97 protein-coding genes, 3 tRNA genes and 4 pseudogenes (1 of these 104 cut by a window edge) are annotated in these 115343 nt (G+C 69.1%); 62 read left to right on the top strand and 42 right to left on the bottom strand.

Annotated features, from left to right (window positions below; genetic code table 11):
• Window positions 1-892, bottom strand: the 5' portion of a protein-coding gene (locus tag IPJ61_RS09900) for a zinc-dependent metalloprotease (RefSeq protein ID WP_297106407.1). 437 nt of this gene lie to the left of the window's left edge; 892 of the gene's 1329 nt are visible here — the first part of the coding sequence; it begins with the start codon at window positions 890-892; the stop codon falls past the left edge of the window.
• Window positions 893-1002: 110 nt separating this feature from the next.
• Here IPJ61_RS09900 and IPJ61_RS09895 point away from each other — a divergent pair, with 110 nt between their 5' ends.
• Genes IPJ61_RS09895 through IPJ61_RS09885 form a run of 3 tightly spaced genes read left to right on the top strand, consistent with a single transcriptional unit; the run spans window position 1003 to window position 5436 of the window.
• Window positions 1003-2046, top strand: coding sequence for a YlbL family protein (locus IPJ61_RS09895; RefSeq protein WP_297106404.1), 1044 nt, complete (start codon window positions 1003-1005; stop codon window positions 2044-2046).
• Window positions 2039-2557, top strand: coding sequence for a PPA1309 family protein (locus IPJ61_RS09890; RefSeq protein WP_297106401.1), 519 nt, complete (start codon window positions 2039-2041; stop codon window positions 2555-2557). Before IPJ61_RS09895 ends, IPJ61_RS09890 begins: the two co-directional genes overlap by 8 nt.
• On the top strand, window positions 2554-5436 hold the full coding sequence (locus tag IPJ61_RS09885) for a UPF0182 family membrane protein (protein WP_297106398.1): 2883 nt from the start codon (window positions 2554-2556) through the stop codon (window positions 5434-5436). Before IPJ61_RS09890 ends, IPJ61_RS09885 begins: the two co-directional genes overlap by 4 nt.
• A gap of 3 nt (window positions 5437-5439) precedes the next feature.
• On the opposite strand, the gene IPJ61_RS09880 is transcribed toward IPJ61_RS09885, so the two are convergent.
• The 3 genes from IPJ61_RS09880 to IPJ61_RS09870 are packed head-to-tail and all read right to left on the bottom strand — an operon-like array spanning window position 5440 to window position 8652.
• Entirely contained in the window at window positions 5440-6762 is a 1323-nt protein-coding gene (locus IPJ61_RS09880) for a M16 family metallopeptidase (RefSeq protein ID WP_297106395.1), read from the bottom strand.
• Window positions 6759-8033, bottom strand: coding sequence for a M16 family metallopeptidase (locus IPJ61_RS09875; RefSeq protein ID WP_297106393.1), 1275 nt, complete (start codon window positions 8031-8033; stop codon window positions 6759-6761). The genes IPJ61_RS09880 and IPJ61_RS09875 overlap by 4 nt, the downstream gene beginning before the upstream one ends.
• Window positions 8034-8067: 34 nt before the next feature.
• Complete coding sequence (locus tag IPJ61_RS09870) at window positions 8068-8652, bottom strand: DUF1349 domain-containing protein (RefSeq protein WP_297106390.1); 585 nt, start codon at window positions 8650-8652, stop codon at window positions 8068-8070.
• A 36-nt stretch (window positions 8653-8688) separates the two neighbouring features.
• Between IPJ61_RS09870 and IPJ61_RS09865 the strand changes: the two genes are divergently transcribed.
• Window positions 8689-9690 (top strand): aldo/keto reductase family protein, encoded by a 1002-nt coding sequence (locus tag IPJ61_RS09865; protein WP_297106387.1) that lies wholly within the window; start codon window positions 8689-8691, stop codon window positions 9688-9690.
• A 103-nt stretch (window positions 9691-9793) separates the two neighbouring features.
• Here the strand turns inward: IPJ61_RS09865 and IPJ61_RS09860 are convergent, their stop codons facing one another.
• The 3 genes from IPJ61_RS09860 to IPJ61_RS09850 form a co-directional block, all read right to left on the bottom strand.
• Window positions 9794-10267, bottom strand: coding sequence for a hypothetical protein (locus IPJ61_RS09860; protein ID WP_297106384.1), 474 nt, complete (start codon window positions 10265-10267; stop codon window positions 9794-9796).
• Window positions 10268-10413: 146 nt separating this feature from the next.
• Window positions 10414-10487: transfer RNA gene (locus IPJ61_RS09855), tRNA-Met, on the bottom strand.
• Between the two features lie 100 nt (window positions 10488-10587).
• The gene (locus IPJ61_RS09850) at window positions 10588-11199 is read right to left on the bottom strand and encodes a maleylpyruvate isomerase family mycothiol-dependent enzyme (RefSeq protein ID WP_297106382.1); all 612 of its coding nucleotides are present in this window, start codon (window positions 11197-11199) and stop codon (window positions 10588-10590) included.
• Window positions 11200-11347: 148 nt separating this feature from the next.
• On the opposite strand from IPJ61_RS09850, the gene IPJ61_RS09845 reads away from it, so the two are divergent.
• On the top strand, window positions 11348-14362 hold the full coding sequence (locus IPJ61_RS09845; RefSeq protein WP_297106379.1) for an alpha-mannosidase: 3015 nt from the start codon (window positions 11348-11350) through the stop codon (window positions 14360-14362).
• Window positions 14363-14580: 218 nt separating this feature from the next.
• Here the strand turns inward: IPJ61_RS09845 and IPJ61_RS09840 are convergent, their stop codons facing one another.
• Both IPJ61_RS09840 and IPJ61_RS09835 read right to left on the bottom strand, forming a co-directional pair.
• Window positions 14581-14865, bottom strand: coding sequence for a hypothetical protein (locus tag IPJ61_RS09840; RefSeq protein WP_297106376.1), 285 nt, complete (start codon window positions 14863-14865; stop codon window positions 14581-14583).
• 3 nt (window positions 14866-14868) lie between these two features.
• Window positions 14869-15237: a hypothetical protein gene (locus IPJ61_RS09835; protein ID WP_297106373.1), complete on the bottom strand. Its 369-nt coding sequence runs from the start codon at window positions 15235-15237 to the stop codon at window positions 14869-14871.
• A gap of 212 nt (window positions 15238-15449) precedes the next feature.
• Between IPJ61_RS09835 and IPJ61_RS09830 the strand changes: the two genes are divergently transcribed.
• The 15 genes and pseudogenes from IPJ61_RS09830 to IPJ61_RS09760 all read left to right on the top strand — a co-directional run.
• A complete protein-coding gene (locus IPJ61_RS09830) occupies window positions 15450-16700 on the top strand; it encodes a sensor histidine kinase (protein WP_297106370.1) in 1251 nt (416 codons plus the stop codon).
• The gene (locus IPJ61_RS09825) at window positions 16693-17331 is read left to right on the top strand and encodes a response regulator (protein WP_297106367.1); all 639 of its coding nucleotides are present in this window, start codon (window positions 16693-16695) and stop codon (window positions 17329-17331) included. The genes IPJ61_RS09830 and IPJ61_RS09825 overlap by 8 nt, the downstream gene beginning before the upstream one ends.
• Window positions 17332-17701: 370 nt before the next feature.
• Entirely contained in the window at window positions 17702-19096 is a 1395-nt protein-coding gene (locus tag IPJ61_RS09820; protein WP_297106364.1) for a DUF2252 domain-containing protein, read from the top strand.
• 154 nt (window positions 19097-19250) lie between these two features.
• On the top strand, window positions 19251-20441 hold the full coding sequence (locus tag IPJ61_RS09815) for an ABC transporter substrate-binding protein (RefSeq protein ID WP_297106361.1): 1191 nt from the start codon (window positions 19251-19253) through the stop codon (window positions 20439-20441).
• 73 nt (window positions 20442-20514) lie between these two features.
• The gene (locus tag IPJ61_RS09810; protein WP_297106358.1) at window positions 20515-21399 is read left to right on the top strand and encodes a branched-chain amino acid ABC transporter permease; all 885 of its coding nucleotides are present in this window, start codon (window positions 20515-20517) and stop codon (window positions 21397-21399) included.
• 5 nt (window positions 21400-21404) lie between these two features.
• Window positions 21405-22352, top strand: a complete 948-nt coding sequence (locus IPJ61_RS09805; RefSeq protein WP_297106355.1) for a branched-chain amino acid ABC transporter permease — start codon at window positions 21405-21407, stop codon at window positions 22350-22352.
• Window positions 22349-23134 carry an ABC transporter ATP-binding protein gene (locus IPJ61_RS09800; protein WP_297106352.1) on the top strand — a complete coding sequence of 262 codons (786 nt, stop codon included), beginning with the start codon at window positions 22349-22351 and terminating at the stop codon, window positions 23132-23134. The genes IPJ61_RS09805 and IPJ61_RS09800 overlap by 4 nt, the downstream gene beginning before the upstream one ends.
• Window positions 23127-23825 carry an ABC transporter ATP-binding protein gene (locus IPJ61_RS09795; RefSeq protein ID WP_297106349.1) on the top strand — a complete coding sequence of 233 codons (699 nt, stop codon included), beginning with the start codon at window positions 23127-23129 and terminating at the stop codon, window positions 23823-23825. Before IPJ61_RS09800 ends, IPJ61_RS09795 begins: the two co-directional genes overlap by 8 nt.
• Window positions 23826-23829: 4 nt before the next feature.
• A complete protein-coding gene (locus IPJ61_RS09790; protein WP_297106345.1) occupies window positions 23830-24471 on the top strand; it encodes a CBS and ACT domain-containing protein in 642 nt (213 codons plus the stop codon).
• A gap of 84 nt (window positions 24472-24555) precedes the next feature.
• The gene (locus IPJ61_RS09785) at window positions 24556-32256 is read left to right on the top strand and encodes a SpvB/TcaC N-terminal domain-containing protein (RefSeq protein ID WP_297106342.1); all 7701 of its coding nucleotides are present in this window, start codon (window positions 24556-24558) and stop codon (window positions 32254-32256) included.
• Between the two features lie 23 nt (window positions 32257-32279).
• Window positions 32280-40805, top strand: a complete 8526-nt coding sequence (locus IPJ61_RS09780) for a Tc toxin subunit A-related protein (RefSeq protein WP_297106335.1) — start codon at window positions 32280-32282, stop codon at window positions 40803-40805.
• Between the two features lie 115 nt (window positions 40806-40920).
• Complete coding sequence (locus IPJ61_RS09775; RefSeq protein ID WP_297106333.1) at window positions 40921-41262, top strand: YciI family protein; 342 nt, start codon at window positions 40921-40923, stop codon at window positions 41260-41262.
• 2 nt (window positions 41263-41264) lie between these two features.
• Window positions 41265-42566 carry an RNA polymerase sigma factor gene (locus IPJ61_RS09770; RefSeq protein WP_297106331.1) on the top strand — a complete coding sequence of 434 codons (1302 nt, stop codon included), beginning with the start codon at window positions 41265-41267 and terminating at the stop codon, window positions 42564-42566.
• Between the two features lie 625 nt (window positions 42567-43191).
• Window positions 43192-43268 (top strand) — tRNA-Tyr (locus IPJ61_RS09765).
• Window positions 43269-43286: 18 nt separating this feature from the next.
• A pseudogene (locus IPJ61_RS09760) lies at window positions 43287-44096 on the top strand (RtcB family protein); the annotation flags it as partial.
• 33 nt (window positions 44097-44129) lie between these two features.
• Here IPJ61_RS09760 and IPJ61_RS09755 read toward each other — a convergent pair.
• A pseudogene (locus IPJ61_RS09755) lies at window positions 44130-45305 on the bottom strand (IS3 family transposase).
• Between the two features lie 87 nt (window positions 45306-45392).
• On the opposite strand from IPJ61_RS09755, the gene IPJ61_RS09750 reads away from it, so the two are divergent.
• Complete coding sequence (locus tag IPJ61_RS09750; RefSeq protein ID WP_297106328.1) at window positions 45393-45806, top strand: RtcB family protein; 414 nt, start codon at window positions 45393-45395, stop codon at window positions 45804-45806.
• Between the two features lie 19 nt (window positions 45807-45825).
• Entirely contained in the window at window positions 45826-46296 is a 471-nt protein-coding gene (locus IPJ61_RS09745) for an NUDIX hydrolase (protein ID WP_297106325.1), read from the top strand.
• Here IPJ61_RS09745 and IPJ61_RS09740 read toward each other — a convergent pair.
• The gene (locus IPJ61_RS09740) at window positions 46274-46855 is read right to left on the bottom strand and encodes a DapH/DapD/GlmU-related protein (protein ID WP_297106322.1); all 582 of its coding nucleotides are present in this window, start codon (window positions 46853-46855) and stop codon (window positions 46274-46276) included. The genes IPJ61_RS09745 and IPJ61_RS09740 overlap by 23 nt on opposite strands.
• Window positions 46856-46947: 92 nt before the next feature.
• Entirely contained in the window at window positions 46948-48117 is a 1170-nt protein-coding gene (locus IPJ61_RS09735) for an FUSC family protein (RefSeq protein ID WP_297106319.1), read from the bottom strand.
• 9 nt (window positions 48118-48126) lie between these two features.
• Here IPJ61_RS09735 and IPJ61_RS09730 point away from each other — a divergent pair.
• From IPJ61_RS09730 to serA, 6 genes and pseudogenes are all read left to right on the top strand, one after another.
• Window positions 48127-49446, top strand: a pseudogene (locus IPJ61_RS09730) (ABC transporter substrate-binding protein); the annotation flags it as partial.
• A gap of 219 nt (window positions 49447-49665) precedes the next feature.
• Window positions 49666-50622, top strand: a complete 957-nt coding sequence (locus IPJ61_RS09725) for an ABC transporter permease (protein WP_297108113.1) — start codon at window positions 49666-49668, stop codon at window positions 50620-50622.
• Window positions 50619-51428: an ABC transporter permease gene (locus IPJ61_RS09720; protein WP_297106316.1), complete on the top strand. Its 810-nt coding sequence runs from the start codon at window positions 50619-50621 to the stop codon at window positions 51426-51428. Before IPJ61_RS09725 ends, IPJ61_RS09720 begins: the two co-directional genes overlap by 4 nt.
• Window positions 51425-52255, top strand: coding sequence for an ABC transporter ATP-binding protein (locus IPJ61_RS09715; RefSeq protein ID WP_297106312.1), 831 nt, complete (start codon window positions 51425-51427; stop codon window positions 52253-52255). Before IPJ61_RS09720 ends, IPJ61_RS09715 begins: the two co-directional genes overlap by 4 nt.
• Window positions 52252-53025, top strand: a complete 774-nt coding sequence (locus IPJ61_RS09710; RefSeq protein WP_297106309.1) for an ABC transporter ATP-binding protein — start codon at window positions 52252-52254, stop codon at window positions 53023-53025. The genes IPJ61_RS09715 and IPJ61_RS09710 overlap by 4 nt, the downstream gene beginning before the upstream one ends.
• Before the next feature lie 67 nt (window positions 53026-53092).
• Window positions 53093-54283 (top strand): phosphoglycerate dehydrogenase, encoded by a 1191-nt coding sequence (serA, locus tag IPJ61_RS09705; protein ID WP_297106306.1) that lies wholly within the window; start codon window positions 53093-53095, stop codon window positions 54281-54283.
• Here the strand turns inward: serA and IPJ61_RS09700 are convergent, their stop codons facing one another.
• Genes IPJ61_RS09700 through IPJ61_RS09685 form a run of 4 tightly spaced genes read right to left on the bottom strand, consistent with a single transcriptional unit; the run spans window position 54284 to window position 57840 of the window.
• Entirely contained in the window at window positions 54284-55081 is a 798-nt protein-coding gene (locus tag IPJ61_RS09700; RefSeq protein ID WP_297106302.1) for an inositol monophosphatase family protein, read from the bottom strand.
• A 16-nt stretch (window positions 55082-55097) separates the two neighbouring features.
• Complete coding sequence (gene rsgA / locus IPJ61_RS09695; protein ID WP_297106299.1) at window positions 55098-56066, bottom strand: ribosome small subunit-dependent GTPase A; 969 nt, start codon at window positions 56064-56066, stop codon at window positions 55098-55100.
• Window positions 56063-57316 (bottom strand): 3-phosphoshikimate 1-carboxyvinyltransferase, encoded by a 1254-nt coding sequence (gene aroA, locus IPJ61_RS09690; RefSeq protein ID WP_297106295.1) that lies wholly within the window; start codon window positions 57314-57316, stop codon window positions 56063-56065. Before aroA ends, rsgA begins: the two co-directional genes overlap by 4 nt.
• Window positions 57313-57840, bottom strand: a complete 528-nt coding sequence (locus IPJ61_RS09685) for a DoxX family protein (protein ID WP_297106292.1) — start codon at window positions 57838-57840, stop codon at window positions 57313-57315. Before IPJ61_RS09685 ends, aroA begins: the two co-directional genes overlap by 4 nt.
• A gap of 162 nt (window positions 57841-58002) precedes the next feature.
• Between IPJ61_RS09685 and IPJ61_RS09680 the strand changes: the two genes are divergently transcribed.
• Together IPJ61_RS09680 and IPJ61_RS09675 are read left to right on the top strand one after the other, a co-directional pair.
• A complete protein-coding gene (locus IPJ61_RS09680) occupies window positions 58003-58611 on the top strand; it encodes a sigma-70 family RNA polymerase sigma factor (RefSeq protein WP_297108110.1) in 609 nt (202 codons plus the stop codon).
• On the top strand, window positions 58611-58877 hold the full coding sequence (locus IPJ61_RS09675) for a zf-HC2 domain-containing protein (protein WP_297106288.1): 267 nt from the start codon (window positions 58611-58613) through the stop codon (window positions 58875-58877). Before IPJ61_RS09680 ends, IPJ61_RS09675 begins: the two co-directional genes overlap by 1 nt.
• 56 nt (window positions 58878-58933) lie before the next feature.
• Here the strand turns inward: IPJ61_RS09675 and IPJ61_RS22530 are convergent, their stop codons facing one another.
• Complete coding sequence (locus tag IPJ61_RS22530) at window positions 58934-59008, bottom strand: 50S ribosomal protein bL37 (protein WP_385901511.1); 75 nt, start codon at window positions 59006-59008, stop codon at window positions 58934-58936.
• A gap of 275 nt (window positions 59009-59283) precedes the next feature.
• Between IPJ61_RS22530 and IPJ61_RS09670 the strand changes: the two genes are divergently transcribed.
• The gene (locus IPJ61_RS09670) at window positions 59284-60693 is read left to right on the top strand and encodes a sensor histidine kinase (protein WP_297108105.1); all 1410 of its coding nucleotides are present in this window, start codon (window positions 59284-59286) and stop codon (window positions 60691-60693) included.
• Window positions 60694-60711: 18 nt separating this feature from the next.
• Here IPJ61_RS09670 and IPJ61_RS09665 read toward each other — a convergent pair whose 3' ends face one another.
• On the bottom strand, window positions 60712-60963 hold the full coding sequence (locus tag IPJ61_RS09665; RefSeq protein WP_297106285.1) for a WhiB family transcriptional regulator: 252 nt from the start codon (window positions 60961-60963) through the stop codon (window positions 60712-60714).
• Window positions 60964-61122: 159 nt separating this feature from the next.
• Between IPJ61_RS09665 and IPJ61_RS09660 the strand changes: the two genes are divergently transcribed.
• Complete coding sequence (locus IPJ61_RS09660; RefSeq protein ID WP_297106282.1) at window positions 61123-61506, top strand: hypothetical protein; 384 nt, start codon at window positions 61123-61125, stop codon at window positions 61504-61506.
• Between the two features lie 6 nt (window positions 61507-61512).
• Here the strand turns inward: IPJ61_RS09660 and galK are convergent, their stop codons facing one another.
• The 5 genes and pseudogenes from galK to IPJ61_RS09635 all read right to left on the bottom strand — a co-directional run bounded on the left by galK (window position 61513) and on the right by IPJ61_RS09635 (window position 68074).
• On the bottom strand, window positions 61513-62655 hold the full coding sequence (galK, locus tag IPJ61_RS09655; RefSeq protein WP_297106280.1) for a galactokinase: 1143 nt from the start codon (window positions 62653-62655) through the stop codon (window positions 61513-61515).
• Window position 62656: 1 nt separating this feature from the next.
• On the bottom strand, window positions 62657-62833 hold the full coding sequence (locus tag IPJ61_RS09650) for a DUF6104 family protein (RefSeq protein WP_297106278.1): 177 nt from the start codon (window positions 62831-62833) through the stop codon (window positions 62657-62659).
• Window positions 62834-62837: 4 nt separating this feature from the next.
• A pseudogene (locus tag IPJ61_RS09645) lies at window positions 62838-66550 on the bottom strand (multifunctional oxoglutarate decarboxylase/oxoglutarate dehydrogenase thiamine pyrophosphate-binding subunit/dihydrolipoyllysine-residue succinyltransferase subunit).
• Between the two features lie 134 nt (window positions 66551-66684).
• Window positions 66685-67971, bottom strand: a complete 1287-nt coding sequence (locus IPJ61_RS09640) for a glycosyltransferase family 87 protein (RefSeq protein WP_297106275.1) — start codon at window positions 67969-67971, stop codon at window positions 66685-66687.
• A 28-nt stretch (window positions 67972-67999) separates the two neighbouring features.
• Window positions 68000-68074 (bottom strand) — tRNA-Arg (locus IPJ61_RS09635).
• Window positions 68075-68214: 140 nt separating this feature from the next.
• Between IPJ61_RS09635 and IPJ61_RS09630 the strand changes: the two genes are divergently transcribed.
• From IPJ61_RS09630 to IPJ61_RS09530, 21 genes are all read left to right on the top strand, one after another.
• A complete protein-coding gene (locus IPJ61_RS09630) occupies window positions 68215-68712 on the top strand; it encodes a hypothetical protein (RefSeq protein ID WP_297106273.1) in 498 nt (165 codons plus the stop codon).
• A gap of 92 nt (window positions 68713-68804) precedes the next feature.
• Window positions 68805-70208, top strand: a complete 1404-nt coding sequence (gene lysA, locus IPJ61_RS09625) for a diaminopimelate decarboxylase (RefSeq protein WP_297106271.1) — start codon at window positions 68805-68807, stop codon at window positions 70206-70208.
• Window positions 70205-71512: a homoserine dehydrogenase gene (locus tag IPJ61_RS09620; protein ID WP_297106269.1), complete on the top strand. Its 1308-nt coding sequence runs from the start codon at window positions 70205-70207 to the stop codon at window positions 71510-71512. The genes lysA and IPJ61_RS09620 overlap by 4 nt, the downstream gene beginning before the upstream one ends.
• Window position 71513: 1 nt before the next feature.
• Window positions 71514-72407, top strand: coding sequence for a homoserine kinase (gene thrB, locus IPJ61_RS09615; protein WP_297106268.1), 894 nt, complete (start codon window positions 71514-71516; stop codon window positions 72405-72407).
• 200 nt (window positions 72408-72607) lie between these two features.
• Window positions 72608-74347, top strand: a complete 1740-nt coding sequence (gene rho / locus IPJ61_RS09610; RefSeq protein WP_297108101.1) for a transcription termination factor Rho — start codon at window positions 72608-72610, stop codon at window positions 74345-74347.
• Window positions 74348-74451: 104 nt separating this feature from the next.
• The gene (gene rpmE / locus IPJ61_RS09605) at window positions 74452-74661 is read left to right on the top strand and encodes a 50S ribosomal protein L31 (RefSeq protein WP_297106266.1); all 210 of its coding nucleotides are present in this window, start codon (window positions 74452-74454) and stop codon (window positions 74659-74661) included.
• 109 nt (window positions 74662-74770) lie between these two features.
• Window positions 74771-75838 carry a peptide chain release factor 1 gene (gene prfA / locus IPJ61_RS09600; protein ID WP_297106264.1) on the top strand — a complete coding sequence of 356 codons (1068 nt, stop codon included), beginning with the start codon at window positions 74771-74773 and terminating at the stop codon, window positions 75836-75838.
• Window positions 75835-76677, top strand: coding sequence for a peptide chain release factor N(5)-glutamine methyltransferase (gene prmC / locus IPJ61_RS09595; RefSeq protein ID WP_297106262.1), 843 nt, complete (start codon window positions 75835-75837; stop codon window positions 76675-76677). Before prfA ends, prmC begins: the two co-directional genes overlap by 4 nt.
• 9 nt (window positions 76678-76686) lie before the next feature.
• Window positions 76687-77448, top strand: coding sequence for an L-threonylcarbamoyladenylate synthase (locus tag IPJ61_RS09590; RefSeq protein ID WP_459251275.1), 762 nt, complete (start codon window positions 76687-76689; stop codon window positions 77446-77448).
• The gene (locus IPJ61_RS09585; RefSeq protein WP_297106260.1) at window positions 77448-78554 is read left to right on the top strand and encodes an MraY family glycosyltransferase; all 1107 of its coding nucleotides are present in this window, start codon (window positions 77448-77450) and stop codon (window positions 78552-78554) included. Before IPJ61_RS09590 ends, IPJ61_RS09585 begins: the two co-directional genes overlap by 1 nt.
• Window positions 78547-79008, top strand: coding sequence for a hypothetical protein (locus IPJ61_RS09580; protein ID WP_297106258.1), 462 nt, complete (start codon window positions 78547-78549; stop codon window positions 79006-79008). Before IPJ61_RS09585 ends, IPJ61_RS09580 begins: the two co-directional genes overlap by 8 nt.
• A 41-nt stretch (window positions 79009-79049) precedes the next feature.
• The gene (locus IPJ61_RS09575) at window positions 79050-79280 is read left to right on the top strand and encodes a hypothetical protein (RefSeq protein ID WP_297106256.1); all 231 of its coding nucleotides are present in this window, start codon (window positions 79050-79052) and stop codon (window positions 79278-79280) included.
• Window positions 79281-79297: 17 nt separating this feature from the next.
• The gene (gene atpB / locus IPJ61_RS09570) at window positions 79298-80068 is read left to right on the top strand and encodes a F0F1 ATP synthase subunit A (RefSeq protein WP_459251294.1); all 771 of its coding nucleotides are present in this window, start codon (window positions 79298-79300) and stop codon (window positions 80066-80068) included.
• 52 nt (window positions 80069-80120) lie between these two features.
• Window positions 80121-80342 (top strand): ATP synthase F0 subunit C, encoded by a 222-nt coding sequence (gene atpE, locus IPJ61_RS09565; RefSeq protein ID WP_297106252.1) that lies wholly within the window; start codon window positions 80121-80123, stop codon window positions 80340-80342.
• An 8-nt stretch (window positions 80343-80350) separates the two neighbouring features.
• A complete protein-coding gene (locus IPJ61_RS09560) occupies window positions 80351-80896 on the top strand; it encodes a F0F1 ATP synthase subunit B (RefSeq protein WP_297106250.1) in 546 nt (181 codons plus the stop codon).
• Window positions 80893-81690 carry a F0F1 ATP synthase subunit delta gene (locus IPJ61_RS09555; protein ID WP_297106247.1) on the top strand — a complete coding sequence of 266 codons (798 nt, stop codon included), beginning with the start codon at window positions 80893-80895 and terminating at the stop codon, window positions 81688-81690. Before IPJ61_RS09560 ends, IPJ61_RS09555 begins: the two co-directional genes overlap by 4 nt.
• 21 nt (window positions 81691-81711) lie before the next feature.
• A complete protein-coding gene (gene atpA / locus IPJ61_RS09550) occupies window positions 81712-83349 on the top strand; it encodes a F0F1 ATP synthase subunit alpha (protein ID WP_297106245.1) in 1638 nt (545 codons plus the stop codon).
• Window positions 83350-83352: 3 nt separating this feature from the next.
• Window positions 83353-84282, top strand: coding sequence for a F0F1 ATP synthase subunit gamma (locus tag IPJ61_RS09545; protein ID WP_297106243.1), 930 nt, complete (start codon window positions 83353-83355; stop codon window positions 84280-84282).
• Window positions 84283-84290: 8 nt separating this feature from the next.
• On the top strand, window positions 84291-85742 hold the full coding sequence (atpD, locus tag IPJ61_RS09540; protein ID WP_297106241.1) for a F0F1 ATP synthase subunit beta: 1452 nt from the start codon (window positions 84291-84293) through the stop codon (window positions 85740-85742).
• Window positions 85743-85745: 3 nt separating this feature from the next.
• Window positions 85746-86165 (top strand): F0F1 ATP synthase subunit epsilon, encoded by a 420-nt coding sequence (locus tag IPJ61_RS09535; protein WP_297106239.1) that lies wholly within the window; start codon window positions 85746-85748, stop codon window positions 86163-86165.
• Window positions 86166-86233: 68 nt separating this feature from the next.
• Window positions 86234-86695 carry a DUF2550 domain-containing protein gene (locus IPJ61_RS09530; protein WP_297106237.1) on the top strand — a complete coding sequence of 154 codons (462 nt, stop codon included), beginning with the start codon at window positions 86234-86236 and terminating at the stop codon, window positions 86693-86695.
• Window positions 86696-86969: 274 nt separating this feature from the next.
• Here the strand turns inward: IPJ61_RS09530 and IPJ61_RS09525 are convergent, their stop codons facing one another.
• A complete protein-coding gene (locus IPJ61_RS09525) occupies window positions 86970-87572 on the bottom strand; it encodes a cob(I)yrinic acid a,c-diamide adenosyltransferase (RefSeq protein WP_297106228.1) in 603 nt (200 codons plus the stop codon).
• Here IPJ61_RS09525 and IPJ61_RS09520 point away from each other — a divergent pair.
• Entirely contained in the window at window positions 87571-88263 is a 693-nt protein-coding gene (locus IPJ61_RS09520) for a peptidylprolyl isomerase (protein WP_297108098.1), read from the top strand. The two genes, IPJ61_RS09525 and IPJ61_RS09520, sit on opposite strands and share 2 nt — an antisense overlap.
• A gap of 27 nt (window positions 88264-88290) precedes the next feature.
• Here IPJ61_RS09520 and IPJ61_RS09515 read toward each other — a convergent pair whose 3' ends face one another.
• The 6 genes from IPJ61_RS09515 to mce all read right to left on the bottom strand — a co-directional run bounded on the left by IPJ61_RS09515 (window position 88291) and on the right by mce (window position 92895).
• Complete coding sequence (locus IPJ61_RS09515) at window positions 88291-89064, bottom strand: alpha/beta fold hydrolase (RefSeq protein ID WP_297106226.1); 774 nt, start codon at window positions 89062-89064, stop codon at window positions 88291-88293.
• Entirely contained in the window at window positions 89061-89333 is a 273-nt protein-coding gene (locus tag IPJ61_RS09510) for a hypothetical protein (protein WP_297106223.1), read from the bottom strand. The genes IPJ61_RS09515 and IPJ61_RS09510 overlap by 4 nt, the downstream gene beginning before the upstream one ends.
• A complete protein-coding gene (gene nucS, locus IPJ61_RS09505; protein ID WP_297106220.1) occupies window positions 89333-90028 on the bottom strand; it encodes an endonuclease NucS in 696 nt (231 codons plus the stop codon). Before nucS ends, IPJ61_RS09510 begins: the two co-directional genes overlap by 1 nt.
• Before the next feature lie 21 nt (window positions 90029-90049).
• Window positions 90050-91144 carry an AI-2E family transporter gene (locus tag IPJ61_RS09500; RefSeq protein WP_297106217.1) on the bottom strand — a complete coding sequence of 365 codons (1095 nt, stop codon included), beginning with the start codon at window positions 91142-91144 and terminating at the stop codon, window positions 90050-90052.
• 104 nt (window positions 91145-91248) lie between these two features.
• Entirely contained in the window at window positions 91249-92325 is a 1077-nt protein-coding gene (locus tag IPJ61_RS09495; protein ID WP_297106214.1) for a DivIVA domain-containing protein, read from the bottom strand.
• 120 nt (window positions 92326-92445) lie between these two features.
• A complete protein-coding gene (gene mce, locus IPJ61_RS09490; RefSeq protein ID WP_297106211.1) occupies window positions 92446-92895 on the bottom strand; it encodes a methylmalonyl-CoA epimerase in 450 nt (149 codons plus the stop codon).
• Window positions 92896-92986: 91 nt separating this feature from the next.
• Here mce and IPJ61_RS09485 point away from each other — a divergent pair, with 91 nt between their 5' ends.
• Together IPJ61_RS09485 and IPJ61_RS09480 are read left to right on the top strand one after the other, a co-directional pair.
• Window positions 92987-93142, top strand: coding sequence for a hypothetical protein (locus tag IPJ61_RS09485; RefSeq protein WP_297106209.1), 156 nt, complete (start codon window positions 92987-92989; stop codon window positions 93140-93142).
• Between the two features lie 2 nt (window positions 93143-93144).
• Window positions 93145-93705 (top strand): PH domain-containing protein, encoded by a 561-nt coding sequence (locus IPJ61_RS09480; RefSeq protein ID WP_297106206.1) that lies wholly within the window; start codon window positions 93145-93147, stop codon window positions 93703-93705.
• A gap of 8 nt (window positions 93706-93713) precedes the next feature.
• On the opposite strand, the gene IPJ61_RS09475 is transcribed toward IPJ61_RS09480, so the two are convergent.
• The 3 genes from IPJ61_RS09475 to pgm form a co-directional block, all read right to left on the bottom strand.
• Window positions 93714-93938, bottom strand: coding sequence for a helix-turn-helix domain-containing protein (locus IPJ61_RS09475; protein ID WP_297106203.1), 225 nt, complete (start codon window positions 93936-93938; stop codon window positions 93714-93716).
• Window positions 93938-94735, bottom strand: coding sequence for a hypothetical protein (locus IPJ61_RS09470; protein WP_297106200.1), 798 nt, complete (start codon window positions 94733-94735; stop codon window positions 93938-93940). The genes IPJ61_RS09475 and IPJ61_RS09470 overlap by 1 nt, the downstream gene beginning before the upstream one ends.
• A 165-nt stretch (window positions 94736-94900) precedes the next feature.
• Complete coding sequence (gene pgm / locus IPJ61_RS09465; RefSeq protein WP_297106197.1) at window positions 94901-96523, bottom strand: phosphoglucomutase (alpha-D-glucose-1,6-bisphosphate-dependent); 1623 nt, start codon at window positions 96521-96523, stop codon at window positions 94901-94903.
• Between the two features lie 81 nt (window positions 96524-96604).
• Here pgm and IPJ61_RS09460 point away from each other — a divergent pair, with 81 nt between their 5' ends.
• The gene (locus IPJ61_RS09460) at window positions 96605-97492 is read left to right on the top strand and encodes a tetratricopeptide repeat protein (RefSeq protein WP_297106194.1); all 888 of its coding nucleotides are present in this window, start codon (window positions 96605-96607) and stop codon (window positions 97490-97492) included.
• Between the two features lie 248 nt (window positions 97493-97740).
• On the opposite strand, the gene IPJ61_RS09455 is transcribed toward IPJ61_RS09460, so the two are convergent.
• Entirely contained in the window at window positions 97741-98181 is a 441-nt protein-coding gene (locus IPJ61_RS09455; RefSeq protein WP_297106192.1) for a hypothetical protein, read from the bottom strand.
• A 48-nt stretch (window positions 98182-98229) separates the two neighbouring features.
• The gene (locus tag IPJ61_RS09450; protein WP_297106189.1) at window positions 98230-100128 is read right to left on the bottom strand and encodes an amylosucrase; all 1899 of its coding nucleotides are present in this window, start codon (window positions 100126-100128) and stop codon (window positions 98230-98232) included.
• Between the two features lie 76 nt (window positions 100129-100204).
• On the opposite strand from IPJ61_RS09450, the gene IPJ61_RS09445 reads away from it, so the two are divergent.
• Window positions 100205-100984, top strand: coding sequence for a hypothetical protein (locus IPJ61_RS09445; RefSeq protein WP_297106186.1), 780 nt, complete (start codon window positions 100205-100207; stop codon window positions 100982-100984).
• 19 nt (window positions 100985-101003) lie between these two features.
• Here IPJ61_RS09445 and IPJ61_RS09440 read toward each other — a convergent pair whose 3' ends face one another.
• The 7 genes from IPJ61_RS09440 to glgX form a co-directional block, all read right to left on the bottom strand.
• A complete protein-coding gene (locus IPJ61_RS09440; RefSeq protein ID WP_297106183.1) occupies window positions 101004-102380 on the bottom strand; it encodes a hypothetical protein in 1377 nt (458 codons plus the stop codon).
• A gap of 5 nt (window positions 102381-102385) precedes the next feature.
• Window positions 102386-103408, bottom strand: a complete 1023-nt coding sequence (locus IPJ61_RS09435) for a lactonase family protein (protein WP_297106180.1) — start codon at window positions 103406-103408, stop codon at window positions 102386-102388.
• A 177-nt stretch (window positions 103409-103585) separates the two neighbouring features.
• Entirely contained in the window at window positions 103586-104371 is a 786-nt protein-coding gene (locus tag IPJ61_RS09430; protein ID WP_297106177.1) for an NUDIX hydrolase, read from the bottom strand.
• The gene (gene glgB, locus IPJ61_RS09425) at window positions 104368-106266 is read right to left on the bottom strand and encodes a 1,4-alpha-glucan branching protein GlgB (protein WP_297106174.1); all 1899 of its coding nucleotides are present in this window, start codon (window positions 106264-106266) and stop codon (window positions 104368-104370) included. The genes IPJ61_RS09430 and glgB overlap by 4 nt, the downstream gene beginning before the upstream one ends.
• On the bottom strand, window positions 106266-107141 hold the full coding sequence (locus tag IPJ61_RS09420) for a phosphotransferase (RefSeq protein ID WP_297108095.1): 876 nt from the start codon (window positions 107139-107141) through the stop codon (window positions 106266-106268). Before IPJ61_RS09420 ends, glgB begins: the two co-directional genes overlap by 1 nt.
• Before the next feature lie 358 nt (window positions 107142-107499).
• Window positions 107500-109506 carry an alpha-1,4-glucan--maltose-1-phosphate maltosyltransferase gene (locus IPJ61_RS09415; protein ID WP_297106171.1) on the bottom strand — a complete coding sequence of 669 codons (2007 nt, stop codon included), beginning with the start codon at window positions 109504-109506 and terminating at the stop codon, window positions 107500-107502.
• Window positions 109507-109574: 68 nt separating this feature from the next.
• Window positions 109575-111776, bottom strand: a complete 2202-nt coding sequence (gene glgX / locus IPJ61_RS09410) for a glycogen debranching protein GlgX (RefSeq protein WP_297106168.1) — start codon at window positions 111774-111776, stop codon at window positions 109575-109577.
• An 89-nt stretch (window positions 111777-111865) separates the two neighbouring features.
• Between glgX and IPJ61_RS09405 the strand changes: the two genes are divergently transcribed.
• From IPJ61_RS09405 to IPJ61_RS09390, 4 genes are read left to right on the top strand one after another with little or no spacing between them, the layout of a single operon-like run.
• Complete coding sequence (locus IPJ61_RS09405; protein WP_297106165.1) at window positions 111866-113017, top strand: cysteine desulfurase family protein; 1152 nt, start codon at window positions 111866-111868, stop codon at window positions 113015-113017.
• A gap of 26 nt (window positions 113018-113043) precedes the next feature.
• Complete coding sequence (mnmA, locus tag IPJ61_RS09400; protein WP_297106162.1) at window positions 113044-114117, top strand: tRNA 2-thiouridine(34) synthase MnmA; 1074 nt, start codon at window positions 113044-113046, stop codon at window positions 114115-114117.
• Complete coding sequence (locus IPJ61_RS09395) at window positions 114117-115082, top strand: uroporphyrinogen decarboxylase/cobalamine-independent methonine synthase family protein (RefSeq protein WP_297106159.1); 966 nt, start codon at window positions 114117-114119, stop codon at window positions 115080-115082. The genes mnmA and IPJ61_RS09395 overlap by 1 nt, the downstream gene beginning before the upstream one ends.
• 16 nt (window positions 115083-115098) lie before the next feature.
• Window positions 115099-115296, top strand: coding sequence for a hypothetical protein (locus IPJ61_RS09390; RefSeq protein ID WP_297106157.1), 198 nt, complete (start codon window positions 115099-115101; stop codon window positions 115294-115296).
• Window positions 115297-115343: the final 47 nt, after the last annotated feature.

Raw genomic sequence — 115343 nt, 5'->3', positions numbered from 1 at the left:
CGCGAACCGACTCCCCGACGGCAACGACATCCTCGATCGACAGCCCGCTGAGGGACTCGGGGCTGAACTGCTCGGCGATGGCGTCGAAGTCGATAGTGATCTCACGGGCGAAGTGCGCCAGCATCGCGCCCAGCTGCGGCGTCAGCCAGGCGACCGCGTGGAACAGCCGCTGACGCGCCGCCTCCCTGAGAAGGAGAAAGAGCACGACGTCGGAGTCGGAGGTGTCGAGGTCGCGCGTGAACTGCGCCACGTTCGCGGGCAGAAGGACGACGTCGGAGGAATTCAGCAGGTTGACGCCGAGCTCGGTGCCGGTGAGGATGTCGCCGGCCACCTGCGCCAGTTCTCGCTTCAGGCGATCGCGGTAGATCATCGACGCCGACTGCCGCAGCATCGGCGCGAACATCTGCGTCATGGACTGCAACTCGGGACGGTCGTCCTGCTCCGCGGCGGTGCCGCGCTCCAGCGCGTCCGCAAGTCCTTCGATGATGGGTTCGATGGTGCGACGCCACCCGTCGCCGGTTTCGTCGAGCCAGGCGCCGCGGGTGACGGCGCGCGCCGGGCGGCCGGACTCGGGGAACGCCGTGGCGGCGCTGAGCCAGGACTGCGCGAGGCGTTCCGCATCGATGACGGCGGCGCGTTCCTCGGGTGTGAGCGCGGGGTCGGCGCCCGATTCCGCCGCCAACTGCTTTGCCGCGGTCAAGGTGGTGCGCCAGGCCGCATCGGGGTCGCGATCGGCGTTCGTCATGCCGAACATGGCGCCGCCCTGCATCTTGCTGACCTGTGTCACCAGGTCCTCGAGGTTCAGGTTCTCGGCGTCGCCGAACCCGAGCTGCTCGAGCATCTTGCGCAGCTGCTCGAAGTCGAAGCCCCCGAAGGGGTTGTTGCTGGACATCGGTCCCTCCTTCGGTGCCCATTCTTGCCTACCGGGCAAGCCCGGGCGAACCCCATCCTTTGTGCGCTTGCTAGGGTTTCCTTCACATCACCGCAGGAGAGGGAGGGGTAGTGTCACGCAACGCGCTGGCCATCGTGTCTTCGCTGCTTTTCGCGGCGCTGGCCGCGCTCCTGGTCCTGCTTCCAGTTCCGTACGTCGCGTGGCGGCCCGGTCAGACGATCGACGTCCTGGGCGCGACCGATAAAGGACCCGTCATCGACGTGACCGGCCTGCCGACCTACGAGACCAACGGGCGCCTTTTGATGACGACGGTGTCCACGACGAGCGTCGACGCCACGCTGAGTCTTCCCGAGGCGATCTTCGTCTACCTGGACCCGACCTCCGACGCGATGCCGCGCGAGGTCATCTACCCGCCGGGCAAGTCGTCGGGTCAGGTCGAGAGCGAGGCTGTCGCGATGATGGACTCCTCGCGCAACAACGCGACGGTCGCGGCGCTGCGTGCCGGGGGCGTGAAGGTCACCGAACTTCCCCTCGTGCAGTCCGTCGTGCTGTCCGGACCCAGCGCCGACAAGCTGCAGCCCGGTGACCTGATCACAGCCGTCGACGGCCAGCCCGTCACCAAGATCGAGGAGATCGGCGCCCAGATCTCCACGCACGCCGTCGGCGACCCGGTCGTGTTCAGCGTGTTGCGTGACGGAAAGCAGCTGCGGGTCAGCGTCAGCACCGTCTCCAGCAACACCCGTTCGAGCCAGCCGGTCGTCGGCATCAACCTTGAGGTCGGCTTCCGCTTCGACCCCATCGTCGCCTTCAACATCGACGCCGGCGTGACCGGGCCCAGCGCCGGTCTGATCTTCGCGCTGGGTCTCTACGACCGGATCACCGAGGGTGCGCTCACTCAGGACCGCGTGGTCGCAGGCACGGGAACGATCAATCCCACCGGCGTGGTCGGCCGGATCGGCGCCATCAGGGAGAAGATCCGCGGTGCTGAGCGCGACGGGGCCCAGGTCTTCCTCGCTCCAGAGGGCAACTGCGCCGACATCGGCGAGATCGACGCGGACCTCACGATCGTTAAGGTCTCGACGCTCAAGGACGCGATCTCGGCGCTCCAACTCATCAACGAAGGAAATCTCGCGGAGGTGCCCACCTGTGGCTGACAAGACTCCCCTCATCGCCTGCTTGATGGACATCGAGCGGCACGTCTCGTCGGCGGGTTGGGACCAACCGGCGCGACTGTTCGCGCTCGTGACGACCGGCACGCTGCTTGAGGTCGAGCCGCAGTTGCGCGGCCGCGTGCCGGAGTCGGCCGTCGATGCCTTGACGGCGATCGAGCAGGACGAGTTCCACGCCACCGGCGACCTCTTCGAACGCTTGGGCGGCATCTTCTGGCCCGACACCGTCGACGGCTGCGCGATCGCGTTGGAGCGCGCATTCCTGCCGACGGCGTACGAGACCGATCTGCCCGCCGACCCCGACGACGCGGCGGAGTTCGTCGCGAAACACCCTCAGCGTAGCGACGTGCGCGTCGTCGTCGGAGTGCTCCGCGACGGCGCCCGCCACGGCCTGGCTCGCGTCGTCACCGCCCCCGATGACCTGCTCGGCGCCGAGGACCTTGTTCCCGGACTTGCCGAGGCGCTGCTAGCCACGTTCCGCGAGGAGGAATCATGACCCAGCAAGAGGTAGAGCCCCGAAGAGGGGCCCTGCTGTGGACCGTACTCGTCCTTGGCGTGCTGGCGCTCGTGGTGGTGATCGGCTCGCGGGTCGCCACGGACTACCTGTGGTTCCGCAGCATCGACTTCCAGACCGTGTTCACGACGAGGCTCGCCGCGCAGATCGGCCTGCTGCTTGTCTTCGGCGCCTTCATGTTCGTGGTGCTGTTCTTCAGCATGGTTGTGGCCTACCGGCTACGCCCGCCGGTACGCCGCGCCAACCTCGACTCCGAGTTCCTCGTCCAGCTGCGTGACGTGCTCGACGACAGGTCGCGGCTGCTGATGGCGCTTCCCTCCGGGCTGCTCGGACTCCTCGGCGGCCTCTCCGCGCTCAGCATGGCCGACATGTTCCTCGCCTGGTGGCACCGGACACCGTTCGGGCAGACCGATCCGTACTTCGGCCTCGACGCGAGCTTCTACGTGTTCACTCTGCCGTGGGCGCAGTTCGTGCTCGGGTATGTGATGTTCGCCGTGATCGCGGCGACGCTCGCGGCGCTCGCTGTGCACTTCATGACCGGCGCGCTCAACGCGGCTGCGCTGCGGGGGGTCGGGAATGCACCCGCGGGGGTGGGGGCACAGCGTCACCTCTCGATCATGCTCGGCATCGTCATGCTGCTTTTCGCGGCCAGCGCCCTCCTGAACCGGTTGGCCCTTGCCGTCACCGACAACAAGCTCTTCACCGGCGTCGGCGCCACCGATTTCGAGTCACGCATGCCCGTCGCCTTGATCGTCGCATCCATCTGCGTCATCGCGGCCATCGCCTGCTTCGCCAACGCGTGGCGGCTCCGTTGGAGCGTTCCCGGTGCGGCGATCGCGCTCGTCGTCGTCTCCGGCCTGCTGCTCACGATGGTCTACCCGTGGGCGATCCAGAACCTCATCATCGACCCCAACGAGGCAGACAAGGAGGACCCGTTCATCGCGAACAACATCACCGCGACGAGGTTCGCCTTCGGGATCGACGAAGTGGAGGTCAAGGACTACGACGTGACGACGACGGCGGCGGCGGGGCAGCTGCGCGCCGACGCCGAGGCCCTGCCCGCCATCCGCCTGATCGATCCGGCGATCGTGCCCCGGACGTTCGAGCAACTGCAGCAGGTGCGTGGCTACTACATCTTCCCGAAGACGCTGGACGTCGACCGGTACGTCATCGACGGCCGCCCCACCGACTCGGTGGTCGCGGTGCGCGAGCTCGACCTGAACTCCGTGGAGTCTGGCGACACCTGGAACAACCGCCGCACGGTCTACACGCATGGCTACGGCATGGTCGCCGCCTTCGGAAACCAGCGCCAGTCGACGGGCGAGCCGGTCTTCTTTTCCGGAGGTATCCCGACGGTCGGCAAGCTGCCGGAGCACCAGCCGCGGATCTACTTCGGCGAACGCACCGACTACTACGTCGTCGTCGGCGCACCGAAGGAGAGCGCGCCGGTTGAGCTCGACACGCCGTCGGGCGGTGAGGGCCGCACCGAGTCGCTCTACACCTACGAGGGCAAGGGCGGCGTCCCGATCGGAAACCTGTTCACGAGGGCGGCGTTCGCCGTGCGGTTCGGCGACATCAACCTGATGCTGTCCGACCGCGTGAACGCAGAGTCGCGGCTGATGCACGACCGCGTTCCCATGGAGCGTGTCCGTCAGGCCGCGCCGTGGCTGACGCTCGACTCCGACCCGTATCCCAGCGTGGTCGACGGACGGATCGTGTGGATCATCGACGCCTACACCACCAGCGCGGACTACCCGAACTCGAACCGGCTCGACTGGACGCAGGCCATCTCGGACTCCCGCACCTCCGCGGACCAGCTGCTCGCGGGCCAGCGCGTCAACTACGTGCGCAACTCGGTGAAGGCCGTCGTCGACGCCTACGACGGCACCGTCGAGCTGTACGAATGGGACGAGAAGGACCCGATCCTGAAGACCTGGGAGAAGACCTACCCCGGGGTGGTCACCCCCAAGTCGCAGATCCCCAAGGCGTTGCTCGAGCACCTGCGCTACCCGCAAGACCTGTTCAAGGGGCAGCGCGAGGTCCTCGGCCGTTACCACACCACCAATGCGCGCACCTGGTACTCGCAGAGTGATATCTGGCAGGTCCCCAACGACCCCGTCGTGCGGGAGGGACAGGAGAAGCGCAAGGAGCCCCCGTACTTCCTGACGATCCGCTGGCCAGGAGACGAGTCGCCGCACTTCGCCAACACGACGGTTTTCGTGCCGAAGGGGCGCGAGAACCTCAGCGTCTACATGGCGGTGAACGCCGACGCCACCGGCAAGGACTACGGCCAGATGCGCGTCTTGAAGCTGTCTGACAGGGAGCAGATTGCCGGCCCGGGCCAGACGGCCAACTTCATCTCGACCAACCCCGTCGTCGCGGAGAAGCTACTGCCGTTCAACCGGCAGGGCGCGAGCGCGTCGGCGATCTTCGGCAACCTGTTGACGCTGCCGCTCGGCGGCGGCCTCATGTACGTGCAGCCGATCTACACGCAGACGACGGCGACGACGGGCTCCTACCCGGCGCTGCGTTTCGTGGTGGTGCGGTTCGGCGAGCACCTCGGCATCGGTGAGACGCTCCAGGAGGCGCTGGACAAGGTGTTCGAGGGCGACGCGGGAGCCGAGACCGGCGAGGGTACCTCCCCAGGTGGCGGCGTCGAGCCTACCCCCGTCGATCCCGAGGAGCCGGAGACACCGGTAGATGCCAAGGAGAGAGTCAGCGCCCTGATCGGCGAGATGGAGAAGCTGTTCACCGAGGCTGATGAGGCGTTGAAGGCCGGCGACCTCGGCGCCTACCAGGCCAAGATGAAGGCCGCCGAGCAGAAGGTGCTCGAGGCCGCGAAGGTGCTCGACGAGGGGTGAGCCTCAGCTCCCGAGGTCGACGACCTCGGGAGCCAGCCCGATCCCGGTGAGCGCGGGGACGAGGTCCTCGGCGCGCCCGGTGACCGCGATCGTCAGCGCGTCGGCCGTCACGTGGCGGCGGAAGGCGGAGGTGGCCTCCGCGGGCGTCGTCTCCGCGAGCTGGGCGAAGTGGTGCCGGAGATACGAGGGGTCGAGCCCGGCCGCGGCGAGTGCCGTCGCCTGGCCGACGATGTCCGCGGAGGTCTCATTCGCGAGCGGGGCCACCGAGACGAGGTAGCGGCGCGCGTCGTCTGCCTCCTCCTCGGTGAAGGGCTCGGCGAGCGAGAGGCCGTCGAGCAGGCGGGCGATGGCGTCGCCGGCCACCTCCGTTCGGACGCTTCCCGCGATGCTGAACAGACCCTCGTCGACTCCCGGCGCGAACCCGCCGCCGATGCCGTAGGTGTAGCCGAGCCGTTCGCGCAGTTCGAGGTTGAGTCGGCTGGCGAAGGCACCGACGATGGCGTGTCCCGCGACCCGCAGGGCCGGCCAGTCCGGGTGGCGGCGGCTGGGTGCGCGCGTGCCGATCGTCACCGTCGCCTGCACGGCCCCCGGATGGTCGACCACGACGACGCACGGCGGCTGCGTCGCGGGCGTGTCCGACGGCGTGAGCTCCCGCGGCGCTCCTTGCCACGCCAGGAGGGCGTCGAGGTCGAGGTCCGCGGGGAGGTCGCCGGCAAGGAGGAAAGTGGCACCGTCGGGTAGCCACGTGGCATCGTGCCAGGCGCGGGCGTCGTCGGGGGTGATGGCGTTCAGCGTCACGGGGACGCCTGCGCCGGGCCGGCCGTCGCGGTGGTCCGCGCCGTACAGCGCCTGACGGAAAGCCAGCTTGTTCGCGGCGCCGGGGGAGGCAAGCCGGGACGCGTGGCCGGCGAGCTGCGCCTCGACATGGTGCGCGACGTCACGCGGCGCGTAGGCGGGCTCGCTGAGCGTCTCGACGAACAGCGGGAGCACCCTGCCCAGCCTGCCGACGGGGGCCTGGCCGCCGAACGTGGTGTACGGGTACCGGGCGGAGCCGTGGAGCGTGGCGCCCTGCGCCTCGAGCAACTCGCCGATGGCCCCGTCGGGATGGGAGCGGGTGCCCTCGTCGACGGCGTGCAGCGCGACCGTTGCGATGCCCTCCACCGCGCGCGGCTCGATCTCGAGCGGGGTCGGCAGCAGCACCTCGAAGGTGGCGATGTGCTGCCCTGGCAGGTGGAAAATCCATGCGGTGGCGCCGTTGTCGAGGGCGCGGATCTGCGGCGTGGGGAACGTCCAGGGCGAGGCTGCGGTCACGGCGGGGCGGGTCATCGGGCATCCTCGGCGAGGTAGTGGAGCTGATGGGTGGCGTCAGGGGCAAGCCAGCGTGCGGCGACCGAGCGGATGTCGTCGGGCGTGAGGGCCAGGATCTCTGAGAGGTGGGTGTTCACGTGATCGGGCGAGCCGAATGTGAGCCACGCCTCGTTGATGGCGTCGGCGCGGCCGCCGACCGTGGCGAGTTCCCAGAGCCAGTCGCGCTCGTACTGCGCGGCGGCGCGCGCCAACTCGTCGTCGGAGGGGCCGGCGGCGAGGAAGTTATCGATCTCAGAGAGGATCGCCTCGGCGAGCCGGTCGGCGCCTGCCGTCTCCGCGGGGCGGCCGAGGATCGTCACGATGGATGACGACGAGCGATTGGTGAGCGTGGCGCCGTGTACCTCATGCGCGAGGTCGCCGCGGCGCACAAGGGCGCGATGGAGACGCGAGGAGGTGCCATCGGCGAGCACCGAGAGCGCGAGGGCCAGTGCCGGGTGATCCGGATGCGCGGCGGGCGGCAGCACCCAGGAGAGGTAGGCGAGGCTGTGTGGGACGGAGCGCCGCACGACGGTGGTCTGGGGCGTCAGGAGGCCGCCGTCGGGCATGGAGATGCGGTTGAGCTTCTCCAGGCGAGGCAGCGAGCCGAGGTGCCGTTCCGCCAAGGCGAGGCCCTCGTCGGGAGTGATCGGGCCGCAGAGCACCACCCGCACGTTGCTCGCCCGGTACCAGGCGTCGAAGAAGCCGGCGACGTCGTCCAGCGAGGCGTCGTCGAGGTCGGTCATGGAGCCGATCGTCAGGTGTCCGTACGGGTGGTCGGGGGTGAAGTGTTGGGCGGTGAGGAGCTGGAGAAGGTCGCCGTAGGGCTGGTTGTCGTAGCGCTGGCGCTTCTCCTCCTTGACCACCTGACGTTGGGCCTCGAAGTTCTCGGGTGTGATGGCGAGGCTGGCGAAGCGGTCAGCCTCGAGCCACAGCGCGAGGTCGAGGGCGCCTCGGGGCACCGTCTCGAAGTAGTTGGTGCGGTCGTTGGAGGTAGTGGCGTTGACCGTTCCTCCGACGGACTCGATGGTGGCCATGTGCTCGCCAGAGGCCACCTGGGAGGAGCCCTGGAACATCAGGTGCTCGAAGAGGTGGGCGAACCCGGTCCTGCCCGTGACTTCGTCGGCGGAGCCGACCTCGACCCACAGGTTCACCGCGACGCCGGGCGCGCCGGGATCGGGGGAGACGACGACGCTCAGTCCGTTGTCAAGGGTGGCGCTTGCCAGTTCGTAGCGCAGATGGTCCGACGTCATGGGTAGTGACCCTACTGGGTACCCGCAACGAGCCTTAGTGCAGAGAGGCGTCGGCCTGCGACGTCGACCACTCGTGGAAGGTCACCGTCAGCCCGGCCCGTGTCGGCGCGCAGGCGAGCGGTCCCGCGAGGGCGTCGGCGTCCTCCGGAAAGGGGGCGACCCGGACGAGGGCGAGCGGCTCCCCGTCGAGGCCCGCCCTGACGGTGAGGGCGTCGCCGGAGCGGGAGACCCTCACCCGGACCTTCTTGCCTCGCCACGTGTCGACGGGGGAGACGGACCAGTCGGAGTATGGGCCTGTCACGACGGCGCCCAGCTGCGGGTGGCCGTCGGCGAACTCGACGCCCGCCTTCATCCAGCGGTCGGGCGCGGCGACGACGAACACCCCGGCCTGATCGAACTGCTGGTCGTAGTCGGCCGTGAACACGACCTCCATCGCGGTGTCCCGCGCCAGCGGTGCCACGAGCGCGTGCTCCGTGTCGTGGACGAAGCCGTAACTGGTCACGCGCCAGGCGTCGGAGCCTTCGATGCAGGTGACGAGAAGGTCGCCGTGGGACTCCTCGGCGGCAAGGGGCGGGTTGGTCCAGACACCGGCCGACCAGGGCAGAAGCATGCTCTCCATGCCGCCAGCCTATGGCGTGGGAGTAGGGTCCGAGACATGAAGTATCGCTACCTCGGCAACTCCGGTTTGAAGATCACCGAAATCACCTACGGCAACTGGTTGACCCACGGCTCCCAGGTCGAGAACGACGCCGCGAAAGCCTGCGTGCGGGCGGCGCTCGACGCGGGTATCACCTCGTTCGACACCGCGGACGTGTACGCCAACACCGTCGCCGAGGAGGTGTTGGGCGACGCGCTGAAGGGTGAGCGCCGCGAGTCGCTGGAGATCTTCACGAAGGTGTACTGGCCGGTCGGGCCGCGGGGCGCCAACGACGCCGGCCTCTCCCGCAAGCACATCATGGAGGGCATCAACGGCTCGCTGCGGCGGCTGGGCACCGACTACGTCGACCTTTACCAGGCGCACCGCTACGACGTCGAGACGCCGCTCGAGGAGACGATGTCCGCGTTCGCCGACATCGTGCACCAGGGCAAGGCGCTCTACATCGGCGTGTCCGAGTGGACGGCGGACCAGATCCGCGCGGCGGCGGCGCTCGCCAAGGAGCTGCGGATCCCGTTCGTGTCGAACCAGCCGCAGTACTCGATGCTGTGGCGAGTCATCGAGGACGAGGTGGTGCCGGCCTCCGAGGATGCGGGCGTGTCCCAGATCGTGTGGTCGCCCATCGCGCAGGGTGTGCTCACGGGCAAGTACGTGCCGGGCCAGCCGGTGCCGGAGGGCTCGCGCGCGACGGACACCAAGGGCGGCCAGGGCACCATCAGCCGGTTCATGACCGACGAGGTCCTCACCCGCGTTCAGAACCTCCGTCCCATCGCCGACGAACTGGGCCTCACGATGGCGCAGCTGGCCGTCGCCTGGGTGCTGCAGAACGCGAACGTGGCCGCGGCGATCATCGGCGCCTCCCGCCCCGAGCAGATCGCTGAGAATGTGAAGGCGAGCGGCGTGGCGATCCCCGCAGAGCTGATGGCCCGGATCGACGACGCCCTCGGCGACATCGTCGAGCGCGACCCGGCGAAGACTCAGCCGCCCGCGACGCGTCCCTGACGGCGTTCGAGGCATGAAGCCTTAGGTGGGAGCTTTTCGTTCAGATCTGCACGAAAGCTCCCACCTAGCGCCAGAAGCCGCAAGCTACGTGCGACACGCGGCACTAGTACCCGGTTCGCGACTCGTAGACGTAGAAAACACTGGCCGACTCGTCCAGAAGACACAGCACGACCCCCGCGGTGGTGACTCGCTCGACCTTGCGTATCCCCGGGCCGGGGACCCGCAGGTAGTGCTTCGGCTGGAACTGCTTCGTGATCCCGGCCACCAAAAGGACCTGATCGCTGGTGAGGTCGGCGGCGCTCATCTGTTGCGGGTCGAAGAAGGTCCCGGTGAGTTTGGCCTCCTCTTCGACAGCGAAGACGGTGAATCGCGTGCTGAGCTCCGCGTCGGCGAAGCTGTTTTCGTGGTGGTGCTCGACGACGCGCAGCCCGTCCGGCACGGCGATACCCCAGTCGTCCTTGAGCGCCTGATCCGCGGAGTAGCGGGGGATCGCGGCGACGACGAGCGCGACGAGGACGACGGGCATGAGAACGATGGCAGCCATCCAGCCGGCAGGGTGGAGGCTTGTCCTGGTCATGGCGGCAGGCTAGTCGCAGGGTCCGATGTCGGCGTCGGCCCCGAGTCTCGTACGGATCGAACCGCCAGCCTGCTCTGAGCTGGAGTCGCGACCGCCGCGCAGAAGCGGAAACCCCGGCCAGCTGATGCTGGCCGGGGTTCCGGTAGTAGCGGGAACAGGATTTGAACCTGTGACCTCTGGGTTATGAGCCCAGCGAGCTACCGAGCTGCTCCATCCCGCGTCGGCTCCACCAACGTTACCGAAGACTTCCGGAAAGCCAAAATCGAGGACGCTCCGGTCGCAGGGCCGCGGTCGCTTGACCGGAGCGGTCCGCGTCTCGTTCACAGGAGGTCGACCGCTCCCGTGAGCCGGGACCGGGCGATCTTGCGCCCGGTGAGGGTGAGGAGGATGGCGCTGATCGGGCCACGGACCACGTCGGGGGAGGAGCCTCTCCGCCAGTCGACGTCGGTCGCCTCGAAGGCGACGTGGTCGTAGCGGCGGGTGAAGCGCAGTGGCGCAGGCAGGGTCAGGGTCCTGTCGGCAGCGATGACGGCGGCGTCAAGGGGCATCTCGACATCGATCTCGAGGGGGATCGCCGCGTCCTGGGTGTGGACGAGGATGTCGATCAGCGGCTCGGTCGGCGTGACGAACGGCACGGTGCGTCGCGAGCCGACGAACGACCGCACCGTTGCCGCGATCTGCTCCTGGGTTAGTGGCGACTCGACGGCCATCCGATGGACCACCTTGTTGAACGAGAACCCCGACGCCGCAAGGGGAACAAGGATCTCCCGGAATCTCGCCTGTGACATGGCAAGGTGCGCTCCGACGTCGCGGACCGTCCAACCGCGGCAGAGCGACGGCGTCGCCAACTGCTCGGGCGAAAGCGACTCGAACAAGTCGGCGAACGCGACGCGGCCCGCATCGATGCGCGCCCAGATCAGGTCGAGGTCCATGGTTGTTCCCCCATTCGGCTCGCTGCTCATTCTGCCTCGCACCCCAGGGGTGAGGGAAGCATCGCGCTGACCTGCCGCTCCGCCACTAGGATCGTGTCCTCAGACGACGACGCTGCGGGGCGCGACGCTGCGCCGGGAGGAGAACGAGATGCGTGACAGAGTCGAGGCCATCGCAGGGAGGCTGCGTCGTCTGCAGCGTGACATCCTGACGCCGTGGCTGACCGCCGACCGGGTGCCGCTGGACGTCGCCATGTGGGAGGCGCCGGGCGAGCCCGTGCCCGTCGACGAGGCGCTCGGCCAGCGCTACCGCCCCGTCGGACCAGGCGAGCCGTGGGGACGTCCTTGGTCGACGACGTGGCTCAAGATCGAGGGCCGCGTGCCCGAGGCGTGGAGAGACTCCTCCCTCGTCGACGTCGTCGTCGATCTCGGGTTCACGCCCAGCACCCCCGGGTTCCAGGCCGAAGGCCTCGCCGTCTCCGCGTCGGGGCGCGTGCTGAAGGGCGTGTCGCCGCGCAACCACGCGGTGCCGCTCGCGCTCACCGATGCCGAGCCCGGCGGCAGGGTAGAGATCTTCGTCGAGGCCGCAGGCAACCCCGACCTCGACCCGGAGTTCACCTTCGCCCCGACGCCGCTCGGCGACCCGACGACGCTGCCGACCACTCCGCTGTACCGGCTGGGGGAGATCGCGCTCGTCCGCCGCCACGCGGACGTCTGGGGGCTGCACCACGACCTGCTCGCGCTCGGCGGGCTTGCCGAGTCGCTAGACCCCGGATCGCCGCGCCACGGCGAGCTGTGGACAGCGCTGGAACTCGCACTTGACGCCGTCGACCCCGACGACGTCGACGGCACGGTAGGCCTAGCCCGCGAGGCCGTCGCCGCCGTCCTGACCCGGCCCGCGGCCGCCAGCGCGCACCGGATCGCCGCCGTCGGGCACGCACACATCGACTCCGCCTGGCTGTGGCCGTTCCGCGAGACGCGCAGGAAGCTGACAAGGACCTACGCCAACGCGCTCGCGCTGATGGAAGAGGACCCGGAGTTCGTCTTCGTGTCGTCGTCGGCGCAGCACTTCGCCTGGGTCAAGGAGGATGCCCCTGAGCTGTTCGAGCGAATAAAGCGCCGGGTCGCGGAGGGCAGGTTCGTGCCCGTTGGCGGGATGTGGGTGGAGTCCGACACCATCCTCCCGGGCGCCGAGTCCATGGTGCGGCAGTTCGTCGAGGGCCAGGAGTTCTTCCAGCGCGAGTTCGGCATCACGTGCGAGGAGGTGTGGCTGCCCGACTCCTTCGGCTACAGCGGCGCGCTGCCCCAGATCGCGGCCGGCGCGGGAGCCCGGTGGATGCTGTCGCAGAAGCTCTCCTGGAACGACACCAACCGGATGCCCCACCACACCTTCGCGTGGGAGGGCATCGACGGCACCCGGCTGTTCACCCACTTTCCCCCGGTGGACAACTACAACTGCGACCTCTCGGCCCGGCAGTTGCGCCACGCCGAGCTGACCTTCGCCGACCACGGCGCCAGCGACCTTTCCCTCGCGCCGTGCGGGTGGGGCGATGGCGGAGGCGGACCCACAAGGGACCACATCGAGGCCGCGCGGCGCACCTGCGACCTCGACGGGCTGCCGCGGGTCTCCTGGGGCTCCCCGGCAGGCTTCTTCGCCGAAGCCGAGACCCAGGTCACCGACCCCGCCGTCTGGGTGGGGGAGATGTACCTGGAGTTCCATCGAGGCTGCTACACCTCGCAGGCGCGGACCAAGCGGGGCAACCGCCGCAGCGAGGCGCTGCTGCGGGAAGCGGAGCTGTGGGCGGCAACGGCCGCCGTGCGGGAGGGCATCGACTACCCGGCCGACGAACTGCGGGAGCTGTGGCGCGCCACGCTGCTGAACCAGTTCCACGACGTCCTCCCCGGATCGTCGATCGCGTGGGTCTACGCCGACGTGGCGCGGGTGCAGGAGGACGTCCGGCGGCGCGCAGACGCCGTGATCTCGCGGTCCGTGGCCGCGCTCGTCGGCCCACCGGGCGACGGCGCCCGCGTGACGCTGAACGCTTCGCCCTTGGCCTGCGAGGGCGCTCTCGCCCTGGGCGCGGTCGTAGGCTCCGAGCCCGACCCGCGCGCCCCCATCCAGCGGATGGGACGCGACTTCGTGCTGAAGGCGGGCGGCTATCGCGTGGTGATCGACGAGCACGGCCGGGTCGCCTCGCTCGTCGACCACGACTCGGGACGCGACGCCGTCGCGCCCGGGGCGCCCTTGCACCTCGCGCTGCACCGCGACCGCCCGAACCGCTGGGACGCGTGGGACGTCGAGCGGCCTCAGCGGTGGCTCGGCGAGGCGTGCGCAGCCCCCGCGGAGATCGCCGTCGAGGGCGACGCGGTGGTGGTGACCCGTCGGATCGGGGCCCGTTCGGCGGCCACCCAGCGTTTCACGCTGACGGCCGCTGGCCTGAGGGTCGATACGACGGTGGACTGGCGCGAGCACAACCAGCTACTGAAGTACGTCCTTCCCCTTGACCTGCGCGCTGCCTTCTCGACCGCAGAGACGCAGTTCGGGCATGTCCAGCGCGCGACTCATGAGAACACGAGTTGGGAGGCGGCCAGGTTCGAGCTGCCGATGCAGCGCTGGCTGCACCTGGCCGAGGGAGGCTGGGGCGTCGGGATCGCCAACGACGGCATCCACGGCTACGACGTGCGCCGCTCCGTGCGGCCGGACCACGGCACGACGACCACGGTCGGCCTCTCCCTGCTCCGAGGTCCCCGCTACCCGGACCCCGAGGCCGACCAGGGCACGCACGAGTTCACGCTCCTGCTGCGGCCGGGCGCCAACGTCCTGGACGCCATCGATGCCGGATACCGTCTCCACCATCCACCGCAGACTGTGCCCGGAACGCGCGCCGTCGCGCCGCTCGTCCAGGTCCGGGAAGAGGGAGTCCTTGCCGAGGCCGTCAAGCTCGCCCAGGACGGCAGCGGCGACGTCATCGTCCGGCTCTACGAGTGCCTCGGCGAACAGAGGGCGGCCCGGATCCGCGTTCCGGGCGCGACGGCCGCCTGGACCACCGACCTGTTGGAGCGGCCCGCCGGCCGAGCCCCCGAGGGCGTGGACATCGACGAGGGCGGCCTTGTCCTCACGTTCCGGCCGTTCGAGGTGCAGACCCTTCGGCTGCGCTTCGGCTAGGGCCTGTTACGAAAGCGGAAGTGGCTCCTAGCGGGAAGGCCGTGGTTTGCGACTTTCGTCCATAGCCAACCGCGACGGGGGTTGCGTACTGTTCCGGCCATGAACGCGCAGTCTGCCCCGGCCGGTCCGCCCCAAGGCCTCTTGCGGCGCGGGCAGTCGAGGGAGGTGGCCTGGAGTCCCGTCATCGGAACGCTCATCGTGCTGGGCATGGGCATCGCCTACTTCCTCTGGCGCGTCAGGATGCCAACGGTGTGCGCCTGGATTGCGCCAGACGCGGGATCCTGGACAGCCGACGGCGTGCTGCCGCGACGCACCGACGGCTGCGCGGTACCAGCCGGCGTCCCGATCACCGACGTCACCCGGGGGCTGCACGACGTCCTCCTCACGCTTGCGGACGGCCGGGAGGTGGTGTTGCCGCTGACCGAGACGCTGCCCTTCGTCGGCGAGCGCCTCGTCGACGGCGCATGGACACTGCTCTTCGTCGCATCGATGTTCCTGCTCACCGCCTACGCGTTCCTGCGCCAGCCCGCCGACCGGGCGCTGGGCGCGGCGCTCGTCTTCTCCGCGGGGCTCGCGGTCAGCATTCCCGCGACGCTGCTCGGGCTGCCGTTGGTGGAGCTGCACAGCACATGGGCGCGGGCCTTCTTCGTGGCCAACACCCAGGGTCTCTTCTCGCTGCTGTGGGGCGAACTCCTGCTGTTCGTGATGCTGTTTCCTGCGCCGCTGTCGGCTTGGGTCGAGAGACCCGGGCGACGGCTCCTGCTGGCGATGCTGCCGCTGCTGCTGTGGTTGGCGGTGGCGTTCTTCCTCCTCCTGACCGTCCGGATGACCACCCAAAGGGTGCAGTACGTCATCCAGGTGCAGTCGATGGTCACGGTGCTGACGCTCCTCGCGATCGTCGCCGTGATCCTCCTGCGGATGGTGAAGATGCGGATGGACGGCTCCGACTACATCGGCCGCCAGCAGCTGCTGTGGCTGGGGGGGGACGAGCCTTTCGTCGCTCGCCGGCGTCCTGACACTGTGGATCATCCCGCACGCGCTGACCGGGAGCCCGCTGCTGCCCGACGACCTCATCGGCCTTCCGGGGATGGTGACCGTTTTCGGGTTCGGCGTCGCGCTCCTGCGCATCCGGCTCTTCGCCATGGAGTCGGTGCTCGTTCGGTTGCTCGTCGACACCGTCGTCGTCCTGCTCGCGATCGGCGTGATGGTGCTCGTCGCGAAGACCGCCGGCGCGTGGCTCGCCTGGGACACGGCCACGTTCATGGTGGTCGGGGGCATCGTGATCGCCGTTGGCGCCCCCTGGCTGCGGAGCAGGGTCGAGCGCGGCGTCAACTGGATCGTCTACCGCGACCCACAATCGCCGTACCACCTGCTGAGCAGGGTGGCCGAGTCCCTCGCCGGCCGCGACATCGACTTCCCGCAGGTCATCGCCGACGTTGCCCGAGCGCTGCGCCTTCCGCTCGTCACGCTCACCGCCGAAGGCGTATCGGCCTCGTCGGGCTGCGTCGCCAACGTACCGGAGGCCGAGGCCATCGAGTTCCCGGTGAACGACTCCGGCGACGTGCTGACGGCCTACACACGGGGAAGGGGGGACACGCTGACCGACAGCGAGAAGCGCCTCCTCTCGGACCTCGCCCGCCAGATCGGCACCGCGCTGCACCAACTGGAGCTGACCGCGGAACTGCGGCGTTCGCGCGAGCAGCTGGTGTTGGCGCGCGAGGAAGAGCGCCGGGCCATGCGGCGGGTCATGCACGATGACGTCGCGCCGACCCTCGCCGGCATCGCGCTGCAGTCCGAGACCGCGCGCCGCCTCGTCCTGCAGAGCACGGATGTGCCCCAGCGCGCACTGCAGGTCCTCGAGGGAATCGCCCGCGACGCACAGACCACATCACAGGCGCTGCGCGACCTCTCCTACGAACTGCGCCCGCCCGCGCTCGACGACCGGGGTCTCGTCGCCGCGATCGAGGATGTCGGCCTCGGCCTCGCCCCGCTGCAGCTCCACGTGCGCGCCGACGGTCTCGGCGACCTGGAGAGCGAGCCCCTGCCCGCCGCCGTCGAGGTCGCCGTCTTCCGCATCGCGGTCGAGGCCCTGCGCAACGCCGCGCGGCACGCCAGTGCGACCTCGTGCTCCGTGACGCTGTGGCGGGAACCGGGCCGCTGCCTCGTGGAGGTCGCCGACGATGGGGACGGCATCGCGGACGGCGCGCACGCCGGCGTCGGGGTCATGTCGATGCGGGAGCGGGCCGCGGAACTCGGCGGCACTCTGGCTATCGAAAGCCTAGTGAGAGGCGGTACGGTGGTCTCTCTCGAACTGCCCGTGGGAGGTGGAGATGCCTGATCCGACAAGGGTTCTCCTCGCCGATGATCATCCCGTCTACCGGGAGGGTCTCGCGGGGCTGATCGACGTCTGTGACGACCTGGTCGTCGTGGGGCAGGCATCCGACGGGGCGGCGGCGCTGACGCTCGCCGAGGAGACTCGCCCCGACGTCGCGGTGCTCGACCTGAACATGCCGGGGCTCCACGGCATCGAGGCGGCGCGCGCCATCGCGGCCGCGTCGCCGGGCACCGCCGTGCTGGTCCTGACCATGTACGACGACGACGCCACGATCTTTCAGGCCGTGCGCGAGGGCGCGCGCGGCTACGTCTTGAAGACGGAGCCGCCGGAGGCGGTTCTCGCGGCGATCCGTTCCGCGGCCCACGGCGAGGTCGTGTTCTCCGCCGCGCTCGCGCGGCGCATGGTGGACTGGTTCGGTGGACTCGGCGCGGCGCAGGAGCCGCTGCCGCAGCTGACGCCGCGGGAGCGGGAGGTACTCGCGCTGATCACGCGCGGCAGGGACAACCGGGCCATCGCCTCGTTGCTCGGCGTCAGCGACAAAACAGTGCGTAACGTGGTGTCCAACATCTTCGCGAAGTTGCATGTCGTCGACCGCGCCGCCGCCGCTGCCAAGGCGCGCGAGGCGGGTCTTTAGGAACAAAAAAAAGTTCCCGGTCCTAGTCGGGACCTTGTCCCGTGCCTCCCGGGACATCCATGGGAGAATCTATTACCACACCGATCCCGGGGGGCCACGCGAGCCAGCCACTTTGGGGGGGAAATCGGCCATGGTCGATGCTCAAGGCAGGAGCGCAAGAACGATCGGTGTGGTGCGAAGTGGATCGTACTTCGGATGGGAGACCAGACCATTCGAAGTGCGATCCACTCCCATGTTCGGCCTCAGCCTCGATCCGCCGGTCAGCGCCTACTGCGCGGCGTCCACCGGCGGATCGAGGCTCAGAGCTCTCGCGTATAGGTGGTAGGGCACCACCTATACGCGGGACCTCCTAAAGCGGAAAGATGGGTCCATGGCTGGTGACTCACACTTCGCGGACGCGTTCACGTCGTTCCGCATCCCCGCGACGGACCGCGCGGAGCGGATCGCGCACGGCAAGAAGCTGCGGGCGAAGACGCCGCCCGCATCCCTCGGCGACTGGACGCCCACCCTCAACCGACCCGGCGTCGTCGACATCATCGAGCGCTCGCACGAGGGCCGGCTGCCGTGGCTGTTGGGCGTGCGCACCGCGCGCATGGCCGCGTCGCCCTTCGGCCTGCTACGCGGCACAGCCAACCTGATGGCCTGGGACGTCGCGCATCTCCCGTCGACGGGCGTGCACACCACCGCCTGCGGCGATGCGCACATCGGCAACATCGGCTTCTACCGTTCGCCGGAGGGCAACCAGGTCATCGACCTCAACGACTTCGACGAGGCCCACACCGGCGCGTGGGAATGGGACCTCCGCAGGCTCACGGCATCGATCTGGGTGCTCGGCCGCGACAACGGCGCCACCGAGGAGCAATGCGCCGACGCGATCCGGCACTGCGTGCGCGCTTACCGCGACGAGGTGAGCTTCCTCTCGAAGCAGCCCTTGCTGTGGCGCGCGTTCAACCACCTCGACGTCGATCTGCTGCACGAGACGGTGACGGAGGCCTCGCTCCGCGACGAGATCAAGCGCGCGGCGGCGTCGGCCCGGAAGCGGACATCTGACCGCATGCTGCCGAAGCTTGCCGGCGGTGCGCGCGAGGCGGACCGCATCGTCGACGACCCTCCGCTGATCACGCATCCCGACGACTACGAGTTCGAGTCCCTGGCCACGGGCCTCGACGAGTACCTCGCGACGCTCACGCCGCAATGGCGCCGCATCGTCGGCGGCTACACGCTGGTGGACATCGCTCACAAGGTAGTGGGCGTGGGGTCGGTCGGTATGCGCGCCTGGATCGCGCTGCTGGTGGGATCCCGGTCCGACGACGTGCTCTTCCTACAGATGAAACAGGCGCAGCGCTCCGTGTTCGCCCCCTACGTCCACGGCCAGACGGCATGGCATCAGCACCAGGGGCAACGTGTCGTCGAGTACCAGCAGCAGCTGCAGACCGTCTCGGACCCGCTGCTCGGCTGGACGACGGTGGGTGGCCACCAGTACTACGTGCGCCAGTTCCGCAACATGAAGGGCGGCGTGCCGCTCGAGGACATGACCCCGGGCGCGCTGGTCGACTATTCCGGGATCGTCGGGCACCTACTGGCTAAGGGCCACGCGCGGACCTCCGGCGCCTCGATCATCTCCGGCTATCTCGGCAAGAGGGACGAGGGTGTCGAGGCGTTCGCCCGTTGGGCACGCGCCTACGCGGACCAGACCGAGGCGGACCACGCGCTCCTCGTCGAGGCCGTGCGGGCCGGCAGACTGCCCAGCGAGCCCGGCGTGTAGGACAGCTCCTAACCACGCGCAGGGTAAAGAACGCATCACGATTTCGGGTACTAAACGCGGGGAGACCCCTGAATAGGGCGGGAGAGGTGCTTAGATATGGCCCATTGCGGCCTGCCGGTCAGGCCCTGACGTGACCCAGAAAGAAGCACTGAACATGAACCTCACCCGTCGTTCCCTCCTCGGCGCCACCGCCGCTGCCGCGATCGTCGGCACCGTCGGCTGCTCCGCCAAGCCCGGCGGTACCGCCCAGCCCGGCGGCGGCGATGGTGGCGACACCATAAAGCTCGGTCTCAACTACGAACTCTCCGGCGCCGTCGCCACCTACGGTCAGGCCTCCGTGCTCGGCATCAACATGGCCATCAAGCAGGTCAACGATGCCGGCGGTATCGACGGCAAGCAGGTCAAGTTGATCGAGTACGACAACAAGTCCGACGCCGCCGAGGCCACCACTCTTGCGACCAAGCTGATGACGCAGGACGGCGTCATCGCGTGCATGGGCCCGGCGACCTCCGGCAACTTCAAGGCCACCATTCCTGTGGCCAACAAGAACAAGGTCCCGGTCGTCTCTGGCTCCGCCACCGCCGACGACGTCACCTGGGACGGCAAGACGGTGCAGGAGTTCGCCTTCCGCATCTGCTTCAACGACTCGTTCCAGGGCACCGTCATGGCGAAGTTTGCCGCGGAGAACCTGCAGGCGAAGACCGCCGTCATCCTCAAGGACAACGCCAGTGACTACTCCAAGGGCCTTGCCGCGGCCTTCACCGCGGAGTTCACCGGCAACCAGGGCGGCACCATCGTCGCGGAGGAGGCCTTCGTCGCGGGCGAGACCGACTTCAACTCCATCCTGACCCGGATCAAGGGGCAGACGTTCGACGTCGTCTACCTGCCCGGCTACTACAACGAGGCCGGCCTGATCATCAAGCAAGCCCGCGAGCTGAGCATCACCGCACCCGTCCTCGGCCCTGACGGCTTCGACTCGCCGACCCTGCTCGAGCTGGGCGGCGCCGCCGCGCTGAACGACGTCTTCTTCACCAACCACTACTCGTCGATCGACGAGGACCCGAAGGTGCTCGAGTTCGTCGAGGCGTTCAAGGCCGCCAACAACGGCGCGGAGCCGAACGGCTTCCATGCGTTGGGCTTCGACCTCGGTCACTTCGTCGCCGACGCCGTCAAGCGCGCGTCGGAGAAGACCGGCGTGGGCGTCCAGCAGGCCATGGCGGCGACCAAGGGCTTCGTCGGCGTCACGGGCACGTTCGACATCGATGAGCACCACAACCCGGTCAAGAGCATCGTCGTTATCGGGCTGAAGGACGGCGTCCAGGCCACCAGCGAGAAGATCGGCTGAGGAACAACCTGATCGTGTTCGGGTGGGCCGGGTAGTTTCCGGCCCACCCGGTTCGAGGGAAGGAGGCGGTCGGATGACGGAGTTCCTGCAACAGCTGATCAACAGCTTGTCGCTGGGCAGCATCTATGCGCTCATCGCACTGGGCTACACGATGGTGTACGGCATCATCAAGCTCATCAACTTCGCCCATGGCGAGGTCTTCATGGTGGGCGCGTACGTCGGCTACTTCAGCATGTCCGTGCTGCGGCTCGGGTTCTTCGAGTCGCTGCTGCTGGCCATGCTGCTCTGCATGACGCTCGGCGTCGTGATCGAGCGCGTCGCCTACCGGCCGCTCCGTAACTCGACCCGCCTCGCGGCGCTGATCACCGCCATCGGCGTCTCGCTGCTGATCCAGTACACGATGATGTACTTCGTCGGCGCCGACCCGCGGGCCTACCCGGCGCTTCCCGCGTTCATGACCGGGTCGGTCAACCTAGGCGGCGTCGTCATCCGCAACCTCCAGATGGTCATCGTCGGCGTGTCCTTGCTGCTGATGATCGTGCTGCAGTTCGTCGTCAAGAGGACGAGGATGGGCAAGGCCATGAGGGCCGTCTCGCAGGATCCCGACGCCGCGCGGCTGATGGGCATCAGCGTCGACCGCACGATCTCCTTCACCTTCGCGATCGGCTCGGCGCTCGCGGGCGCGGCCGGCGTCCTGGTGGGTGCCTACTACAACTCGATCAACCCGCTGATGGGCGTGCTCTACGGCCTGAAGGCCTTCGTCGCCGCCGTGTTCGGCGGCATCGGGATCATACCCGGCGCCCTGATCGGCGCGTTCGCCATCGGCGGCACCGAGACGCTGGTCTCCAGCATCGGCTACTCGCTGTTCCGCGACGGCGTCGTGTTCGCCATCCTGATCATCGTCCTGGTCGTCAAGCCCACGGGCCTTCTGGGCAAGAACACGAGGGAGAAGGTGTGATGACCATGTGGAAGAACATCGGGCTGCGCGCGCTGCCCCTGGCCGTCTCCTATCTCCTCGTCCTGATCCTCATCAACACGGGTGTGATCAACGACTACTACTTCTCGATCATCGTGTTGATCTGCATCAACATCATCCTTGCCTCCAGCCTCAACCTGGTCGTCGGGTTCACCGGGCAGCTGTCGCTCGGTCACGCGGGGTTCATGGCGCTGGGCGCCTACACCTGCGCGATCATCACCATGAACATGGAATCGCAGCTGGGCCTCCTCCTCGGTGTGGCCGCCGGTGCCGTCGTCGCCGCGCTCGTGGGCGCGCTCGTCGGCCTTCCGACGCTGCGTCTGCGCGGCGACTACCTGGCGATCGCGACGCTCGGCATGGCTGAGATCATCCGCATCGTCATCCTGAACCTCGAGATCACCAACGGAGCGGCGGGGCTCTCGCCGGTTCCGGCGCTGGCCGACTGGAACTGGGTGTTCGGTCTCACCGCGCTGACGCTCGTCGTGCTGTGGAACTACATCAAGAGCTCGCATGGCCGGCGCGCCGTCGCCGTCCGGGAGGACGAGATCGCCGCCGAGGCGATCGGGATCAACACGACCCGCGCCAAGGTCCAGGTGTTCACCATCGGTGCGTTCTTCGCGGGCATCGCCGGCGCGCTCCACGCGAGCTTCTTCTACGTCATCAAGCCGGAGCAGTTCGGCTTCCTGAGGTCGATCGACATCCTGGTCATCGTCGTCCTCGGCGGGCTCGGCTCGATGTCCGGCACGATCATCGCCGCGATCCTGCTCGCCCTCCTCTCGACGGTGCTGCAGGAGGTCTCCGACATCCGGATGATCCTGTACTCGCTGATGCTCGTTCTGATCATGATCTTCCGCCCCGGCGGCCTCATGGGCTCCAAGGAACTCAGCCAGACGGTGCTCGGGAGAGTCTTCACGAGGAAGGGGGCACAGCCATGAGCCTGCTCGACGTCTCGAAGCTGACCCGTAACTTCGGCGGCCTTACCGCGGTGTTCGAGGCCGACCTCCATCTCGACGAGGGTGAGCTGATCGGCCTGATCGGCCCTAACGGCGCAGGCAAGACCACCCTGTTCAACCTGTTGACGGGCGTGTATCCGCCGTCGTCCGGGGACATCCGGCTGACGATCGACGGCGCATCGAAGCCCATCGGCGGCATGGCGCCGAACAAGATCTGCGCCGCAGGCGTCGGCCGCACGTTCCAGAACATCCGGCTCTTCAAGGACCTGACGGTGTTGGAGAACGTGGCCACCGCGTTGCAGCAGAACATGCCCTACTCGTTGGTCGCCGCCCTGCTTCACGTGCCGCCGTTCGGCAACACCGAGCGCCGGATCCGGGAGGAGAGCCTCGAGCTGCTTGAGGTGATGGGGTTGGCGGGCAAGGCGGACGAGCTGGCCAGGAACCTCTCGTACGGCGAGCAGCGCCACCTGGAGATCGCGCGGGCGCTGGCCACAAAGCCGCGCCTGCTGCTGCTCGACGAGCCCGCCGCCGGCATGAACCCCGCCGAGACCGCGGGCCTGACCGGTCTGATCGCGCAGCTGCGCCGTGACTTCGGGTTGACGATCCTGCTGATCGAGCACGACATGAGCCTCGTCATGCGGATCTGTGAGCGGATCTACGTGCTGGATCACGGCATCGTCATCGCGTCCGGCAGGCCGGACGAGGTGCGCAACAACCCGAAGGTGATCGAGGCCTATCTCGGCGAGGAGGCGCCCCATGCTTGAGGTCAAGGACCTGCAGGTCCACTTCGGCGTCATCAACGCCATCAAGGGCATCTCGTTCGAGGTGCCGAAGGGCAAGATCGTCACGTTGATCGGCGCCAACGGTGCGGGCAAGACGACGACGCTGCGCACATTGTCGGGCCTGAAGCGCCCGACCAAGGGCACCGTGACGCTTGACGGCGCCGACATCACGAAGCTGTCGCCCCAGGACCGGGTGCGCCGCGGCATGTCGCAGGTCCCCGAGGGGCGCCGGATCTTCCCTGAGATGACCGTGCTCGAGAACCTCGAGCTCGGCGCCTTCCTGCGCAAGGACGCCGTCGCCGCGGACTTCGACGAGGTCTACGGGCGCTTCCCCCGGCTCGCGGAGCGCCGCAAGCAGTTGGCAGGAACGCTGTCCGGCGGCGAGCAGCAGATGCTCGCGATGGGAAGGGCCCTGATGGCCAAGCCCAGCGTTCTTCTGCTCGACGAGCCGTCGATGGGCCTCGCGCCCCTGCTGGTGCAGGAGATCTTCGACATCATCGTCGCCATCAACAAGACAGGCACCACCGTCCTGCTCGTCGAGCAGAACGCGAACATCGCGCTGCAGATAGCCGACCTGGCGTACGTGATGGAGACCGGGTCGATAGTCTTGTCCGGAGAGGCGAAGGCCTTGGCGCAGACCGACGAAGTGAAGCGCGCATACCTCGGAGGGTAGGGAAATGTTCGTGGCTCAGCGGATGACCGCAAACCCGTTCACCGTCACGTCGGGGAACTCGATCCCCGAGGCCCAGGCGGTGATGGCGTCGCACGGCGTGCGGCACCTGCCCGTCGTCGACGACGGCGTCGTCGTGGGCGTGATCTCCAAGAACGACATCAGGGCGGCGCTCCCGTCGCAGGCGACAACGCTGAGCGCGCAGGAGGCCACGTATCTCGTCTCCAAGCTGCGGGTCGGCAAGGTCATGAGCGCGCCCGCCATCACCGTCTCGCCGGAAGCGCTCCTCGAGGAGGCCGCGGTGCTGATGCGCGACGAGAAGATCGAGATCCTGCCCGTCGTCCAGGATGGCATGCTCGTGGGCGTCATCACCGAGTCGGACCTGCTGGACTCGTTCATCGACATCCTCGGCTTCCGCGACCCCGGGACCCGGCTGACGATTGAGGCAAAAGACCAGCCCGGCGTACTCGCCACGCTCACCGGGATCACCGCGAACCATCACGCCAACATCCAGCACCTTGCCGTGCACCGCGGCCTGCTGGACGCGAGCGTGGTCATCGTCGGGTTGAACACGCCGAACACGGAGGCCATCGAGGCCGACCTGGAGGCCGCGGGGATGCGTGTCCTCGGCCGACTCGTCAACTTATAGCGACTATTCGAGGCCCCCGCCGCGCGGAATAATGTGTGCAACAGTCCAACCCTGAACTGCGGTACGTGAATTCCGGGGTCTCCCATGGACAAGCTGGACAACGCAGGCGTTCGGGCGGCGCCGTCGATCTCGCTCCCGAAGGGTGGCGGCGCGATCCGGGGGATCGGGGAGAAGTTCGTCGCGGGCGCCGTCACGGGTACCGGCGGGTTCACGGTGCCGCTGCCGGTCAGCCCCGGGCGCGCCGGCCTTCAGCCCCCGCTCGCGTTGTCCTATGACTCCGGCTCGGGCAACGGCGCCTTCGGACTGGGTTGGAGCCTCGGGCTTCCGGCCATCGCGCGCAAGACCGACAAGGGCTTGCCGCGCTATGACGACGCCGCCTCCTCCGATGTTTTCGTGCTCTCCGGCGCCGAGGACCTTGTGCCCGCCGTCCTGCTCGATGACGAAGGGGCGGTCGTGGTCGACGGCGAAGGCAGGCCGGTGCCCGACGAGGACGACCGAGGCGCGTACCGCGTCGTCCGCTATCGTCCGCGCACCGAGGGGCTCTTCGCCCGCATCGAGCGGTGGGTCAACCGCGAGGACCCCGCCGACACGCACTGGCGCACCATCACCCGCGAGAACGTGACCTCGCTCTACGGCCGCGACGCGGGCTCCCGCATCGTCGATCCCGCCGACCCGGTGCGCATCTTCACCTGGTTGCTGTGCGAGTCGTACGACGACCTGGGCAACGGCATGCAGTACGCGTACACGGCAGACGACGACGCCGGCGTCGATCTCGGCCAGGCCCACGAGCGCCACCGGGCGCCCGCCGCGCGCACCACCCAGCGGTACCTGACCTCGGTCCGATACGGCAACGTCGTGTCCCGCCTCCACCAGACCCGGGGCGACGAGTGGCGCGACGACTGGCTGTTCGAGCTGGTCTTCGACTACGGCGACCGGCGCTACGAGGACCTGCCGCTCGACCCCGCCCGCGCCGCGGACGCACAGTTGCGCTGCGTCGAGGCTGCGCTCGACGGTGGCGACGAGTGGGCGGTCCGGCCGGACCCGTTCTCGACCTACCGCGCGGGGTTCGAGATCCGCACCTACCGACGATGCCAGCGCGTGCTCATGTTCCATCGCCTCCCGGAGCTCGGCAGCGAGCCCTGCCTGGTCAAGGCGCTCGAACTCGGCTACGCCGACACCCGCGGGGAGGACGCCCCCTCCTGCTCCCTGCTCACCTCGGCGACCGTCCACGGCTTCGTCCGGGACGGCCAGGACACGAGGTACGTGCGGCAGTCGATGCCGCCGGTCACGTTCCGTTACAGCGCCCCTATGCGCGACGTCCAGGTGCGGACCCTCGACGCGGACAGCGTCGCCAACCTCCCCGTCGGGTTGGGGATCGGGTACGAGTGGGTCGACCTCGACGGGGAGGGGCTGTCCGGCGTGCTCACCGAGCTGGCGGGCGAGTGGTGGTACAAGCGCAACCGCGGCGGCGGTGCTTTCGGCCCGCTCGAACTCGTGGCAGCCCGGCCCAACGGGGGCCTGCGCGAGGGGCGTCGCCTGCTCGACCTCGCGGGCGACGGCCTCCTCGACCTGGTCGCCCTCGACGGCCCGGACCCCGGCTTCTTTGAGCGCACCGACGACGCCGCCTGGGCGCCGCATCGGGAGTTCCGCTCGTTGCCGAACGTGTCCTGGGCCGACCCTGCGCTGCGCTTCGCGGACCTCACAGGCGACGGCCACGCCGATGTCCTCGTCGCCGAGGCCGACGCGTTCTCTTGGTATCCGTCCCTCGGCGAGGACGGCTTCGGACCGTCCAGGCTGACGACCCCGCCGTTCGACGAGAACGAGGGACCCCGCCTGGTGTTCGCCGACGGAACCGAGTCGGTCCACCTGGCCGACATGTCCGGCGACGGTCTCGCCGACCTGGTGCGGATCAGGGTGGGCGAGGTGTCGTACTGGCCCAACCTGGGGTACGGCCGGTTCGGGACAAGGGTGGTGATGGACGACGCCCCGCTCTTCGATCGCGACGGCCAGTTCGACCCGGCCCGCATCCGCCTCGCCGACATCGACGGTAGCGGCACCACCGACATCGTCTACCTCGCAGCCACGGGCGCGCGCGTCCACCTCAACCGCTCAGGCAACGGGTTCGCGGAGGGGTACCTCATCGCCGGGTTCCCTCCCATCGACGATCTGACCTCGGTGTCGACGGTGGACCTGCTCGGCGTCGGCACCTCCTGCCTCGTGTGGTCGTCGCCGCTCTCCGGTGACGAGAGAGGCCAGCTCCGCTACATCGACCTCATGCCCGGCGGCAAGCCGAACCTGCTCGTCGAGATCCACAACAACCTCGGCGCCGAGACCCTGATCCGTTATGCGCCGTCGACGCGCTTCTTCCTCGACGACGAGGCGGCGGGAAAGCCGTGGATCACGCGGCTGCCGTTCCCGGTGCACGTCGTCGACCGCGTGGAGACGGTCGACCGGGTCAGCGGCAACCGGTTCGTGAGCCGCTACGAGTACCACCACGGATACTTCGACGGTGTGGAACGCGAGTTCCGCGGCTTCGCCCGTGTTGACCAGTACGACACCGCCGAGTACGACCTGCTGCCGGCGGCTACCAACCTCGACGCCACCTCCTACCTGCCGCCAGTGCTGACGCGTTCGTGGTACCACACAGGCGCTCATCTCGGCCGCGACCGGATCGCGCGGCTCTGCGCCGACGAGTACTACCGAGAGCCCGGCCTTTCGCCGGAGGAGGTCGCGGTGCGCCTCCTCGACGACACCGTGCTCCCTGCCGAGTTGACGACAGACGAGGAGAGGGAGGCCTGTCGCGCCCTCCGCGGGACGCTGCTTCGCCAGGAGACCTACGCCCTCGACGGCGGGTCGTCCGCCGCCCACCCATACGTCGTCGCCGAAAGCAACGCCGCCGTGCGGCTCGTGCAGGCGCGCGGAGACAACCCGCACGCCGTCTTTCTCACCCATGCCACGGAGTCGGTGACCTACCAGTACGAGCGTGCTCCCGCAGACCCGCGCGTGACCCATGCCCTGACCCTCGCTGTGAACGGGTTCGGCCAGCCCACGCGGGTGGCGACCGTCTCGTACGGTCGTCGAAACCCCGACCCAGCCCTCGTTCCCGGGCTCCAGGGCGAGCAAACCAGGCTCACCGTCGCTGTGACAGAGACGGCTTACACGAACCCGCTGGTCGATGCCGCAGCGACACCCGACGACCACCGCCTGCCCGTCCCCTGGGCCGTCCGCGGCTACGAGCTGACCGGGTCTGCGCCGTCAGGTGGGCGATTCACCTGCACGGAACTCGATGACGCCGTCGCCGCGGCGGATGAGCTCGCATACGAGGCGGCGCCGACATCGGGGCGGATCGAGAAGCGGCTCATCGAGGCCGATCACACGCGTTTCCGTGCCGACGACCTGTCCGGCCCGTGCCCCTGGGGGAGGCTCGAGCCGCGGGCGCTGCAGAGCGAGTCCTATCGGCTGGCGTTCACGCCCGGGCTGCTCGCGGGCGTTTACCGGCGCTCGGCGGCGGGTGCCGTCGAGGACCTCCTGCCGGACCCCGCGGCGGTGCTCGGCGTCGATCCGGGCGCACCTTCGGCCGCGGACACGGCCGGCTACGTGGAGATCGACGGCGCGTGGTGGATCCCGTCCGGCCGTGCGTTCTACGCCGTCGACCCGGACGCGTCCGCCGCGGAGGAGCTCGCGGAGGCGCGGGCGCACTTCTTCCTGCCCCGGCGCTACCGGAACCCCTTCCACACCATCGGCACGCCGACGGAGTCCACCGTCGACTTCGATCCCCACGACCTCCAACCCGTCGCGAGCGCCGACGCCCTCGGCAACACGACCCGCGCGGAGCTCGACTACCGGACGCTGTCGCCGTCGGCCGTGACCGGCCCGAACGGCGAGCGCACCGCGGTGGCGTTCGATGCGCTCGGGATGGTGGTCGCCACGGCCACGATGGGGCGGGTGGCCGGCGCGCCGCAGGGCGATACCCTGGGCGGCGTCGAGCCACTGCTCACCGAGGCGGAGACTCGGGCGGCGTTCGCCGACCCGCTTGCCGCGCCGTCGGATCTCCTGGGCGACGCCACCACCCGGCTGGTCTACGACCTGTCCGCCTATGCCCGCACCCGCGACGCCGACCAACCGGCCCCCACCGGTGTGCACACGCTCGCCCGCGAGACGCACGCCTCGAATCTCCCTGCGGGAGCGACCAGCCGGGTGCAGCACGCCTTCTCCTACTCGGACGGGTTCGGGCGCGAGATCCAGAAGAAGATCCAGGCGGAGGGCGGGCGCTGGGTCGGCAGCGAGTGGACCGAGTTCGACAACAAGGGCAACCCCGTACGCCAGTGGGAGCCGTTCTTCTCCGGCACGCACCGCTGCGACTTCGACGCCGCGATCGGGGTGACCAAGCGCCTGTTCTACGACCCGCTCAGCCGGGCCGTCGCCGTGCTGCACCCGAACGGCACCTATAGCAAGACCGTGTTCGACGCCTGGCGCCAGACGAGCTTCGACCCGAACGACACCGTCGCCGCCGTGGGCGCAGAGACGGGCGACCCGCGCACGGATCCCGACATCGCCGGGCTCGTCGCCGGATATGTCGGGGGTCTCGGCGTCGGCTGGAGCACGTGGTGGCAGCGCCGCCAGGAGCCCGGTACGTCCGCGCCCGAGCGCGACGCCGCGGCCAAGGCTGCGGCCCACGCGGGCACGCCGACGACGACCTACCTCGACGCGCTCGGCCGGAGTTTCCTGACCCGCGCCCACAACGGCTCCGACGCCGCGGGCGATCCCGTCCTCTTCGACACGCGCGTCGTCCTCGACATCGAGGGCAACCAGCGCGCCGTCATCGACGCCGCGGGCCGCGTCGTCGCCACCTTCGATCACGACGTGGCGGGCAACCAGATCCATCAGGCAAGCATGGAGGCGGGGGAGCGCTGGACCCTCGCCGACGCCGCAGGCAACCCGATCCGCGCCTGGGACAGCCGCGGCCACACCCTCACCACCGAGTACGACGCGCTGCGGCGACCGGTGCGCCACCTCGTCGCCGGGGCCGGCGACCATTCGGACCCCGACACGCGGGCGGGCGCCGTCGCGTACCAGGTGACCGAGTACGGCGAGGGTCTACCGAACGCCGAGGCCCGGTTCCTGCGTGGACGCGTCCACCGCCAGTACGACGCCGCGGGCGTTGTCAGCAACACCTACGACTTTAAGGGCAACGTCGTGCGGCAGACCCGCGCGATCGCGCCCGACCACCGCGCCGCGATCGACTGGGCGCAGCCGCAATCGGACGGCGCCCGCTATGTGAGCGTCACCGTCTACGACGCCCTCAACCGCCCCACCCAGCAGGTCGCCCCGCGCCGCGACGACGCGGCCGCGCCGTGGGACGTGACGCAACCCACCTACAACGAGGCAGGCCTGCTCGAGGCGCTCCACGTATGGACCGGGCTGGCCGGTGAACCCACGGGTCTGATCGATCCGCTCGTCACCGCGCCGTCGGGGGTAGGTGTCGACGACATCGACTACGACGCCAAGGGCCTGCGGACGTCCGTGTCGTACCGCGGTGGCGTCGTCACCGACTACGAGTACGACCCCGACACCTTCCGGCTGACCCGCCTCACGACCCGGCGCGGCGGGGGAGGCGGCCCGCTCCAGGACCTCCGCTACACCTACGACCCCGTCGGCAACGTCACCCAGATCCGCGACGGCGCCCAGCGCGAGGTGTTCTTCGCCAACCAGGTCGCGAGCCCGAACAACAGCTACACCTACGACCCGACCTACCGGCTGATCCACGCGGAGGGCCGCGAGCACGTCGGCCAGGCCAACGCCGCCGCGGGCTACACGCACGACGACTGGCGCCGCACGCGCCTCGCTCATCCCGGCGACGGGGGTGCGATGGCCCGCTACGGCGAGTCTTACGAGTACGACCCGGTCGGCAACCTGCAGGCGATGGCGCATACCTCAGGCATCGCGGGCGTGGCCTGGCGGCGCACGTTCGCGTACGAGGAGCCGACTCAGCTCGACGACACCGTCGGTGGCGCGCCGAGGCGCAGCAACCGGCTGACCTCGTCGACGATCGCTGGGATCACCGCGACGTTCAGCGTCGGCGGCGATGGCTACGATCCGCACGGCAACTTGCTGCGGATGCCCCATCTGGCCGAGATGGCCTGGGACTTCCGCGACCGCCTGCGCTTGACGGCCCGCCAGGTCGTCGACGCCGACGACGTCGACGGGGCCGCCCGCGACGGCGACCGGACCTACTACGTCTACGACGCCGGCGGGACCCGCGTGCGAAAGGTCACCGAGGTCGGCGGCGTGGTGAAGGAGGAGCGGCTCTACCTCGGCGGCGTGGAGATCTACCGCAGGCACACCGGGCAGCACGCGGGTCTCGAGCGCCGCACGCTGCACGTCATGGACGACGAGCGCCGGATCGCGCTGGTCGATCTCCGCAACAACGTCGACGACGGCGCGCCGAGCATGCTGGCCCGCTACCAGCTCGGCAATCACCTCGGCTCCACGACGCTGGAGGTTGACGACCAGGCCAACCTTGTCTCCTACGAGGAGTACTCGCCGTACGGGAGCACCACTTATCAGGCCGTCCGGGCCGACATCCAGGTGCCCGCCAAGCGCTACCGCTACACCGGCAAGGAACGCGACGAGGAGAGCGGTCTCTCGTACCACGGCGCCAGGTACTACGCCCCCTGGCTGGCACGCTGGACGAGCTGCGACCCCGCGGGCATCGCCGACGGCCCCAACCGCTACATCTACTGCCGGGGCCACCCGACAACCGCGCGCGATCCCGGAGGCGCAGCCACGACACCGACGCCCCTGCTCAACAGCGTCGACGACGTGCTCAGCTTCGAGGCACGCGAGGCGGCGTTCGCAGCGGGGAAGAAGCTCGAACTCGGGTTCGACCCAACGACCAAGGAAGCGGTGGCGGCGGTCAATGGAGGCAAGGCGCTTCCGCCGCCAACGGGCAAGCAACTGGAAGCGCTGGTCGAGTCCGGCAAGGAGGCTGCCGAGTTGCGTCGTGCCTATGCCGCCGCGCAGGGCGGCCTCGCGGGTGACGAACTCAGGGAGAATCTCCGGACAAGGTCGCAGGCGGCGTTCGACACCTCGAAAGATGTCGCGCACTTCGGGGACACCAGCGGCCGCCTCGTCCCAGAGCTCACCCTGGACGACGGCACGATCACCAAGGTCGACTCGGCGCCAGGTGGCCAACTGAAGGATGTGCGGACCGCCGACGTCGGCGTAGCGAAGCAGCCGGTGGCGCCGGCCAACTGGGAGTCTGAACTCGTCGGCAAGGAGGCAAGGGAGGTGCTGGACGAGACGCGCGATCTCAAGGTCAGCAACTCCTATGTCGGCGACAAGGCCGGGTTCCTGAAGGAATCCGGAGGGGTTGCCGTCACGGAGGTCCGGCCGTGGACGAAGCTCAAGCAGAAGGTCTCGGCGGCCGCGGACGCCGTCAAGAGCAGCAAGGCACTCGCGGCGACCGGTGAGCTGGTCGAGAAGGTGGCCAAGAGCAAGGGATTCAAGGCGAGCGTCGTCGTGGTCGGGGTCCTAGGCCACGGCGTTGCGAAGGCCGCGCCATTCGTCGGCCTCGCGGTCGGCGCGTCAGACGTCGCGAGCGAGGTGGAGCAAGGCAACGGCCGCCGCGCCGCCCTCTCCGCGATCGGTATGTCGGAGATCCCGTTCGTCAGCCAGACGGCGGACATCGGGCTCGCCGTCGAAGACGCCTCATGGGCGGCGAAGGACATCCTCGACCCCGATCAGAAGCTCGAGGACTGGTATTACCGGACATTTCTCAAGTAGTGGCACAGGACTGGGAGCTGGATATGACACTGACGAACACAGAGCTGTTGCGGCTCGACGCGAGCTCCGGGCTGAGCTTCCGGGAACTGTCAGACACGGAGCCGAAGCTGGCGGCGAAGCTCACGCCGGTGCTCGACGACCGGCTGACGGCGTCGGTGGCCCGCCTGATCGCGGGATCGGAGAAGCTACGGGAGGCCGTCGGCGACATCGGCACCGTCGCCCTGCCGAAGGACCTCACGCGGCCGGTGGGGGAGGTCGCCCGCGACGTGCTCCGCGCCGCGATCGGCACGGACGCCCTCGCGAAGGACCCCGCGCTGCGGGAGGAGCTCGCTGCGCTCGAGGCCGGCGCGGTTACCAGCGTCGCGGAGGCGGTCGGCGTCGACCAGCCGATCCGCGCGGTGCCCGACTTCGGCACCGAGCTGTCCCGTGCGCGGGTTCACCGGTTCGCCGACGCCGTCGGCTTACCCGCCAAGACTGCCACGGCGCTGGGCGACCTGGGCTCCCTGACGGCCGTGACGGAGACCAACCTGGAGGCGCTGGTCGAGGCGGGGACGCTGACAGCGGCGGCAGCGCGCAAGGCGGGCACCGCGGTGGCGCTCTACGACCTGTTCGACGAACGCGAGGGCCTGATGAAGGCGTTCGCGGCCGAGGCGGAGGACCCGGTCGCGCTCACGTCGTTGCCGGCGTCGGAGTGGAAGAAGCGGATCGTCGCCAGCGGGACCGTGCCGGTCGGTGGCATGACCGACGACGACTACGCAGGCGCCCTGCGCGCGAAGGTCGACGAGCGCTTCCGCACCAGTGCCCTCGCGCGCGACCTCACGGCGGCGTTCGACGCGAAGGCGACGCCGAAGCAGGCTGCCATCCTCGACCGGCGCTACCGCGGGCTCGGCATCGGCAAGGTCCTGGACGACCCGGACCTGAAGGCCGCCGACCGGGTCGTGGAGGCGAACCGCAGGATCGAGCAGGCCAACGAGTTCCTTACCGCGAACCCGGGCGCGCTGGAGCTCAACCTCCTGCCGGGCAGCGCCGATGTCTCCACGCTGACCTACCCGAAGGGCGCGGACGAGACCGACCGCAAGCGGCTGCTGGCCGTCGGCCGCGGCTACCAGCGGGCGTTCGCCGTCGCCGAGGACCTTCCGATGGCGAAGGTGATCGTCGAGATCGGGCTGGGGTCGGCAACCGCGATTGCCGAGACCACGCCGGAGAAGCTCGCGAAGCTGACGAACTACGATCCCGAGCGGATCGCCCGGCTGATCGACAAGGCGACCGGCATCGCGGTCGCGACCGGCGTCGGCCTTGGCACCATCATCGACGCTAGTCCCGGCGGGTTCACCGACTTGCCGGTGAGCAATGTCGCGCCCGACGTCGCGGACTTCCTCAAGGAGCTTCCCGGGTACGAGGACTTCTTCGGCACGCAGGGCCTGTGCGACTGCACGCACTGCCGCTCCGTACTCGGCCCCGCTGCCTACTTCGTCGACCTGATGGCCTTTATCGACACGCACGTGACGGTTCCCGTCTTCGGGTCCCGGCAGGATCACGACCTGATGCTCAGGACCCGCCGCCCCGACCTGTGGGACCGGCTCGAGTTGACCTGCGAGAACGCATCCGAGGAGATCCCCTACCTTGTGATCGTCAACGAGATCCTCGAGGACGCGGTGGCCCGCGACGTCGCCCACGGTGGCCCCGGGGCGTCGTTCAACCTGCCGTTCACCGAGCTGGCCACCTACATCCGTCACTTCGACCGCTCGCTCGCCGACCTCGCCGAGGCCGGCGGGGCGACCGGTGGCACCTTGACGGGGCTCCGCCTGCACCTTCCCCCGGAGGACCTCGAGGTGATAACGACGAGCGCCGCGAACGGCGTCTCCTTGAGCCGCGTCTACGGGCTCGACGTCGGGACAGGGCTCGCCGCCGCCGACATCCCCGCGCTGCTCGGCCCGCTCGGCGTCGACCGGCACGCGTTCGACGACTTGGTCGGCACCCAGTTCGTGGGCGGCGGCAACAGCCTCGCCCTGCCGGTGCTTGATCGGCTGCATCGGTTCGCGCGCCTGTGGCGGGCGACGGGATGGCGCACCGGCGAGCTCGACATCGTGCGCACCCGGCTGCAGCAGGCCGGGCACGGCACCGGGCTGGATGAGGGGCTGGTGTCAGCCGTCGCCCACCTGCGTCGGCTCGGCGAGTCCTGGGACCTGCCGGTCGAGGAGCTGGTGAGCCTGTGCGCGGACCTACCCGACGTCGTCGTCGCGGGCGCCCGCCCGCGACCCGCGGGCGCGCGTCGCGACCAGGAGCCGGCCGGGCCGCGGGTCTCGCTGCTCGACCGCCTCTTCAACCAGCCCTCCGACGTCGCCGCCCACGGCGCCTATCCGAATGCCGGCGCGCGTTTCACCCATCCGGCGTTGGCGATCGGCGCGCCCGCCGCTTCGCCTCACCTCCACCGCCTGCTCGCCGGCCTCGGCGTCGACGAAGGCCAGTTGTACCACCTGATCCTCGGCCTGGCGGCGCCGCTGGGTGTTGACCCTGCCTCGGCGGGCGCCGCGGGTAGGGCGTTCCCGGTCACGCTGCGCACCCTCTCGCTGCTGTACCGGCACGCCCGGCTCGCCCGCGCCCTCGGTGTCGGCGTCCCAGAGCTGTTCGCGCTCTGCGCCCTGTCGCCCACGGTTCCGCACGGCTACGTCGACAACCTTGCGGACCTCGACGCGGTGGTCCGTACGGCTCGCTGGGTCGCGTCGTCCCGGTGGACGGTCGCGGCGCTGGTCGAGGTGTGCGACGTCGCGGTGCGGGTGCCGCTCCCGGTGTCCGGGCCGCCGGTCACCCCGGCCCTTGAGCTCGCCAGGCAGCTCGTCGCCGAGGCCGCGGGAGCGTTTGTCGTCGCCGACACGGATCCTCCCGCCCCGGCACCTACCGCGGACGACGGCGCGGCCGTCCTGCGGAGCGCGCTGCCGGGCAAGCTGGGACTCAGCCCCTCCGTGGCGGCTGGCGCACTCGACCTGCTCGGGATCAACCTCGCCGCCGCTCGACTGTTCGCCGAGTTGCGCGACGCCACCATCGGCCCGGTGGCCATCGCCGCCGTGATCACCCGCGTCCGACGGCTCGGCCGCGTCCTCGCCGGTGCACGCGCGGGCGATGCCGCGACCCTCGACCTCCTCACCCAGCATCGCGACCTGTTCGGGATCGCGGACTTCGATCACATCGGGTTGGCGTCGCTGCGTCGACTCGACCTGTACCGCAGCCTGATCGAGCCGTGGCACGAGCGTGGCGAGGTCCCGCCCGACCTCGCCGCGGCGATCGTCGGCTACGTCCCAGGGACGGGTTTCGCGCCCGCTGACCTCGCAACGGTCGCCGCCGCCGTCGGTGCCGATGAGGCGTTCGTCGCCTCCCTGCGGCAGGAGCTCCCGCAGCCCGCAGATCCCTTCGCCGCTCTCGAGCAGGCCGTCGTGGCCGGGCTCGTTTGCCGCCAGGTAGGCGCCCCCGCGGTGCTGCTGCGGCTCGTCCAATCCACCCAATCCCAGGAACTCACGGCGGCGAGCGCCCTGCTGCTCGGTGCGATGCGGGCCCGGCATCCCGATCCCGCGGACTTCGAGCGCAACCACGAGCCCTACCGCGACATCGTGCTCTCGCGGCAGCGCGACGCACTCGTGGCCTACCTGCTCCACTCGCGCACGAGCTACCCGTTCGACGAGGTCAGCGACCTGTACCACTACTACCTGCTCGACCCGCTCGTCGAGGGCGTCGTGCGGATCTCCCGTGTCGCCGCGGGGATCGCCAGCGCCCAACTCTACGTGCAGCGGTGTGTCATGAACCTGGAGGAGACGGCGCGGGGCCACGCCGACCCGATCCGCGTATCGCCGTCGCGCGTCCCCCGCGACGAGTGGCGGTGGCGTCAGAACTACCGCGTGTGGGAGGCCAACAGGAAGGCGTTCCTCTTCCCCGAGTCCTACCTCGAGCCGGAGCTGCGCGACGACAAGACCCCGCTGTTCCGCCAGCTCGAGGAGGAGCTGCTGTCCAAGCCGGTCACCGAGGAGGCCGTTCGCGCTGCCTACGGCCGCTACCTGCGGGGCTTCGACGAGCTGGCCGGCTTGCGCCTCGCCGGCTCCTTCCACGAACGCAACGCCGCTGCCCGGCGCGACGTGCTCCACCTCTTCGGGACGACGGCCGACGAGCCGCCCGTCTACTACTACCGTCGCATCGACGACGTGCACTACGGCGTCGGCGAACCGGACAGGGCGACGCGCTGGGGCCCGTGGGAGCGACTCGATCTCCAGATCCCGACGCGGACAGTCTCGCCGCTGGTCCACAGCGGCCAGCTGTACCTGTTCTGGGTGCGGTACGTCACGCGCTCCATCAACCAGTTCGCGGGCGGCAACAGTAGGTTCGCCGGGTACAGCCACCGTGCTCATGTCGAGTTCACCACGCGGCGGCTCGATGGCAGCTGGGCGCCCGCCCAGCAGGTCGGGCTCACTGAGGAGCCGTTCGTGACCAGCGGCAACGGGATCGTCCTCGACCCGCTGGTGGCGCGCGATGTCACCAAGCTGGACTTCCCCTTCATCGGCCAACTGCTGCTCTACTCGAACTATCAGCCGCTCCACGACCGCGTCGCCCACGACCAGCCGAAGGACGACTACACGCTGAGCGGCTTCGGCTGGGACCGCATCTATCCGAGCTCCGGGGATCAGATCGAACTGCGGGGCATCAACTTCCAGATGTGGTCGAAGCTCGACCTGTACACGCGCCAGATCGGGCCGCGCATGAACTACGACGACGTCGATCCACCGGGGCTCCTCAAGGACCGCGGCGTGCCCTGGTTCCCTCCCGAGTCGATCGAGGGTCTCGCCGTCATCCTGGCGCTGTTGAGTCTGTTCGGGGGCAGCCTGAGCGAGGCCAACAAGGTGCTGAAGGGCGTCTTGGAGAGCGCGAAGCGGGACCTGCTCTGGTCCGAGGCGAACACTTCCACGCGCTACCTGCACGCGATGAAGATGGGTCAGGGGGAGTACTCGGTCTTCGAGCCGTACGTGCTCGCCTCCCTGCTGCTGGAGCGCGAGAAGCTGGCCCGATACGAGAAGCCGCTGGCGGTCACGGGACCGATCGAGTGGACGAGCCCGCAGTGGCACCCCGACGTCACGACCTACCTGAAGCGCTTCTTCCGCCCGAATCAGGTCCTGTCGATGCCGTCGGCGGCGACCGTCGACGTCGTCAACGGTGCCTTCTCCGACGTGATCGTCCAGAACGGCCGTGAGCTGTTCCACGTCGGGCTGCGCACCGTCGACGGCAAGCCGTACCTGCTGCGGAGACTCTCCACCGGCGTCAGTGAGCCGATCGCGAGAACCCTGTTCAACGAGGGGCTCGACGCCTTGCTCGCCACGCCGCGCCAACTGCAGCTGGGCGAGCCGTCTCACCAGCTCAGCACCGTCGGGTCCGCCATCGTGGACCGCACGAAGTCCGGCACCGTGGACTTCGACGGCCCGATGGGCACCTACCTCCGCGAGATCTATTTCCACATCCCCTTCCTGCTCGCCGACCACCTGAACAGCCTCGGCGAGTTCGAGGCCGCGCAGCGCTGGTACCACTACGTGTTCGATCCGACGTCGTCGGAGGTGATCACAGGGATTCCCGCCGGCGCTTCCGACGAGGAGCGGCGACGGCGTGAGCTCGACCGCGTCTGGCGCTACCGCGAGCTACGGAAGCTCAATGCCGAGACACTGCGTGAACGGCTCACCAACGGCCCTGCCGTCGAGGCGTACAAGCGCGATCCGTTTAACCCGCACGCCATCGCCCGCCTGCGCCTGACCGCGTATCAGAAGGCGCTCGTGATGCGCTACGTCGACAATCTCCTCGACTGGGGCGACCACCTGTTCGCGCTGGCGTACTCGCAGTCCAATCCCGAGTACATCAGGGAGGCGACGCTGAAGTATGTGCTCGCGCAGGACCTGCTCGGTCCTCGCCCGGCCAGTACCGGCGCGTGTGCCGACCCGGGGCAGCGCATGCGGCTCGCCGACATCCTCGGCGCGTCGGTCGAGGACGCTGATGAGTTCCTGGTCGAGATCGAGTCGCTCGTCGTCACGGCCTTGAGCTCGACGCCGTCGGCAGGCACAGGCGGGAGCGCGCCGAAGTACGTGCCGCTCTGGCACGCCGCACCATCGACGACGACCTACGCTGCGCAGGGCTCCGTGCGGGAGTTCGCCGAACGCACCCTCGGGCGGCCGGTCACGGCGGCGGATCGCACCGATCCGCCCGCGGTCCTGGTCGAGGCCATCAAGAACCTTTCCCCCGCCGACCTGGCGACCATGATCCCGGCCGACAACGGCTCGGCGGCTTCGGGTCCGACGCCGGTCACCGTCAGCCCTGGCTTCCTGACGCCCGTCATCCTCGAACCCGCGTTCATGCTCGACCTTGTACGCATGCCGATGTTCTGCGTGCCGCGCGACGAGAAGCTCGGCGGATACTGGGACCGCGTGGAGGACCGCCTGTTCAAGGTGCGCAACTCGCTCGACCCGGACGGTACGTTCCGGCGCCTGCCACTGTTCGCCCCACCGATCGACCCCGGTCTGCTTGTCAGGGCCAAGGCGGAGGGCCTCGGCGCGGAGGACGCCCTTGGCGCTTCGGCGGGCGGCGTCCCGCCGTTCCGGTTCAGCCACCTCATCGAGCGCGCCCGCGGGCAGGCCGCCGCGCTGCAGCAGTTCGGCTCGGCGCTGCTGAGCGCCCATGAGCGCCGAGACGGCGAGGAGTTGGCCACGCTTCGCAACACGCATGAGCGCAACCTGCACAAGCTGACTCTTGAGACGCGGCGCACGGAGTTGGAGGTGGCCTCTGTCGGGCTGGAGCAGGCGCGGCGCCAACGCGAGAGCGCACTGTACCGGTACGAGCATGCGGCCGAGCTTCTTGCGACGGGTCTCATCGGGGCCGAGATCGCGCAGACCGCTTCCCGGGCGACGGCCATCGTGCTGCGGGGCGCTGACGCGATCCTCAACCTGGCGGCGGGAATCGCTTACCTTGTGCCGCAGATCGGCTCGCCGTTCGCGATGAAGTACGGCGGAAAGGACGCAGGCGACTCATTCCGGGCCATGTCGGACTCGCTCACCAGCGCGGCCGCTCTCGCCGAGATCGCGGCCGACGTCTCGGGCACGGTCGCGGGCTTCGAACGTCGCGCGGAGGGCTGGCGGCACGACCTGCGGCTCGCCGAGAACGAGCTGAAGGTGCTCGACCGCGATGTGCGCGCCGCCGAACTGCGTCGCGATCTCGCTGTGCGGGCGCTCGACCAGCAGGTGCTCGCCGCGCAGCAGCACGACGAGGTGCTCGAGCTGTATCGGGACAAGTTCTCCGGCCTCGGGCTCTACACCTACATGGGGCGGTCGCTGCAGCTGCTGCATCGGCAGGCGTACGGCAACGCGCTCGCCGTCGCTCATCTCGCCGAGCAGGCGTATCGCTTCGAGCTGCCCGGCGACGACGCGTCCTACGTCGGCGGCGAGTGGGACGGCGCCCGGTCCGGGTTGCTGGCGGGGGAGCGGCTGACGCTCGCGCTGGCGACCCTCGAGCGGCGCTACCTGGAGCGCTACGACAACTCGGCGGCGCAGATCCCACAGTCGTTCTCGCTGCGGATGATCGACCCGGCGGCGCTGATCGAACTCCGGGAGACCGGCTCGTGCGAGCTGCGCATCCCCGAGTTCGCGTTCGACCTGCTGTACCCGGGCCAGTACCGGCGCCAGATCCGCGCCGTCCAGCTCTCGATCCCCAGCGTCCGCGGGCCCTACACGAACGTGAGCGCCACGCTGACGCTGCTCGGCAGCCGGATCCGTTCTGAGCCGGTGACGGGCGCGGCGGCGCTCGTCGACGTCCCCGTGTCCCGGACCGAGCGCATCGCCACGAGCAGCGCTCAGAGCGACTCGGGGCGGTTCGAGTTGAGTTTCGGCGGGCAGAACCTCAACCCGTTCGAGGGGGCAGGTGCGATCAGCGACTGGCGGATCGAGCTGCCCACGCTGCTGCGCGCGTTCGACTACGCCACGATCTCCGACGCCGTGCTGACCATCAGCTACACGGCCCGGTACGACGGCGCGCTGCGGGCTACTCTCGAGGACCCAGCGAGCGCGAACGGCCAGCTCGCAGCGCTCACGAGTTCGCCGCTCCCGCGGGCGTTCAGCCTGCGGAGGGACTTCCCTGGCGCCTTCGAGCGTCTGTTGGGCGCGCCGACGGGAACGGCGGTCGACCTGGCGATCGCCGAGGAGCATCTGCCGTACCACGTGTCGGGGATGCAGCTCGCGGTCTCCCGCGCCGAGCTGGTGCTCGACCTGGCCGACGGCCCTGTCGGGGCGTTCGCCGTCGAGCTGGATGGCTTCCCGGTGGATGGCTTCCCGGAGCTGCCCGATCCGCGCCCCGCCAACGCCCGTCTGGGCGGCCTACCTGCGAAGCGGGTTGAGGCGGCGCTGAGACCCGCCCTCCTCGGAACCCACTCGCTGTCGGTCTCCGACGCGGGCGGGTTGGCCGCGGTCGGAGCCCCGGGCCTCGACCGCACCCGGGTCCGCGACATCATCCTGCTCGTCTCCTGCACGATCCATCCCTGACAAGGAAGCTGTCGATCTCGCGGCGGCCCGTACGTCATGATGATGTCGGGCCGACCGGTCCGGCGTTCGTCTCCGTCGCGGCTATCGACGGCGGAGCAAGCCTGAGGAGGAAACCATGCGTTACGCGCTACTGCTGATGGGGCACGTCAACGACCCGGCCTGCGGCGAGGAGGGCGGGGCGAGCCCGGAGGCGTTTTTCGCCTTCGACAAGGAGATCACGGACGCGGGCGTCGTCGTCAGCTCTTTCGCGCTCGAAGACTCGGCGGTGTACGTGGGAACCGGTGAAGGCGGCGAGCGCGTCGTGAGCTCGGGTCCGTTCGCGGAGGTCCAGGAGTTCGTGGGCGGCACCTACATCATCGAGGTCGAGAACCTGGACGAGGCCATCGCGTGGGCAAAGAAGAGCCCGGCGTCCGAGCCCGGGGGTCACGTGGAGATTCGTCCGGTCGCGCCGTACTGATCGTGGTCGAGCGGTCTGGCCGAGGCTCGGCGGATCAGCGGGAGCGGGTTCGTCGGGCCGTCGCGGATGTGGGTCGGGACGAACGCGCGCGGATCCTCGCGATCCTCGTCCGCCGGTTCGGTGATCTCGACCTGGCCGAGGATGCCCTCCAGGACGCGCTCGCGGAGGCGCTCACCGCGTGGACCGTATCCGGTGTTCCGCGCGTGCCCGAGGCCTGGCTGGTCACCACGGCCAAACGGAAGGCGCTGGATGTCGTGCGGAGAGACGGCGTGCTGGCGCGCAAGCTGGCGGCGCTACACATCCAGGAGCAGCGCGCCCCGGTTGCGGAGGCGCTGCGCGACCCGGCCGACGCCATGGCCGTCGGCGACGCGCTCCCCGATGCAAGGCTGGGGCTGTACTTCGCCTGCGCGCACCCCGCGGTGAAGCCGGAGGATCGCGTGGCCATGACCTTGCGTTTTGTCGCGGGGCTCAACGTCGCCGAGGTGGCGCATGCCCTCCTGGTTCCCCTGGCTACGATGCAGCAACGCATCGTGCGGGCCAAGCGGCGCATCCGCGCGCTCGGCATTCCCTTCGAGGTTCCGCGACGTGACGAGCTTCCCGAACGACTGGCGGGTGTCCTCCGCGTGGTCTATCTGCTCTACGCGGAGGGCTTTGCGCGGTCGGGCGGTGAGGAGCACATCCGCGACGACCTGACCGCGGAGGCCGTCGAACTGGCCCGTCTGCTGCGCCGTCTCCTGCCGTCGGCGGAGACCACGGGTCTGCTCTCCTTGCTGCTTTTGAGCGAGGCCCGCCGCCCCGCCCGGACGGACGCAGAGGGTCGCCCCGTCCCTTTGGCGCAGCAGGATCGTTCGGCGTGGGACGCGGGGTTGGTGCGCGAGGGGATCGGCCTTGCCGAGGCCGCCGCAGGCGGGGAGGGTGCGGGGGTATACGCGATCCAGGCGGCGATCGCGGCACTGCACGCCGAGGCCCCGAGCTTCGAGGAGACCGACTGGCCCCAGATCGCCGTTCTGTACGGCATGTTGGAGCGCCGCGAACCTGGCCCCGTCGTCCAGGTCGCGCGCGCCGTGGCTGTCGGCCGCGCCGTCGGCCTGGACGAGGGGCTGCGACTCCTCGACGACCTCGCGAACGCGCCGGCCGTCGATCGGTTGCGCTCCTTCCACGTGGCACGGGCCATCACCTTGACGGAACTGGGGCGCGGTCCGGAAGCCGTCGAGGCGTACGGACGGGCGTTGTCGCTGCCCGGCAACGCGGCGGAGGACGAGTTCCTGGCGGACGCCGTCGGGCAGCTGGCGTCTGAGCCGTGAGTTGTTGGCCGAGGGTACGGCCGGTCGGGCGAGGCGGTGAGTCCCGCCATCCGGTCCCTTGGTCAGGTAACGGTTTGATAACAAGTCTGGTCAGGGGTTTGAGCGTTGTGGCCGGGGCCATGAGCCAGGCGCGGGGTTCATTGGTTTCGACGCGGGCACGCGCTTCGCTTGCGGTCCGGCGCAACCAGCGGGACTCGCCATGCTCGGCTCAAGCAGCGGAACTCGCTCGTCCTCGTCATGTCCCTTACTGGGCGGGGCCTCTATTCATCTCGATGCGTCGATGTGAAGTTCCCGGGTGGCGATGTTGTGTATTCCTGTTCGGGGTGTTAGTCTCTCAAACGAAATAACGTACTGAAGGGGTATGATCGTGAGCTGGAAAGTCGCCATGACAGGTCGCCTAGGCCTGTATCCGGCGTTTTCGTGCGTGGAATCTCCACGAGATGAGCTCCGCGTCCCACGACGGGTTCCTCCAAGCTATCGGCAGTATTGAGCGCTGTCGCAGCGTAAATCAAGGCCCCGTGGGACGTTCCCGGGGCCTTTTGTTTCGCCTTCTTCGGCGACCACTTGTCCGTGAGTTTAGGTCTATTCGGCGCGCCCGAAATATCTCCTGAAATAGCGGTTTCCCGGCAGGTAGCCAGTGGATGGCAAGCCGCCTGTAAAGCGGCTCCTTCGGGGTTGGGGGTTCGATTCCCTCACCTGCCACTCGGTAAGAGAAAGGATATGACGATCATGGTCAACACGCAGGGGTTGCCGTTCGAGTTGAGGGGTGCGGTCGCGCCGACGATGGTGTGGGCGCCGGAGCATGAGGTGGAGTCGGCGGCGCTGGACCAGCTGCGCAACATCTCGCGGCTGCCGTGGGTGCACGGTGTCCGGGCGATGCCCGACGTGCACTTGGGAAAGGGCGCAACCGTCGGCGCCGTGATCGCGATGCGCAACGCCGTGTCGCCCTCAGCGGTCGGCGTCGACATCGGCTGCGGTATGGCCGGCGTGCGCACCAGCCTCACGATCGAGGATCTGCCCAATGACCTGCGCGCGCTCCGCCTCGCGCTCGAGGGCGTGGTGCCGGTGGGCTTCCGTGGCCACGACGGCGAGGCGAGCGTGCTCCGCGGGCGCAGCGGGCTCGGCACCCGCTTCGACCAGCTGTTCGGCCGCTTCGGCGAGCTGCGAGCCGACCGGATCGGCGAGCGCGAGTTCCGGGCGCGGTCCCAGTTCGGCACCCTCGGTGGAGGCAACCACTTCATCGAGCTGTGCGCGGACCAGGAGGGCCGGATCTGGCTGACGTTGCACTCGGGATCGCGCAACATCGGCAAGGAGATCGCCGAGCGTCACATCGCGCAGGCAAAGACCCTCGAGTGGAACTCGGACCTCCCGGACCGCGACCTCGCGGTATTCCTGCACCGCGACGAGGCCGGCCACGTGTTCCCGGAGTGGGACGCGTATCTGCACGACCTGTACTGGGCCCAGGACTACGCGTTGCTGAACAGGCACGCGATGCTCGAGCTCCTGCTCGGCGTGCTGCGGGCGACGTTCGGGTCCGCTGAAGGTTTGGTTGACCTCCGGGGTTTATGCCGCCAGTCTAGCGGTTGGTTTCATGATGAGTTCGAACTCGACCGGGGTGAGTTTCCCGAGCCTGCGTTGACGGCGTTTCCGGTGGTACTTCCCCTCGATCCAGGACACGATCGCTAGCCGCAGTTCCTCTCGTGTACTCCAGGACCGTCGGTCGAGGACGTTCTTCTGCAGGAGCGCGAAGAACGACTCCATCGCGGCGTTGTCACCGCATGCCCCCACGCGGCCCATGGAGCCGGTCAGGCCGTGGCGTTTGAGGGCCTTCAGGAAGCGTCTGGAGCGGAATTGGGGACCGGCGGTCGGAATGCACGATCACCCCGGCGGGCCGGCCTCGGTGGGCCACTGCCATCTGGAGCGCGTTGACGGCGATACGGGCCTTCATCCGCGAATCGATCGAGTAGCCCACGATCCGGTTGGAGAACACGTCCTTGATCGCACAAAGGTAGACCTTGCCCTCGCGGGTGCGGTGCTCGGTGATGTCGCTCAGCCATAGCTCGTTGGGGCCGTCGGCGCTGAACTGCCTGTTGACCAGGTCATCGTGGACGGGAGCGCCGGCCTTCTTGTACCGGGTCTTGCGCCTGGTGAACACCGACTGGATGCCAGCGACCCGGCACAGCCGCCACACTCTGCGCTCCGACAACTCGTAGCCCAACTCGGCAATGTCATCGGCCAGGACGCGGTAGCCGCCCTCCGGGTCATCATCGTGGAGCTGGTGGAGCACGTCGATCAGCTCACGCTCTTCGGCCTCGCGGGCCGACACCGGCTGCTTGAGCCACTTGTAGTAGCCCTGCTTGGAGAATCCCAACACCCGACACGCGACCGCCACCGGCACCCTCACGGTGGCACCGACCGCAGCCATCTCCTTCACGAGCGGGTAGATCATTTTGGGGGCGTGATGTGAGCCTGCGACAGATACGCCGCCGCTCGCCGTAGGACCTCGTTCTCCATCTCCAGCTCGCGGATCCTGCGTAACGCCTGGGCCATGTCCTTGCGCTGCTCAGGATCGGTGGTCGGGGTCATCCCGTGGGACTGGAAGCGAGCGTCGCGGACCCAGGCTTGAAGGGTGGTCTTGGCCATCCCCATGTCCTTGGCGACCTGCTTCTGCGGGATGCCTGAGGCGACCAGCGCGACCGCGTCGCGCTTGAACTCGTCGGTGTAAGCGATCTTCGGCATGGATGCCATCCTTCCAGCACGACCCTCTCGTGAGAGTCATGCGATCTTGGAGTCAACCAAACCTTCAGCAGTCCCTTCGACGGGATCGTGTTCGACGACCCGATCCAGTGCCACCACAACTACGTCTCGGAGGAGATGCACGACGGCCTGGACCTGGTGGTGACCCGAAAGGGCGCGATCTCGGCGAGGCTGGGACAGTTGGGCATCATTCCGGGATCGATGGGTACCGGCTCGTTCGTCGTCGCGGGGCTCGGCTCGCAGGAGTCGTTCCAGTCGGCGTCGCACGGTGCCGGTCGCCGGATGTCGCGCGCCGCCGCGAGGCGCCGCTTCACAGAGGCGGACCTCGCGGAGCAGACGGCGGGCGTGGAGTGCCGCAAGGACCTCGGCGTCGTCGACGAGATCCCCGGCGCGTACAAGGACCTGAACCAGGTGATGGCGAACCAGGAGGATCTGGTCTCGGTTGTCGCTCGCTTGGAGACGCTCCTCTGCGTCAAGGGCTGACCGGATAGGCTCGCCGTCGATGACTCGTTACAGCCTGATCCCCGCGTCGTACGTCTACCTGGTGAGGGACGGGGCCGTGCTGCTGCAGCTACGGCAGAACACCGGCTACATGGACGGGTACTGGGCGGCGGGGGCTGCGGGGCACGTCGAGGTGGGCGAGACCTCCGCTGACGCGGCGGCGCGTGAGCTTCGGGAGGAGCTGGGGCTGAGCGTTGACCTCGACGACCTCCTGCCGTCGTCGGTGATGCACCGCACGGATGGGTCGGACACTCCGCGCGAGCAACGGGTGGAGTGGTTCTTCTCCTGCTCGACCTGGGGCGGCGAGCCCGCGATCCTTGAGCCTCGCAAGTGCGCCGAGCTGCGGTGGTTCCCGCTTGACGACCTCCCCGAGAAGGTGCCCGACTACGAGCGCGTCGCGCTGGACTGGCTCCGTGACGGCGTGGGCATCGGGCTGCTCAACGTCGGATTCACGCCTCGATCGTGGGAATGACGCGGGCGGGGGAGCCGACGACGACCGTCCGGGGCGGGACGTCTTTCGTCACGACCGAGGCCGCGGCGACGACGGCACCGTCGCCGATGGTGACGCCGGGCAGGATGGTGGCGTTGGAGCCGATCCAGGCGCCCGCCCCGATCACGACGGGCGCGGGGACGATGTCGGCGCGCTTGGCCGGGTCGAGGTCGTGGTTGAGCGTCGCGATGACGACGTTGTGACCGATCAGAGCGCCGTCGCCGATCGTGACGCCGCCCTGATCCTGGAATGCGCAGCCCGAGTTGACGAAGACTCCCTCGCCGAACGTGATGTTTCTGCCGAAGTCGGCGCGGAAGGGCGGGAACACGACGAGCGACTCCGGCACTGCTGCGCCGGTGAGCTCGGAGAGAAGCGCGCGGACGCCGGCCTCATCGTGGTAGCTCCCGTTGAGTTCAGCGGTGATCCGCAGCGCATCCTGCGGGGCACGGTGCATCGCGGCGTGGAGTGGCGAGCCGCCCGCGATGACGCGGCCCGCGCGCAGCTCTACCAGGAGGTCGTCGATGGTGGCTTCAGTGCTCATAAAGGAAACGGTAACCGGGGCACGGGCTCCGAGGGGGTCCCTTTTAGGGACCGTCTGCTCTCGGAGCGGTCCGTGGACGCGGGTGGCTCATGTCAGTCCATGTCGGGGACGGCGTCGCGGGCGTCGGTGTAGTCCTCGCCGCAGAGCTCCATCAGGTCCACGATCATGGAGCGCAGCTGCGCCAGCATCACGGTGGTGGAGAGCTGGCGGTGGATCGTGACGTGGGAGGTCTCCTCGCCCAGGGCGCGGAGCCGGGGAACGACCGCCGCCGGGACGCGACGCGCGAACAGCTCGGCGGCGCACTCGTCGGCGACCTGCGCGAAGTCCGTGAGGAGGCCCAGGTACTCCGTCGGGATGCGCTCGCCCCGATAGGTGGCTGCGACGACGCGGCGGGCGAGCACGCGCAGGTTGCGGATGCAGCGGTCCAGCGGCACGACGAGGTCGGACACCTCCTGGGCCAGCTCGCGGTGCCTGCGCAGGAACGGCGAGGTGCGCACCACCGCCATACCCTCGTTCGATGCGGTCAGGAGAGCAGCGAGCTCCGACTCGGTGGCGCGTGCCCGTTCCAGGATGCGCTCGGCCTGTTCGTGGTCGCCGTCGCGGAGCGTCTCGACCATGGCGCGGACGGTGAGGGCTGCCTCGTGCAGCACCTTCGCCGCGAGGATGCGGGGGCGGTTGATCGGCGACGTGGGCGCCACCGTCGCGAATATCAGCGCGACCGTGCACCCGATCAGCGCGTCGAGCCAGCGGTCGACGCTTGCCTCGATGCCGGGCGCCGCGACGGTCAGCACCGTCGCGGCCTGCACCGCGGCCTGGGTCACCATCAGCGTCCGCGCGCCCAGCCAGGTGGCCACCGACAGCGCGACGCCGATCACCAGCATGATCTGCCAGACGCCCGTGCCGAAGAAGTGGACGAACAGGTCGCCGATGGCCACGCCGAGAGCGACGCCGACGGCGACCTCGACGACGCGGCCCAGCCGTTGGCCGAACGAGAACCCGAGGCAGATGATGGCGGCGACGGTGGCGAGGAACGGCGACTCGTGGCCGAGCCAGTACCGTGCGATGCCCCAGGAGATGCCGGCCGCGACGGAGATCTGGATGATCATGAACAGCCGGGAACGCCACCGCTTCACGCGGAGCTGCTGCGAGCGCCAGCCGGCCTTCGCGGTTCGCTCGGAGACGTCGAACGCGCGCAGCGACGCCTGCTTCAGCGTCCTTCCCGTTGCCTGCCAGGAGAGGGCGCGCCTGGGCTCGTCGGTCATGGGGCAATCATGCCTGATTGCGCCGACGGCGAAAGCGCGCGGTCGGTCCGCCGGGGCGCCCTCCGGTTAGACTGGCCCCGGCCTGGTAACGCCCGGAAGGAAACGACGAAGACGATGCGCACTGCACGCAGGTGGGTAGGCCTGTTACTTACCCTCGCCTTGGCCCTGACGGTCGCGGCCTGCACCCGTCCCGCCGACCCGGATCCCGGTGCCACGCGGGTGCTGAACATCGGCGACAATCTCGAGCCCGAAGGCCTCGACATGATCACGGTGTCCGGCGCGGGCACCCCGTACGTCTTCCTCTACAACGTGTACGAGACGCTGATCAAGCTCGACTCGGAAGGTGAGCTGCAACCGTTCCTTGCCTCGGCGTGGACGCGTTCCGACGACCTGCTCAGCTACACCTTCACCCTCGAGCCGGGTGCCAAGTTCTCCTCCGGCGCGCCGGTCTCCGCCGACGCCGTCGTCGCCAGCTTCGAGCGCGCTCGCAGCGACGCCGCCACCGGCCAGATCCGCGGCGCGTGGAGCGTCGTCGACACCATCACTGCCGACGACGCCAAGACCGTGACCGTGAAGCTCACGCGCCCTTCGCACCAGTGGTTCTACGAGCTCGCCGGACCCGCCGGCATCATCACGGACCCCGCCTTCACCGGCGACTTCAACGCCGAGTCGGCGGGCTCCGGGCCGTACAAGTTCTCGAAGTGGGACCAGGGCAGCCTGGTCCAACTGGTCGCGAACCCCGAGTACTGGGGCACCCCTGCGCGCTTCGACGAGGTCAACTTCCGCTACTTCGCCGACCCCAACGCCATGAGCACTGCCATGCTTTCCGGTCAGCTCGACATCATCACGAACCTCGCGGTGCCGCAGGCGATCGGCGAGTTCTCCGACACGGAGCGCTTCGGGGTCTATGAGGGCACCACCAACGGGGAGGTCGTGCTGGGCTTCAACCACGACACGGAGGCCCTCAGCAAGCTGGAGGTGCGGCAGGCGATCAACCACGCCATCGACCGCAGGGCGCTGGTGAAAGCCGTCTGGGGCGGCAAGGGCGAGCTGATCGGCTCCATGGTGCCGCCGACCGACCCGTGGTACGAGGACCTGTCGAACACCTACTCGTTCGACCAGGCGAAGGCCAAGCAACTGCTCGCCGATGCCGGCTACGCCGACGGCCTCACGCTGCGGTTCCGGCCGCCGAACCTGCCCTACGGGCCCTCCATCGGCCGCTTCGTCACGGCCGCGTTGAAGGAGGTCGGCATCACCGTCGATCTCGAGGTCCTGGAGTGGGGCGCCTGGCTCGACACCGTCTACACCAAGCGGGACTACGACCTCACCGTCGTCGCCCACGTGGAGCCGCGCGACCTCGGCAACTTCGGCATCGACTACTACTGGAACTACCACAACGAGGAATTCCAAAAGCTGATGGTCGAGGGCGACGAGGGCACCGACGAGGAGCAGATCGCGAAGCTCAAGGAGGCCGCCCGGCTGATCGCCGACGACGCGGCCGCCGACTGGCTGTTCCTGCTGCCCAACGTGACCGTGGCCTCGGCCAAGATCTTCGGGCGCATCGGCGTGCGCGCGGCCTGGTTGGTCGCGAGCCTGCTGGTGGCGTCGCTGCTGATCTTCGCCGCGACGAATGCGCTTCCGGGCGACATCGCGCAGATCATCCTCGGCACCAACGCCGAACCCGGGGAGGCGGCTGCACTGCGCGAACGCCTCGGCCTAAACCGCCCGTTCACGGTGCGCTACCTGGAGTGGGTCGCCGGTGCGCTGCGGTTCGACTTCGGCGAGTCCTTCCTCACGGGGCGCGCCGTCGCACCGCTCGTCGCTGCGCGGCTCGAGGTCACGGCTTGGCTGATCGGGTTCGGCATGATCGTCGCCGTGCTGGTCGCCCTTCCCGTCGGCGCTTACACCGCGGTCCGGCGGCGGCACGCGGACGGCGCGGCCCTCTCCGCCCTGTCGCAGCTCGGCCTCGCGATCCCCGCGTTCTGGGCGGGCATCTGGCTGGTGATCATCTTCGCGGTGAACCTGCGCTGGCTGCCCGCGGGCGGCTATGTGCCGTTCTGGGAGTCGCCCGCGCAGTGGGCGGCGCATCTGGTGCTGCCCGTGACCTCGCTCGCGCTCGTGCAGGCCGCCGTGATCTCCCGCTACGTGCGCAGCGCCGTCATCGACGTCACGCACGAGGACTACTTCCGCACCGCGCGGGCCGTCGGGTGGTCGCGCACCGGCGCCCTGTTGCGGCACGGCCTGCGCAACGTCGGCATCTCGCTGCTCACCGTCATCGGGCTCCAGCTGGCGACCCTGATGGTGGGCGCCATCATCATCGAGCAGGTCTTCGCCCTGAACGGGCTGGGCTGGACGCTCCTGCAGGCGGTCTCGAAGCGCGACCTCGCCGTGGTTCAGGCCATCGTCTTGCTGCTGGTCTGGTCGGTGCTGCTGATCAACTTCCTCGTCGACGTGGCCTATCAGCTCGTCGACCCGCGGATCCGGCGCAGGGCAGAGGCGACATGAGACGCGCGACGCTGTACCTCGGGCTCACCTGCATCGGCCTCGTCGTCGTCCTGGCGCTGTTCGGCTGGCTGTGGACGCCGTTCGATCCCACCGCCATCGGCAACGACATGCTGCTAGGCCCCGGCTGGCCGCACCTGCTCGGCACCGACGGCTTCGGCGCCGACGTCCTCTCGCGGATCATGAGCGGCGCGCGGATCTGCCTGCTCGTCGGCGTGTTCTCGGTCATGGGGGCCTCCGTCGTCGGCGTCCCGTTCGGGGTGTTCGCCGGCATGACGCGCGGCTGGGTCAGCGAGTTGCCACTACGGCTGTCCGACATCCTCTACGGCTTCCCCGCCCTGCTGCTCGCCATCCTCTTCGCCGCGGCCCTCGGCGGCTCCACCTGGACGGCGATGATGGCCATCAGCCTCGCCACCATCCCGGCCTTCGTCCGAATCGCGCGCGCCGCGACGCTGCAGGTGATGAGCCAGGGCTACATCGAGGCGGCGCGCCTCAGCGGCACGCCGACGGCGACCATCGCCGCCCGGCACGTGCTGCCGAACATCGCGCCGGTGCTCGGCGTCCAGGCCTCCGTGAGCTTCGGTATCGCCATCCTCGCAGAGGCCGGCCTCAGCTACCTGGGCCTCGGCTCCGGACCCGACCAGCCCACCTGGGGGCGGATGCTGCGCGAGGCGCAGGACTATCTGTTCAACGAGCCGCTGCTCGCCCTCTGGCCGGGCCTCGCCATCGCCGTCGCGACCCTCGGTTTCAACCTGCTGGGCGACGGTCTGCGCGACCTGCTCGACCCGCGCCTGAGGGAGGTCACGTGAGCCTGCTGGAGGTCACCGACCTGACCGTCCGCTTCGGGCGGAGCCGCGCCGTCGCCGTCGACGGCATCTCGTTCGCGCTCGACGGTACGGACCGCCTCGGCATCATCGGGCAGTCCGGCTCGGGCAAGTCGGTGACGGCGCTCGCGATCATGGGCCTGTTGCCGGAACACGCAGAGATCACGGGCTCCATCCGGTTCGACGGCGTGGAGCTGGTGGGGATGCCGGAGCGGGACCGGCGCGCGCTGCGCGGCGACCGCATCTCCATGGTCTTCCAGGAGCCGATGACGGCCCTCGACCCGACCATGCGCGTGGGCAGGCAGCTGGGCGAGGTCGTCGCGCTGCACCACGGCGACCGTCGCGGCTCGATCCGCGACGGCGTGATCGAGTGGCTCGGCCGGGTGGGCATCGAGCATCCGGACAGGATCGCGAGCTCGTTCCCGCACGAGCTCTCGGGTGGGCAGCGGCAGCGGGCACTCATCGCCATGGCGCTCGCGAACCAGCCGGATCTGGTGCTCTGCGACGAGCCCACCACGGCCCTCGACGTCATCGTGCAACGTCAGATCCTCCGCCTGCTCGCCGACCAGCTGGCCGACCGCGCCACCGTCTTTGTCTCGCACGACCTCGCCGTCGTGCGCGAGGTGTGCCAGAGGGCCGCGGTGATGCTGGAGGGCCGCATCGTCGAGGAGGGTCCGATCGACCGACTCATCGCCCATCCGCGGCATCCCTACACGCAGGGCTTGATCGCGTCCGCGCGGATCGACGGCGTGCCGCCGGGGGAGCGGCTGCCGAGCGTCGCCGACTACTACCGTCCGGGAGGCGACGCATGAGCCTCGTCGAGCTGACCGGCGCCACGGCGACCTACCGCCGCTCCGGCGTCCCTTTCGTCGCGCTCCGCGATGTCACGCTGGCCATCGAGCCGGGGGAGCGGGTGGGGATCGTCGGCGGCTCGGGATCCGGCAAGACCACGCTGGCGCGCCTCATGCTGGGCCTGCTGCGGCCGTCGGCCGGTGACGTGACGTTCCAGGGACGGTCCATCGTCGGGCTTCCCGAGCGGCGGCGCGGCTGGCTGCGGGCGTCGGCGTCGATGGTGATGCAGGATCCCAACTCCTCGCTGAACCCGCGGATGCGCCTGGCAGACATCATCGCCGAACCGCTGCGCTCGCCGGTGCTGCGCCGCCGGGGCGACGTCCCTGCCGACGACCCCGCCGTCCTCGAGGCCGCCGCTCGCGGGGTCGGCCTGGATCCGGAGCTGCTGCGGCGCTTCCCGCACCAGCTGTCGGGCGGGCAGCGGCAGCGCGCGGCCATCGCGCGCGCGCTGGTCTCGGATCCGGCATTGCTCGTGGCCGACGAGCCGGTGTCCGCGCTCGACGTGTCCGTCCGGGCCCAGGTGCTGAACCTGCTGACCGACGAGGTGCGCGAGCGCGCGCTGACGCTCGTGCTCGTCTCGCACGACCTCGCCGTCGTTCGGCACCTGTGTCGGCGGATCGTTGTCGTGTGCGGGGGCGAGGTCGTCGAGGAGGGCCTCGTCGATGACGTCCTCGGCGCCCCCAGCCATCCCTACACGCAGACCCTGATCGACGCCACGCTCAGCCTGTAGCGATCGCGCGAGACCGTGCTCCATTGAGTTCGGGGCGGGGGGCGGGGCGGCGGTAGGATCACGGTCCGTGAAGGCACTGCTACTCGAGAACATCCACCCCGACGCGGAGAGGCTGCTGAAGGCCCGCGGCTTCGACGTCACGATGGCCACCGAGGCGCTCGCGGAGGACGACCTCATCGACGCCCTGCAGGGCGTCGACTACCTCGGCATCCGCTCCCGCACCCAGGTGACCAGGCGCGTGCTCGGCGCGGCGCCCGGGCTCCGCGCCGTCGGCGCGTTCTGCATCGGCACCAACCAGATCGACCTCGATGCCGCCACTGAGGCGGGCGTCGCGGTCTTCAACGCGCCGTACTCCAACACCCGCTCGGTGGTCGAACTCGCCATCTGCGAGATCATCGCCCTCGCGCGTCGCCTGAGCGACCGCAACCGCGACATGCACGCCGGCGTCTGGGACAAGAGCGCCGTGGGCTCGCACGAGGTGCGCGGACGCACGCTGGGCCTCGTCGGGTACGGGAACATCGGCGCGCAGCTGTCCGTGCTGGCCGAGTCGCTCGGCATGCGCGTGCTGTTCTACGACATCGCCGACCGGCTGGCGCTCGGCAACGCCGTCAAGTGCGACTCGCTCGACGAGCTCCTTGAGCGCGCAGAGACCATCTCCCTGCACGTCGACGGCCGCGCCGAGAACGAGGGCATCTTCGGCGCCGCGGAGTTCGCCAAGATGCGCCCGCGCTCGCTGTTCCTCAACCTGTGCCGCGGCCACGTCGTCGACCTCGAGGCGCTGCACGACAACCTCGTCAGCGGCCACATCGCCGGCGCGGCGATCGACGTGTTCCCGTCGGAGCCGAAGTCGAAGGACGAGCCGTTCCTCTCGAGCCTGCAGAACCTGCCGAACGTCATCCTCACCCCCCACGTCGGCGGCTCGACGAAGGAGGCGCAGGTCAACATCGGCCGTTATGTCGCAGGCAAGCTCGCCGACTACGAGAGCTTGGGCTCCACGTCGATGACCATCAATCTGCCCGACGTCGCGGCCGGCCCCAAGTCGCACGCCCGCATCGTGCACCTGCACCACAACGTGCCGGGCGTCATGGCGCGCCTGAACGCCCTGCTTGCGGCGCACGACATGAACATCGGCTCGCAGACGCTCTCGACGAAGGGACAGCTCGGCTACGCGATCACCGACGTCTCCGGCGAAGGCTACGCGGGCCTGCTCGCCGACCTCGAGGCGCTCGACGAGACGGTGCGCGTCAGAGTCCTCTGATCACTCCGGGAGGCGCAGGCGCTCCAGTACCGCGTCATGCAGCAGCCCGTTGGTTGCCAGCGCCCCCGGGCCGCTCACGCCGTCGACGCCGTCGAGGTTCGTGAACCGGCCGCCGGCCTCGCGCACGATGATGTCGAGCGCGGCCATGTCGTAGAGCTGCAGGTCAGGCTCCGTCGCGACGTCGACCGCGCCCTCGGCGACCAGCATGTAGCTCCAGAAGTCGCCGTAGGCGCGGGTGCGCCACGATTCGCGCATGAGGTTGATGAAGCCCTGGCCGCGGCCGGAGTCGACCCAGCCGTCGATGGACGAGTAGGAGAGCGACGAGTCCTCGACCTTCTCGACCTTGCTGACGCTGAGCTCCGTGGCGTTGAGGATCGAGCGGCCCGTGAACGCGCCGCCGCCCTTGCTCGCCCACCAGCGGCGGTTGAGTGCAGGCGCCGACACCACGGAGGCCGCGATCTCACCATCGACCTCCAGGGCGATCAGCGTCGCCCACACGGGCACGCCGCGCAGGTAGTTCGCGGTGCCGTCGATCGGGTCGACGATCCAGCGCCGGCTCGACTGACCGGTGTCGGCGAACTCCTCGCCGTGCACGGCGTCGCGCGGCCGGGTGCGTGCCAGCGTCCGCCGGATGGACTCCTCGACGGCGGTGTCGGCCTCGGTGACGGGCGTGTTGTCCGGCTTGGCCGAGAACCGCAGGTCCTGGGCCCGGAAGCGGCTCATCGACAGCGAGTCCGCGTCGTCGGCCATCAGGTGCGCGAGGCGCACGTCGTCGGTGAGCTCCCTTGATGCAGACATGGAACCCACACTATCGCTATCCGAACGCGCGCTCCATGCGTCGGAACGACGCCAGCCGGTCCGGCGCGAGCTCACCGTCGGATACGGCGTCGTCGAGGGCGCAGTCGATGGCCGTGGCGTCATGGCGGCAGCCGCGTGGACAGTCCTCCGCGAACTCGGAGAGGTCCGGGAACGCACCGAGGATGGCGCCCGGAGCGACGTGACTGATCCCGAACGACCTGACGCCGGGCGTGTCGACGATCCAGCCGCCGCCCGGGAGCTCCATCGCGATCGCCGACGTCGACGTGTGGCGCCCTTTGCCCGTCAGCTCGCTCACCTCGCCGGTGGCGCGATTCGCGTCGGGGATGAGGCGGTTGACCAGCGTCGACTTGCCGACGCCGGAGTGGCCCACGAACACCGTGACGCGACCGGCGAGCGCGGCGTGGACATCGGTGAGGTCGGCGTCGGGGTCGGTGACAAGGATGGGAACGCCGAGGGGGGTGTAGGCGGCGACGAGGGCGTCGGGCGTTGCCAGGTCCGCCTTGGTGAGGCAGAGCACCGGGTCGATGCGGGCGTCGTAGGCTGCGACGAGGATCCGATCGATCATGCCGACGCGCGGCGTCGGGTCGGCCAACGCGGTGACGATGAACAACTGGTCGGCGTTGGCCACGATGGGACGCTCGAAGGTGTCGGCGTCGTCGGCGCTGCGGCGCAGCACGGTCGTGCGCTCGCTGACCTCCACGGCGCGGGCGAGGGTGCCCTCGTCTCCGCTCGTGTCGCCGTCCAGGCGCACCATGTCGCCGACGATGATCCCCTTGCGGTCGATCAGCCGACCGCGGACGGCGGTGACGAGCCTGCCGCCGAGCAGGCAGCGGTAGCGGCCGCGGTCGATCGAGATGACGCGACCCAGCGGCAGCCGCGAGTAGTCCGGGCGGTCCTTTGTCCGAGGGCGGCTGCGCTTGCGCGGCCGCTCGAAGGCGTCGTGGTCGTCGGTGTGGATGCTCACCCGACGAGCCTCGCCCAATCCTCGGGGAACCGCGGCATGGTCTTGGAGACGCACTGCAGGTCGTCGACGGCGAGACCGGCCGTGCCGAGCGCGAGCAGTGCCGCGAAGTGCACGAGGCGGTGGTCGGCGTAGGTCCGGAGAACTGCCGGTTGGACGGCGGAGCCGCCCTCGACGACGAGGCCGTCGGCGGTCTCGCGCGCGGTGACTCCTGCTCTGGCGAGCTCAGCCACGAGCGCCGCGAGCCGGTCCGTCTCGTGGCCCCGGATGTGGGCGACTCCGCGGATGACGGTGGTGCCCACGGCCAGCGCGCCGAGCGCGGCGACGACGGGGGTCAGCTCCGAGGCTGCCGTCAGATCGACGTCGACGCCCCGCAGCTCGCCGCCGGAAGAAACGGTGACGCGGTCGGTCCCGCGTTCGACGACCGCACCCATGCGCTCGGCGACCTCGAGGAAGAGCGCCCCCGGCTGGATGCTGGTAGGCGGCCAGCCCGGCACGGTGACCCGGCCTCCGGTCGCGGCGGCCGCGGCGAGGAAGACGGCGGCATTGGTGAGGTCCGGCTCGATGGTGGTGTCCAGCGCCGCGATCGGCCCGGGCCGCACCGCCCAGGTGCGCTCGTCGGGCTGGTCGATCACGACGCCGCGGGAGCGCAGCATCTCGACCGTCATCTGGATGTGGGGGAGCGACGGCAGCCGCTCGCCGGTGTGCGTGAGCCGCAGACCGGCCGGCAGCCGTGAGGCGGAGAGCAGCAGCCCGGAAACGAACTGGCTGGAGCCGGAGGCGTCGATGGCGGCCTGGTTCCCGAAAATCGTCGGGGGCGTGAGGGAGAAGGGCAGCGCGTCACCGTCGACCTCGACACCCAGCTGGCGGAGGCCGTCGAGCAGTGGCGACATCGGGCGTTCGCTCGCGTGCGGATCGCCGACGAAGGAGCTAGGGTCGTCGGCGAGGGCCGCGATGGGGGGCACGAAGCGCATCACGGTGCCAGCGAGGCCGCAGTCGATCCGCTGTGCGCCACGGAACCGCGCGGGCGGGGTCACGTGGAGGGCATCGCTGTCGGCGCGGATGTCGACGCCCAGGGCCTCCAGCGCGGCGATCATGAGTGCGGAGTCGCGCGACTCGAGCGCGCCGACGAGCGTGCCGGGCCCGTCGGCCAACGCGGCGAGCACCAACGCGCGGTTGGTCTCCGATTTGGACCCCGGAACCACCACCTCGCCCACGATCGCGCCGTGCGCGGATGGCAGCGGGAAGGTCATCGGGTGGCGCTCTTGGCGGCCTTCGCTACCGCCGCCGCCTTCTCCTCGGCCTTCTTCTTCGCCTCCTGCGTCGCGTGGTCGGCGCGCCACTGGAGGCTGGGCTTGCCCTGCGTGTCGAGTGTGGCGAGCGACGCGGCACCCAGCAACGCCGCCTGGCGCAGGACCTCGCCGCGCTGGGCCTCCTTGACCGCGGGCGCCGCGTCCTTGTCCGGCCACGCGACCGCCAGGTTCACCAGCGACGACTTGGCCAGCAGCAACGCGCCCAGCCGACGCCCGAAGCCGGTGGCAAACATCACGCCGCCCGCGATCTGCGCCGCGCCGACGATGCGGACCCAGGTCTCCGCGCGCTCGGGAACGTAACTGGACACGCTGGCCGGGACTACGCGCTGCACCAGCGGCGCGATCTTGGACGTCACGCGCTCGGCATCGGGCGCGGTCTCGGCGGGCTTACGGACCGCCTTCACCCCGTCCGCGATGAAATAGCTCGCGAACAGGCTCCGGGCAACGAATCGCAACAGGCTCATGGTGCCCACCCTACTAGCCCGGTCATCGCTGGGGAGGGGATGAGAGGCGGGAATAACGTCGGCGCCGACACGGTTGAGGAAGGCATGTCCCCCTTGCTGCTCGATCCCGAGGTGATCACCCGTGCGCGGGCCATCGTCGATGGAGCGCTAGAGTGCCTTCTGATGGACGAGCAGAACCTCCTTTCGGACGAAAGCCTCGACGACGCGCAGGCCGCGGCGTTCGAGGAAGAGGCGCTGTCCCATCTGGACAAGCTGTACGCCGCGGCGCTGCGCATGACGCGCAACCCCGCCGACGCGGAGGACATCGTCCAGGAGACCTACGCGAAGGCGTTCGCCTCCCGACACACCTTCACCATGGGCACCAACCTGCGGGCCTGGCTGTACCGCATCCTGACCAACACCTACATCAACGCGTATCGCAAGGCGCAGCGCGCGCCGCAGTCGACCGGCGATGAGGAGGTCACGGACTGGCAGCTCGCGCGGGCGGCCTCGCACGACTCCACGGGCCTTCGCAGCGCGGAGATGGAGGCGCTGGACCAGACGCCCGATGCCGCTGTCGCTTCGGCGATCGCGCAGCTTCCGGAGAACTTCCGCGTCGCCGTGCTGCTGAGCGACGTCGAGGGTTTCTCCTACAAGGAGATCGCCGAGATCATGGGCACCCCGATCGGCACCGTCATGAGCCGCCTCAACCGCGGGCGGGCGCAGCTGCGCGAACTCCTCGCCGACTACGCGCGCGAGAACGGCCTGTCCCGGAAGAACGGGGGGCGGTGATGGACGCGCATGACATGTCGCACGAGCACGACGAGATGGACGAGTGCGTAGCCGCGCTGGCCCGCGTGCACGCATTCCTGCATCACGAGTTGCTCGAGGCCGACGCGGACATGATCCGCCACCATCTGCACGCGTGCGAGCGATGTATGGAGAACTTCGAGATCGAGTCCACCATCACGGAGATGATCCAGCGCAGCCAGCCGGAGGCCACGGCCCCGACCACGCTGCTCGCGCGCATCCAGACGACGCGCATCACCCGTCGTTGACCCAGAAAAGCAGAAGCCCCCGCAGTTCGCGGGGGCTCAGTTGCTTTGTTCCAGGCTCAGCTGTTGGGACGCTTGCCGTGGTTCGCCTTGTTCTTGCGGCGGGCGCGGCGCTTGCGACCGGTCTTACCCATATCGGGACTCCTCGTGTTCGGTGGGACAGGCACATTCTGCCAGGAAGTAGGGCCTGTTGCGAAAGCGGTGGCCGTAGCGAGCAGCGTCCTGGTGCGTCGTATGCACGGCGCAGGAGGAAGACGTTAGTTGGCCCTCCCGTCGATGAGTGCAACGAAGCAGACGGCGTGCCAGGGCGTTGCGTAGTAGGCCATCTTCCGCTTTCGCAGCAGGTCCGTGGTCGGTGAAAAACGCAACCATCTGGCAGAGTTGCCCCGTGACCCTCGATGTGGACCGCATGACCGACGAGCAGTGGCTCGACGAGTTCGTCTCCGAATGGCATCTCCTGGCCGACCTCAGCTTCTCGGACCTTGTGCTGTGGCGCGCGTTGGACGACGGGGACGTGTTCGAGTGCACGGCGCAGATCCGCCCGGTGACGGGACCGACGGCGCTCGAGGACGACATCGTCGGCGAGCGTATCGAGTACGACCCCGAGCATCAGGTGACGGTGGCCTACCTCACCCACGAGATCGCCGAGACCGGCAACAACGCGCTGAACGCCGGCATCCCCGTCGATGTGTGGGCCATCCCCGTGCTGCGCCATGGTCGACCGATCGCCGTGCTCGAGCGGCATACCAACCAGATGGGCATGCGGGCGACCGGCGCGCTCGAGGAGAACTTCCTCGAGGCCGCGGACATCCTGACCCAGATGCTGATGCGCGGCGAGTTCCCGCTCGTGCCGCCGTCGGACAAGGCGCTCGCTCCCCGCGCGGCCGACGGCGTGCTGCGGATCCAGCCGGACGGCGTGATCTCCTACGCCAGCCCGAACGCGATCACCGGCTTCCGGCGGCTCGGGGCTTCGGGGGACATCGAGGGAGAGAGCTTCCGTGAGCTGACCCGCGGGCTCCGCGAGGGCGTCGAGTCGGTGGGGCAGACGCTCGACGCCGACCTCGGCCGCGGCCTCGAGTTCGACGTCGAGGCCCGGGGCGCGTCGATGCGCTTCGTCTCGCTCCCGCTCTGGCTGGAGCGCACGACCGCCGGCACCCTTGTGCTCTGCCGCGACACCACCGACCTCCGCCGCCGCGACCGGATGCTGGTCACGAAGGACGCGACCATCCGCGAGATCCATCACAGGGTCAAGAACAACCTGCAGACGGTGGCGGCGCTGCTGCGCATGCAGTCGCGCAGGCTGCGTTCCGAGGAGGGCAAGGAGGCGCTGCGCGACGCGATGCGGCGCGTCTCATCCATCGCGATGGTGCACGAGACGCTCAGCTACTCTCTGGGCGAGGCCGTCGCCTTCGACGATGTCTGCGACAAGATCCTCGACATGGTCGGCGACCTCGCGGCGTCGCACGGAACGGTAAGGGCGACGCGGCGGGGGTCGTTCGGCGTGCTGCCCGCGGAGATGGCGACATCGCTGTCGATGGTGATAACCGAGTTGTGCCAGAACGCCATCGAGCACGGCCTGCACGGAGCGTCAGGCGCCGTCGAGGTGGTGCCGAACCGGGAGGGCGCGCGGCTGACCATCGACATCCTTGACCAGGGCAGTGGGCTCCCTGAGGGGTTCAAGCTCGGCAAGCAGAAGTCCCTGGGACTGGCGATCATCACCACGCTGATCGCGGACCTCGACGGCAGGGTGACGATCAAGAATCGCAAGGACACCCAAGGGACGGTGGCGCGGATCGAGCTGGAGGTCTCCTCCTTCTGAGCGCGGCGTCGGCGGTTGTCAGGCGTTGCGCAGTCGGGCGCGTGCGTTGCGCCGCTTGATCGCGCGGCGCTCGTCCTCGCTCAAGCCGCCCCACACGCCGTGATCCTGCCCGGCCTCGAGGGCCCAGGCGAGGCACTGCTCCCGGACGACGCAGCGGGCGCAGATCTTCTTGGCTTCCTCGATCTGCTGCAGCGCCGGACCAGTGTTGCCAACGGGAAAGAACAACTCCGGATCCTCAGTGAGGCAGGCGGCCTTGTGGCGCCAATCCATAGTTGATCTCCTTCACAGCAGGGCAGCAGGGACAGCACGCGCGAGAAGACGCGCAGCTAGAGCAGGCTACCCGCGCGCGGGCGGATAGGCAATAGCCAACGGGGAACTGGGCACCCCCGGGGACTTGCCACGAGCGCGGCGCTTTGGCAGGCTCGGCCCGTGCCACCAGTTCTCCGTCGCCCCCTGCTCGCCACCTGCGTCGGGCTGACCGCGCTCGCCGGGCTGGCGATGATCGGCTTCGGGATCGCGGCCGTCGTGGTCAACTCGCAGTGGTTCGGCATCGGAATCGCTCTGTGGCTGGTCAGCTACGGCCTCGCCCAGCTGCTGCTCGCCTGGTTCGTGACCCGGGGCAGCCGCTTCGCCCTCGGCCTTGTCGTCGCATCGTCGCTGCTCCACGCGTGCGTCGTCGGGAGCTTCATGACGGCCGGGGACACCGCCCAGTTCTGGGGCAGCCTCGCGGTTGCCCCCTTCGTTCTCGCGTGCCTCGTCACCGCGATCCTGGCGGTGACGAAGGACGAGCTGTCGGCCGCGAAGGCAGGCTAGCCGGGGCTAGGCCAGGTGCCCCGCCCCTGGTGCGGGGCGTGCGGTGAACCAATCGGGCGCGCCGAAACCGGCGTGGCTGAACGCGTCCGCGATGGCGCGGCCGATCCGGTCGGCCTCCCCGGCGCGGGTCAGCGCGATGATGCAGCCGCCGAATCCTCCACCCGTCATGCGCGCGCCGAGAGCCCCCGCCGCGCGGGCGGTCTCCACGGCGAGGTCGACGGTGGGGACCGTGATCTCGTAGTCGTCGCGCATCGAGGTGTGCGAGGCGTCAAGCAGCGGGGCGAGTGCGGCGAGGTCGCCGGAGCGGCCGATCTCCAGCGCCGTGAGCACGCGCTCGTCCTCGGTCACCACGTGGCGGACCCGCTTGCGCATCGTCTCGTCCGGCAACTGCGACAGCGCGGCGTCGAGGTCCGTCACGTCACGCAGCGCGGGAACCCCGAGCAGCGCGGCTGCGGCCTCACAGGTGGCGCGGCGGGTGCCGTACTCGCCGTCGACGTGGCTGTGCGGCGTCTTCGTGTCGAGGACGAGCATCTCGTAGCCCTGCTCCGCCATCGGCAGCGGGACGGCCTCGGTCTCCAGCGTGCGGCAGTCGAGGAAGAGTCCCTCGCCCTCCTGGCACAGCGTGCTGGCCGCCTGGTCGAGGAGCCCCGTCGGCGCCCCGACGTACGCGTTCTCGGCGACGCGCGCGAGCTTCGCGCGGTCGATGGGGGAGATGTTCAGGTCGTACAGGTCGCAGAGCGCCGCCACGACGGCGCACTCGATCGCTGCCGAGCTGGAGAGACCCGCGCCGAAGGGGACGTCAGAGGTGAGCACGAGGTTCGTGCCGCCGACGGCATGCCCCGCCTCGCGCAGCGCCCACACGACACCGGCGAGATAGGCGGCCCAGCCAGGCTGCCCCGGGGCCAGGTCAGCAAGCGCCATGTCGGTCTGTTCGTCGAGGTCCAACGCCACCATGGCGAGACGGTCGTCGTCGCGACGACCCGCGGCGACCACGGCCTTGCGGTCGAGCGCGAACGGCAGCACGAAGCCGTCGTTGTAGTCAGTATGCTCACCGATCAGGTTGACCCGGCCGGGCCCGAACCACATTCCTTCGGGTTCTGAGCCCGCGAGTGCGCGGTACCTGGCGCGTAGCGCGTCAAGGTCGAGCATGTCAGTCCTCCTCGTCGTCGAGCCGGGCGAGCCAGGAGGCGAGCCGTTCGACGGGGGTCTCGAATTCGGGGTTGAGGTCGACGAAGGTGCGGAACTGATCGGCGAGCCACTCGAAGGAGACTTCCTCCTCGCCACGCCGGTCGATCAGCTCCTCAAGGCCACGGTCCGTGAAGTACACCGCGTCAGTCCAAGGCAGTCGTGAGCAGGAGGTCCTCCTGCTCCTTGTGGATCTTGGCCGAGCCCACCGACGGCGCCGACGACCACGGCCGCGTGACGGGCCGCATGACGAGGTCGTAGTCAGGGAGATGCTTCTTCAGGTCGACGGGAAGATGCACCGAGAGGAAAGGCCACGCGCCCTGGTTTTTCGGCTCGTCCTGCACGAAGCGCACATCGGTGACGTGGCGGTAGCGCTCGATCACCGGAACGAGGTGCCTGCCGACCAACGGATAGAGGCGCTCGAGCGCGACGATCGCGATCTTCTCGGTAAGGCCCCGGGCATCGCGCGCGGCGACGAGGTCCCAGCGGACCTTCCCCGAGCAGAGGATGAGACGCTCGACCTTCGACGGGTCGGTGATCGCGGGGTCGTCGAGCACCGGCTCCCACCGGCCGGACGTGAAGTCCTGCGGCATCGATACCGCTAGCTTGTTACGCAGCATCGACTTCGGCGTGGCAATCACGACCGGACGGTGGAAGTTCACGTACGCGTGCTGACGCAGCAGGTGGAAGTGGCTCGACGGCGTCGATGGCTGACAGACCGCCAACGCGTTCTCGGCACAGAGCTGCAGCCAGCGCTCAAGGCGCGCCGAGCTGTGGTCCGGTCCCTGGCCCTCGAAACCGTGCGGCAGCAGGAGGACCACGCCCGACTTCTGCGTCCACTTGGCGTTACCGGAGCTCACGAACTCGTCGGAGATGGTCTGGGCACCGTTGGCGAAGTCGCCGAACTGCGCCTCCCACAGCACGAGCGCGTCCGGCCGCGCCACCGAGTAGCCGTACTCGAACCCGAGACCCGCGTACTCGCTGAGCAGCGAATCCCAGACCTCGAAGGTGGCCTGGTCGTCGGCGAGGTGCTTGAGCGGCACCCAGGCCTCGTTGGTCACCCGGTCGACGATCGCGGCGAAGCGCTGCGAGAAGGTCCCGCGCCGGGAGTCCTGGCCCGCAAGGCGCACCGGGCGGTGCTCCATCAGCAACGAGCCGATGGCCATGATCTCCGCGGTCGCCCAGTCGATCGGGCCCTCGAGGATCGCGGCCGCGCGACGCTCCAGCTGTGGCTTGACCTTCGGGTGGATCGTGAACCCCTCGGGGAACTGGATGTGCACGTTGGCGATGGTCTGCACCATCTCCGGCGTGATCTCGGTGAGGCGCTCCTCCGGCTTGGTCGGGTAGTAGGGGACGCGGCGGTAGTCGTCGTCGGTGTCGGTGGCCTCGCGGACCTCGCGGAACACGTTCTCGAGCCGCTCCCGGAAGCGGTCCATGACGGCCTCGGCGTCGGACATCGAGATGTCGCCACGGCCGATCAGCGACTCGGTGTAAAGGCGCCGCGTCGAGCGCTTCTGCTCGATCAGGTCGTACATGTTCGGCTGCGTGAAGCTCGGGTCGTCGCCCTCGTTGTGGCCGCGGCGGCGGTAGCAGACGAGGTCGATCACGATGTCCCGGTGGTACTTCTGCCGATAGTCGAAGGCCAGGCGCGCCGCGCGGATGCAGGCGTCGGGATCGTCGCCGTTGACGTGCAGCACGGGTGCCGAGATCGACTTGGCGATGTCGGTGCAGTAGACCGACGAGCGGGACTCCGACGGCGCGGTGGTGAAGCCGACCTGGTTGTTGACGACGACGTGAATGGTGCCGCCGGTCTTGTAGCCGCGCAGCTGGCTCATCTGCAACGTCTCGTACACCACGCCCTGGCCGGCGAACGACGCGTCGCCGTGCAGCGTGAGCGCGAGGACGGGGTAGTCGTTGCCGGAAGCGTGTCCTGCTTGGCGCGCGTGATGCCCTGCAGGACCGGGTTGACGGCCTCCAGATGCGAAGGGTTCGCGGCGACCGATGCCTTCACCGTCGCCCCGTTCGAGGCGACGAAGACGCCCTCGGCGCCCAGGTGATACTTCACGTCGCCGGTGCCGCTGACGTCGACGGCGCCGTCGAACTCCTTGAAGATCTGGCCGTACTTCTTGCCGACGATGTTGGCTAGCACGTTGAGGCGCCCGCGGTGAGGCATGCCGATGCAGACCTCGTCGATCGAGTCGTTAGCTGCCTGCTGCGCGACCTCGTCGAGCAGCACGATCAGCGACTCGCCGCCCTCGAGCGAAAACCGCTTCTGGCCCACGAACTTGGTCTGCAGGAACGTCTCGAAGACCTCGGCCTCGTTCAGCTTGTCGAGGGCATGCATGTGCTCCTCGTGCGTGAGCGGCGTGTGGGGCCGCTCCATCCGCTGCTGGAACCACTCGCGCTGGCGCGGATCCGTGATGTACATGTATTCGACGCCGATCGTGCGGCAGTACGACGCCTGCAGCACGTTCAGGATGTCACGCAGCGGCAGGTAGACGCGTTCCTTCGCGCCGAAGGTGCCGACGGCGAACTCGCGGTCGAGGTCCCAGATACTGAGGCCGTGGGTCTCCAGACGCAGGTCCTCGTGCGCGCGCTGCCGGTATTCGAGCGGATCGGTGTCGGCGACGAGGTGGCCGAACGTGCGGTACGCGGTCACCAGCTCGAGCACACGGGCGGTCTTGGAGACCTGTGAGTCGCGGTGGGCCGAGACGTCGGGCGACCAGCGCAGCGGCTCGTAGGGGATTCGCAGCGCCTCGAAGATCTGGTCGTAGAAGCCGTCCTCGCCGAGCAGCAGGCCGTGCATCTTCTTCAAGAACTCGCCGGACGTGGCGCCCTGGATAACGCGGTGGTCGTACGTGCTGGTCAGGGTTGTGACCTTGCTGACGCCCAGCTCTGTGATCCGCGAGGGGCTCATGCCTTGGAACTCTGCGGGGTAGTCGATGTTGCCGACACCCATGATGACGCCCTGGCCGGTCATGAGGCGGGGAACCGAGTGGTTGGTGCCGATGCCGCCCGGGTTGGTGAGTGACGCCGTCGTTCCCGCGAAGTCGGAGACCTGGAGCTCGCCCTCGCGGGCCTTCTTGACGACATGCTCGTAGGCCGACCAGAACTGGAAGAAGTTCAGCCCCTCGCAGCCCTTGATGTTGGGCACGAGCAGCTGGCGGGTGTCACCCTTCCTGAGGTCGATCGCGATGCCGAGGTTGATGGCGGGATTCACGACCAGGTTCGGCTTGCCGTCGACGACCTCGTAGGCGTTGTTCATCTCGGGAAGCGCCTTGAGCGCCTGCACCATGGCGTAGCCGATGATGTGCGTGAACGAGACCTTGCCGCCCTTCGAGGTGCGCAGGAAGTTGTTGATCACCGTTCGCTGGTCGATGACCAGCTTCATCGGCACCGAGCGCACCGACGTCGCCGTCGGAACGGTCAGCGAGATGTCCATGTTCTTGGCCGTGCGCATGGGCGCGCCGCGCATGACGGTGTAGCGCGGCTCTGCCGTCGACGGCGCGGGACGCAGCGTCGGGTTGGGGGCGTTCGCAGAGAGGCCCGCGCCGCTGCCGGGGTTCGTGGGGAGGCCCTCGCCGCGGCGGGCGCCCTCGGTCATGGAGCGAGCCTCGGGCCTGGCCGGGGTGACGGGCGCGGCGGCCGGAGCGGGGCGAGCGGGAGGTGGGGTGGGGGCCGCCGCCGGAGCCGGCGATGCCGCCGCGGGCGCGGGCTTCGGGGCGGGAGCCGGTTGGTGAGCCGGAGCCGGAGCCGGAGCGGGTGCGGGTGCGGGCGTCGTCGGTGCGCCCTCCGCGGCGAAGAACTCCCGCCAGGACGTGTCGACAGACTGAGGATCAGCCTGGTACGCCTCTCGCATCTCGTCGATCAGCCAGGAGTTGGCCCCAAACGCGTCATTGGACTCAGGTGCAGACATGTGCATTAGTGGCCGGTGCCACAATCCCCTCTATGTGTGAGTTCCCGCAGGCGGCTGCGGCTGCCCGGTTAGCTTACCTAATAAAGGGAAGATTCGGTTGACGACGCACGGCGACTGGATACCGCGGCGAGCCACACCGCGTGGGCCGTCAACACGACCAGCGTGAGGTTGCGCAGGATGAGCACGGCGGTCTCCGGGCCTGAGCCGAGCGGAATGGCCATGACGCCGTACGCACCCCAGGGATAGCTGAGTTGGGTGAGGGCGCCGACGAGCACCAGCGCGACGGCCTGGACGTGGACATGGCGGCGCAGGCGCAGCGGCATCCGCGTCAGCAGGAGTGCGGCCACGGGGCCGCCCAGCCACAGGATGTACTGCGGCGAGAGGGTCTTGTTCGACACGACGATCGCGAGGATGACCGCGAGGACGGCGAAGAGGATCGCGGGCTGTAGTCGTGCGTCGTCGAGGCGGCCGTTCCTGATCAGCCGGATCGACAGCCACGCGGTCAGCACAACGGTCGCGGCCGTGAGCGCCGTTGACACGGCGAGCAGGGCGTCGACGCCGGGGGAGCCGGCCACGATCTCGAGCGCGTTGTAGCCGGAGAGCTTGATGTCCCACGACGGGTTGTCCGTGAAGGTGCGCAGCCACATCAGCGGCGTCGCGGGGACCGACTCGATCTGCAGCCCGCGTCCCCGCTGCCACACAACGGGGGAGACGGTCCGTTCCCACCCGACGGCGGCGAGCGACGCGAACGCCAGCCCGAAGCCGGCGACGCCGAAGCCGAGGAGGCGACGTCGGGCGGGGCCGGGCTGAAGGGGGGCAGGCGCCAGGAACGGCCCGATCAGCAGGGCGGGCCACAGCTTGATCGCGGCCCCGAGGCCCAGCAGGGCGCCGGAGATGGCTGGACGTCGGAGGAGCAGGACGCAGGCCCAAACGACGAGGGCGGCGGGGATGAGGTCGAACCGGAACCAGACGATGGCGCCTTGCGCGCCGGTGAACAGGATCCAGAACAGCGCGGCGGCGAACGTGGTGCGGCGGTAGAGCGTGGCGGCGACGATGAAGTCGAGCGCCAGCATGCTGGCGCGGTACCACGGGGTCCAGAGTTCCCACCCGCCGCCGAGGGTGTAGATGGCCTGGAGGATCCAGACCGCGGGCAGGGGGTACTCCTGCATCGCGGAGATGTCGCCCTGCTCGAACTGGAACAGATAGGCGGTGTAGTAGGAGACGTCGTTGGCCACGAACGCGACCTGCTCGAGCCGCAGCGACAGCATGATGAGGATGCGGGTGAAGACGAAGGTCGCCAACAGCGCGGTGATTCGGAAGAGTTGCTCATCGGTAGACACCCGAGGCGGGGATTCGATCGTCACGTCCCGCCTCCCACGTCCTGGATTCGGCTGGCGCCCCCGCGAGGATTCGAACCTCGGCTCCCGCCTCCGGAGGGCGGTGCTCTATCCCCTGAGCTACGGGGGCCAGTCGTCGCCGACGAAAGCGACCTGTGAAAGGTTAGCACCAACCGGCGAGGGTGTCGTCTCCGCGCACGGTGAGGTTGTCGCGACGACGCGGTTCGGAGAACGGGGATCCAGAAACAGCGCCGTTGGTAGGGTCTGGGCGTGCGTTGGATCGTCCCCCTGCTCGCCGCGGCGCTGCTGCTCGGTGGCTGCGTGTCGCGCCCGGAGCCCGCTCCGGCGGTGATGCGCGAGACCCCTCCGCCGTGGGATGCGCCGCGCGACGCAATCAGCAACATCACGGAAGCAGGCGCCCCCGAACTCAGCCTGGGCGACGACGCCGACCCGTGGATTCTGCGCATCGCGGTCACCGTCGACGGCGCTCCGGTCGAGGTGCCTGCGCACATCGGCGTCGATCGGCTGCGCGCCATCCAGGCACCGGTGCACACCCACGACGTCGGGGGAGAGGTCTGGCTGGAGGGCGAGGGCAACCACGACGCGACCCTCGGCCAGTTCTTCACGCTCTGGGGCGTCCGGTTCGACGACGACTGCCTCGGCGCCACCTGCAGCGGCGTGACCGTGCTCGCCGACGGTCAGCCCGTCGACGATCCCGCTGCGTTGGTCCTGCGCGGCCTGGAGCTGGTCGAGGTGTCGGCCGGCTGAGGGGCTCGCCTCCTCGGGCATTCGGCTCGCACAGCGGTCAGGGTGGCTGGCATGTACGTGTGCGGGGCTCCGCTCTGGCAGGCTGTTCCCCCATGACGCACATGCACATCGCGGGGTCCATCCATGCCGACGCCGCGCAGGGCGGGCCGACCTGGCTGGAGTTGCCGGAAGACCTCAACGAGCTCGACCTGAGACTCTGGCCCCGCGGCACCCACCGCGCCGACGACGGCGTCGTCGTCGTGGGTGGGGCGCGGCTCACCGACGTGGCCGCAGAGCACGGCACGCCCACCTATGTGATCGACGAGGCCGACTTCCGCGCCCGCGCCGCCGCGTTCCGCGACGCGTTTCCCGGCTGGTCCGTGTACTACGCGGGCAAGGCGCTGCTGACCCGCCGCGTGGCGCGCTGGGCGGCTGAGGAAGGGCTCAACCTCGACGTCACCACCATGGGCGAGATGCGCATCGCGCTCGCCGGCGGCATGCCTGCGGAGCGCCTGGGCATGCACGGCAACAACAAGTCGGAGGAGGAGATCGCGTTCGCGCTCGAAAAGGGTGTCGGGCGGATCATCGTCGACTCCTTCGACGAGATCAACCGGCTGGAGGCCGCGTGCGCCGCGGGCGGCCACCGGGCCTCCGTGCTGGTGCGCGTCACCACCGGGGTCGAGGCCCACACGCACGAGTACATCGCCACCGCCCACGAGGACCAGAAGTTCGGGCTCAGCATCATGGGCGGTCAAGCGCTGACCGCGCTCGTGCGCTGCCAGGCCTCGCCGTACCTCGACCTCCGCGGCATCCACAGCCACATCGGATCCCAGATCTTCGAGACCTTCGGCTTCGAGGTCGCCATCCGCCGCACGCTCAAGCTCGCCTCGCAGTTCCGCACCGCGACCGGCGTCGAGCTGCCGGAGCTGGACCTCGGCGGCGGCTTCGGCATCTCGTACACCAGCGCCGACTCGCCGCTGGGCGCGAGCGACCTCGCTGCCGCCTTCGAGGAGATGATCGACCATGAGTGCCGCGCCTTCGGGCTCGCGCGCCCGCACCTCAGCATCGAGCCAGGCCGCGCCATCTGCGGGCCAGCAGGCGTGGCGATCTACCGTGTCGGCACCATCAAGCTCGTCGAGTTGGAGGGCGGCAAGTCCCGCCTGTACGTCAGCGTGGACGGCGGCATGAGCGACAACATCCGCCCAGCCCTGTACGCCGCCGAGTATTCGGGCATCATCGCGAACAGAACCTCGTCACAGCCGCCGGTGCTGAGCCGTGTCGTCGGCAAGCACTGCGAGGGCGGCGACATCCTCATCCGCGACGTGTTCCTTCCCGCCGATATCGCCATCGGCGACCTCATCGCTGTGCCCGGTTCGGGCGCGTACGCCCGCAGCATGGCGAGTAACTACAATCAGGTTCCCAAGCCTCCGGTGGTCAGCGTGTTGGACGGCGTCACCTCGACGATGCTGCGGCGCGAGACCCTGGAAGACCTCATGAGATTGGACGTGGGAGAGTGAGCAAGCCGCTGAAGGTCGCCCTGCTGGGCGCTGGCGTGGTCGGGTCGCAGGTGGCGAGGATCATCCTCGCCGAGGGCGACACGCTCGAGTCGCGCATCGGCCGTCGGCTGGAGCTGGTCGGGATCGGGGTGCGGCGCGAGGACGTCGAGCGGCCGGGCGTCGACCCCGCGCTGTTCACGACCGACGCGATGGCGCTCGTCAGCCGCGGCGACCTCGATGTCGTCGTCGAGCTGATCGGCGGTATCGAGCCCGCGGGAACGCTGCTTGCCACCGCGATCGCGCACGGTGCTTCCGTCGTCACAGCCAACAAGGCGCTGCTCGCCAACGAGCTGGGCGTGCTGTCGAAGGCCGCGGAGGCGAAGGGGGTCGACCTGTACTACGAGGCGGCCGTCGCGGGCGCCATCCCCATCATCCGGCCGCTGCGCGAGTCCCTGGTCGGCGACGAGATCACCGAGGTGATGGGCATCGTCAACGGCACCACCAACTTCATCCTCGACAAGATGGTCACCGACGGCGTGGGCTTCGAGGAGGCGCTCGCCGAGGCGCAGGCGCTCGGCTACGCAGAAGCCGACCCGACGGCCGACGTCGAGGGTCACGACGCGGCGGCCAAGGCCGCGATCCTCGCCGGGCTCGCCTTCCACACGGAGGTGACCCTCGACGAGGTCAGCTGCGAGGGCATCACCAAAGTAACGGCCGAGGACATCGCCGCCGCCGAGCAGATGGGCTGCACCATCAAGCTGCTCGCCATCGCGAAGCTGACCGACGACAAGGAGCGGGTCATCGTCAAGGTGCATCCCGCGATGGTCTCCAACAAGCACCCGCTGGCCAGCGTCTCCGGCGCCCGCAACGCGATCTTCGTGAACTCCCGCGAGGCCGGCGAGCTCATGTTCCTCGGCCAGGGCGCAGGCGGGGCCCCGACGGCGAGCGCCGTCATGGGCGACGTCGTCACCGCCGCCCGCAACCGCACCCGCGGCACCCGGGGACACTCCGGCGCCGCGTACACGGCCCGGCCGGTGGCTCCCATCGGGGAGTCGACGGCGCAGTTCTACGTCACGCTCGAGGTCGTGGATCGGCCCGGGGTCCTCGCGCGGTGCGCGGCCGTCTTCGGCAGTCACGACGTGTCGCTGCGCGTCGTCCAGCAGAGTTACCAGGAGGACGTCGACGGCGCGGAGGAGCTTCCCGCACGGCTGGGGATCATGACGCACGCCACCTCCGAGGACAACCTCGGCAAGGTTGTCGCCGAGCTGCGTGAGGCGGACTTCGTCTGTTCGCCGGTGCGCGTCATGCGGGTCGAGGGCTTCTGAGATGGGGCGTCGGCTCGCGGTTCGCGTCCCGGCAACCACCGCCAACCTCGGCTCGGGCTTCGACTGCGTCGGGATGGCATTCGACTGGTACGACGAGCTGACGCTGGAAGTCCTCGACGGCGCCGGCCTCGAGATCGAGGTGACGGGCGAGGGCGCAGGCCAGGTGCCTCGCGACGAGCGACACCTCGTCGTCGCCTCGATCCACCGCGGCCTCGCTGCATTCGGGGTCACCGTCCCCGGAATGCGTCTGACGAGCCACAACACCATCCCGCACTCACGCGGCCTCGGCTCCTCGGCGGCCGCCATCGTCGCGGGCCTCGCCCTCGCGTGGGGGATCGCCAAGCCGGGGGAGCCGCTCGACCCGGCGGTCGTCACGCGGTTGGCCACCGACGTCGAGGGGCACCCGGACAACGCGGGCGCAGCGGCGTGGGGAGGCGCGATCCTCGCCTGGTCGCGCGAGGGGCGCGTGTCCCTGGTCCAGCTGCCGCTGCCCGACGACTTCGAGGCCGTCTCGTTCGTGCCCGACATCGAGTGCTCCACGGACGAGGCCCGTGCGCTCCTCCCGGACCGCGTCTCCCGCGAGGACGCCGTCGCGCAGGCCATCACGGCAGCGGTGCTGCCGCTGGCCCTGACGCTGCGCCCCGACCTGCTCTTCGACGCCACCGCCGACCGTCTGCATCAGCAGTACCGGGCGCCGATGATGCCGGAGTCCTACGACCTGATGCAGCGGCTGCGCGCCGCGGGCGTGCCGGCCACGATCTCCGGCGCCGGCCCAACGGTGATCGCCGTCGGACCGACGGTGCAGCTCGCCGCCGCGTGGGAGGTCCCCGCGGAGGGTTTCGAGGTCCGTCGGCTGAGGCCCGCGGACGGCGTCGTCCTGACCGAGCTGGCGTGATTGTTTGCCAAGGCGGGCCGCCTTGCTAGGATTGCATCGGTTTTGACCGACGCGCCGCTGGAGGCCGTTGCCCCGGAGGGCGGACGCAGTTCGGAAATCACCTCATCTTCACCCGCCGACGGTCTGCGCTGCATACCTGACCCGCGCCGGTCGGCACCATGGAAGGATATTCGTTGAGCGAATCCGTGAATCTCGGCAGCATGAAGCTGGTCGAGTTGAAGTCCCTTGCCGGTTCCCTTGGTATCAAGGGAACCTCCGCGATGCGCAAGGGCGACCTCGTCACCGCCATTCAGGCAAAGGGCGGCCAGGGCTCGGCCCCCGCCGCGGCCGCCGCCCCCGCGGCGGAGCGCCCGCGGCGCAGGGCCGAGCGCCCGGCAGGTGAGGCCACGCAGGAGCGGCTCGTCAAGGAGGAGCGCCCGGCAAAGGCCGAGCAGGCAAAGACCGAGCAGGCCAAGGCCGAGGCTCCCGCCGCGCAGCAGGCGGCGGAGCGCGCGCCGCAGGACAACCAGGGCGAGGCCGCGCCGTCGCGCAGCCGCCGCCGCCGGAGCCGTGACCGCGACCGCAACGGCGGCCAGCAGGAGGTCATCAGTGAGGTCGGCGACCTGCTCGACGCCGCGATGGGCGCCCAGGGCGTGGTGCCTCCCACTAAGCCCGTCACGCAGCCGGAGCCCGTGGGCTATGACGATGCCGATGGGCGCCGCGGGCGGCGTCGCCGCAACCGCGACAGGAGCAGCACCAACCGCCGCACCGGCCGGGGCGGACAGGGGCTCGAGCGCATGGAGGCCGAGCCGACCGTCGCCGAGGACGACGTCCTGGCATCGATCTCCGGCATCGTCGACATCCTCGACAACTACGCCTTCGTCCGGACCACCGGCTACCTGCCGGGTCCCGCGGACGCCTACGTCGCGATGTCGACCGTGCGCCGCTACGGGCTGCGCCGCGGCGACGTCATCACCGGCGCTATCCGCACGCCGCGGGAGGGTGAGCGCAAGGAGAAGTTCAACCCGCTCGTCCGCCTGGACTCGGTGAACGGCGACGACCCGGAGAAGGCGAAGGGCCGCCCGGAGTTCGCGAAGCTGACCCCGCTGTACCCGCAGGAGCGGCTGCGCATCGAGACGGTGCAGAACCAGATCACCGGCCGCATCATCGACCTCGTTGCGCCCATCGGCAAGGGCCAGCGTGGCCTTATCGTGTCGCCGCCCAAGGCAGGCAAGACCATGGTGATGCAGGCGATCTCGAACGCGATCGCCGCCAACCATCCCGAGGTCCACCTCATGGTCGTGCTTGTCGACGAGCGCCCCGAGGAGGTCACGGACTTCCAGCGCACCGTCTCCGGAGAGGTCATCGCGTCGACGTTCGACCGCCCCGCGGAGGACCACACCACCATCTCAGAGCTGGCCATCGAGCGCGCCAAGCGCCTCGTGGAGCTGGGCCATGACGTCGTCGTGCTGCTCGACGGCATCACCCGCCTCGGCCGCGCCTACAACCTGGCCGCGCCCGCATCGGGCCGCATCCTGTCGGGCGGCGTGGACTCCGCGGCGCTGTACCCGCCGAAGAAGTTCTTCGGCGCGGCCCGCAACATCGAGAACGGCGGCTCACTGACCATCCTCGCGACGGCGCTCATCGAGACCGGCTCCCGGATGGACGAGGTCATCTTCGAGGAGTTCAAGGGAACGGGCAACATGGAGCTGCGCCTGCGCCGCGAGCTGGCGGACAAGCGCATCTTCCCGGCCATCGATGTCGACGCCTCCAGCACGCGCCGCGAGGACCTGCTGCTGGGCCGTGACGAGCTGAACATCATCTGGAAGCTGCGGCGCGCCCTGAGCGGTCTCGACGACCAGGCGGCGCTCGAGACACTCAAGTCGCGCATGGCGAAGACGGCCAACAATCACGACTTCCTGCTGAGCGTGCTCAAGACGACGCCCGCCCAGGAGGGGTGAACTCGGACCGAACTTGGTTTTGCGCGCGAACAGCGGCAAAATGTCCTCTTGCGCCGGTTCACGCTTGCGAGCGACCCGGGCAACCTGACAAAAGGAGATCCATCATGAAGCAGGGCATTCACCCTGACTACGTGGAGACCGAGGTGCACTGCACCTGCGGCAACACGTTCACCACCCGCAGCACGCTGAAGAAGGGCACGATGAGCGCCGATGTGTGCGCCGAGTGCCACCCGTTCTACACGGGCAAGCAGAAGATCCTCGACACCGGCGGCCGCGTCGCACGGTTCGAGCGTCGGTACGCCAAGAAGAAGTAGCTACTTCCACGAACGCCTGGCTGGGTCCACCCGGCCGGGCGTTCGTCATTCTGTACGTCGTGTCGAAACCAATAGACGCCCCCACGAGAAGCAACCAGAGACGAGCCCGATGTTCGACAACGCTCAACCGCTGATCGACGAGTTCCATGACCTCGAGACGCAGCTGGCCGATCCCGCGCTGCATGCCGATCTGGCGCGCTCGCGCAAGGTGGGGCGCCGGTACGCGGCGCTGCGGCCGATCGTCGAGGGGATCGAGGAGTACCGCAGGCTGACCGACGACCGGGAGGCCGCCGTCGAGCTCGCCGCCGACGACGCATCGTTCGCGGAGGAGGTCGCCGAGATCGATGCGCGCCTCGCGACGGCGACAGAGCGGCTGACGCGGCTGCTCGCGCCACGTGACCCCAACGACGACGCGGACGCGCTGGTCGAGATCAAGTCCGGCGAAGGCGGCGACGAGTCGGCCCTTTTTGCGGGGGACCTTTTGAAGATGTACACCCGGTACGCGGAGCAGGTGGGATGGAAGGTCGAGGTGCTGGACGAGCAGTCGACCGACCTCGGCGGCTACAAGTCGGTGACGGTCGCCGTAAAGGCAACGGGCGGCCAAGAGTTCGGCCCGTACGGGCGGCTCAAGTTCGAGGGCGGTGTGCACCGTGTGCAGCGCGTCCCCGTCACCGAGTCCCAGGGCCGCATCCACACGTCGGCGGCGGGCGTGCTCGTCATGCCCGACGTCGAAGCAGACGAGGTCGAGATCAACGACGACGACCTCCGCATCGACGTGTTCCGCGCCTCGGGTCCGGGCGGTCAGGGCGTCAATACCACCGACTCGGCCGTGCGCATCACTCACCTGCCGACCGGGGTGGTTGTCAGCTGCCAGAACGAGCGCTCGCAGCTGCAGAACAAGGAGTCGGCGATGCGCATGCTCCGCGCCCGCCTGACCCAGGTCGCGGAGGAGAAGGCCGCCGCGGCGGCGTCGGACGCCCGCAAGTCGCAGGTCCGCACCGTCGACCGCTCAGAGCGCATCCGCACTTACAACTTCCCGGAGAACCGGATCACGGATCACCGGATCGGCTTCAAGGCTCACAACCTCGACGCTGTGCTCGACGGCTCGCTGACCGCCGTCCTCGACGCGTTGGCCGAGCAGGACCTGGCCGAGCGGCTGGCCGGCGTCAGATCGTGAGCGAGGCCGCCCACGAGGTGGCGCTGCGTCTCGCGTCGTCCGGCTCGCCGAGTCCCGGGCCGGAGGCGCGGCAGCTCGTCGCGCACGTCCTGGGGGTCGACGTGTCGCGCCTGATCGCCGCGCCTCAGCCGACACCCGAGCAGCGCGCCGAGATCGACCTGGTTGTGGCACGGCGGGCGGCGGGGGAGCCGCTGCAGCATCTCACCGGGGTCGCCTACTTCCGCCATGAGGAACTTGCCGTCGGGCCCGGTGTCTTCATCCCGCGGCCGGAGACCGAGGAGATGGTCGGCTGGGCGCTGAGGGCGCTTGCCGGGCGTCCCGCGGGGAGGCGCCGCGTCGTCGAGCTGTGTGCCGGGTCCGGCGCCATCACCGCGTCGCTGTCGACCGAGCTGGGCGGCGTCGACTTGCACGCCGTCGAGCTGTCCCCGGAGGCCCACGCCTATCTCGAACGCAACCTCGCCGGGCGCGCCGTGCGGGTCGAGCGCGGCGACATGGCCGACGCCTTCACCGACCTCGACGGCACCGTCGATCTCGTGGTCGTCAACCCCCCGTATGTCCCGACGGGGCACCTTCCGTTCCTGCCGAGCGACGTCGTCGACCACGAGCCGGGCATGGCACTCTTCTCTGGCGCCGACGGCCTGGACGCCATCCGCGTCGTCGCCGACGTCGCGCGGCGGCTGCTGCGGCCCGGCGGCCTGCTCGCCACCGAACACGACGACTCGCACCAGGCCCAGGTGATCGGCCTGCTCGCCGCCGCGGGCTTCGCCGACGTCGTCGGACATCCCGACCTGACGGGCCGCCCGCGCTTCGTGACCGCCCGGATAGGAACAGACGATTAGGATCGCCACGTGACTGAAACCCCCCGCGTCTTCGCGCTGGACACCGATGCAGAGGCCGGCCTCGTGGAGGCTGCGGCCGCCGTCGCGAACGGCGAGTGCGTCGTGCTTCCCACCGACACCGTCTACGGAATCGGCGCCAACGCCTTCGACAAGGCCGCCGTACAGCGCCTGCTGGACGCGAAGGAGCGCGGCCGCGACATGCCGCCACCGGTGCTGATCGCCGAGCCCTCGATGCTGCGCGCCGTCGGAGACGACGTTCCGGACGCCGCCAAGGCTTTGGCGCACGCATTCTGGCCCGGTGCCCTCACGCTGATCCTCAAGGCGCAGCCCAAGTCCGGGATGGAGTTGGGGGAGACCCGCGGCACCGTCGCGGTCCGCGTGCCCGATCACGACGACGCCCGTGCCCTGCTGCGGCGCACCGGCCCGCTCGCCGTGAGCTCCGCCAACGTCTCCGGGCGGCCTCCCGCGACCACCGCCGAGGAGGCCCTCGCCCAGCTGGGCGACCGTGTCGCCGTCTACCTTGACGGCGGGACGGCGCGGGGTGGCGTCGCCTCGACGATCGTCGACTTCGCGAGCACCCCCGACGGCGTCGTCCTGCGCGACGGCGCCCTCTCTCTCGGGCAGCTCCGGGAGCACGCGCCGACGGTTACCGCGAAGGCCGAGCCCGCACCGGAGCCGGAACCCGAGACCGAACCTGAACCCGGGAAGGCCGAGGATACGGAGGAGCCGACCGAGCTGATCGCCCCGACCGACGAGCAGCCAACGCCCTAATGCGCGAGTATCTGCTCGTGTTGCTGGTGGCGGCGGGCGTGACCTATCTGCTGGCAGGACTCTGCCGCCGCATCGCCGTACGCACGGGGATGCTCGCGCCGGTGCGCAGCCGGGACGTCCACACCTTTCCCATCCCCTACCTCGGCGGGGTTGCGATGCTCGGCGGCCTCGCCGTCGCGTTCCTGCTCGCGCTCCAGATGCCGTTCCTCGGCCGCTACGCCGTCGTCGCGCACGACGCGTATGCGGTGCTGTGGGCAGGCCTCGTGATCTGCGTCGTCGGGGTGCTCGACGACAAGTACGACCTGCCGCCGCTCGTGAAGTTCGCCGGGCAGATCACCGCCGCCGGCGTCGCCGTGGCAGGCGGCGTGCGGCTGTACTGGATACCGCTGCCCGACCGGATCGTGGGACTCGACCCGGCGAGCAGCATCATGATCACCGTCGTCGTGATCGCGCTCTGCGTCAATGCGGTCAACATGGTGGACGGACTCGACGGCCTGGCCGCGGGCGTGGTCGCGATCGGGTCCGGCGCCTTCTTCGCCTACACCTACGTCCTCGCCTACGAGCAGGAGCTGGTGCGGTCGACGACCGCGAGCCTCGTGACCGTCGCGACGTGCGGGATCGCGCTCGGGTTCCTTCTGCACACCTGGCATCCCGCCAAGATGTTCATGGGGGATACCGGCGCCATGCTGCTCGGCCTGCTCGTCGCGATGAGCGCGATCTCCTACACCGGCCAGCTCGATCCCGGGGCCGTTTCGTCGGGCAGCGACGTCCTCCCGGCGCTGCTGCCGATCCTCCTGCCGATCGCCGTGCTCGCCCTGCCGCTGCTCGACCTCGTGATGGCCTGGGTGCGTCGGGCCTCGCGCGGGCAGCACCCCTTCTCGGCCGATAAGCAGCACCTGCATCACCGGCTCCTGGAACGCGGGCACTCGCACCGGGGCGCGGTGCTCCTGATGTATGCGTGGACCGCCGCCGCGTCCTTCGGGGTCGTCGCCATCGCACTGACGCGTCAGCTGATGGTCGTGGCATTGGTTGTCGTGGCGCTCGTCCTGCTCGTTTTCCTCACTCGCCGCCCCTTCATCACCACACAGGAGGACGGCCGTGGCTGAGCGGAAGGTGACGGCGGCGACGGTCAGGGCGCGCCAGATGATGATGGGCGGGGTGGTGATGGGTCACGTCGTCGGGTTCACGGTGATCGGCCTTGCGTTGGCGATGGGCGGGCCGGGAGCGGCGCTGACCGCCGCGCTGGGCTTCGCCGCCGTCGTGGTCTTCTACGGGATCGGGCAGGCGCTGGAGGTCGTCGCCTCCGAGATGGCGTCGTCCCAGGGCCTCATCCTTGTGCTCGTCAGCTACGTGGTCCGGGTCGTCGGAATCGCCGCAGGACTGTGGCTGCTGCTGGGCCTTCCGCAGGTCGCGCCCCTTGTCTCACCGCCCTGGCTTGTGGCGAGCGTCGCAGGAACGGTGTTCGCCTGGGTGAGCGGCGTCGTGCTCGTCGCGGCCCGGCAGAGGGTGCCCGTCTACGACAACGAGTACGAGCCGCCCGCTGTTCAGGATGACGATTGATGTGGATTACCGCGGCGTTCTTACGCTAGGCTCCTACCGACATGGGCACCACCGATTCGCCACCCAAGGGTCCAGAACGTTCTGGCCCCTCGGGGAACGAGGACGGCATGGTCGTACTGAGCTACATCCTCGCGGGAATCATTTTCTACGGGGGACTGGGTTGGGTTGGTGACCATTTCCTGAAAACCTCGTGGTTGCTGCCGCTGGGCCTCATCTTGGGTCTGGTTAGCAGCATCTACTTGATCATCAAACGATACGGGAGCGGTACGTGACTTTGGCACTACTTCCGATGGAGGGCGGCGGTCCCGAGCCGCCGGGCGTGCATGACTTCATCTTTGAGGCCGCGTGGCAGGGTGCCCCTGACTGGGTGAACAAGCCGTTCCTGCAGGCCGTCATCGGTGCGCTGCTCGTCATCATCCTCTGGTGGATCGCGGCGCGCCGCCTCAAGGTGAAGCCGTCGAAGGGCCAGTTCCTCGCCGAGTACGTCTACGAGTTCGTGCGCAACGGCATCGCCCGGGACATCCTGCACCATGACTTCCGGAAGTTCCTTCCGTTCCTGCTCGCGCTGTTCTCGTTCATCCTCGTGAACAACTGGTTCGGCGAGTTCTTCTTCTTCATGTACCCCACGTTCTCGAACGTCGGCTACGCCTACGGCCTCGCGTTCCTCTCCTGGTGCGTGTACGTGGGGGCCGGCTTCAAGAAGTGGGGTTTCGGCTTCCTGAGGAAGTCGCTGATCCCCGAAGGCGTGCCGGGTTACCTGCTCCCGCTCGTGATGCCGCTCGAGTTCCTCGCCACGTTCATCACGCGCCCCGTGACGCTGGCGCTCCGTCTTTTCGCCAACCTGTTCGCCGGTCACCTCGTGGTGCTGGTGTTCGTGGTCGGCGGCGGGTTCCTGCTGACCTACGCGGACAACACCTTCTACAACGTCGCCGGCGGTGTCTCCCTTCTGTTCAGCATCGTCATCCTGCTGCTCGAGCTCTTCATCGGCGCCCTGCAGGCCTATATCTTCACCGTTCTGACCGCCCAATACGTGTCGACCTCGATCGCCGAGGCGCACTGACCAACCCGACTTCCGGCTCGCCCGAGCCGAGAAGCCATCCGAAAGGAACAAGATGCTGTCCCTCCTCGAAATCACCGGCAACCTGAACATGATCGGTTACGGCATTGCGACGATCTCGCCGGCGCTCGGCGTTGCCTGGATCTTCGCGTCGGTCATCAACGGCACCGCCCGTCAGCCCGAGGCCCGTGGCGCGATGATGAGCACCGCCTTCATCGGCTTCGCCGTCGTTGAGGCGCTCGCCATCATCGGCATCGCCCTCGCGTTCGTCCTCTGAGCGGCGTCATGATCCCCACTCTTGGGGTGCTGCAAGAGATCAACCTCGGGCCTCTTGCGCCCCACCACCCGGTCGAGATCATCGTCGGCATCGTGCTGGCGCTGGTGGTCACCCTCATCATGTGGAAGTTCGTCGTGCCTTCGTTCGAGAAGATGTACGCGGAGCGGTCAGACAAGATCGAGGGCGGCATGCAGCGCGCGGCCGCGGCCGAAGCCCGAGCCGAGGCAGCGCTCGCCGACTACACGCACCAGCTCACCGCTGCGCGTGAGGAGGCGGCCCGAATCCGCGAGGACGCGAAGAACCAGTCGGCGACCATCCTGGCCGAGGCGCGCGACGCCGCCCAGAAGGAGTCAGCACGCATCCTCGACGCGGGCCGCGCCCAGCTGGACGCCGAGCGCTCCCAGCTGCTCGTCGAGCTGCGCGGCCAGGTCGGCGGCATCGCCACCGACCTCGCGGGCAAGATCGTCGGCGAGTCCCTGACCGACGACGAGCGCGCCCAGCGCACGATCGACCGGTTCCTCGCCGATCTTGAGACGGCAGGTCAGGCCCGATGACGGCTCGCGACGCTGCCATCGCAGAGCTTGACGCCGCCGTTGACGCCATCGCCACCGATGCCGCCACCGCCGTCGAGCTGTTCGCCGTCGTCGATCTCCTCGACGGCCAGCCGATGCTGCGTCGATCCCTGTCGGATCCCTCGTCGTCTGACGAGTCGCGGGCACAGCTCGCCCAGCGCCTGTTCGCCGGGAAGGTGGCCCCGGCCACGCTCGGCGTGCTGCAGGCCGTCGTGAAGGCGGCGCACCGGAGCGGCAACGCCCTGGTCACGGCGCTCGACCGACAGGGTGTGCGCCTCGCCCTCCGCCAGGCCCGTGACACCGGGCAGCTGGACGAGGTCACCTCCGAGCTCTACCAGGTCTCGCTCCTCGTCGAGGAGAGCCACGACCTCGGGGCGGTCCTGCGGAACCCCGCCTACCCGGTGGAGGCCAAGCGCGGCCTCGTCGCCGGGCTGGTGCAGGGCAAGGTGTCGGCCGCCACGCTCGAGCTGGTCAACCGCGCCGTCAACGCACGCCGTCGGACCTTTGGCCTCACCATCCAGGGCTACCTGGACATGGCGGCGAAGCTCGCCGGACAGCGGATCGCGAAGGTGACCGTCGCCCGCGAGTTGGACGAGGGCCGGATCGCCCGGCTGAAGTCTGCGCTCGAAGCCCAGGTCGGTGCGCCGGTGACCCTCCAGGTCGCCGTCGACCCCGCTGTGCTGGGTGGCGTGAGCGTCTCCCTCGGCGACGATGTATACGAATCAACCGTTGCTGCCCGGCTCGAAGACGCCCGCCGGCAACTTATCAACCTGTGAGAATCCAGAAAGTAGGACGCAATGGCTGAACTCACCATCAGCCCGGACGAGATCCGCAGCGCTCTTGACGACTTCGTCAAGACGTACGAGCCGGCGGGGGCCTCGCGCACCGAGGTCGGCACCGTCGTCAGCTCCGGCGACGGCATCGCCCGAGTCGAGGGTCTTCCCTCGGCCATGGCGAACGAGCTGCTGCGATTCGAGAACGGAACCCAGGGCATCGCCCTGAACCTGGACGAGCGTGAGATCGGCGTCGTCGTCCTCGGCGACTCTGAGGGCATCGACGAGGGGTCCATCGTGCACGGCACGGGCGACGTCCTCTCTGTCCCGGTCGGCGACGGCTTCCTCGGCCGCGTCGTGGACGCCATGGGCAACCCGATCGACGGTCTCGGCGAGATCAGCGGCATCGACGGACGCCGCGCACTCGAACTGCAGGCCGCCGGCGTCATGGACCGCCAGGAGGTCCGCGAGCCGCTGCAGACCGGCCTGAAGGCCATCGACGCGATGATCCCGATCGGCCGCGGCCAGCGCCAGTTGATCATCGGCGACCGCAAGACCGGCAAGACGGCCATCGCGATCGACACGATCATCAACCAGAAGTCGAACTGGGAGTCCGGCGACCCGAAGAAGCAGGTCCGCTGCATCTACGTCGCCATCGGCCAGAAGGGCTCGACCATCGCGGAGGTCCGCGGAACGCTCGAGCAGGCCGGCGCCTTGGAGTACACGACGATCGTGCACGCCCCGGCGTCCGACCCCGCGGGCTTCAAGTACATCGCCCCCTACTCGGGTTCGGCGATCGGCCAGCACTGGATGTACCAGGGCAAGCACGTCTTGATCGTGTTCGACGACCTGACGAAGCAGGCCGAGGCCTACCGCGCGATGTCGCTGCTGCTGCGTCGCCCTCCGGGCCGCGAGGCGTACCCCGGCGACGTGTTCTACCTCCACTCCCGCCTGCTGGAGCGCTGCGCCAAGCTCTCCAACGAGCTGGGCGGCGGCTCGATGACCGGCCTGCCGATCATCGAGACGAAGGCCAACGACGTGTCGGCCTACATCCCGACCAACGTGATCTCCATCACCGATGGCCAGATCTTCCTCCAGTCGGACCTCTTCAACGCGAATCAGCGCCCGGCGGTCGACGTCGGCGTCTCGGTCTCCCGCGTCGGCGGCGCCGCGCAGGTCAAGGCCATGAAGCAGGTCTCCGGCTCGCTGAAGCTGAGCCTCGCGCAGTACCGCGACATGCAGGCCTTCGCGATGTTCGCCTCCGACCTCGACGCGGCCACCCGTCGCCAGCTCGACCGAGGCGCCCGCCTCACCGAGCTGCTGCGCCAGGGCCAGTACGCGCCGTACCCGGTGGAGAACCAGGTCGTCAGCGTCTGGGCCGGCATTGAGGGCCACTTCGACGACGTTCCCGTCGACGACGTGCTGCGCTTTGAGCAGGAGTTCCTCGACTACCTCTCCCACAACGGCGACGTGCTGAGCGGCATCGCGTCCGACTTCCAGTTCGGCGATGACCGCAAGGCGGCGACGCTGGCGGCACTCGCGGACTTCCGGCAGCTCTTCCGGACCTCGGAGGGCAAGCTGCTCGTCGGTCGTGAGGAGCACGCGCCGCTGGGTGACGAGGAGATCGGCCAGGAGACGATCACCCGTCCGAAGCGGGGTTAACGGATGGCTAGCAGTCTGCGCGAGCTTCGAGAGCGTCGTCGTGCCACTACGACGACGAAGAAGATCACCCGCGCCATGGAACTGATCGCGGCGTCGCGCATCGTCAAGGCCCAGCAGGCGGCCCGTGCCGCTCTGCCGTACACGCTGGAGTTGGACCGCGCGATGTCTGCGCTCGCCTACGCGAACGATGAGATCAAGCACCCGCTGGTGACGGCGGTGCCGAATCCGAAGCGCTCCGCGCTGCTGGTCATCACCAGCGACCGGGGCCTGGCGGGCGCCTACTCGACCAACGCCATCAAGTCCGCGGAGCAGCTTCGGGCGAAGCTGGCCGCGGAGGGGCAGGAGATCGACCTGTACGTGACGGGGCAGAAGGGTGTCGCCTACTGCGACTTCCGCAACATCCCGATCGTGCAGAGCTGGACCGGTTTCTCCGACCGGCCCACCTACGCCCATGCCCGAGAGATCGCCGAGGTGCTCACGGCCACCTTCCTGGCCGATACCGAGGCGGGTGGCGTGGACCAGCTCCACACCGTCGGCACGCGCTTCGTCTCCATGGTCAAGCAGGTCCCGCTGCCTCGCCGGTTGCTCCCGATCGAGATCGTCGACGCCAACGACCTGCCTCTGGATGACAGCGGGGCCCCGGTCGAGCAGTCGAACCCGATCTACGCGTTCGAGCCGGACCCGACCACCGTGCTGGATGCCCTGTTCCCGATGTTCGTCGCGAACCGCATCTTCTTCGCGCTGCAGATGTCCGCGGCCTCCGAGCTGGCCAGCCGCCAGCGGGCAATGAAGTCGGCGACGGACAACGCACAGGCCCTGATCGAGCAGTTGACCCGCGAAGCGAACCAGGCGCGTCAGGCCGAGATCACCCAAGAAATCACTGAAATCGTCGGTGGCGCCTCGGCGCTCGCCGAGTCAGCCGGAAACGAATGAGGAAACAAATGACTGCCACTGTGAGCGAGACGAAGCCTGCCACCGCGGGTGGCATCGGTCGCGTCGCCCGCGTCATCGGCCCGGTTGTGGACGTCGAGTTCGCGGGCGATCAGATCCCCGAGATCGGCAACGCCCTGCTCGTCGACACCGAGGTGATGGGCGAGAAGCGGACCATGACCATGGAGGTCGCCCTCCACGTGGGTGACAACCTGGTGCGTGCCATCGCGCTGAAGCCGACCGACGGCATGCGCCGCGGCGCCGAGGTGCGCGACACCGGCGCGCCGATCTCGGTGCCCGTCGGTGACGTCACGAAGGGCCACGTCTGGAACGTGACCGGCGACGTGCTCAACGCCGATCCCGCCACCGTCGAGATCACCGAGCGCTGGCCGATCCACCGTCCCGCGCCGAAGTTCGACGCCCTCGAGTCGCGCACCCAGATGCTGGAGACCGGCATCAAGGTCCTCGACCTGCTGACCCCGTACGTGCAGGGCGGCAAGATCGGCCTGTTCGGCGGCGCCGGCGTCGGCAAGACCGTCCTCATCCAGGAGATGATCTACCGCATCGCCCACAACTTCGGTGGCACCTCGGTGTTCGCCGGCGTGGGGGAGCGGACCCGTGAGGGCAACGACCTCATCAACGAGATGGAGGAGGCCGGCGTCCTCAAGGACACCGCGCTCGTGTTCGGCCAGATGGACGAGCCCCCGGGCACCCGCCTCCGCGTCGCGCTGTCTGCCCTGACCATGGCGGAGTACTTCCGCGATGTGCAGAACCAGGACGTGCTGCTGTTCATCGACAACATCTTCCGCTTCACCCAGGCGGGTTCCGAGGTGTCGACGCTGCTCGGCCGCATGCCTTCCGCGGTGGGCTACCAGCCCAACCTGGCCGACGAGATGGGTCAGCTGCAGGAGCGCATTACGTCGACGAAGGGCCACTCGATCACCTCGATGCAGGCGATCTACGTTCCCGCCGACGACTACACCGACCCGGCGCCGGCCACCACCTTCGCCCACCTCGACGCGACCACCGAGCTGTCGCGTGAGATCGCGTCGCGTGGCCTCTACCCGGCCGTCGATCCGCTTTCCTCGTCGTCGCGCATCCTGGACCCGCAGTACATCGGCCACGACCACTACAACGTCGCGGTCCGCGTGAAGCAGATCCTGCAGCGCAACAAGGAGCTGCAGGACATCATCGCCATCCTCGGTATCGACGAGCTGTCCGAAGAGGACAAGATCGTCGTCAACCGGGCGCGTCGGATCCAGCAGTTCCTGTCGCAGAACACCTACATGGCCGAGAAGTTCACGAACATCCCGGGCTCCACGGTCCCGCTGGCCGAGACCATCGAGTCGTTCAAGATGATCTGCAACGGCGACGTCGATCACATCGCCGAGCAGGCGTTCTTCAACGTCGGCGGCATGGAAGATGTCATGCGCGCTTGGGACAAGATTCAGAAGGAAAACTGACGGATGGAGCGCCAACCGCTCGAAGTAGAGGTCGTCTCCGCGACCCGGGTCGTGTGGTCCGGGACAGCGATCAACGTCATCGCGCGCACGGTCGAGGGTGACATCGGCATCCTGCCGGGTCACGAGCCCTTGTTCGCGCTGCTGGTGCCGGGAGTCGTCGAGGTGGTCACGGCCGACGGCCGGAGCGAGTCGATCGCCGTTGACGGCGGGTTCATCTCGGTGGCGCACGGCCACGTGTCCATCCTCAGCCAGGTGATCCTGCTCGGTCACGAAGTGGGCCTTGAGGAGGCCCACCGCGAGGCGGCGGGGATCGCGACCAAGGCCTATCAAGGCCAGGCCGACGATCAGGAGCTGCATCGCCTCCGCATACTCAAGGCGCAGATCCGCGCCGGTGAGGCTGCTGCGAAGCAGGCGGCAAGCTAGCAACAATACGCTCAGGGCGGTCCCGAAAGGGGCTGCCCTGAGTGCGTACCTGGGGAGGGAGCGCGCCGATGCCATGGGACATCGTCATCGTGACGCTGGTGTGCGTCTTCGTGGCGCTGCTGCCCTTCGCGCTGCTCTACCTTCGCCGCCGCTGGCTCACTGGCCAGGGCGGCCTTTTTGATTGCGCCTACCGCCTGCGCGAGGACTCCAGCGGCGCCGGGTGGATGCTCGGCGTCGCCCGCTACCGCGGCGAGAACCTGGAGTGGTTCCGGTCCTTCTCGCTCAGCCTGCGCCCCAAGATGGTGTTTCCCCGGGCACTGACCTCGTACGTGCACCAACGCTCGCCGGTCGGTCTGGAGGCCATCGCCCTGTTCGAGGACGCGATGATCGTCACGCTCCGCGACCGGGTCTCCGGCCGCGCGAGCGCCCTCTCCATGGCCCCCGAGGAGGTGCTGGCGCTGATGAGCTGGCTCGAGTCGGCACCTCCCGGAAGCCATTACCTCCCGACCAGCGCTGACTCGCCCCTCTGACCGACCGCTGATTGTCGACGCCAATAGGCCGCACCCGATCTTCAGGACTGCCTGCTGCCCGCTCTCGCTCGGTGTGTCAACCGCGACTTGCCGACTCCCTGGACGCCAGTTACTTCGGGCCGGACCACATCGTTCCTTGGATCCCGAGGCCCCCGCGCGGAGCGCCGGGCCCGTGTCGAAAGGTCCGAGACCTGGGCAGGCAGCCGCGGAAGGCGCGGGACCTTTCGACTCGACGACTCGGCTGGCTCCTCGTGCGTCGGCTCAAGGACCGATATCAGTGGCGGGAGGGCTTCTCCCGGTCGGTGCCTGGAACCCACAGGACTTCGTGTTGGGTGCCGTTTGCGGCGCGGCTCATGATGAACAACAGGTCGGACAGGCGGTTCAGGTAGGTGATGGCCAGCGGGTTCACGCCGCCTACGGCGTCGAAGCCATGTTCCTCCGCGCAGCGCCATGCAGCGCGCTCGGCGCGGCGGGCGATCGTGCGGGCCACGTGAAGCTGCGCGCCGGCGGGGGAGCCTCCGGGCAGGATGAAGCTGCGGAGCACAGGCAACTCGTCCTGGAGCTCGTCGCAGAAGCCCTCGAGGCGGTCGATGCAGTGCTGCTCGATCCGCAGCGGCTCCCACTTCGGGGCGGGGTCGAGCGGGTTGGCGATGTCGGAGCCGAGGTCGAACAGCTCGTTCTGGATCAGGCCCAACATCTCGACGACGCGCTCCGGCAGGCCGCCCAGCGCGAGGGCGACGCCGATGGCGGAGTTCGCCTCGTCGATGTGGCCGTACGCCTCTACGCGGAGGTCCGTCTTGCGGACCTCGGAGTTGTCGACGAGGCGCGTGGTGCCCTTGTCGCCTGTGCGGGTGTATATCTTGCTCAGCGTGACCATGCCGCCAATCTATGCCAGAGTGGAGCGCGTGCGCACGCTGACCACCTTCCCCGTCGTCCTCGCCGCCGCATCGGCCCTCGTGCTCGCGGGGTGCGCGGATGCCAACAACACGAATCCCGGCGGCTCGGCCGCGGGGACCGTCGCTTGCGCGTACCCGCCCGACGGCGACCCTGCGCGCGCCGTCGATCCGCCGGACACCAAGGACGTCCCCGCGACCGGCACCGTGAGCGCGACCCTTTCGCTGACCGCGGGCGATGTCACGCTGACCCTCGACAGGGCGAAGGCTCCGTGCACCGTCAACTCGTTCACGTCTTTGGCAGAGCAGGGCTACTACGACGACACGGTGTGCCACCGCCTCGTCGACTACAGCATCTTCATCCTGCAGTGCGGCGACCCGACCGCCACCGGCACTGGCGGCCCCGGCTACACGATCCCCGACGAGGTGGACAAGTCCGTGACCTACCCGGCGGGTGTGGTCGCGATGGCCAAGCGCCAGGCGCCGAACACGGGCGGCTCGCAGTTTTTCCTCGTGTGGGACGACACGGATCTCCCGGCGGAGTACACCGTGTTCGGCACCATGGACGACGCGGGCCTCGACGTCGTACGCGGGATCGCCGCTCAGGGCGTCGACGGCGACGACAAGACATCACCTATCGCCGAGGCCAAGATCCAGACGGTGACGCTGGGGTAGTGTCCAACGACCTTCCGACGCAGGACACTAGCTTCCCTCGAGGAACAGCCGGCAGACGGTAACGAAGGCCGCGGGATCCTCGGCGTGCACCCAGTGCCCGGCGCGCTTCAACGTGACCTGGCGGACGCGCGGGAACAGCGCACGCATCGGCTCGACGTGCTCCGGCTGCACGTAGGGGGAGCGTCCGCCGTTGACCCACACGACGGGGCCGTCATAGGTGGCGTGGATGGGGTACCAGCCGCCGACCTCGTGCAGTGAGTCTCCCAGGAGGTCGAGGTTCGCGGCCCACGACCAGTGTTCCCCCTTGTGGCGCAGGTTCTGCAGCAGGAACCGGCGCACGACAACATCGGGGATCTCGGGTGTCAGCAGCTGTTCCGCCTGACCGCGGCTGGTGATGTGGTCGAGGTCGAGCCGGCGCAGCGCCGACACCAGGGACGCGAAGTTCTGCGCCGCCTCGTTGCGGGCAGGTGAGATGTCGACCACCATCAACCGGTCCACCAGCTCCGGATGGCGCAGCGCGAGCCTCATCGCGATCTTGCCGCCCAACGAGTGACCGATGAGGACCACCGGCGTCGGCACGTGCTCGCCGAGCCAGTCGGCGACGATATCGGCCTGCTCGTCGAGGTCGAACTCCTCGGTCCAGGGGGAGAGGCCGTGGTTCGGCAGGTCGACGAGGTGGCACGTGGCGACGTCGGCCAGCGCCGTCGCGATGGAACCCCAGTTCTTGCCCTGGCCGAAGAGGCCGTGCAGGAACGCGACGTGGCGGGGACCGGAGCCGACGGTCAGCGCGTTGAGCTTCACGCACGCCCCCAGCAGTGCTGGTGCCAGTGGCGGCGCACCTCAAGCCCGCTGCCCGCGCCGAGCGGCGCCATGACGGGCCAGACCACAAGGTGGGCAGTGCCGGGAACCACCTGGTGCAGGCAGCCGGGACAGGTATAGGGCTTCTCCGCGCGGTGGGCGGGCACGTCCCGCGCGATGTACTCGACGCCCCCGCGGACGACCTTGCGCTGCGAGCCGCCGCTCAGCAGCGGCCGCGGCTCCCGGAGGTGCTTCGAGGGACGGCGAGCCATCAGAACAACCGTTCGTCCGCGTTGTCGAGCCCGCGCAGCGCGTCGTAGTCCACGAGGCGGCACTCGATGCCGCGGTCTGCGGCGAGCGTGCGGGCCTGCGGCTTGATCTGCTGCGCGGCGAAGATGCCGCGGACCGGGGCCAGGTCGTGCTCCCGGTTCATGAGCTCCAGGTATCGGGTCAGCTGCTCGACGCCGTCGATCTCGCCGCGCCGCTTCACTTCGACCGCGACGTGCGCGCCGGACGCGTCACGCAGCAGCAGATCCACAGGGCCGATGGGCGTGAAGTACTCACGCCTGACCAGCCGCATGCCCTCGCCGAGCGTGGCGGGGTGTTCGGCGAGCAAGGCCTGAAGGTGCGCCTCTACGCCGTCCTTCTGGAGGCCGGGATCGATGCCCAGGTCGTGCGCCGAGTCGTGAAACACCTCGGCCAGCGAGATATGGAGCGTGTCGCCGTCCTTTGCCTTGACCTGCCAGACCTGGCTGACGCCGAGCGCCTCCGCGGCGTCGGGATCCGGGTCGACGACCTTCAGGGTGCAGGGCGGGCTCATCCAGTTGAGCGGCTTGTACGCGCGATCGTCGGCATGGACGGACACGGAACCGTCGGCCTTCACGAGGATGAGCCGGGTAGCCATCGGCAGGTGGGCCGTCAGCCGCCCCACGTAGTCGACCTGGCACCGAGCAATCACCAAACGCACCGTCCCAACCTACTCGCGAGGTCAGGAGGCGTCCAACGCCGGCTGCACCATCTCGCGGTACAGCAGCAGCACCGCCGCCGTCGTCGGAATGGCGATCACCGCGCCGATGACGCCGAACAGCATGCCGCCGATGATGGCCGACAACACGACGAGGGCGCCCGGCACCTTCACCGTGCGGCGCATGACGTTGGGATAGATGAGGTACGCGTCGAACTGCTGGTAGATCAGGAAGTAGATGATGGTGGCGATGCCGATGGTGGGGTTGACCGCGAAGCCCACGATCGCCACCGACACCATGGCCAGCGATGACCCGACGAGCGGGATGAAGCAGAACATGGCGACGACGAAGGCGAGCGCCAGCGAGTAGGAGCCCAGCCCGGCAATGTTCATGAAGATGAAGGAACACACCGAGGCGACGGCGACGATCACGAACATGCCCGTGATGTAGCCGGAGACGCCGCGGAAGATCTCGTCGGCGAGATATCGGGCCCGCGCGCGTCTGCTGGCCGGGGCGAGCGCGTAGATCGTCTCCTTGATGGTGGGCAGCGAGGCGAGGAAGTAGATCGTGAGCACGAGGGTGACGATCACCGAGAAGACGAGGTTGGCGACCAGCTTGCCCGCGCCCAGGATGCCGCCGAACAGGTTGTTGATCAGCGACCCCGAGGTGATGAACTGCTCGATCTTCTCGACGATCTGATACTCCTCCTCGATCTCCCAGACCCGCGGGTGCAGCGTCATCCTGTCCAGGAGCCCCGGCAGGTTGCGCATCAGCGCGGTTGTCTGCTCGGTCACCACGGGGACGAAGGCGACGAACCCGAGGGCGACGACGCCGAAGAGCAGCAGCGTCACCAGCAGCACGGCCAACGGCCGGGGAAGCCGCCGCCGGGTCAGGAACTCGACGGCCGGGTTGAGGCCGAGCGCGAGAAAGAGCGCGAGGACGACGAGCAGGAGAACGCTCTGGACGTTGTAGACCGCAAGCGCGAGGGCGCCCGCGACGATCACGCCCCACGCGCCAAGGAAGCCGACGGCGAAGGGCGACCGCCGCCTGACGCCGTCGGGCGGCGGCGGAAGCGGAGGCACCGGAGTCACCGGCTCCAACGGAGGCGGCGTGATCAAGGTGCGCGCCTCCCGCCCCGCACGACCCAGCGCGCGGCGCATGAAGCTCCGGGACCTGGGCCCCGGAGTCTCCGCGCGTGCGTCCTGGTCTTCGGGGATTGGCGTCACGGGCGTGGCTTCACCTGCGGAATGACGGTCGTCGGCTCGTCTGCGGCGAACCGTGCCTCCGATTCCTCCGCCAGCGCGCGCAGATTGCCCAAGGCCGCGAGCGACTGCAGGCGCTTCGCCTCAAGGTCCGCGATTTCGCGCTCGAGTTCCTCCTTGCGCCAGGCCAGTTTCTCCTCGAGTTCCTCGATCACCTCGACGGCGCGGCGCCGGGCGACGGCCAGCTTCTCCTCGGACTCCCGGTTGGCGGCCAGCCGGATGCCCTCCGCCTCGGCGACGGCGTCCGTCCTCGCCTTCTCGGCCTCGTCCTGCGCCGCGGCGGCGCGGGCAGCCGCGGCGTCGGCGGCGGCCTCCGCATCGGCAAGACGCTGGGTGATCTTCTCCTCGGCATCCCTCGCCTGCGCCGCGACCCGGGCGAGCGTCTCCTCGGCGACGGCTGCGGCCTCGGCCTCGACCTGGGCCGCGCGCCTGGCGGCCTCCTGGCCGACCCTGGCCGCATCGATCGCCGAGGACTCCGCAAGCGCGAGCGCCCGCGCGGCCGCTGCGTCGTCGGAGGCCTTCGCTCGCTGTCGCGCCTCGCTGAGGAAGAGGTCCGCATCCCGGCGCGCCGCCGCGAGCGCCTCCTTGCCCGCCTCGGCCTGCTCCTGGCGCAGCTGCCGGAGCCCGGAGAGCCCGGTGAGGCGGATGTCGTCGGCCTCCTGTTGGGCGGCGTCCCGGAGCTCCGCGCTGGTCCGCCGGGCCTCGATCTTGATGCGCTCGCCCTCACGCGTGGCGCGCGAGACGATGTCCGCTGCCTGGGCCTCCGCGGACCGCAGGAGCGCCGTCGTGTGCGCCCCGAGCCGGGTGAAGTCCGTCGTTCCCAGCTGGACGCGGATCATCTCGGTCTGGTGGCGCGCCTCCCGCAGGTCCGCCCGCAGCTGGCTCGCCCTCGACTCGACCTCGCGCACATAGCTGTCGACCGTGGTCTTGTCGTAGCCGAGCATGGCGTGCGGGAAGCTGCCCGCGGCCGACGCGCGCTCATCGAAGAGGTTGAGGCCGGTCTCTTCGGTATCCAAGTCGCGAGGTGTATCGCTCACCAGAACTCCTTACGTGGTGATTACGGAGTCGAGACTAGTGGTGTGTCCCGACAAAATCGCCGGGACAGGCCGGGGCGGGACGGCCGAGCCGCCCCGCCCCGTGCGAGAGCCCTCCGGCGCTCAGTGCTCCGTCGGTTCCTTGGGCAGCTCAACCAGCTCGAGGAGGACGCCGCGGGCGTCCTTCGGGTGCACGAAGTTGATGCGTGAGCCGGCGGTGCCGCGCTTGGCCTCCGGGAAGAGCAGGCGCATGCCGCGCTCCTTGAGGACGGCGCTCACGTGGTCGAGGTCGGCGACGCGGTAGGCGAGCTGCTGCATGCCGGGGCCGTTGCGGTCGATGAACTTGGCGATGGTCGAGTTCTCGTTCAGCGGGGCAAGCAGCTGGATCTTGGCGTTCTCCTCGCCCTGCTCGCCCGTGCCGATCATCGCCTCGGCGACGCCCTGCTCCTCGTTGACCTCGCGGTGAAGCTCGCGCCAGCCGAAGACCTCCGAGTGGAACTTGATGGCCTCGTCGAGGTCCGGGACGGCGAGGCCGACGTGATCGATGCAGATGAACAGATCAGAATTCTCCATGCGCCAAGCTTGGCATACCGGCGAGTCGTGGAAGCGGGCGGGGTCGACTCGTGCAGACTGTTACCTCGGGACTAACGCGAGGAGGGCGCCCGTGGTCAACTGGATCAAGAAGATCCTGCTGGTGCTCGTCGCCGCATTCGTTCTTTTCTACCTCTTCACGCGGCCCGAGGCCGCCGCCGAGGCCGTGCGCTCGTTCTTCGGCGCGTTCGAGTCGATCGGCCGTTTCTTCAGCTCGCTCGCGGGATAGCCATGAGCGTCGTCGGGCGCTTTCTCGACCCCAACGTCGACGCGCATCTGCTCACCGTCGAGGGTGAGGTCGTCATCGACGAGGTGCGCAAGCATTGGGCCGCGTCCGTCGGCTGGTACGTCGTCATGGCCCTCAGCATCCCGCTGTTTCTCGCCATGATCTGGGCGCGCGGGTACTTCTGGATCCCGCTCCTGCTCGGGCTGGCAGCCCTCGCCGTCGGCATGTGGAAGGTTCACGTCGTCCACATGGACCGGTTCGTGATCACCAACATGCGCGTGTTCCGGGTGCATGGGGTGTTCAACACGCACCTGGCGACGATGCCGATGAGCCGGATCCTCGACATCTCGATGTCGCGCTCGCTGATCGGCCACTTCCTCGGCTATGGGCACTTCGTCTTCGAGACCGCCGCCCAGGATCAGGGACTCCGTGCCATCCGGTTCGTCGGCGACCCGGAACGCCGCGACCTGACCATTCAGCGCGTCATCCAGCTGACGGGCCTGCGGCAGACGATGGACGTCGGCCGTTGGACCGGCGAGGAGCCGGTCGACCCCGACGGCACGTAGCCACACGGCTAGTCGGGAGCGACGACGAGCAGCTCGCCGACCTCGCAGGCGAGCGCGTCGCAGATCGCGGTCAGCGTCGAGAAGCGGATCGCGCGGGCGCGGTTGTTCTTCAACACCGACAGGTTCACCAGGCTGATGTCCACTCGCGCCGCCAGTTCGGTCAGCGTCATGTTCCGGTCGGCCAGGAGTTCGGTGAGGCGGCAGCGGATCCGGCCATCGTCCTCTGGGGGCATCAGATGAGCCCGTCGACGTCGGCCTTGAGCTCGGTGACGTTCTTGCGCAGGCTCTGGCCGGCGCGGAACGCGGTCGCGACCAGCGCGAGGCCCAGCCCGATGCTCAACGGCCACAGCGGGAAGGTGACGGAGAGGTGTGCCGGCGCCAGCCAGCCACGCTCGGCGAGGAAGAAGACGGGGTCGTAGCTGGGGTCGTCCATGGCCTCGGCGAGGGCGCCTTCTGCGCCGAAGCTCGTGACCTGGAGCGCCTCGACCCCCGCCTTCCAGGCGCCGATGTCGCCCAGGACGGTCCAGGCGAAGCCCCCCACGATGACGATCACTGCAGTGGTCATGATGGCCCGCGGGGCGAACGCGAAGATGTCGCCGTCGCGCAAGGCGCGTGCCGCGCGCAGGCCCACGAGCGCGACGGCGCCGATCATCACCGAGCTGGCGAGCGTACTGGAGAGCAGAAGAAGCCTTGTGGGGAGGGTCAGGCCGGAGATCGTGAGGAACGCGCGGTCCGCACCGCCCGCCACGACGGTGGCCACCGTCGTGGGATCGATGGTTCCCTTCGGGAACCGGGCCGGGGGATTGTCGATCGGCACAGAGACACTGACCTCTGGCGAGAAGAGCAGCGACCAACAGGAGGCGACGGCGAAGATGCCCGAGCCGACGAGGGTCAGAATCGCGACGAACGAGGCCAGTCGAGCGAGGTCGATGTCGCCTCGGCCGAGCCGCGCCAGCAGCACCATGACGACAGCTGCCGCAAGCAGCAGGATGATGACGATCACGACGCTTGTGAGTCCACCGGCGGTCATGCCCCCTCCTTAGGTTATCGATTGTCGTTATGTTAACGAGAATCGATAAGTTTCGTCAAGGGGTTCCGGGAAGAGTGCGAACACACATCTGCGCAGGTTGCCTCAGCTGTACGTATTGCACGGCTGAGGCAACCTGCGCAGATGAGTGTCCGCGAGGTGCGGGGATCAGGCGAGGGCGGCGTCCACGAGGGACTTGGCCGCGACCTGCACCTCGGCCAGGTGGTCGGCTCCCTTCAGCGACTCGGCGTAGATCTTGTACTTGTCCTCCGTGCCGGACGGGCGCGCGGCGAACCAGGCGCTGTCCGTCGTCACCTTGATGCCGCCGATGGCCGCGCCATTGCCGGGCGCATGCGAGAGGACCGCGGTGATCGGTTCGCCTGCCAGCTCGGTGACGGTCACGTCATCGGAGCTGAGCTTGGACAGCCGCGCCTTCTGCTCGCGGTTGGCGTCAGCGTCCACGCGCGCGTAGTACGACCTGCCGAACTCGGCCTCCAGTTCCGCGTAGTGCTGGCTCGGGGTCTTGCCCGTGACCGCGATGATCTCCGAGGCGAGCAGGGCGAGCAGGATGCCGTCCTTGTCGGTGGTCCACGTCTTACCGTCGAGCGTCAGGAACGACGCTCCTGCCGACTCCTCGCCGCCGAAGCCGATCGAGCCGTCGGTCAGGCCCGGCACGAACCACTTGAAGCCCACCGGGACCTCGACGAGCCGACGGCCGACCTTTGCCGCCACCTTGTCGATGAGCGAGCTGGACACCAGCGTCTTGCCGACGCCCGCGTCAGCGGCCCAGCCGGGCCGGTTCGCGAACAGATAGTTGATCGCCACCGCGAGGTAGGCGTTGGGGTTCATCAGGCCCGCGTCCGGGGTGACGATGCCATGGCGGTCGGAGTCGGCGTCGTTGCCCGTGGCGACCGAGTACCGGTCACGCTGGTTGACCAGCGAGGCCATCGCGTTGGGCGAGGAACAGTCCATGCGGATCTTGCCGTCGGTGTCCAGCGTCATGAAGCGCCACGTGGGATCGACGGTGGGGTTCACGACCTCGATGCCGAGGCCACGCTCAGCCAGCAACTCCCAGTACTGGACGGCCGCGCCGCCCATCGGGTCGGCGCCGTGGGTGAGGCCCGCGCCGCGGATGGCATCCAGGTTCAGCACGAGAGAAAGCTCGTCGCAGTACGGGGTGCGATAGTCGTAGCGGGTGACCTCGCCGGCGATCGACTCGTACGGCGACCGCTTGATGCTGCGGTAGCCGGGCAGCAGCTCGTTTGCCCGGGCTGCGATGACCGAGGTGGCGTCAGTGTCGGCGGGGCCGCCGTTCGGGGGGTTGTACTTGAAGCCGCCGTCCCGCGGAGGGTTGTGCGACGGCGTGACGACGATGCCGTCGGCGCGCGGGCCGTCGCCCAGGTTGTGCCGGATGATGGCGCGGGAGACCGCGGGCGTCGGCGTGTACTCGTCGTCGCGCTCGGCCAGCACCTCGACGCCGTTGGCGTGCAGCACCTCGATGGCCGTCTTCCACGCAGGCAGCGAGAGCGCGTGCGTGTCCTTGCCGATGAACAGCGGCCCGGTGGTGCCCTGGGAGGCGCGGTACTCGACGATCGCCTGCGTCGTCGCGGCGATATGGGCCTCGTTGAAGGCCGTGTCGAGCGAGGAGCCGCGGTGCCCGGAGGTGCCGAAGACGACCCGCTGGTCCGGGTTGCCGGCGTCGGGCACCAGGTCGTAGTAGGCGGCGATGACCTCGTCGACGTTGATCAGATCGGATTCTAGAGCCGGAAGCCCGGCGCGCTCGTGTGCCATGGGCGACATCCTAGAACTGGTCGTCGCTTGTGGGGAGTGTTCCGGTTGAAGGGGTTGCTCGGGCCCGCCAAGATAGAGCCCATGACTGACGCGAACTTCAGCCGCCCCGGTGCGGTCGACCTCTCCTCCCTCGCCCAGGGTGCTCCGGCCGGCGGCGGGTACGTGACCACGCTGACGGAGGCGGACTTCCAGGAGGTGGCGCAGAGGTCCGTGCAGCATCCGGTGATCGTCGAGTTCTACTCGCCGCGTGACCCCGCGGGTCAGGCTGTCTCCGATGCGCTGACGGAGATCATCAACGCAGGTGCGGGCCGGTTTCTACTGGGCCGCGTTGACGTCGACGCCGAGCCGCGGCTCGCTCAGGCGCTGGGCGTGCAGGCGGTGCCCACCGTCGTCGCGCTGATCGGCGGACAGATGGCCCCGCTGTTCCAGGGCACCAAGTCGCGCGAGGAGATCGCCGCAGTGCTCGATCAGATCGCGCAGATGGCGGTCGCTAACGGGATGACCGGTCGCGCCCAGCCCGTCACGGGCGTCGCACCGGCCGACGGCGCCCCGCCCGCCAACCCGCGCTTCGAGAAGGCCGACGCGGCGCTGGAGTCGGGCGACTTCGCCCGCGCCGTCGAGGAGTTCGACGTGCTGCTCGCAGAGACCCCGAACGATCCGGAGGCGCTCGCGGGCCGCGCCCAGGCCGCGTTGCTCGCCCGGAGCATGACCTTCGACGCGCTGGCCATCGTGTCGCGGGCGGAGGAGTCCCCGGACGACGTCGACGCCCAACTCGACGCTGCCGACCTGGAGATCATCAACGGCCGGTCCGCCGAGGCCCTCGACCGTCTCCTCGGCCTCGCCGCCGAAGCAACCCCCGAGGACCGCGACCGCATCCGCGTTCGGCTCCTTGAGCTGTTCGAGATCATCGGCCGGACGGACCCCGTGGTCCTGAAGGCCCGGCGCCGCCTCGCCACCGTCCTGTTCTGAGTAGCGCGAGCTACTGCCTCGTCTCTCTCCGGCAGCAGCCCCCACAAGTAATCCTCCGGCGCAGTCCGGTGAGCGCGGTCCCCATCCGGGTGCGGGACCGCACGTCGTAGACCGGTTGTGATGCCATGCGTGTCGACCACACCCCGACAGGGTCGCGGTGTCTCCGTATGGCGACACAACCTGGACGGAGATCGGCGTCGGCGAGTGTTCACCGCAACAACGAGTGCGAGGAACTGTGCAAAGGAACCTCAGTCACGGGGTGGCGGCTGCTCCAAGAGCTTGCGGACTCCGGCGCGGGAAAGCAGCAGGAGGAGGATCAGGCCGGTGACGGCGAAGAAGCCGCCCAATTGCACCTTGTCGCCGAAAGCCAGGGCGACGAGCTCGAGCACGACGAACTTGCTGCCGACGAGGACGCCCCAGAGCAGCAGTCCGGCTCCCACCTTCGCAGGGCGCGTCGTCGCGGCCTTGAACCGGGCCTTGACCCGGTTCTTCGCCCACACGACGACCTCGAGCACGACCTTCAGCAACGCGGCGGTCAGCAAGGAGAGCGTGAAGGTCTCGGCGATCACCATCGGCAGGTACTCCGCGACGAGGTTCAATACCACGACGTAGACGAAGACGTCGATCAGGTCGGCGGGCGACACCCGCCAGCGGGCCGAGCGAGGCGAGGCCGCAGAGGGGCTGGTCATGGGCGAAGCATATCCAGCGGCGACCTCGATGGTGTGAGATGAGGCCCTTCAGGAGGCCTGCGCGACCCTGAGCCAGAGGAAGGCGTGGGGCGCGAGGGTCACGCCGTTGGCGAGGCTCAGGTCCTGGGCGGCGACGAGGTCCACCGCGTCGGGGGCGAAGCCGGAGAGAGTCAGCGCATCGACGTGGACAGGGTGGTCGCCGAAGTTGGCGAGCGCAAGGACGACGCCGTCGGCGCCAGGGCGCTGGAACGCGAGTACGGAGTGGTGCGGCGTGCGGAACGGGATCAGCTCGTTGCCTCCCAGTTCCGGAGTCTCGCGCCGAACCTGGAGCAGGCGCTGGAGGCGCGTGAAGACACGGCCTGCCGTCGTCGACTCATCGTGGCGCGCCGCGTAGGCAGCCTCTGGGCGGAAGGGGCGGTTGACCCATCGGCTGTCGCCGGCCTCCGCGGGCCGGTCGAGGTACGTGTAGTCGTTCAGCTGCGCCACCTCGTCGCCCAAGTACAGCAGCGGCATGCCGCCGGTGCTCATCGCGACGGCGTGCGCCAACAGCACGCGGTCCTCGCCGCCGTCGTCGCCCGCCTCGATGCCGGCCAGCGATGCCGTCGTGCCCGCGACGCGGGCGTCGCCCGTCTTCGGGTTCTCTTGGAAGGCCGCGCCGCGTGCGAAGCCGCCCGGAAAGCGCCCCACGTAGAACTGGTTGAGGAAACGACGGTGCTCGAAGCCGTTGATGCCGAACTCGGCGGCGTCTTCGTCGGCGAACGTCCAGCCGATGTCGTCGTGGCCGCGTACGTAGTTCACCCAGGCGGTGCCGTCCGGGAGGGCGTGCCGGCGCTCGATCGCCTGGTTCAGCAGGCGCGCGTCGCGGGTTGCCAGTGCCTCCCATGTCAGGGCCATCTGCAGCGGATTGTAGGAGATCTGGCACTCGCCGAGCGAGATGTACTGGATCACCTCGTCCGGGTGCACGATCGCCTCCGACTTGAAGATCAGCGCGGGAGCCGCCAAGCGCAGCACGCGGTTGAACGCCTGCAGCAGGTAGTGGGCCTCCGGGAGCGACTCGCAGGGCGTTCCCAGCCGTTTCCAGATGAACGCAACGGCGTCCATCCGCAGCACCTCGATCCCCTGGTTCGCGAGGAACAGCATCTCGCCGGCCATCGCGCGGAAGACGGCGGGGTTCGCGTAGTTCAGGTCCCACTGGAAGTGGTAGAACGTGGACCAGACCCAGCGCCCGTCCGGCAGCTGGATGAACGAGCCCGAGTGGTCGTCGGGGAAGATCTCGCGCGTCGTGAGGTCGTACTTGTCCGGCATCGTGCGGTCCGGGAAGACGAGATAGAACTCCTCATAGCCGGGCTCACCTGCGATGCACTTCTGCGCCCACTCATGCTCCGAGGCGGTGTGGTTGAAGATGAAGTCGACGACCGGTGAGATGCCCGCCTTGCGGAGCTTGGTCGCCAGCGCGGCGAGGTCGGCCATGGTGCCGAGCGCGGGGTCGGTCTCGCGGTAGCTGCTCACCGCGTAGCCACCGTCGTTGTTGCCCTCGGGGGAGCGGAACAGCGGCATCAGGTGGAGGTAAGTGAGCCCCAACTCCTGGAAGTAGTCGATGTGATCCGCGACCTTCGAGATCGAGCCCGCGTACCGGTCGACGTAGCAGACGCCACCCAGCATCTTCTCGGACTGGAACCAGCCGGGGTCCGCGGTGCGCTCAGCGTCGATGGCCTTGAGGTCGGCGGGGCGCTCATTCCAGGACCGCAGCGCGAGGGTGACGAGCTCGGCGAGCGCCTCAAGCCCGTCGGCGCGTTCGCCGTAGACGAGCAGGAACAGGCGGTGCAACTCGGGAAAGTGTTCGTCGAACCGGGCGGCGAAAGAGTCGTCGAAGGCGCCGGCGCGGGCCTCGGCCCAGTCGCGGGTGAACTGCTGGTCTGCGCTGGTCTGAGCGGTGAGGTGTGCCACGGCCCGATCCTAATGCAGGCCACAGCCTGACACGTGTCGGGGAGTACCCTCGTGTCGATTGATGCGAGAATGCGGGATGCCGCGACTCCGTGAGATCTACATCTACCCCTACGCTGGCTGGTGGGGGAGGCCGTGGACCACGATGCCGGAGCCGTGGGACGACGTGACCCTCGACCGCGACGCCGCGGCGCGGTCGGCGCGGCGCGTGACCGAGTCGGTGAGCCAGGCGCTGCGCAGCCTGGCGGTCGAGGCGCCGCGCGGGCAGCTCATGCTCGACCTGATGGTGGGGGAGGGCGACGGCGTCGAGCTGGAGTTCACGGAGCGCTTCCTCGACCCGTCGGACCGGGGAACCGGGCGCGTCCGCGTCCCCATGGGCTTCCGGAACCTCTCGCCCACGGAGCGCGCGCGGCAGCTCGGCGAGGTCGTGGTCGAGGCCGCGCTCCGCCGCGCGGAGCTCCACGACTGGGACGTGGCCGCCGTCGAGGAGGCGCTGTGCGCGGTCGCCGACGGCGGCTTCCGGGCCTACGCGGCGGGCCCCTGGAAGGTCACGCGGGACCGCAAGCGGCAGGTGCGGCTCTGCGGCGAGATCGCCGACGACGGCTTCCTGCGGATGTGGGCGGAGATCGACGACGCGGCCACCGGCGGCGGGTCGCGTCGCTCCGAGGAGATCGTCGGCTGGACCTGGCTGGAGAACGTGGCGCGCGCGGCGAAGAAGATGCGCCTCACAGGGTCGTCGATGCTGACCTTCGGCGCGGGGTCGAACGACTACGAGTTCCACGCCGTCGTCGACCTCGACACCGGCGCGGTCACCAGGACACCTCCGAACCCGGTGGTGCTGTCGTATCCGGGAGCCTAGGGCCTGGCTCAGCGAGCGGTCAGGTCCGGCGGAGGGAGAAGGTCTTGACGATCTTCGACTTGCCGTCCTTGCTCGTCGCGACGACCCGCCACTTCTGGGTCTCGCGCACCGAGGCGCGGGTAGTGAGCGTGATGGAGTAGGAGCCGGTGACCTTCTTGACAGTCTTCGACGTCTTCCACTTCCCCTTGACCTTGATCTGGGTCTTGACCGTCGCGCGGTCGGGGAAGTTCTTCGCGGTGCCCTTGACTGACACCTTCGCCTTGCGCTTCGCGCTCTTCGGGGCCTTGGCGGTCAGCGACGGCTTCAACCGCTTCAGCGTGAAGGTCTTCGGGACGACGCTGCTGCGGCCGTCGGCGCTCTTGGCGACGACGCGCCACCGCTGCGTGCCCGCCCTTGAGGCGTGCGTCGTCAGGGGAATGGAGTAGGAGCCCGTGACCTTCTTGACGGTCTTCGAGGTCTTCCATGCGCCGTCGACGAGGATCTGTGTGAGGACAGTCGCCCCGCCCGGGAAATTCTTCGCCGTGCCCGTGACGCTGACCGCCTGCCGGATCGGCGTGGACTTCGGCTTGGTCACCGTCAGCTTCGGCAGCGCGGCCCCCGCTGTCACCACCTCCGGCGCGACGGTGTTGGCGGTGCCCGGGAAGTGGCTTCGCATCAGGCTGAAGAAGCTGTAGTTGGAGCTCACGTGCGGCGTGTACTGGTAGAGCGACGCCGTCGCGACGTTGTGAATCAGGAAGGTCTGCGGGTCCCCTTTGTCTGACGACGTGTACGGCGACCCTGTGTTGAAGGCCTTGATGGCCGGATAGGTGCTCCAGGTGCGGTAGGCCCGGAACCGGTCGGCGCCGTAGTAGAGCTGCTTCTCATAGCCCGAGTACTTCTCGGTACACGCCGTGCCGTCAGAGCAGCCCATGCCCATCATCTTGTTCCAGGTAGCCGTCGTGCGAGCCTGAGTCAGCCCGGACTGCTCCTTCTGGATGGTGACCAGGAGCACCTTCGGGCTGATGCTGCATGCCTTGGCGACCTTCTCGATGACCGTCCACTCCCTGCTGCCCTCGGTGAAGGTCACGTCCGTGCACCCGTTGCCGTTCTGGTTGCTCGACAGCGTGATGGTCTTCGCGGGCACCAGATCCTTGAGGCAGGTCTCGCCCTTCTTCGCGGTGCAGCCCTTGCCCTTCTCGGCGATGAAGTCCTTGATCTGGCCGCGAGTCAGGGCCTGCGCGTCGTAGAACGCCTCGTCGGAGATGATCAGGCCCGGGTGAAAGTCGGCCGGGTAGCCGGGCATCGGCGATGTGGCCGCGACGGTATCGGCGCGAGCGTCGGAGGGGCCGATCAGCCCGAGCGCGAGCGAGACGAACAGAACGAGGGCAGCGGTCAACGTCCGGCGGGTTGTTGGCATGGCCATCACTCTACAGTGGGCAGGATGCACGCCGGCGACGGGATGGATGCTCCTCCGCGGCGTGCCCCGTCGGGCCCGAGCACCACGATCTCGTGCGTCCGCTGCAGCGCGACGACGACGCTCTCACCGACGACGCGGTGATGTCGGGCGAACCCGCCCGTGGAAAGGGGGAACTCGCCGTCGGGATGCAGCCGCCCCGCGTCGAGGGCGAACCGGGAGACGACGTCGCTGCCCCGGCATCCGACCAGCACGCGGTCGCCGACGGCTTCGACGTGTGACATCACCGCGCCGCCTCTCCGCGCGCCGGGGACGGCGGAGAGCGGGGTGAGCACACCCGACGCCGCGTCCCACTCCAGGGCGTACAGGTTGTCATCAAGCTCGCCGGCCACGACGTATACAGGAGGCTCGGTGGGCAGGAAGGCGCCATGGCGCGGGCCCGCGCCGGCGGGAAGCGCGCCGGCCGTGCCGTCGAATCGCAGCGCACCGCCGTCGATGGCGGACCTCCACACGGTGTCGCTGCCCAGATCGTTGACCAGCAGGAAGCGGCCGTCCGGCGTCGGCACGCTCTGGTGCGCGTGCGGTCCCGCCTGGCGCTCCGCGACCGGCCCCGAACCCTCGAACGCCATCACCTGGGTCGGCGCCGCAGAGGGCAGGCCCCCATCCCGGCCGACGGGGATGACGGCCACGGAGCCGCTGGAGTAGTTCGTCGCCACCAGTGCCCCGAGCGCGTCCACGTAGCGCAGATGACACGGGTCGCTGCCGCCCGTGGACGCCTCACCCGCGGCGACGAGTCGGTCCCTGTTCCGCCTCCATGCCGTCACGGTGCCGTTAGGGCACTCGTTGACGGCGTAGATCACGTCCGGGCTGGGCCCGGCGCACAGGAACGACGGCGCGGGCGTCGCCGCCACCTGGCGCGCGTCGCGCAGCTCTCCGTCGCCGGTGAGCGTGACCCGCCAGATGCCCTCGCCCACCCCTGCGGGCGTGCCGAACCCCGCCGCAGGGTAGGTGCCTATGAACAGGGTTTGCATGCCGGTACTCCTGGTGTGTGGGATTTGGACCTTTCGACGCCGACGATGGCCGAGGGCAGCCGAGCTTGCTCGGATGCCGAGGCCGAGGAAGGCGTTGCAGCGCGAAGCGCGATCACACGAGCCCTCGGCTCCTTCGTCGCCGTGGGCCTGGCTCAAGGAACGAGGTCGCGGCCCGGCTCAACTAGCGGTGGCAACGGGGTATCCGGCCTCGGTGTGGCCGCGGTAGCCGGTCAGCATCAAGGCGATCCGGCGCGCGGACAACTCGCTGACGTGGGTAGGGACGTCGTCCGGCTCGACCCAATGGACGTCGCGGATCTCCGTGTCGTGCGCCGTAAGGGTGCCGGCGGTCGCGAGGTCGAGGACACCGCCGTCGAAGATGAACTCCAGGGCGTCCGACCAGCCGAGGTAGGGCGGCATCCAGTCGGTGAGCAGCGGCTGACCGAGTTCGACGGTCAGTCCCACCTCCTCCGCGATCTCGCGCTCGGCGCCCGCGCGGGGCGCCTCACCGGGCTCGACGACGCCACCGGGCAGCTCCCAGTCCGCCTTGTAGGTGGTCTCCAGCAGGAGCACCCGGCCGTCCTCGTCGCGGAACAGCGCATGCGCGATCAGCCGCTTCTTCGGCAGCAGCGAGTCGAGAACCCCAGAGAAGCCGTGCGGGCCATAGACCGGGTCCACAGCCAGGCGCGCGTACACCAGGATGTCGCGGTAGACCCCCTCCTCGGGCTCGATGGCCGACCGCAGCCGACCCTCCAGCCGGAAACCGGCGCGGTGCAGCGCGGTCCGCGCGGCCGTGTCCCATTCCGGCAGCTCGACCTGGAGCCGTCGGAGATCGTGCGCGATGATCGCGTCGTCGGCGGCTAGTGAGACCGCTCGCTCAAGCGTCTCCAGGTCGACGGTTTGCTCGGCCCAGCGCAGCTTTCCTACGCCTCCCGAGACCTCCACCTCGACCTTGAAGTCGCTCACTGTCCGACGGCGCGGCTGAGCCAGATCGAGCCGAGCGGCGGCACGGTCACCCGGGCGCGAGCCGGGAAGTGGCCCCACGGCTCGTCGAGCGCGTTCACCTCGCCGAGGTTGCCGAACTCACCGGAGCCGTCGTAGATCGGCGCGTCGGTGTTCAGGATCTCCTCCCAGGCGCCCGACTCGGGCAGGCCGATCTCGTAGTCGACCAGCGGCTCGGGGGAGAAGTTCGTGACGCAGGCGACATGGTTGCCCGCGCCGTCGTGACGGACCCAGGCGAGCGCGTTGCGGGAGTTGTCGTCGGCGTTGATCCAGCTGAAGCCCGCGGGGTCGCTGTCCAGCTTGTACAGCGGCGGGTTCGAGCGGTAGGTGTGGTTCAGATCGCGGAACAGGCGCTGCAGGCCGCCGTGGCCCCAGAGCTCGCTGACCCACCACTCAAGGCTCGTCGCCTCGTTGAACTCGGGGCGCTGACCGAACTCGCAGCCCATGAAGATGAGCTGCTTGCCCGGGAAGCTCCACATGTACGAGTAGAAGGCGCGCAGCGTCGCGAACTTGCGCCAGTCGTCCTGCGGCACCTTGTTGATCATGGAGCCCTTGCCGTGCACGACCTCGTCGTGGCTGATCGGCAGCACGAAGTTCTCCGAGTACGCGTAGACCATCGCAAACGTCAGCAGGTTGTGCTCGTACTGGCGGTAGATGGGGTCCTGCTCCAGGTAGCGGAGCGAGTCGTTCATCCAGCCCATGTTCCACTTGAACCCGAACCCGAGTCCGCCTTCGTGAACGGGCTTCGTCACGCCGGGGAAGCTGGTCGACTCCTCGGCGATCATGACGACGCCGGGCTCGCGCTCGTAGAGGTGACGGTTGACGTAGCGCACGAAGTCGATGGCCTCGAGGTTCTCGCGGCCGCCGTACTGGTTCGGCACCCATTGGCCCTCCTCGCGGGAGTAGTCCAGGTAGAGCATCGAGGCGACGGCGTCGACGCGCAGGCCGTCGATGTGGAACTCCTTGATCCAATACAGCGCGTTGCTGACCAGGAAGCTCTTCACCTCGTTGCGACCGTAGTTGAAGATGTAGGTTCCCCAGTCCATGTGCTCGCCCTGGCGGGGGTCGGCGTGCTCGTAGAGCGCGGTGCCGTCGAAGCGGCCGAGCGCCCAGTCGTCCTTGGGGAAGTGGCCGGGAACCCAGTCCATGATGACGCCGATGCCCGCCTGGTGGAGGCGGTCGATCAGGTAGCGCAGGTCGTCGGGCTTGCCGAAGCGCGACGTCGGGGAGAAGTAGCCGGATACCTGGTAGCCCCAGCTAGGCTCGAACGGGTGCTCGGCGAGCGGCATGAACTCGACGTGGGTGTAGCCCTGCCACTTGACGTAGCTGACCAGCTCCTCCGCCAGGTCGAGGTAGCTCTTGTGCTTGCGCCACCCGCCGAGATGCACCTCGTAGACGCTCATCGGCTCCGCGTGGGCCTGGACCTCGCGGCGGCGCTGCATCCAGTCGTCGTCGGACCAGATGTACTTCGACTCGTAGACGATCGACGCGTTGGCCGGCGCCTGCTCGCTGAAGCGGGCCATGGGGTCGATCTTCTCGGTCCAGCGGCCGTCGGCGGTCTCGATGCGGAACTTGTACAGCGTGCCCTCGCCGAGGCCCTCGATGAAGGCGGCCCACACACCCGATCCCGGCACGAGCTGCATCTGATCGCCGGTCCACCAGTTGAAGTCGCCGATCACCTGGACGGAGCGCGCGTTGGGCGCCCACACGGCGAAGCGGACGCCGGTGACGTCGCCGCGCTCCTCATCATGCTGGGTGACGACGTGGGAGCCGAGCCGGCGCCACAACTCGGTGTCCCCGCCGCCGTGGAACCCCTCAAGGTCCCAACCGGTCAGCCCGCCGAACTGATCCACAGCCATCATTGACTCCTTCGTAAAAGTGTTGCAAGAAAATCTATCGGTACCTGGACCAGATGAGGGCGATATCGCGACTCGTAAGCCACTTCGTACCCTGCCTTATCGATCTCGTAGGCGTCCAGGACAGGGTTGGGGGTATCCGCGTCGAGCCCATAGCCCTCAAGGAAGGCTCGGCGGCACGCCTCCAGCCAACCCGACGGCGCCGGCCCGGCCGCGGCGGCGTAGCCGAAGGAGCGCAGCATGCCGGCGACGTCGCGCAGTGGCGAGTCCGGGAGCCGACGTTCCGCCAGCGGCTTCAGCGGCTCTCCCTCGAAGTCCACGTAGACCCAACGGCCTGCGGTGAGCAGTACCTGTCCCAGGTGGCAGTCGCCGTGGACGCGCTGCGCGGGAAGCGGGCCCTCGGGAACGTGTCCGACGGCGCGGGTGACCGCATCCGCGAACGGGGCCGCCTCGGGATACGCGGCCGCGACCTCCGCGAAGCGTCGCACGCAGTCTGCGGACAGCGCGGTGCCCGAGATCGTGGACGTCGGCAGGCGCTCGGCGAGAGTGCGATGGACGACGGCAAGCGCAGCGCCCAGGGCTCGCGCATGCGCCGTGAAGTCCTCGCCGCGGGCCGCATACCCCTTTGCGAGGTCGTAGCCGTCCTCGGGGCGGCGAAGTGCCTCGACGAACACGGCGTAGTCGGCGCCGTCGACCGTCCACGTGCCGTACAACTCGGCGACGACCCCGGTTCCGGCCAGCGCCCGGTGCAGTTCTACGTCGACGTTCTCCCCGGGCTCGATGCGGCGGAACAGCTTCATGAGGATCTGGTCACCGAAGAACACGTTGGTGTTCGATTGCTCGCCGGCGAACCTTCGGGCGGGTCCCGCGGGCGGGATGTCGCGCGTCGCGTGAAATCCCGGCGCGCCTTCGCGGAGCAGGTCGAGGAGAATGCCGGCGTCGTCGCACGCGTCTGTGATCGAGGTTGCGGACGTTTCGACACGGGCCCGCCCGGGGCCCGGCCAAAGGTGCCGCTCGTCCGCGCGTGGCCCGGCTCAACGAGCGGCGGTTGGTTCAGCAGCGGGATGAGATACCGCTCGACGTGGGTGTCAGGGAAGCCGACGTTCAGCAGCGCGGGCCGAAGGGCGCCGTCCGCCAACGGCTCGCCGAGATCCACGCCGAGCGGCGTGCCGCCTCGGCCCGAGAACCAGCGCTGTGGGAGCGCGAGCTCCCACAGGCGCCGGGTCAGGTCGTCAGTCACTCCGCGGTGACGTGCAGGATGTGCGCGGGCTTGCCGGGATACAGCCGCACGAAAGCCTCCTCGCCCCAGACGTAGCGCTCGCCGCTCAGCTCGTCGCGGACGACGATCTGAGCGGCGCCCGGCAGACCGAGGGCCGCGAAGTCGAGGTTGAGGCCGGACTCGATCGTATTGTCCGGGTCCAGCGAAACGACGACCAGCACGACGTCGTCGCCCTCGGACTTCGAGAACACGAAGACCGAGTCGTGCGGTGCGTGGTGGAAGTGGACGTCGCGCAGCTGCTGCAGCGCGGGATGCTGCTCGCGGATCTCGTTCAGCCTGCCGATCAGGAGGTTCAGGTTGGGCTGACGGTTGAAGTCGCGCGGCCGGAACTCGTACTTCTCGGAGTCGAGGTACTCCTCCTTGCCTGCGGCGACGGGGAGGTGTTCGAACAACTCGAAGCCGGAGTAGACGCCCCACGTCGGCGACATCGTCGCAGCGAGGATCGCGCGGATCGCGAACGCCGCGTGGTTGCCCGACTGCAGGTGGAACGGGTTGATGTCCGGCGTCGTCACGAAGAAGTTGGGCCGGTAGTACGGCGCCATGTCCTGGCTCAGCTCGGTGAGGTACTCGGTGAGCTCCCACTTGGCCGTGCGCCACGTGAAGTACGTGTAGCTCTGCTGGAAGCCGACCTTGCCGAGGGCCGCCATCATCTGCGGCTTCGTGAACGCCTCCGCGAGGAAGATGACCTCCGGGTTGGTCTCCCACACCCGCTCGAGCAGCCAGTCCCAGAACTCCACGGGCTTGGTGTGCGGATTGTCGACACGGAACACCGTCACGCCGTGCGACATCCAGTACTGCACGATCCGCAGCACCTCGTGATAGATGCCCGTGGGGTCGTTGTCGAAGTTGATCGGGTAGATGTCCTGGTACTTCTTCGGCGGGTTCTCCGCGTACGCGATGGTGCCGTCCATGCGCGTGGTGAACCACTCCGGGTGCTCGGTGACCCAGGGGTGATCGGGCGAGGCCTGCAACGCGAGGTCGAGGGCGATCTCGAGGTCCAGCGACTTCGCCTTCTCGACGAAAGCGTCGAAGTCCTCGATGGTGCCGAGGTCCGGGTGGATCGCGTCGTGGCCGCCCTCCGGGGCGCCGATCGCCCACGGCGAGCCCGGATCCTGCGGCCCAGGGGTCAGCGTGTTGTTCTTGCCCTTGCGGAACGCGGTGCCGATCGGATGGATCGGAGGCAGGTAGACGATGTGGAAGCCCATCGCGGCCGCAGCTTCAAGGCGCTCGTGCGACGACGCGAACGTGCCGGAATGCCAGGTGCCGTCGTGGTCGACCCAGGCGCCCTGCGAGCGCGGGAAGAACTCGTACCACGACGAGTACAGCGCGCGCTTGCGCTCGACGCGCACTGGGTAGTCGTGGGTGGGAGAGACCAGCTCACGCGGGCCGAAGCGGGCCATTGCGCGCAAGATGGGGGCCGAGGTGACGAACTCCAGCAGCTCCTCGGTGTCGGTCTCCGGGGTCATCAGCTCCGCGGCGGCGCGCAGGAGGCCCGCCACGCCGGGCGTTTGCTGCGCCTCGGCCATCCCGGCGGCGCGCTCCAGGAGCGCGTTGCCCTCCATGCAGACCAAGTCCACGTCGACGCCGACGGGAAGCTTCGCCTCTGCGTTGTGGAGCCACGTCCCCCACGGATCCGACCAGCCTTCGACGCGGTACGTCCAGTCGCCCTCTTCCGCCATGCGCACGTAGGCCTGCCAGATGTCGAGGCCCTTCGGCTCGACCTGGGTCATGTCGATGCGGCGCTGCGTACCCGACGGCGAGGTCAGGATCACCGACGCGTTGACCGCGTCGTGCCCCTCGCGGAACACGTTGGCCTGAATGAGGAGGCGCTCGTGCACTACGGCCTTGACCGGGTAGGCACCCCCTTCGAGGACGGGGGAGACCCCCGTCACCGGAATGCGGCCCAGGCCGCCTTCCGTACGGACGATCCGCTTGCTGGCACGGGCTGGGTATTCGGCAGTCACGGGGGCCAGCCTAACGGCGGATTCCCGTTGGCGGGAGGTTTCGCGCTCTTTGACCCGGCGCGTCGGGCTCAGCCGGCCTCGACGGCGGCGACGCCTTCGCTGACGGGGTCCGTCGCGAGCGCGGCCTGCTCCTGCTGCAGGCGCAGCAGTTCGATCGAGCTGAACGGCACCGCGGCCTTGAGCACCACGACGGAGCGGCTGGGCAGCGTCAGGCGCGACCCGGTCGCCAGCGTCCCGGCGGGGACCTCGTCCTCCTCGGCGCTGTGCCAGACCACCTGGTAGGAGGAGGCCCATGGCAACCCGGGGAGGGTGACCTCGACATCGTGGGCGCCGCTGTGGAACCAGGTGAGGAACGCCTCATGGTCGTTCGACACGTACATGCCGAGCAGGCGGCGGGCGCCGTCGTGCCAGTCGTGCTGGTCCATCTGGCCCGTCGTGCCGTTCATCCACGTCAGGTCGACGCGCTGCAGATTCTCGGCGTACTCGTTCAGGACCTCGGTGTGGTAGGCGAAGTCCGTCGGGCGGAACGCACAGTGCGCCTGACGGATCCGGATCAGCGCACGGATACGGTCGTGCACGGCCACCCACTCGGGCGTGGGCGCCCAATCCACCCACGCCATCGGCGAGTCCTGGCAGTAGGCGTTGTTGTTGCCCTTCTGCGTCCGGCCGGCCTCGTCGCCCGCGACGATCATGGGCGTGCCGACGGCGAGCAGCTGGGTGGCCATGAGGTTCATCACCTGGCGGCGGCGCACCTTGTTGATCGCCTCGTCGGCGGTGTCGCCCTCCCAGCCGTGGTTCCAGGACCGGTTGTTGTCTGTGCCATCACGGTTGGCCTCGCCGTTGGCCAGGTTGTGCTTGACGTCGTAGCTGACGAGGTCGCGCATCGTGAAGCCATCGTGGGCGGTGACGAAGTTCACGCCGGCCTGCGGGCTGCGCCCCGGGCTGTCGAACAGGTCCGGCGAGCCTGCGAGCCGCGTCGCGAGCTCCTGGACGCTGTGGACGGCGCCGCGCCAGTAGTCGCGGACGTGGTCGCGGAAGCGGTCGTTCCACTCGTGCCAGCCGGGGCCCCAGTTGCCGACCTGGTAGCCGAACGGTCCGATGTCCCACGGCTCGGCGATGATCTTGATATCGTCGAACGTCGGATCCGCGGCCAAGGCCTGCTTGAACGGATGGTCCTGATCGACGTGGTGGTTGGCGTCGCGGATGAGGGTGGTCGCCAGGTCGAACCGGAAGCCGTCGACGCCCATCTCGTTCACCCAGTAGCGCAGCGAGTCGAGTACCAGCTGGCGCACCATCGGGTGCGAGGTGTCGACGGAGTTCCCGCAGCCCGTGACGTCGTAGTCATCGCGATGATCGTTGGTCAGGCGGTAGTAGGCGTGGTGGTCGATGCCGCGCATCGACAGCGTCGGGCCCTCATGGCCGCCCTCGCCGGTGTGGTTGTAGACGACGTCGAGGAGCACCTCGATGCCCGCCTCGTGCAGCGCGGACACCATGGTCTTGAAGTCGGCGACCTGGTTGCCGACCGTGCCGCGCGTGGCGTAGAAGGCGTGCGGCGCGAAGAACCCCAGCGTGTTGTAGCCCCAGTAGTTGCTGAGCCCCTTGTGCGCGATGAACGGCTCGGAGACGAAGTGCTGCAGCGGGAGGAACTGGACCGCGGTGACACCCAGGTCCACCAGGTACGCGACGACGGCGGGGTCGGCCATGGCGAGGTAGGAGCCTCGCAGGTGCTCGGGCACGTCGGGATGCAGCCGGGTGAAGCCGCGCAGGTGGGTCTCGTAGATGATGGTCTCGGACATCGGCCGACGGCGTGCGATCGGGGTCGGCGGGGGCGTGTCGTCGACCACGACCGCGAGTGGCACGGCGCCGAAGGAGTCCTCCGTCGACATCCGGAACGGGTCGCCCGGGACGTGGTCCAGGATGGGGCCGCGGAAGTCGACGCCGCCACTGATGGCCCGCGCGTAGGGGTCGAGCAGGAGCCGGTTCGGGTTGAATCTGCTGCCCGCCGACGGGTCCCAGGGGCCGTGCACGCGGTAGCCGTACTGCTGCTCGGGCCGGACGCCCTCCACCTCGACCGTCCAGATGCCGTGCGCCCCGTGCACCATGGGCACCTGCCGCTGTGTGTTGCGCGCGTCGATCAGCACGAGGTCCACACCGTCGGCTCGCGGCGCCCACAGCCCGAACCGCACGCCGCCGGGAGTGACCCGGGCACCGAGGAGGGACGTATCAGGCGTGGTGTGCGAGTGCATTCGGTGGCTTTCGGCGGTGGACATGGTCGAGTGCGGGTATTTTGCCATCCTGCCCGGTGAAAGCGTTAACCGTCACCGACGCGCCGTGGAAGGGGGGAACTACAGTGAGCCGCATGTCGGCCTATTTCGATCACGCCGCGACCTCGCCCCTACGCCGCGAGGCGCTGGAGGCCTGGACCGAGGCCGCCGGGGTCGTCGGGAACCCTTCGTCGTTGCACCGTCCCGGGCAGCGAGCGCGGGCCGTCCTCGAGGAGGCGCGCGAGGAGATGGCATCTGCCGTCGGCGCGCACCCGAGCGAGGTGATCTTCACCTCCGGGGGATCCGAGGCCGACACCATCGCGGTCCTGGGAGGTTGGCAGGCCCGCCGCGCGGAGCGGCCGCGCTGCCTGGTGAGCGCCGTCGAGCACCCCGCGGTGCTGGGCGCGGTGGCGCGCGGTGCGGAGGTCATCCCGGTCGCGTCATCGGGCGTGCTGGGCCTCGAGGTGGTCGAGCGGATGGTCGATGAGGTTGTCGGCGTGGTCAGCGTGATGGCCGTCAACAACGAGACGGGCGTCGTCCAGCCCGTCGATGAGATCGCGCGGCTCGCGGCATCGGCCGGCGCGTGGATGCACAGCGACGCGGTGCAGGCGCTGGGACACATGCCCGTCGACTTCGCCGCGAGCGGGCTGGACATGATGAGCCTGTCGGCGCACAAGATCGGCGGCCCGGTGGGCATCGGCGTGCTGCTGGCGCGCCGGGACGTGGTTCCCCGCGCCGTCGGCCTGGGCGGGGGACAGGAGCGGGAGGTGCGCTCGGGCACGGTGCCCGTGGCGCTGGCCGCGGCCTTCGCGCGGGCGGCATCGCTCGCCGTCGCGGAGTTGGCGGATGAGGCTTTGCGGTTGATGGCGCTGCGGAACAGGATCGCCGGGATGGTCCTCGCGGTGGGCGGGCGCCTGAACAGCCTCCATGCTCTGCCACCCGATCGCCATGGGTGCCGGCCCGACGGGGCGCCGCACATCGTCAACGTCACGTTCGACGGCGTCCGCGCCGACGACCTGCTCTTCCTGCTCGACCAGCGCAGCGTCCACGCCTCGGTCGGCTCGGCGTGCCGCGCGGGCGTGCACCAGCCCAGCGAGGTGCTCCTCGCCATGGGGCGCACCGCCGACGAGGCCACGCAGTCGGTCCGCTTCTCGCTCGGCTGGACGAGCACGGAGGCCGACGTCGACCTCCTCGCCGCCGCGCTTCCCGACGCGCTCGCGCGGGCAAGGGCCGCCGCCGCGTCGTAGACTTGGCGGCTGTTCTAAGGAGGACCATGCGGGTCTTGGTGGCGATGTCGGGCGGGGTCGACTCCGCCGTCGCCGCCGCGCGCCTGGTCGCGGCCGGGCACGACGTGACGGGCGTGCACCTGGCGCTGTCGAAGAACCCCGCGTCGTACCGCTCCGGCGCGCGCGGTTGCTGCTCGCTGGAGGACTCGCACGACGCGCGCCGCGTCGCCGACAAGCTCGACGTTCCCTTCTACGTCTGGGACCTCGCCGAGGAGTTCCACGCGGCGGTCGTCGAGGACTTCGTCGCCGAGTACCGCGCCGGCCGCACCCCCAACCCGTGCCTGCGCTGCAACGAGAAGATCAAGTTCGCCGCCGTGCTCGACCGGGGGATCGCGCTGGGCTTCGACGCCGTCGCCACCGGTCACTACGCCGACCTCCGCCGCCACGACGACGGCACCGTGACGCTCCACCGCGCGGCAGACCAGGCGAAGGACCAGTCCTACGTCCTCGGCATGCTGAACCAGCAACAGCTCGCCCGCTGCCTCTTCCCGCTGTTCGACGTCGAGAAGCCCGTGGTGCGCGAGGAGGCCCGCGCGCTGGGCTTCGGCGTGGCGAGGAAACCCGATTCGCACGACATCTGCTTCATCGCCGACGGCGACACGCAGGGCTTCCTCGCGCGTCACCTCGACGACGCCCCCGGCGACATCGTCGACGCGTCGGGTCAGGTTCTTGGCTCCCACAAGGGCACGCACCGCTACACCGTCGGGCAGCGCAAGGGCCTCGACCTGCGCGTGCCCGCCCCGACGGGGGAGCCGCGCTACGTGCTGGCCATCGAGCCGGTCACGCGCACCGTGGTTGTCGGGGCGCGCGGGGATCTCGCTGTCTCCACCCTGCGCGGGATCCGGCCCACCTGGACGGGCGAGGCGGTCGTCGGCCCGTGGCGCGGCCAGGCGCAGTATCGGGCTCACGGGATCCCCCAGGACGCCACGATCGAGGCCGTCGACGGCGGGCTGGTCGTCGCGCTGGACGAGCCGGCCTCAGGCGTCGCCCCCGGGCAGACCGTCGTCGTCTACGAAGGCGACCGGGTGGTCGGCTCGGCTGTGATCGCGGAGGCCTGCTGATGCGGATCACCGCCGCGGGGTCGTTGCCGGGCACGGACTTCCGCGGTGCGCTGTCGGCGATGGCCGAGGCGCTGCCCGAGGTGCTGCCCTTCCCGGAGCTGCCCGAGCGTGGTGTGGGTTCCGACATGATCGGCCGCGCGCTCGGGCTGATCGACGGCCTCGGGTTTGACCTCCAGCCCGCGGGTTGGAGGCTGACCCCGCACGCGGGCAGGGACCACCGCCGCGCCCGGGCGCAATGGCGCCACGACCTCGACGACGCGGAGGAGCTGCTGCAGGGCTTCGACGGCGTGCTCAAGGTGGGCGTCGCCGGCCCGTGGACGCTCGCCGCCTGTGTCGAGCGCTTCGCCGGCGACCGCCTGCTCGCCGACCACGGCGCGCGGCGCGAGCTCGCCCAGGCTCTGACAGCGGGCGTGGAGGACCTCCGCGCCGAGCTTGCTCGCCGCGTCCCCGCGGCGACCCTCTGGCTCCAGGTCGACGAGCCGTCGCTGGCCGCGGTTCGCGCCGGCGCCATCCCGACCTCAAGCGGATTCTCGAAGCACCGCGCCGTCGACCTCCCGGAGCTCGCCCTGGCTCTCGCGCCGCTCGCGTCCGCGTTCGCGCCCACTGGCGCGTCCGTCCTGCACTGCTGCGCGCCCGGGCCGTGGCTGGACGTCGCGGGGCGCGCGGGGTTCGCGGCCGTCTCAGTGGACGCGGCGATCGTCGACCGCGAGGACCTGGCCGCCTGGTGCGACGAGCAGCGTGGCGTGATCCTGGGCGTCGTCGACACCGCGTCGCGCACGCCCCAGGGCACCGACGCCCTCGTCCGGCGCGCGTTGACCACCTGGCGCCCGCTGCAGATCGCGCTTTACGACGGCGTCCTGCTCGGCACCGCCTGCGGCCTCGCGGGCTGGAGCCGCGCCGACATCGCCCCGCAACTCGTGGCCCTCCGCCGCGCCGCCGCGTTGCTCGAGGAGTCTGTACGGTAACGGGTAGCATCACCGCATGCGCGTGTTCTCGAACCTGAACCTGGACGACCAGGCCCCGGTGCGCGCTCACGCCGGCCGCGGAGTCTGGGGCCCGAAGGGCGTGCCCACCACGCGGTTCAAGAAGGTGCAGCGCCTGGTGACGCCGTTCGTCGTCGTCGCCATCGCCGTCGCGCTGTTCTTCCTCGGCCGCATGTTCTACCTGATCCTGACCTGACCCTAAGATAGGCGGCGCGCCGCCATCGCGGCGAGAAGCCAACCTAG

It is taken from the genome of Tessaracoccus sp. (genome assembly GCF_016714275.1).
In the GTDB taxonomy this organism is placed as follows: Bacteria; Actinomycetota; Actinomycetes; order Propionibacteriales; family Propionibacteriaceae; genus Arachnia.
This window is presented reverse-complemented; position numbering and strand designations above follow the sequence as displayed.

What these genes read in the sequence shown, in the direction of transcription:
- IPJ61_RS09885 (WP_297106398.1), top strand. Translation starts at nt 2,554, where the DNA reads ATGACCCAGCAAGAGGTAGAGCCCCGAAGAGGGGCCCTGCTGTGGACC.
- IPJ61_RS09880 (WP_297106395.1), bottom strand. Translation starts at nt 6,762, where the DNA reads ATGACCCGCCCCGCCGTGACCGCAGCCTCGCCCTGGACGTTCCCCACG.
- IPJ61_RS09875 (WP_297106393.1), bottom strand. Translation starts at nt 8,033, where the DNA reads ATGACGTCGGACCATCTGCGCTACGAACTGGCAAGCGCCACCCTTGAC.
- IPJ61_RS09870 (WP_297106390.1), bottom strand. Translation starts at nt 8,652, where the DNA reads ATGGAGAGCATGCTTCTGCCCTGGTCGGCCGGTGTCTGGACCAACCCG.
- IPJ61_RS09865 (WP_297106387.1), top strand. Translation starts at nt 8,689, where the DNA reads ATGAAGTATCGCTACCTCGGCAACTCCGGTTTGAAGATCACCGAAATC.
- IPJ61_RS09860 (WP_297106384.1), bottom strand. Translation starts at nt 10,267, where the DNA reads ATGACCAGGACAAGCCTCCACCCTGCCGGCTGGATGGCTGCCATCGTT.
- IPJ61_RS09850 (WP_297106382.1), bottom strand. Translation starts at nt 11,199, where the DNA reads ATGGACCTCGACCTGATCTGGGCGCGCATCGATGCGGGCCGCGTCGCG.
- IPJ61_RS09845 (WP_297106379.1), top strand. Translation starts at nt 11,348, where the DNA reads ATGCGTGACAGAGTCGAGGCCATCGCAGGGAGGCTGCGTCGTCTGCAG.
- IPJ61_RS09830 (WP_297106370.1), top strand. Translation starts at nt 15,450, where the DNA reads ATGGTGACCGTTTTCGGGTTCGGCGTCGCGCTCCTGCGCATCCGGCTC.
- IPJ61_RS09825 (WP_297106367.1), top strand. Translation starts at nt 16,693, where the DNA reads ATGCCTGATCCGACAAGGGTTCTCCTCGCCGATGATCATCCCGTCTAC.
- IPJ61_RS09820 (WP_297106364.1), top strand. Translation starts at nt 17,702, where the DNA reads ATGGCTGGTGACTCACACTTCGCGGACGCGTTCACGTCGTTCCGCATC.
- IPJ61_RS09815 (WP_297106361.1), top strand. Translation starts at nt 19,251, where the DNA reads ATGAACCTCACCCGTCGTTCCCTCCTCGGCGCCACCGCCGCTGCCGCG.
- IPJ61_RS09810 (WP_297106358.1), top strand. Translation starts at nt 20,515, where the DNA reads ATGACGGAGTTCCTGCAACAGCTGATCAACAGCTTGTCGCTGGGCAGC.
- IPJ61_RS09805 (WP_297106355.1), top strand. Translation starts at nt 21,405, where the DNA reads ATGTGGAAGAACATCGGGCTGCGCGCGCTGCCCCTGGCCGTCTCCTAT.
- IPJ61_RS09800 (WP_297106352.1), top strand. Translation starts at nt 22,349, where the DNA reads ATGAGCCTGCTCGACGTCTCGAAGCTGACCCGTAACTTCGGCGGCCTT.
- IPJ61_RS09795 (WP_297106349.1), top strand. Translation starts at nt 23,127, where the DNA reads ATGCTTGAGGTCAAGGACCTGCAGGTCCACTTCGGCGTCATCAACGCC.
- IPJ61_RS09790 (WP_297106345.1), top strand. Translation starts at nt 23,830, where the DNA reads ATGTTCGTGGCTCAGCGGATGACCGCAAACCCGTTCACCGTCACGTCG.
- IPJ61_RS09785 (WP_297106342.1), top strand. Translation starts at nt 24,556, where the DNA reads ATGGACAAGCTGGACAACGCAGGCGTTCGGGCGGCGCCGTCGATCTCG.
- IPJ61_RS09780 (WP_297106335.1), top strand. Translation starts at nt 32,280, where the DNA reads ATGACACTGACGAACACAGAGCTGTTGCGGCTCGACGCGAGCTCCGGG.
- IPJ61_RS09775 (WP_297106333.1), top strand. Translation starts at nt 40,921, where the DNA reads ATGCGTTACGCGCTACTGCTGATGGGGCACGTCAACGACCCGGCCTGC.
- IPJ61_RS09745 (WP_297106325.1), top strand. Translation starts at nt 45,826, where the DNA reads ATGACTCGTTACAGCCTGATCCCCGCGTCGTACGTCTACCTGGTGAGG.
- IPJ61_RS09740 (WP_297106322.1), bottom strand. Translation starts at nt 46,855, where the DNA reads ATGAGCACTGAAGCCACCATCGACGACCTCCTGGTAGAGCTGCGCGCG.
- IPJ61_RS09735 (WP_297106319.1), bottom strand. Translation starts at nt 48,117, where the DNA reads ATGACCGACGAGCCCAGGCGCGCCCTCTCCTGGCAGGCAACGGGAAGG.
- IPJ61_RS09720 (WP_297106316.1), top strand. Translation starts at nt 50,619, where the DNA reads ATGAGACGCGCGACGCTGTACCTCGGGCTCACCTGCATCGGCCTCGTC.
- IPJ61_RS09710 (WP_297106309.1), top strand. Translation starts at nt 52,252, where the DNA reads ATGAGCCTCGTCGAGCTGACCGGCGCCACGGCGACCTACCGCCGCTCC.
- IPJ61_RS09700 (WP_297106302.1), bottom strand. Translation starts at nt 55,081, where the DNA reads ATGTCTGCATCAAGGGAGCTCACCGACGACGTGCGCCTCGCGCACCTG.
- aroA (WP_297106295.1), bottom strand. Translation starts at nt 57,316, where the DNA reads ATGACCTTCCCGCTGCCATCCGCGCACGGCGCGATCGTGGGCGAGGTG.
- IPJ61_RS09685 (WP_297106292.1), bottom strand. Translation starts at nt 57,840, where the DNA reads ATGAGCCTGTTGCGATTCGTTGCCCGGAGCCTGTTCGCGAGCTATTTC.
- IPJ61_RS09680 (WP_297108110.1), top strand. Translation starts at nt 58,003, where the DNA reads ATGGACGAGCAGAACCTCCTTTCGGACGAAAGCCTCGACGACGCGCAG.
- IPJ61_RS09675 (WP_297106288.1), top strand. Translation starts at nt 58,611, where the DNA reads ATGGACGCGCATGACATGTCGCACGAGCACGACGAGATGGACGAGTGC.
- IPJ61_RS09670 (WP_297108105.1), top strand. Translation starts at nt 59,284, where the DNA reads ATGACCGACGAGCAGTGGCTCGACGAGTTCGTCTCCGAATGGCATCTC.
- IPJ61_RS09665 (WP_297106285.1), bottom strand. Translation starts at nt 60,963, where the DNA reads ATGGATTGGCGCCACAAGGCCGCCTGCCTCACTGAGGATCCGGAGTTG.
- galK (WP_297106280.1), bottom strand. Translation starts at nt 62,655, where the DNA reads ATGCTCGACCTTGACGCGCTACGCGCCAGGTACCGCGCACTCGCGGGC.
- lysA (WP_297106271.1), top strand. Translation starts at nt 68,805, where the DNA reads ATGACGCACATGCACATCGCGGGGTCCATCCATGCCGACGCCGCGCAG.
- thrB (WP_297106268.1), top strand. Translation starts at nt 71,514, where the DNA reads ATGGGGCGTCGGCTCGCGGTTCGCGTCCCGGCAACCACCGCCAACCTC.
- rho (WP_297108101.1), top strand. Translation starts at nt 72,608, where the DNA reads ATGAAGCTGGTCGAGTTGAAGTCCCTTGCCGGTTCCCTTGGTATCAAG.
- rpmE (WP_297106266.1), top strand. Translation starts at nt 74,452, where the DNA reads ATGAAGCAGGGCATTCACCCTGACTACGTGGAGACCGAGGTGCACTGC.
- prfA (WP_297106264.1), top strand. Translation starts at nt 74,771, where the DNA reads ATGTTCGACAACGCTCAACCGCTGATCGACGAGTTCCATGACCTCGAG.
- IPJ61_RS09585 (WP_297106260.1), top strand. Translation starts at nt 77,448, where the DNA reads ATGCGCGAGTATCTGCTCGTGTTGCTGGTGGCGGCGGGCGTGACCTAT.
- IPJ61_RS09575 (WP_297106256.1), top strand. Translation starts at nt 79,050, where the DNA reads ATGGGCACCACCGATTCGCCACCCAAGGGTCCAGAACGTTCTGGCCCC.
- atpB (WP_459251294.1), top strand. Translation starts at nt 79,298, where the DNA reads ATGGAGGGCGGCGGTCCCGAGCCGCCGGGCGTGCATGACTTCATCTTT.
- atpE (WP_297106252.1), top strand. Translation starts at nt 80,121, where the DNA reads ATGCTGTCCCTCCTCGAAATCACCGGCAACCTGAACATGATCGGTTAC.
- IPJ61_RS09560 (WP_297106250.1), top strand. Translation starts at nt 80,351, where the DNA reads ATGATCCCCACTCTTGGGGTGCTGCAAGAGATCAACCTCGGGCCTCTT.
- IPJ61_RS09555 (WP_297106247.1), top strand. Translation starts at nt 80,893, where the DNA reads ATGACGGCTCGCGACGCTGCCATCGCAGAGCTTGACGCCGCCGTTGAC.
- atpA (WP_297106245.1), top strand. Translation starts at nt 81,712, where the DNA reads ATGGCTGAACTCACCATCAGCCCGGACGAGATCCGCAGCGCTCTTGAC.
- IPJ61_RS09545 (WP_297106243.1), top strand. Translation starts at nt 83,353, where the DNA reads ATGGCTAGCAGTCTGCGCGAGCTTCGAGAGCGTCGTCGTGCCACTACG.
- atpD (WP_297106241.1), top strand. Translation starts at nt 84,291, where the DNA reads ATGACTGCCACTGTGAGCGAGACGAAGCCTGCCACCGCGGGTGGCATC.
- IPJ61_RS09535 (WP_297106239.1), top strand. Translation starts at nt 85,746, where the DNA reads ATGGAGCGCCAACCGCTCGAAGTAGAGGTCGTCTCCGCGACCCGGGTC.
- IPJ61_RS09530 (WP_297106237.1), top strand. Translation starts at nt 86,234, where the DNA reads ATGCCATGGGACATCGTCATCGTGACGCTGGTGTGCGTCTTCGTGGCG.
- IPJ61_RS09520 (WP_297108098.1), top strand. Translation starts at nt 87,571, where the DNA reads ATGCCGCCAATCTATGCCAGAGTGGAGCGCGTGCGCACGCTGACCACC.
- IPJ61_RS09525 (WP_297106228.1), bottom strand. Translation starts at nt 87,572, where the DNA reads ATGGTCACGCTGAGCAAGATATACACCCGCACAGGCGACAAGGGCACC.
- IPJ61_RS09510 (WP_297106223.1), bottom strand. Translation starts at nt 89,333, where the DNA reads ATGGCTCGCCGTCCCTCGAAGCACCTCCGGGAGCCGCGGCCGCTGCTG.
- mce (WP_297106211.1), bottom strand. Translation starts at nt 92,895, where the DNA reads ATGGAGAATTCTGATCTGTTCATCTGCATCGATCACGTCGGCCTCGCC.
- IPJ61_RS09480 (WP_297106206.1), top strand. Translation starts at nt 93,145, where the DNA reads ATGAGCGTCGTCGGGCGCTTTCTCGACCCCAACGTCGACGCGCATCTG.
- IPJ61_RS09475 (WP_297106203.1), bottom strand. Translation starts at nt 93,938, where the DNA reads ATGCCCCCAGAGGACGATGGCCGGATCCGCTGCCGCCTCACCGAACTC.
- IPJ61_RS09470 (WP_297106200.1), bottom strand. Translation starts at nt 94,735, where the DNA reads ATGACCGCCGGTGGACTCACAAGCGTCGTGATCGTCATCATCCTGCTG.
- pgm (WP_297106197.1), bottom strand. Translation starts at nt 96,523, where the DNA reads ATGGCACACGAGCGCGCCGGGCTTCCGGCTCTAGAATCCGATCTGATC.
- IPJ61_RS09460 (WP_297106194.1), top strand. Translation starts at nt 96,605, where the DNA reads ATGACTGACGCGAACTTCAGCCGCCCCGGTGCGGTCGACCTCTCCTCC.
- IPJ61_RS09455 (WP_297106192.1), bottom strand. Translation starts at nt 98,181, where the DNA reads ATGACCAGCCCCTCTGCGGCCTCGCCTCGCTCGGCCCGCTGGCGGGTG.
- IPJ61_RS09445 (WP_297106186.1), top strand. Translation starts at nt 100,205, where the DNA reads ATGCCGCGACTCCGTGAGATCTACATCTACCCCTACGCTGGCTGGTGG.
- IPJ61_RS09440 (WP_297106183.1), bottom strand. Translation starts at nt 102,380, where the DNA reads ATGCCAACAACCCGCCGGACGTTGACCGCTGCCCTCGTTCTGTTCGTC.
- IPJ61_RS09435 (WP_297106180.1), bottom strand. Translation starts at nt 103,408, where the DNA reads ATGCAAACCCTGTTCATAGGCACCTACCCTGCGGCGGGGTTCGGCACG.
- glgB (WP_297106174.1), bottom strand. Translation starts at nt 106,266, where the DNA reads ATGGCTGTGGATCAGTTCGGCGGGCTGACCGGTTGGGACCTTGAGGGG.
- glgX (WP_297106168.1), bottom strand. Translation starts at nt 111,776, where the DNA reads ATGTCCACCGCCGAAAGCCACCGAATGCACTCGCACACCACGCCTGAT.
- IPJ61_RS09405 (WP_297106165.1), top strand. Translation starts at nt 111,866, where the DNA reads ATGTCGGCCTATTTCGATCACGCCGCGACCTCGCCCCTACGCCGCGAG.
- mnmA (WP_297106162.1), top strand. Translation starts at nt 113,044, where the DNA reads ATGCGGGTCTTGGTGGCGATGTCGGGCGGGGTCGACTCCGCCGTCGCC.
- IPJ61_RS09395 (WP_297106159.1), top strand. Translation starts at nt 114,117, where the DNA reads ATGCGGATCACCGCCGCGGGGTCGTTGCCGGGCACGGACTTCCGCGGT.
- IPJ61_RS09390 (WP_297106157.1), top strand. Translation starts at nt 115,099, where the DNA reads ATGCGCGTGTTCTCGAACCTGAACCTGGACGACCAGGCCCCGGTGCGC.